Raw genomic sequence first — 100247 nt, 5'->3', positions numbered from 1 at the left:
CACCAGGTGAAAAGAACCCAACCACCGCAACAGCGGCATCACCACATTCACACTGAGTGCGTGTCTGCTCCGCGACACGCCGCCGCGCGGCGGCATTTTGCGCACGTTCGCGTCACGATGACGGTGTGAGCGAAACCGTCGTCGTCCGCGTCAAGCCCGGCAGCCGCAAAGGCCCGCTGGTCGAGGTCGCCGATGACGACGCTCTCACCATCTACGTGCCAGAACGCGCCGTCGACGGCAAGGCCAATGACGCCGTCACCAAATTGCTTGCCCAGCATCTGGGTGTGCCGCGCAGCCGCGTGGAGTTGATCTCCGGAGCGACTGCGCGGCTCAAGCGTTTTCGGGTCAGCTGAGCGCCGGCGAGCGTGCGCAAAACACTACTCAAAGGCGGCGCGGCGGGCAGCAGACACGCACGCTCGCGGTGCAAATGGGCCTGCGTTAGCCCAGGTTGCGGTTCCACTCCAGCCAGCCGATGCCGGTACGCCCGTCGGCGGTGCGAACCTTCGCCCAGGCGCGGGGGAACTGACTGATGCGACCGTCCGCAGCCACCAGCAGTACCGGCGCGTGCCCCTGGATGTCGACAGTCGCCTCGATGTCGCCGGGCTGCAGAGTCAGCGTCGTCGACACCGGCAGATCGTCGGCACCGACCGTGTATTGCGCTGTCACCGACTGCAATTCGACGAGCGGTTCACCGTCGCGCTGCGAATAGCCGATACCGATCGGTGGCATTCCGGAGATCCGGATGTCCACGCCGTGCAGGTGGGTGCCGTCGTCGAGATGGATGGCACTCCACACCCAATTCATCGACCACCAGTCGCGCACACCCCACGAATGATCACGCTGACCCGACACTGCCTTGATGTCGAACGTCTGCTCCCCGATGGTCACCGTGCCCGCGACCGTGCAGGGAATCTCATAGCGCGGCGTGATGCGGTACTGGTACGGAGTTCCGGCTGTGGTCCAGGTCAGGTCCATGGTCACGTCAACCGGCCGACCGGTCTCGCCGCGCAGCAGCGCCGCCGGATCATCGTGAGCCTGCCCGGTACCCGACGCCGTGACTCGGTAGGTCTTGAGCGGTTCGACCGGTTGCAGGCTCAGCTCGACCCCGTCACCCTTGATGAGCTCCGGTTCGGCCGGTACGGCATGAAAGTCGTTGAGCGCCACGGTCGGCATGTCCGGACCGCAGAACAGCACATTGACCCACGCGGTGTCCTGGTTGGGGATCAGGCCCAGTCGGACCCAACCGCCGAAGCCCGCGGCGGGATCGGTGAAGTCGAAGTACCAGCTTTCGTTCCACAGCTCTTCGTCGGTGGGCGGGTGCGGATGGTCGTCCTCGGCGGCGGGCACCAACGGCTCCGGAACCGAGGGCGGCGCAAGGACGTCCAGTGCTCCGGTATCCAGAACATGGCTGCAGTGCCGGTCGAGCATCGTCATGAACATGTGGTCGCCGCGTTCGGTACGTTCCACCAGCATCGAGGAGATGATCGCCATCATCACGCCGAAGAAACTCTGCCGGCGCACGCCGTCGCGCACCTGATCGAGCGTAAGTGCCGAGTCCGAGCCCAGCGCCTGGTGATACGCCGCCAGCAGCTCGTCGTAGTGCGCGCGGCGCTGTTCGACGGGTAGGGCGCAGCCGATGAAATAGGCGACATCGGTGAACGCCGGTCCTTTGGTGACGGTCTGCCAGTCGACCACCGTCAGTGCCCGGTCCGCACCCGCGTCGCCGAACAGCATGTTGTCGAGTCGATAGTCGCCGTGCACCAGACCCTGAGGCCGCTCGGAAGCGCCTTCGTCGGCCAGGTAGGCGTCGAAACTCTCGACGAGTCGTTCGCATACGTGGCGCTGCTCCGGCGTGATCTGCCCCGCGTACCGCTCGACGAAGGCCGCGTACAGACCCGAAATCAGCGCCTGGTTGACCGGTGCCTCACGATTGAGCCATTCAGCCTGGTCCAGGGCCTCGGCGCCGGCCTTCGACCCGTGCACGCGACCGAGCTCGGTGAGCGCCACGGCGGCCTGTTCGGCTGTGGCGCCGCGGATCTCGTCACCCACCACAGCGGGAACCGCATCGCCGAGCAGCAGATCGAAGGCACCGGTCTGGGTGTCGATCGCGGCGTGGTAGCACGGTGCCACGGGCCCGGGCACCAGGGCGGGCGCGATGTCGGTGTAGAACCGCACCTCGCGCTCGTAAAGTCCCAGGGACAGCCCGGTCCGGCGGCTGTTGGGATCGGTGGCGGCCACCTTGAGCACCACCGAGGCGGGCCCGGCGGCGTCGCCGGCGTAGCTCAGCGCGACGCGGTAGCACTCGCTCATCTGGCCGGTGCCGATCCGCTCGAAAGTGAATGCGCTGACTTGGCCGGCACCGAGGGCAGCGGTCAGCCAGTCACAGGTCAGGTCTTCGGGGCGGTCGAGTAGGGCTGTCTGAGTCGGTTGCACACAGGCAACCTAGCAGTGTTCCGGATCACACATGACAGGTGTCAACTAATGGTGTGCCGCCTTGGCATGACCATGGGCACAGGCGTCCGGCGGGGTGGGCGCCACATCCAGGGCCGGGTTGCGGTCGAAGAACCCGAACGGCTTGAGCCAGAACGACACCACGTCCACCGGCATCACCGGCCAGTCCTCCGGACGGGTGATGTGGTGGATGCCGAACACGTACCACAGCACCACGTCGGTGTTGTCGATCGACCGGTCGGCCTTCGTCCACTCACCCAACCCGGTATCGGCCACCGACTGGTTGACGAACTCCCCCGCCGGCCAGCGCTCGTCCGGCTGGTTGGGGGTCACCCACAGCGTGTGGGCGATGACATTGGCGCGCTGAATCACCGGCGAGGCGGGGTCGAACATCGCCGGGATCGCACCGGTGGGAACCAGCTTGTACGACGGATGGGTCCCCAGGCCGTTGACGACGTTGGTATTGACCACCTTCCAGGCCCGCTGGGTGGCAAAGTTGACGTCCTGTCTGCCCTCCTGCTCGGTGCGCAGCGCCTGATTGCGCACCACCAGTGACAGGCCGTACGGATTGTCCGGGCTGATGGGTTCTGCGTACGACTCGGTCATGTAGACCGTGTTGTCGGTGCCGTCGACATCCAGATCCAACCGGGCGATCAGGAAGTGCTGATGGAACGGCGCGTAGGTGCGCTCGTCAACCAGCGTGCCGTTCTTCGGCGTCGGCCCGGCCGAAAACGGTGTGGTGACCATGATCCCGGTGGCGCGGACCTCGCACTCGATGTTGCCGTCCTGGTACAGCCGCCAGTACACCAGATATTCGTAGTTGGCGACGGTGACGTGGAAAGACAGTGTGAGTCTGCGCATCCGACGTACCTCGGCACCCGCGTCGTGGTCGACGTGCTTCCACAGCACGGCGTTGTCTTCCTCGTGGATGCAGATCGCGTTGGTGATGGTGTACGGCTCACCGCTGCTGTTGTGCAGTACCGCGTCCAGATAACGGATCTCACCGAGGCAGTCGCAGCCGAGCTCCAGCGAGGTGGTCATGAATCCCAGACCCCACTCGCCGATGTCGAACGCTGTGCGCCGGTAGTGATCGACCGAGGAATCTCGGTACGGCACCACCATCTCGGCGAACGACATCCGGTGTGCCACCGAACGATCCACGTCGCCGTCGCGGTACCGCACGGTGTGCAGGGTCATGCCCTCACGATGGTTGAACCCGATCCGCAGCGACCAGTTCTGCCACCGCAGCAGGTTGCCGTCCACGGTGAACGAGGGGCCGTCGGGCTGCGTGATGTCGAGCGGCTTGAGCGGGTCCCGGCGCGATGCCGCCCGGATCCGTTCCGGGATGTGTCGCGGCACGTATTCACCCATCACGTCGGGCTTTTCGGCGCTGCCGTCATCTTCGACCCGCAGCACTTCCATGCTGTTGATGTCGATCACGCAATGGAGACCGCTGACCGGGTGCGCGTATGGATTGGCGCCGGCGGCCTGCTTGTACCAGGTGTCCGACCAGCCGATCCGCCGGTCACGATATTCGGGTGGCGCGACGGCGTCGCCGTAGGTCCAGGTGTCCATGAAGACGTTGTCGAGGTCGGTGATGCCGCGTCGGGCCAGGGCGGCGATCACGTCGGGGTGCCGGCGCAGCACCTCGTCGCATTCGACGAACTCGTCGACGGTGAAATTGGCCTGGACACCCGGAACATGGTCGAAGTTCTCGACCCGGTCGTCGGTCAGCGACACGACGCCCTTGTACGTGGCGTTGGCCGTCCGCTCCAGGCAGATCACGGCCGCGCGCCGGGCTGGAGCAGCACCACCACCGTCGAACGCGGCCAATTCGACCTTGGACGGCTCGACGAGTTCCACCGAGGCAACCCGCCAGCCCGCACCCACTCCGCGCTCACGCCGCAATATCGCCGCTACCGCACGAAACTCGTCGGCGGACAGCGGATCCAAGGGGTAATCCACGTCAAATACGCAACCACACCGGAGGATTCCGTGCAGCGAATCGCTCAGAGTGGATCAGACGAACTCAGCGCTCGGCGAGGGTGAACCCTTCCCAGGCCCGGCGTCGCACCGACCGCGGGTCGTATTCGACGCGGGGCCTGCGGTCGAATACGAACACCGCGCGGTCATCGCTGTCATAGGCCGGCCAGCCCGGGCCCGGCTCGCCGGACCGGCTGAACTCGCGCCACCGGCGCTGCACGTCTCGGCTGACCCGCCGGGCCGACGTGCGATCACCCACGGCGGTCAGCAGCGCGCCGTAAGTCGTGTGGTACGTGTCGAAGACGGCCAGCAGTTCCATCGCGTGCGTCGCTCCGAGCCCCGCCCAATGCAGGGTGCGGGGCGCGTAATCGTAGCGGTACACGTAGGTCGGTGCATGCTTGCTGTGCGCCTCGGCGATCTGCCAGGTGGCCGAGGCGAACGCGAAATCACCACCGAGGCGCACACAGGCCGCGCTGCTCGGATAGTCCGGGTAGGCCGCGACGATCCGACGGCGGTCCTCGGGATCGGTACGGGCGAACAACTTTTCGATCATCGGCTCATTGGTCGGCAGCAGCGGGAGGAACCGGGTGAACAGCCGGCCCTCGTCGGCGTTGTTGCCGACGATCAACGGCACCCGGTGGGCACTGCCCTCGGCCATCGCCGTCACCGGATCGACCGGCAGATACTCCGTGCCGAATGTCGGGCCGACCGGAAACGCCCCCGGCATGTCCGTCTGTCCACGCATGATCAGTGATTCCAGCGCCCGGCCCAGGTCCGCGGGCCTGGCGGACATGAGTGCGGCAGCCGCCGATCCCCCATCGGGACTGACCAATTCGGCGAGCTGATCCGCGAGCCGGGCCGCGGCATCCATGGAGCTGACCATCCCGCTGGCCGGGCTCTCCGAGATCACCTGAGCGAACAGTCCTTCGGCCTCCGGCACCGCGAGCAGTGTCGCGACCGCGTGGGCGCCCGCACTCTCACCGAAGATCGTCACGTTGTCGGGGTCTCCGCCGAACACCGCCACGTTGTCGCGGACCCAACGCAGGGCCAGCACCAGATCACGCAGGAACAGGTTGTCCTCGATCGGATGGTCGGGAGTCGCCAGCGACGACAGTTCGACGCAGCCGAGCATCCCCAGCCGGTAGTTGACCGAGACGAACACACAACCGCGGCGAGCGAGCGCAGCACCGTCGTAGACGGGCGTGGCCGAACTGCCCATGATGTAGCCACCGCCGTGCACGAAGAACATCACCGGCAGCGGACCGTCGGAGTTCGGCTTTTCCGGCGCCACCACGTTGAGGGTCAGGCAGTCCTCGCTCATCGGCTGGTGCTTGCCCACACCGACGAGCGTGTACCGGCGTTGCTGGGGCGCGCAGTAACCGAACCCGTGGCAATAGCGCACACCCGGCCATGGCTCGGCAGGCTCGGGTGCCCGCAGGCGCAGCGGCCCGACCGGCGGTTTGGCGTAAGGGATGGAACGCCAACGATGTACGCCGTCACGCGTGAACCCCTCGACGATGCCGGTACTGATCTTTGCCCGGACAGTCCGCTCGTGCATAGACCGACCGTATCGAACAACACCAGTGGGGGCGGACACGCGGTGGGCGTGGCATGCGACCGCTAGCCTTGCGGGTATGCGAATCGCTGTGACTGTTGGGGCTGCTGTGCTTTTGGCGGCGCTCGTGGCGGCCTGCTCACCGGGAGGGGGGCACGAGACGCAGCCGAACTCGCAGCCCCGGATGTCGATGCCGGCCGGCGCCCCGCACACCAAGATCACCACAACCACCACGACCACCACCTCGCCGCTGCCCACCACGGCGCCGGATCCGGGTACCCCGATGAACCGGGTGATCAAGTGGGTCGAGGCGGGCACCCCGGCCGACCCGTCGGGCTTCCATACGGCAACGCGCGAAGGTCAATCCACCAATCTGGGTGACGATGTCGCGTTCGTCGCTCCTTCGGGCAAGGCCCGCTGCGCCACCGACAAGATGGCCGAAGGCCAATTGGCGTGCCTCATCCAGGCCAGCGGCCTCCCCTCGAAGCCGTCGGACGTCGAGGGTCAGTGGATTCCCGGCTGGGTGGATTTCGGCGGGGAGACCGTGGATATCGGCTCGCTGCACGGAGATCCGGGCCGGTTCAACTACGGGGACGGCGCGGAACTGGCCGCGGGCAAGTCACTGGCCTTCGGCGACTACCGGTGCCGCGCCGACGACACCACCCTGGTGTGCGTCAACTACGCGCACCAGTCCGCGGTGCTGCTGAACTCGTCGGGCGTCGAACCGTTGGGCTGTCTCAAGCCGGTCCCACCGCCGGTGGGCGTCGGGCGTCAGCTCAGCTGCCCGCCCGACTAGCGCCAGCCGTCGGCAGCCTTCGCGGCCTGTAGCAACGCGTCACACAACTGTCGCAGCTCGTCGGCTGCGGCACCCTCGTCCACCGCGATCGCGACATCCTCGGCCGCACACCGGACCTGATACACCCGGTCGGACAGCTGGGCGGCCTCGTCCGCGGAGAGCACCACCGAATCCGGGGCCAGCGAGGTGCCTTTCACCATCGCGCGCTGTTCGTAGGCTCGCTGCCGGCAGGATTGCCTGCAATACTGGCGACGCCGGCCCATCTGCGCATCGGCGACCTCACGACCACACCACCGACAGGGTTGCGGACGATTCTTTCGGTGGTGGTGCGCCATGGGTCCCGACTGTAGACTGCCCGACGCCGCGACCCGCGTATCATCGATGGTCGAGTCGGGAACTTCGCAACGCCGTGCTGCGTTGATACATCCGGACAAACGCCGAACAAGGAGTGTTGACGATGGCTGATCGCGTCCTGAGAGGCAGTCGCCTCGGAGCCGTGAGCTACGAGACCGACCGCAACCATGACCTGGCGCCGCGTCAGGTCGCGCGCTACCGCACCGACAACGGTGAGATATTCGACGTCCCGTTCGCCGACGACGCCGAGATTCCCGGCACCTGGCCCTGCAAGAACGGCATGGAGGGCACCCTGATCGACGGCGACGTGCCGGAGCCCAAGAAGGTCAAGCCGCCGCGTACCCACTGGGACATGCTGCTGGAGCGCCGCTCCGTCGAGGAGCTCGAAGAACTGCTCAAGGAGCGCCTCGACCTCATCAAGACCAAGCGTCGCGGTAGCTGAACCCGATAAAAAACCGCGGCCATGCCCTAGTGGGCATGGCCGCGGTTTTTTCGTCGCCGCCTAGCTGCGCACCACGCCCCTGGCGCGGTCCAGGCGCCCGCGGATACCCCACTCCGCGACCTTGAACATCGCCTCGCGGATGTTCGAGCCACTCATCTTGGAGACCCCGAGCTCACGTTCGGTAAACGTGATGGGCACCTCGACCACCTTGAAGCCGTTGTTGATCGCACGCCAGGTCAGGTCGATCTGGAAGCAGTAACCCTTGGAGTCCACCGCGGACAGGTCGATCTTCTCCAGCACCTCCCGCCGGTACGCGCGGTAGCCGGCGGTGATGTCGTGGATACCGACACCCAGCAGCAACCGGGAGTAGGTATTGGCGGTCTTGGACAGCACCAGCCGCCGAACGGGCCAGTTGCGTACCGTGCCGCCGGAGACATAGCGCGAACCGATGGCCAGGTCCGCACCGGCGTCGACCGCGTCCAGCAGCCGGCTCAATTCCTCCGGCGCGTGACTGCCGTCGGCGTCCATCTCGACCAGGACCGAGTACCCGCGGCCCAGCCCCCAGGCAAAGCCGGCCAGATAGGCCGCACCCAGACCCGCTTTGCTGGTCCGGTGCATCACGTGCACACGATCCGGGTCGGCCAAGGCCAATTCATCGGCCAGCTTGCCGGTGCCGTCGGGGCTGCCGTCGTCGACCACCAGGATGTGCACCTCGGGGCTGGCGTGATGAACACGCCCGACGATCAGCGGCAGATTCTCCCGCTCGTTGTAGGTGGGAATGATCACCAGGGTGCGCTGACTCGGGCGTTCACCGTCCCGGCGAGGGCTGGATTCCCCCGGCCGCTTCGCTCCGTCACCAGGGACTGTCATGTGGCTCCTTCATCGTCGCGGGCCTTCGCCGGTGCGACGCCTCATTCTTTGCACGAACCCTCCATTGTGCAGTATTGCGGCGAGCAACGCCCCAAATCCAATCGTGACCAGCGCCACCTGCAAAGCCGGCCCCCACTCGGTGGCGGGTGTCAGCTCGGTTTTCAGCCTGACCTGGCTGTCCAGATAGGCGGGCTGGAAGAACTCGGTGCGAGCCAGCTCACGTCCGTCGGGCGCGATCACCGCGCTGATCCCGGTGGTCCCGGCGACCACGACGTACCGATCGTGCTCGACGGCCCGCAGTTTGCCGAACGCCAGCTGCTGCGCACTCATGCTCTCGTCGAACGTCGCATTGTTGGTGGGCACCGTCAGCACCTGCGCGCCGCTCAGCACCGATTCCCGCGCAGCCCGGTCGAAGATCACCTCCCAGCAGGTGGTCACCCCGATCGGCACTCCCGCCGCATGCACGACGCCGTTGCCCTCACCCGGCACGAAGTAGCCGGCCCGGTCCGCATACGACGACAGGTGCTTGAAGAAGCTGCGCCACGGCAGGTACTCGCCGAACGGCTGCACGATCTTCTTGTCGTGGCGCTCCCCCGGCCCGTGTTCCGGATCCCAGACGATCACGGTATTGGTGGCGACCGGGTTGTCCGCGGCGTACCCATCGGCCTTCGTGACGGTTCCCACGAGGATCGGCGCGCCGATGGCGTCGGCGGCCGCGGTGACCTGCGCCGCGGCGTCTGCGTTGGCCAACGGATCGATGTCGGAGGCGTTCTCGGGCCAGACCACGAACATCGGCTGCGGTGCCCTGCCCGCCCGGACGTCGTCGGCCAGTCGCTGCGTCTCTTTCACGTGGTTGTCGAGCACCGCACGGCGCTGGGCGTTGAACTCCAGTCCGAGCCTGGGCACATTGCCCTGAACGGCGGCCACGGTGACAGTCTGCTCATCGCCTGCGCCGGTCCCGGAATGACGGACCTGCGGCCACAACAGTGCGGTGGACAGCAGCACCACCGTGATACTGAGACCGGGCAACATGACCGCAGGCGCGGGGAACCCCGGCTTGTGCCCGTGACGCCACCACTGCGCGATCTCCAGTGCCAGCAGCGTCGCGCTGAAGCCGACGAGCGCCACCGCGAACGACAGGAGCGGGGCGCCGCCCCAGCGCGCGATGGCGAGCAGTGGTCCGTTGGTCTGGCCGAATCCGACCACGCCCCAGGGAAATCCGCCGAACGGCACAGTCGATTTGAGCCACTCCTGGGTACTCCACAGCGCCGCGAACCACAACGGCCATCCGGGCAATCGCCTGACCACGACCGCCGACAGACCGAAGATCCCGCAGAACACGGCCTCCATGGCGGCCAGTGCCAGCCAGGGCATCGCGCCGACCAGACCGCTGATCCACGGCAGTAGCGGGATGTAGAAGGCCAACCCGAACAGGAATCCGTAGCCGAAGCCGCCGGCGAGGGTAGTGGACCGGAGGGTCAGCACCCAGCCGATCAACGCCAGCCCGACGAAGGCCGCCCACCACCAGCCGGTGGGTGGGTAGCTCAGGCACAACCCGAGTCCGCCGCCCACCGAGGCGCTCAACTGCGCCCACCGCGCCGCGGCGGCGCGGCCGAACCGCGACGCCCGCACGGTCACCACGGACCAGCGATCAGGCGTGCCCGCCGCGGTGAGGCGGTACTCGCGCTCCTCGGGTTCGTCGTCGGGATCGATGTCGGCCACCGGATCGCCGGTGACGTCCTCATCCAGTTCGCCGAAGGACTCGTCGTCGAGTGCGTCGAGTTCAGCGAGTTCGTCTTCCTCGATGGCCGGGATCACGTCGGTGGTCTCGTTGGGCCGCGGGCGGCCCAAGCCATCCGGCCGCGGCGCCCGGGAGCGCTCGGATCGGTCTCGGGGACGCTCACTGCCCATGAATGACGACACCCCGGTGGACGGTCTGACGACAGCGCGGCAGGTCCGCATCGGCGGCCAGCCGCGGCAGTGCGGGTACGCGTGACCGCGGATCTGTGGACCAACGCTGGACGGCGTTGGCCGGCGCGCTGACCTCAAGATCGTCGGCATCCCACACCGCATAACTGGCAGCAGCGCCGGGTGTCAGCGTCCCGGTGACACCATCGCGGACCCCACCGGCCCGCCAGCCCCCACGGGTGGCCGCAGCGAACGCTGCACGAGCCGAAATGGCGCTGCCTGCGCTGCGGTGCGACACCGCCGCACGCACGGTCTGCCAGGGATTCATGCTGGTGACCGGGGTGTCTGAGCCGAACGCAAGGGGCACGCCTTCGGATGCTAACAGCGCAAACGGGTTGAGCCGGTGAACTCGGTCAAGCCCGAGACGCTGGGCGTACATGTCTTCTTCGCCACCCCACAGGGCATCGAAGTTGGGTTGCATGCTGGCCATCACGCCCCAGGCCCCCAACTGGGCGGCCTGCTCGGCGTTGACCATCTCCAGATGCTCCAGACGGTGACCGCAGCGGGCCACGGCCGGGCCGCCCAGCCGCTGCGCCACAGCCTCGAATCCCTCGACGACCGCGGCGACCGCGGCATCGCCGATCACGTGGAACCCAGCCGGGATTCCGGCCTCCGTGCACGCCTGCAGATGTGTGGTGATGGCACTGACGTCGAGATAGGAATTGCCGCAGGTGTGGGGTGCGTCGTGGTACGGCTCGTGCAGCCACGCGGTGCGCGAGCCGAGGGCGCCGTCGACGAACAGGTCCCCGGCCAGGCCCCGCGCGCCGGTCTCGGCAATCAGGTGGCGGGCATGTTCGGCGTCGCGGGCCGGCTCGCCCCAATATCCGACGACCTCTACTCCGTGCTCCAGCGCGCGCAGCTCCTGCCAGTCCACCAGCCCGCCGATCTGCGGGCCCGCGCATTCGTGGACCGCGGCAATCCCCATCCCGGCAGCGTGGTCGAGCGCCGCGAGGCGGGCGTCGTGTCGTTGCTGCGCGGTGAGCTGTTCACGCGCAGCGGCGCGCACCAGGTGATGCGCCTCGGCGCTCAGCGGGCGCTGCGGATCGAACCCGACGGCCTCGGGCAGCGCGGGCGCCAACCGGCGCAGCGCTGTGGTGGCGGCGGCGGAATGCACGTCCACCCGGGCCAGATAGGCGGGCCGGTCGCCCAGCACCGCGTCGAGATCGTCGGTGCTCGGGCCCGTGCGCTCCGGCCAGCCCGACTCGTCCCAACCGTGTCCCCACACCGCCCCCTCGGGATTCCGGCGGGCATAGTCACCGACCAATTGCAGGCACTGTGCCAACGAGGTGGCCCCACGCAAGTCCAGGCCTCGCAGATTCAGCCCGGTGGCGGTCAGGTGGACGTGGCTGTCGACGAACGCCGGGGCGACGAACCCGCCGTCGAGGTCGACGACCTCGGCATCGGGAAACTGTGACCGGCCGACGTCGTCGGTCCCCAGCCACGCCACTACCCCGCCGCGCACGGCGAATGCCGTCGCGTCGGGATAGCTGGGGCTGTGGATACGCCCGTTGATCAGGAGAGTGGTCAAGCTTTTCGGCTGGCGGTCAGGCCTTGGGAGGCAGACGGTACGGATCGACGTCGTTGACGTCGATTACTTCGCCGTCAATGTAGTCGCCCGTGCCCCGTCGAAAACCGGCGGCACCGGTCGCTGCGCCGAAACCAACCGGGGCGGCGACGATGAGCGGCACTCGCCGGGCGACCAGGCCGGTGAGCACCGGCCGTGCGGCTGCCCGCGTGGGGGGCAACAGCAACAGTGCGCCGGCGACCGAGCTGGCCAGTCCGGGAATCACCACCAACACGGTGCCCAGCGCCACCAGCAGGCTGTCGGACACCGCTCCCTGGGGATCGGACAGGCCACCCGAAAGGCCCGCGCGCAACCGGCGGATGTGCCGGTTGAGCTGCGAACCCGCCAACACCAGCCCGATCACGAACGAGGCCAGCAGCAACAGCACGGTGTAGCCGAACCCGATGGTCGCCACCAGGGCGACCATCACGGCAACCTCCAAGAGGAGATAGATCAGAAACAGCCGCTTTGCCATGCCAGGTCAACGATCGGACGGGCGGTTCGGTTCCTGATCGGGTGCCGGTGCGTCGACGGCACGTACCTCGATGGCGCTGTGCACCTTGTCGATGCCGCCGCGCAACAGGGCCCGTGGCACGAAGTACCAGGCGTGGTTCCAGTACCGCTTGACGATCGCGTCGAACACCCGCCGGGTCTCGGACTTCGGCAGGTTACTGGCCACCGCCTCCACCGGATCACCCTTCGGGGCGCCGAGCACACCGCATTTCTGGATCGTGACCCGCGGGGTGTTGTTGATGCGCTTGGTCTTCCACGATCCGTCATCGGTGATGATCAGCAACTTGTCACCGTCCGGGACGCCCCACACCGCGGTCGGCTTGGGCTTGCCTGTCTTGGTGAAGGTGGTCAGCAGCAGGTACTTCTCCCGGTAAACGTCCTCGAAGGTCGGTGCCATGGGACTCAATTCACCGGTTTGAGCAGAAGCGAAACATTGTTCTGCATGCCGCCGCGCAGCTTGGAGAACACGTTGAACGTCTTGCCCAGCAGGCCGTACCGCTTGCCGATCGCGTCGTAGGTGGCGCCGTTGGCCGATTTGGGCAGGATCTCGGCGACGGCCTCGACCGCCTCGCTCTTCGGATTGCCGCGCACGTCACACGCCGCCACGGTGACCCGCGGCGTGTTGCGGATCCGTTTGACCTTCCAGGACGACTCCTGGGTGATCACCACCAGTCCGTCCGGTGACGGCGCGGCCCAGATGGCGGTCGGCTTGGGCCGCCCGTCCTTGGTGAACGTGGTCAGCAGAACGTAGTTGGCCTTGGCGACATCGGCGAAGGTGAGAGCCATGCTGCCCAATCTAAGCCAACAGGTCAGCGGACGTTGATTCTGCGAACAGGGCGCAAATGTGCGAGAACGGTGCGCCCTGGACGCAGAGTCAGCGCGGTCAGCCCTCGAGGTCGCCTTCGGTTTCCAGCAGCACCTGCCGGAGCCCGTCGAGGGTGGCCTGCTCGGGTTGGGCCCACATGCCACGCCCCGCAGCCTCGAGCAGCCGTTCGGCCATGCCGTGCAGCGCCCACGGATTGGATTCGGACATGAACTTGCGGTTCTCGTCGTCGAGTACGTACTCGGCCGAGAGCCGTTCGTACATCCAGTCGGCCATCACATGCGCGGTGGCGTCGTAGCCGAAGAGATAGTCGACCGTGGCCGCCATCTCGAAGGCGCCCTTGTAGCCGTGCCGGCGCATCGCGGTGATCCACCGCGGGTTGACCACCCGGGCCCGGAACACGCGGTTGGTCTCCTCCGACAGCGTCCGGGTGCGGACGGCATCGGGGCGGGTGTTGTCACCGATGTAGGCCGCCGGGGCCTGTCCGGTCAGTGCCCGCACAGTGGCGACCATCCCGCCGTGGTACTGGAAGTAGTCGTCGGAGTCGGCGATGTCGTGTTCGCGGGTGTCGGTGTTCTTGGCCGCCACCGCGATTCGCCGGTAGGCCCGGTTCATGTCATCGGCGGCGGGGGCTCCGTCGAGTCCGCGACCGTAAGCGAATCCGCCCCAGGCGGTGTACACCTCGGCCAGATCGGCGTCGTCGCGCCAGTTGCGGCTGTCGATCAGCTGCAGCAGACCGGCCCCGTAGGTTCCCGACTTGGAGCCGAAAATTCTTGTGGTGGCTCGTCTTTGATCACCGTGTTCGGCCAGGTCGGCCTGCGAGTGGGCGCGCACGTAGTTGTCCTCGGCTGACTCGTCGAGGCCGGCCACCAACGCCACGGCGTCGTCCAGCATGGTGACCACGTGAGGGAAGGCGTCGCGGAAGAAGCCCGAGATCCGCACCGTGACGTCGATGCGCGGCCGGCCGAGTTCTGCCAGGTCGATCGGCTCCAGGTTGACCACGCGGCGGGACGCGTCGTCCCACACCGGCCGCACTCCCAGCAGTGCGAGCACTTCGGCGATGTCGTCGCCGGCGGTGCGCATGGCCGAGGTGCCCCACACCGACAGCCCGACCGATTGCGGCCAGCGACCGTAGTCGGTCCGGTAGCGGTCCAGAAGTGAATCCGCCATCGCCACACCGGTTTCCCACGCCAGCCGCGACGGAACCGCCTTGGGGTCCACCGAGTAGAAGTTGCGCCCCGTGGGCAGCACGTTGACCAGGCCGCGCAACGGCGAGCCGGACGGCCCGGAGGCGATGAAGCCGCCGGCCAGTGCGCGCAGCACCTGGTCGATCTCGCAAGCCGTGCCGGCCAACCGGGGCACCACCTCGGTCGCGGCGAACCGCAGGATGCGGGCCACCTCGGGATTGTCGGTGATGCGGTCCACCGCAGAAGCGTCCCAACCGGATTCCTGCAGTGCGGCCACCAACCCGCGGGCACCGGCCTCGGCGGCGTCGACGGCCGCGCGGTCGTCACTGCCGTCCTCGGTCAGGCCCAGCGCCTGACGCAACCCGGGAACCGTCTGCTCACCGCCGAACAGCTGCCGCGCCCGCAGGATCGCCAACACCAGGTCGAGTTCGCCCTCACCGCTCGGCTTCTGCCCCAGCACGTGCAGGCCGTCGCGGATCTGGACGTCTTTGATCTCGCACAGCCAGCCGTCGACATGCAGCAGCATGTCGTCGAAGACGTCCTCGTCGGGGCGGTCCTCCAAGCCCAGGTCGTGGTCCATCTTGGCGGCGCGCATCAACGTCCAGATCTGCTGGCGGATGGCCGGAAGCTTGCCCGGGTCCAGGGCCGAGACGGTGGAGTGCTCGTCGAGCAGTTGCTCCAATTTGGCGATGTCGCCGTAGGTTTCGGCACGAGCCATCGGCGGGATGAGGTGATCGATCAGGGTGGCGTGCGCCCGGCGCTTGGCCTGGGTGCCCTCCCCTGGATCGTTGACCAGGAACGGGTAGATCAGTGGCAGGTCCCCGAGGGCGGCGTCGGTGCCGCAGGCCGCGCTCATGCCGAGCGTCTTGCCCGGCAGCCATTCCAGGTTGCCGTGCTTGCCCAGGTGCACCACGGCGTCCGCACCGAACGATCCCGGGAACGACTTGTCCAACCAGCGGTAGGCAGCCAGGTAGTGGTGGCTGGGCGGCAGGTCGGGGTCGTGGTAGATGGCCACGGGGTTCTCCCCGAAGCCGCGCGGCGGCTGAACGATCAGCACCACGTTGCCGGCCTGGATGGCCGCGATGACGATCTCTCCGTCAGGATCGCGACTGCGGTCGACGAACAGCTCCCCCGGTGGCGGGCCCCAGTGCTCGACGACGGCATCGGAAAGCTCGGCGGGCAGCGTGGCGAACCAGGCCCGGTAATCCTTGGCCGGGACCCGAATCGGGTTGGCGGCCAGCGCCTCGTCGGTCAACCAGTCCGGGTCCTGACCGCCGCGCTCGATCAGCGAGTGGATCAGGGCATCTCCGTCGCCGGAGTCGACGATGGTGGCGAGGTCGCCGGGTGCGGTGGCCTCACCGATGTCGTAACCCGCATCGCGCATGGTGCGCAGCAGTGCGACCGCGCTGGCCGGGGTATCCAGACCGACGGCATTGCCGATGCGGGCGTGCTTGGTGGGATAGGCCGAAAACATCACCGCCACCCGCTTTTCCGCGGCCGGGATGGCACGCAACCGAGCGTGCCGTACGGCCAGGCCCGCCACCCGCGCGCAGCGCTCGGGATCGGCGACGTAGGAGATCAGCCCCTCGGAGTCGATCTCCTTGAAGGAGAACGGCACCGTGATGATGCGCCCGTCGAACTCGGGAACGGCGACCTGGGTGGCCACGTCCAGCGGCGACATCCCGTCGTCGTTATCCGACCACTGATCCCGTGAACTGGTCAGGCACAGGCCCTGCAGGATCGGAATATCCAGTGCGGCAAGGTGAGCGACGTTCCATGAATCGTCGTTACCCCCGGCACCGACTGTCGCCGGAGTGGCGCCACCGGCAGCGAGCACCGTGGTGACGAGCGCATCGGCGGTGCCGAGCAACTCGAGGAGTTCGGGTTCGGCGGTGCGCAGGGAGGCGCAGAACACCGGCAGTGCCCGGCCGCCGGCCTGCTCGACGGCGTCACACAATGCCTCGACGTAGCCGGTGTTTCCGGCGAGTTGCTGGGCGCGGTAATAGAGGACTGCCACGGTCGGGCCGGCGGCCTCGGTGGCGGCGCGCTCGAGGACGCCCCAACTCGGGGTGCTCGCCGGCGCCGCGAAGCCGAATCCGGTCATCAGCAAGGTGTCGGACAGGAAGGAATGCAGGTTCCCGAGGTTCTCCAGCCCGCCCTGGGCCAGGTAGATGTGGGTTTGCAGAGCCGCACCCTGCGGGGCGGTCGAATGCCCCATCAGCTCGGCGTCGGGCGACTGCTCACCGCTCACCACGATGGTGGGCAGGCCGCTCGACACCACGGTGTCGATGCCGTCCTGCCAGGCCCGGTACCCACCGAGGATCCGGATCACCGCGATGTCGGCGCCCTCCAGGAGCTCCTCGAGCTCACCGGTGACCAGCCGCGACGGATTCGCCCAGCGGTACCGCGCACCGCTGGCGCGGGCAGTGATCAGATCGGTGTCCGAGGTCGACAGCAGCAGGACGGTGGGCGTAGTGGCATCGTTTGCGGCGGTCGCGGCGGCGGCGTCAGAAGGGTGGGACACCCCACATTCGTACCGCACCGGCTACCCGATCGGGGCAGCCGGTGCGGTACGGATCAGCAACGTTCAGGGTTGAGTTTCACCGAACCGGTCGTGCCACGACTGCCGGTACGGCCGGCCCGGCGTCGCAACGAGCACCAGCACGAGCACGGCGAATGCACCGAAGGCGAGCATGGATCACTCCTTTCGTCTGAACCTCTGTCAAGCTGTTCAACTTCCCGGTACCGGTGGTCCCGGAAATTCCTCTAAACGGTACGTCCGGCGGCGCGGAAAATGGCCGATCTGTAAGCGACCGAACAGGTTTCCGCACCTATGACGGATGTCACAACACCGGCCGAAAGTAGGATGGACTGCGAGATGACCAGGACCCGCGACAACGACGCCTGCCCCGGCGCATTGACGGTGCACCAGGCCGCCGACGGCGCCCTGGTGCGGATTCGGCTCCCCGGCGGGATGATCACACCCGCCCAACTGACCGCGCTGGCCGAGGTCGCCGAGCAGTTCGGCTCGCCGGCAATGGAACTCACGTCTCGCGGCAACATCCAGATCCGGGCATTGACCGATACCGACGGCGCTGCCACCGCGCTGGCCGACGCCGGACTGCTGCCGTCGCCGACACACGAACGGGCCCGCAACATCGTCGCCTCGCCCCTGTCCGGCCGTTCGGGCGGCATCATCGACGTCCGCCCGCTGGTTACCGAACTCGACGACGCCATCCAGGCCGACCCGGCTCTGGCCGGACTGCCGGGCAGGTTCTGGTTCAGCCTCGACGACGGCCGCGGCGACGTGTCCGGGATCGACGCCGACACCGGGGTGCACGCACTGGACGACGGCACGTGCGCACTGCTGCTGGCGGGGCGCGACACCGGAGTACGACTCGAAACCGGTGACGCGACGACCACCCTCGTCGAGGTGGCCAGACGGTTCCTCGACATCCGTGGAAAGGCCTGGCGGATAACCGAACTCGACGATCACTCGGCGCTGTTGGACGGTATGACCGTCTCCGCCCCGGCAGGCGCCACCTGGCCGCCGACAGTCCAACCACCCGTCGGATGGATACCGCAGAACGACGGCCGCATCACGCTGGGCGCCGGACTGCCCCTGGGTGTGTTGCAGGCCCGGACCGCCCACTTCCTGTCCGCGATCGAGTCGCCACTGGTGATCACCCCGTGGCGCTCGGTGCTGGTGTGCGACGTCGGCGAAGGTGAAGCCGACATGTCGCTTCGTGTGCTCGCGCCACTGGGACTCGTATTCGACGAGAACTCGTCGTGGCTACGGATCAGCGCCTGCACCGGCAGCCCCGGATGCGCCAAGTCGATCGCAGATGTGCGCGCCGACGCGGCCCAGGCGGTCGACACCCCCACGGAGTCGCACCGGCATTTCGTGGGCTGTGAGCGGGCCTGCGGCAGCCCACCCACCGCCGAGGTCCTGATCGCCACCGAGGACGGATACCGGCTGCGTATCACGCCCCCGTAGGGTATGCGGGTGCTCGACTACATCCGTGACGCCGCCGAGATCTACCGGCAGTCATTCGCGACGATCCGCGACGAGGCGAACCTGTCGCGCTTCCCCGACGATGTGTCACGGGTGGTGGTGCGGCTGATCCACACCTGCGGTCAGGTCGATGTCGCCGACCATGTCTCCTACACCGATGACGTCGTGACCAGGGCGCATGCCGCGCTGGCCGCGGGTGCGCCGGTGCTGTGCGACTCGTCGATGGTCGCAGCGGGCATCACGCGTTCACGGTTGCCCGCCGATAACGAGGTCATCTCACTGGTGGCCGATCCCCGCGCCCCGGAGCTGGCGGCGAAGTTGGGTTTCACCCGGTCGGCGGCCGCCGTCGACCTGTGGGCCGACCGCCTCGGCGGCGCGGTGGTGGCGATCGGCAATGCACCGACTGCCCTGTTCCGGCTGCTGGAACTGCTCGACGAGGGTGCGCCCGTCCCTGCCGCGGTGCTGGGTGGACCCGTCGGCTTCGTCGGGTCGGCGCAGTCCAAACAGGAATTGATCGAGCGCCCGCGTGGCATGTCCTATCTGGTGGTGACCGGCCGGCGCGGTGGCAGCGCCATGGCCGCGGCCGCCGTCAATTCGATTGCGAGTGAGCGCGAGTGAGCACAACGGCGTCAGAACGTGAAACCCGGGGCACCCTGTACGGCGTCGGGCTGGGCCCGGGCGATCCCGAGCTCGTGACGGTCAAGGCAGCCCGCCTGATCGGTGCGGCGGACGTGGTGGCCTACCACAGCGCCAAGCACGGTCACAGCATCGCCAGGGGCATCGCCGAGCCCTACCTGCGCGAAGGTCAGCTCGAAGAACACCTGGTCTACCCCGTCACCACGGAGACCACCGAGCATCCCGGCGGGTACGTCGGCGCGATGGAAGACTTCTATGCCGCCGCGGCCGAGCGCATCGCCGCCCACCTGGAGGCCGGCCGCGACGTGGCACTGCTGGCCGAGGGCGATCCGCTGTTCTACAGCTCCTACATGCACATGCACACCCGGCTGACCGAGCGATTCCACGCCGTCATCGTACCCGGCGTCACCTCGGTGAGCGCGGCCTCGGCCGCCACGGGCACTCCGCTGGTGCAGGGCGACGACGTGTTGACGATCCTGCCCGGCACGCTGCCCACCGCAGAGCTGGAGCGCCGCCTGGCCGACACCGACGCCGCCGTCGTACTCAAGCTGGGCCGGTCTTACACCCGAGTACGGGAAGCCCTGGAGTCGACCGGACGGCTCGACGAGGCGTACTACGTCGAGCGGGCCAGCACCGATCGGCAGCGGGTTTCGCCGGCCGGCGAGGTGGGCGGCGAAGGCGGCACGGACGTCAAGGTGCCGTACTTCTCCCTGGCCATGGTGCCCGGCCGGTCACGTTCCACCACACCTCAGGGCAGTGTCGTGGTCGTCGGCCTCGGACCGGGCGACTCGGACTGGATGACCCCGCAGAGCCGCCGTGAACTGTCCGCCGCCACTGATCTGATCGGCTACGGCCCGTATCTCGATCGTGTCGGCGCCCGCGCCGGGCAGCACCACCACCCCAGCGACAACACCGACGAGCCGGCCCGCGCGCAGCTGGCCTGCAAGCTGGCTCAGGAGGGCCGGACGGTTGCGGTCGTGTCCTCCGGCGATCCGGGCGTGTTCGCCATGGCCACCGCGGTGCTCGAGGAAGCCAAGCAGTGGCCCGGCGTCGAGGTCCGGGTGATCCCCGCGATGACGGCCGCGCAAGCGGTCGCCAGCCGGGTTGGCGCCCCCCTCGGCCACGACTACGCGGTGATCTCCCTGTCCGACCGGCTCAAGCCGTGGGACGTGATCGCCGAGCGTCTCACCGCCGCGGCCAAGGCCGATCTGGCGCTGGCGATCTACAACCCCGCCTCCAAGACGCGGACCTGGCAGGTCGGCGCCATGCGCGAGTTGCTGCTGGAGTACCGCGATCCGAGTACCCCGGTGGTCGTCGCACGGGCCGTCTCCGGCGCCGAGCCGGGCCCGGGCGAACGGGTGTCCGTCGTACGACTCGCCGATCTGGATCCGGCCCAGGTGGACATGCGCACCATGTTGATCATCGGCTCGTCTCAGACGCAGTGGTACACCGGCTCGGCGGCCGGTGACACCACCGAGGACCGGGTGTTCACCCCGCGCCAGTACCCCGGCTGACCTCATCGACTGACGCGCGTCGAGATTCATTGACAGCTGTCAGTAGGACCGATAGTGTCCGGCGTCATACCCGTTCGAAATGGGAGGGCCGGCCACCATGCCGACGGCACCACAGGGCGCACCCGCGCGGTCACCGGTCGACCGTCGGCAACCGCAACGCAGCGATCAGCGCCGCACCGCAATCCTGGAGGCGCTCAACGAGCACCTGCAGAAGACCGGGTTCGACGCGCTGAACATCGCCGAGGTGGCGCGCCAGGCCGGGGTGGGTCGATCAGCGTTCTATTTCTACTTCGAGAACAAGGCAGCCGCCGTCGCCGCCTTGGTCGAGCCCATGTACGACGCGTTGTTCGCCGCCAACAACATCCTGGCCGACGCAACCCGGCCGCCCCGAGACCGTGTCCACGACACCATCGAGGCCGTGCTGCGGACAGCCGAGGATCATCGCTACCTGGTGCAAGCGATGTTGGAGGCGCGGGGGTCCAGCGGGGCGGTTCGCGATCTGTGGGACCAGGCGCGGGAATCCTTCGTCCCGACCGTCTCCACGGTGATCGCCGCCGAGCGCACCGCAGGCCGTGCGCCCGACGGGGCCGATCCGGTGGTACTCGCCAGCCTGCTGATCGAGTTCAACGATCGCCTGGTCGAACGATTCGTCCTGGGTGGACCGCTGTCGCGACAACAACTATCGGAAGGTGCTGAGGCAATGTGGATGGGCTCGATCTACGGGACAATTCGGTGACCGCCGCGGGTTCGATCCCCATGTCCATCCCGGGCAAACCGGCCGAGGTGACCGCCGGATGGTTGTCGAAGGCCCTTGGCGCCGAAGTGGATTCGGTACAGACCGCACCGATCGGCACAGGCCAGACCGGTGCCACCTACCGGGTGTCGGTCACCTACCGCGACGACGACGCCCTTCCGGGTACGTTCGCGGTCAAGCTGCCATCGCAGGACGAGACGGTGCGCGACCGCGTCACCATCGGGTACCGGTCAGAGCACGCGTTCTACACCAATGTCGCCGACCACGTACAGATCCCGGTCCCACATTGCCACCATTGCGAGATCGCCGGAGAGGGAGCCGATTTCGTCCTGCTCCTGGCCGATATGGCGCCGGCCGAGCAGGGTGATCAGATCGCCGGCTGCACACCGGCCGAGGCCACGCTGGCAGTCCTGGCACTGGCCGACCTGCACGGGCCGACGTGGGCCGACCCGCGGTGGGCCAACTTCCCCGGTATCGCCATGCCCAAGCCAGAACCCGACTCCGCCAAGGGATTCGGTGACGTCGCCAAGATGGCCGCCGACATCACGCTGGACAAGATCGGCGCACGCCTGAGCACCGAGGACCAGGACACCATGCGCGCTGCGATGTCGGTCGTCACCCCGTGGCTGTTGGCCGAACCCGACCGGTTCGCGATCCTGCACGGTGACTACCGCCTGGACAACATGCTGTTCGACCCCGACCGGACCCGGATCACCGTGGTGGACTGGCAGACTCTCGGCTCTGGCCTGCCCGCTCGTGACCTGTCGTACTTCACCGCGACCAGCCTGGATCCAACCGTCCGGGCTGCCGCCGAATCCGACCTCGTCACGGCCTACCACGACCGGCTGCTGTCACACGGCGTCACCGAATATGACCGCGAAACCTGTTGGCAGGATTACCGTTTGGGCATGCTGCAGGCGCCGCTGATCACTGTGCTGGGCACCGCTTTCGCCAGCTCCACCGAGCGCGGCGACGACATGATGGTGGTGATGGCACAGCGCGGTTGCCAGGCCATCCGGGAACTCGGCACGCTCGATCTGATCAACGCCTGACCGGCGGTCCCGTGACCCGGGTGCCAGGGGTGACGCGGGCGATCCCCCGCACGATCCGAGGCATCCGCCGTGCCATCACCGCCATGGCCTGGTCCGATCGACGCATCGTGGGCCTCGGACCAGGTGTGGGCACCGAGGATAGCTCCGCTTCGGGCGTTCCGGCCCGCGCACCGTGGCGATCGACCGCGAGGAGCCGCCAGGTGCCCGGCACCCCACGTAGCTCGACGTCGCCGCGGTCCTGGAAGCCGGTTCCCGAGCCCACGACGAGATCGCGGACGGTACTCGACACCAGGATCTCCCCCGCGCCGGCCAACCCGAGGATGCGCGCCGCGATGTGGACGGCGATTCCCCCGATATCGCCGTCCAGCAGCTCGCATTCGCCGGTGTGGATGCCGGCGCGGATCTCGATGCCCATGGTCTCGGTCTGATCGCGCAGCGCCTCGGCGCAGCGGATCGCCTGTGTGGGACCGTCGAATGTGGCGAGGTGTCCGTCACCGGTGCTCTTCACCACGACACCACCGAATCGACCGGTCAGGTCAGTGGTGATCTCCCCCATCCGATGCAGCACCGCCCGCCACCGCTCGTCACCGGTGGCCGCGGCGTGTTGGGTGGAGGCCACCATGTCGGTGAACAGCACCGTGCGCAGCGCCCGGTGGGACTGCGACGGTGCAGCATGGCTGCCGGTGAGGAATCCCTCGATCTCGCTGGTGATCTCGTCGGGGTTGGCAATCCAGGGCGCATGGTCGGTGCCGTCCACCTCCAACAGCCGCGCACCCGGGATGCGGGCGGCGATATACCTCCCGCCCTGGATCGGGACCAGATCGCCGGTGGCGTGGATGACCAGAGTCGGCGCCGTGATCGTCGACAGGACCGACCGCACATCGATCCGGAACAGTGCCCCCAGCGTGGCCCGGGCCATTCCCGGGCTGGCACTCATCCGCTCGACCATCCCGAGCTGACGCACCGAACCGGCGTCCGGGAGCAGCAGTTTGAGGGCCGCACCGGTGCCCCACTGCGAGGTGCTGGCGCGGCCGAACTCCTGAAAGGTGGCCAGCTGCCGGGTCGAGGGCGTGTATTCCTCGCCCATCTCGGTCAAGATCCGGGCGTGCAGCTCGGACGGGTCACCGTCGAAGTCAGCCCACTGGGTGATACCGAAGTACGCGAAGGTGCCCGCGAGGATCAGGGCCTGGGTCCGTTCAGGCCGGGTCGCCGCGAACAGCATCGCCGCGGGTCCGCCCTCGCTCAACCCGAACAGCACGGCACGGCCGAACCCTGCGGCATCCATCACGGCCTCGATCTCGGCCGCCCGTTCGTCGAGCGTGCGTACCTGCGGGACGGGGTCCGACAGCCCGACGCCGGCCTTGTCGTACAGCAGGACGCGGCAGAACGTCGAGATCCGCTCCATGAAGGCCTCGAACTCGGGCATCGTCCAGAACAGCTCCAGATGGCTGACGAACGAACCGGCGTAGACAAGGTCGACGGGCCCGTCTCCGAATACCTGGTAGGCGAGACTCAGACCGCCGCACGATGCATATGACGTCTCCGCCACGTTCGGAGCCTACTGCTGCAGGGCACCTCAGCCTGCGGTTTTGGCCCTAACCCAGCTCGCAGCCTCCTCGACCGTGGCGACCGTCTGCACGCCGGGCGGGAGTGCCGGACGGTCCACCATCACCACCGCCACGCCCGCCGACTCGGCCGCCCGCAGTTTAGGCTCGGTCATCGCGCCGCCACTGTTCTTGGTCACCAACGCATCGACGCGGTGCTCCCGCAGCAGCGCCAGTTCCCCGTCGTAGTCATACGGACCGCGGGACAGCAGCAGTTCATGATCGGCAGGCAGGTTTTCGGAGTCGGGCGGGGTGACGGCGCGGATCAGGAACCAGGCGTCGACGTCCTTGAACGCCCGGGTGCCGGATCTGCCGGTGGTGAGGAAGACCCGTGAATAGCCGTTACCCGTCACGGTTTCGGCGGCTTCGGTGTCCGATCCCACCACGATCGCCGATCCTGGCGCCCAGGCCGGCCGGGCCAGGACCAGATGGGGCACGCCGAGTTCGGCGCACGCCTGTGCCGCATGCGCGGTGATGGTGGCGGCGAAGGGATGGGTGGCATCGACAACCGCCTCGACACCCTCGTCGACCAGCCATCGCCGCATACCCTCCACACCGCCGAACCCGCCGATGCGTACCGGACCGACCGGCAGCGCCGGGTCGGGGACCCGCCCGGCCAGCGAGCTGATCACCGCCACGTCTGGGTGCAGAACGGCGGCCAGGGCCCGCGCCTCGCCGGTGCCACCGAGCAGAAGGACTTTCATCAGTGGGTGGCCCCGCGGCGCCGATCCGACGAGTACAGGTAGCTGTCGGAGAACCCTTCCGCGGCAAGGACATCGCCGACGACGATGACCGCGGTTTTGGTCACCTCGGCGGCGTGCATCTTCTCGGCGATGTCGGCGAGCGTGCCGCGCAGCACGATCTCCTGCGGCCAGCTGGCGAATGCCACCACCGCACAGGGTGTTTCGGGTCGGTATCCGCCGTCGAGGAGCTGCGGGACGATGTTGTCGATCTGGGCGGCGGCCAGGTGCAGCACCAACGTCGCGCCCGGGGCCGACAGCGTGCGCAGGTCCTCACCGTCGGGCATCGCCGTGGACAAGGTGGCCACCCGGGACAAGGTGACGGTCTGGGCCACGCCGGGGACGGTGAGTTCGCGCCCCAGGGCGGCGGCCACCGCGGCGAATGCCGGTACGCCGGGCACGATCTCGTACCCGATGCCCAGTTCGTCGAGCCTGCGGCACTGTTCGGCCAGCGCACTGTAGATCGACGGGTCGCCGGAATGCAGCCGGGCCACGTCGAAACCCGCGTGCTCCGCGGCCACCAACTCGTCGATGATCTGGTCCAGGTTCAGCGGACCGGTGTCGACGACCTTGGCGTCGGGCGGACACAGCGCCAGCAGATCGTCGGGCATGATCGACCCGGCGTACAGACACACCGGACAGCTACCGAGCAGCTTGGCGCCGCGCACGGTGATGAGATCGGCCGCGCCGGGGCCGGCGCCGATGAAGTACACCGTCATCGCTTGACCACCGCCCACTGGGTCACCGGCAGCGCAGGACGCCAGCCGGTGAATCCGCCGATCGCACCGCCCTGGTAGTGCTGATAACGCCGCAACTCGCCGCCTTCCTTCGAATACCATTGCGCGACAACTACCTCAGATTCCAGCGTGACGGCATTGACCACCAGGCGCCCACCTGAGGGCAGCCGGTCGAAGCACGCCTGCAGCAGCCCGGGCTGCGTGACGCCGCCGCCGATGAAGATCACGTCGGGATCGGGCGCACCGTCGAGCGACTCGGGCGCACCACCGCGCACGTCCACCCCGACCCCGAACGCCGTGATGTTGCCCATGATCCGGTCCCGTCGCTGCTCATCCCGCTCGAATGCGATCGCCGCGCATCCCACTGCGCTACGCGACCATTCGATCGCGATACTGCCTGAGCCCGAGCCGACATCCCACAGCAGTTCCCCGGGCCGGGGTCCCAGCGCGGCCAGGGTGACGGCTCGGATGGACTGCTTGGTCAGCTGGCCGTCATGGGCGAACGCCTCGTCCGGCAGCGCCTGAGCCCGGCGCTCGTCGGGAAGATAGGCCACCGCGACGACGTTGAGGTCGTCGATTCCGGCCGGCGGTGTCGTCGCCCAGACCCGGGCGAGGCCGTCGTGGCGGCGCTCTCCCGGCCCGCCCAGTTGCTCAAGCACGGTCAATTCCGAATCCCCCCGGCCGGATTCGCTCAAGAACCGAGCCAGCACGGCGGGAGTCTGCGCGTCGCGCGACAGCACCACCGCCCGGCCACCACGCCGCACCGCGGTGTGCGGTGGGGCGGTGACCAGGCTGATCACCTCGGTGTCGGGCACTGTCCAGCCCAGCCGCGCGCAGGCCAGCGTCACGCTCGACACGTGCGGCAGCACCCGGACCCGCTGCGCACCGAACAACCGGATCAGCGTCGCGCCGATGCCGTGCAGCAGCGGATCCCCGCTCGCCACCACGTGCACATCGGCGTCACCGAAAAGCGTCGGCAGCGCGGGCAGCATCGGCGACGGCCACTCGCGCCGGTCCCGCGTCACGCTGTCGTCGAGCAGCTCCAGTTGCCGTGGTGAGCCGTACACGACGGTGGCGGTCGCCAACTCGTCACGCGAGGTCTGCGACAACCCCGCCATCCCGTCGGCCCCGATGCCGACCACCGTGATCGTCATCGGGGCCTTCTCTCTTCGCGCAAGCGGCTCATCGGGGCAACCTGCGCCAGATCGGCCGCGGCACGAACCGCGTCACGAAGATCATCGGCCGAATCACCCACGGCACCCACACTGCGCGCTTGCCCTTGTGCAGCGCCTTGGCCGCGGCCTCGGCCACCTGAGCAGGGGTGCTGGAGAACGGCGCCGGCTCCATCCCCTCGGTCATCCGGCCGATTACGAACCCGGGTCGCACGATCAACAACTGGACACCGGTCTCGTGCAGGGCATCGGTGAGCCCGGAGGCGAACGCATCCAGTCCGGCCTTGGCCGAACCGTAGACGTAGTTGGCGCGGCGGGCCCGGGCGCCGGCGATCGAGGAGAACACCACCAGCCGACCCCGATCCCTGGCACGCATGCGCTGGGCCAGCACGGTGAGCAGGCCGACCTGGGCCACGTAATCGGTGTGTACGACAGCCACGGCATGGGCCGCGTCGACCTCGGCCCGGTCCTGATCCCCCAGCACCCCGAAGGCCAGCACGGCGGTGCCGATCGGTCCGTGCGCGGCTTCGACCGCGTCGACGACACCGGCGTGACCCGCGACGTCGTCGGCATCGAACTCGGCGGTGTGCACCGCCGCTGCACCGGCCGCCTGCACCGCCGCAACCTGCTCGACGAGCTGATCGGTGCGGCGGGCCGCCAGCACCACGACCGCCCCGGCGGCGAGCCGAACCGCGAGTTCGACACCGATCTCGCTGCGACCCCCGAAAATCACCACGACACGGGGATCCGTGCCGGTAATCCCGGCCGTGTCTGCTGTGTCCTCCATGGCAGCGATTATGTCCTGCGCTAGCGTGGACCCCGATGGCTACATCTCGTGGCAGGGCAACCACCAAGCTCACCAGCGAAGCGTTGGCGTTCCTCACCGAACGTCACCTGGCGATGCTCACCACGCTGCGCTCGGACAACTCCCCGCACGTCGTGGCGGTGGGTTTCACCTTCGACCCGAAGACCCACATCGCGCGGGTCATCACCAACGGTGGTTCGCAGAAGGCGGTGAACGCGCACGAGCGTGGCATCGCAGTCCTCAGCCAGGTCGACGGTGCGCGCTGGCTGTCGCTGGAGGGCAAGTCCACGGTGAGCAGCGAGCCCGACGCGGTCCGCGACGCCGAGCTTCGGTATGCCCAGCGCTACCGCACCCCGCGGGTGAATCCCCGCCGTGTGGTGATCGAGGTACGGATCGAGCGCGTGCTGGGCTCCTCGGAACTGCTGGACCGCAGCGAGGGCTAGTTCCCGGCTAGTTCACCGGCACCACGACGAGGTCGTGCGGTTGGTTGTTGACCGATTCTGCGCCGTCTTCGGTGACCACCACGATGTCCTCGATCCGCGCGCCCCACTGCCCCGGGAAATACACGCCGGGCTCCACGCTGAACGCCATCCCGGCTTCCAGCGGCAGATCATTGCCCTCCACGATGTAGGGCTCTTCGTGCACCGAGAGTCCGATGCCGTGTCCGGTGCGGTGGACGAAAGCCTCGGCCAACCCTTCGGCGGCCAGCACGTCGCGGGCGGCCGCGTCGATCTGTTCGGCGGTCACGCCGGGGCGTACCGCCGCGACGGCCGCCTGCTGGGCGCGCTGCAGCACCGCGTAGCGCCGCGCCACCTCGGGATCCGGTTCGCCGATGCTGTAGGTGCGGGTCGAGTCGGAGTTGTAGCCGGGCTCGTATGGACCGCCGATGTCGACGACGACGACGTCACCGGCGCTCAGCTCGCGTTCCGAGCATTCGTGATGCGGGTCGGCGCCGTTGGGGCCGGAGCCGACGATGATGAACGCCACCTCTGAATGCCCTTCGGCCACAATCGCTTCGGCGATGTCAGCGGCCACGTCAGCCTCGGTGCGGCCGGGCACCAGAAAGTCGGGCACCCGCGCGTGCACGCGGTCGATCGCGGCGCCTGCCTTGCGCAGCGCGTCGATCTCGGCAGGGTCCTTGATCATCCGCAGCCGCCGCAGCACGTCGGTGGCCAGCACCGGGACGACCCCGAGGAGGTCGGCCAGGGGCAGCAGGTGCAGCGCGGGCATCGAGTCGGTGACCGCTGTCTCCACGCCGGTTCCGCCGAGTGCCTCGGCCACCATCTGGTAGGGATTCTGGCCGTCGACCCAATCACGCACCGTCACACCGAGATCGGTGACCGCAGATTCCCGCAACGCGGCCAGCTCGAGGCGCGGTACCACGATGGTCGGATCGCCTGTGGCAGGCAGGACCAGTGCGGTCAGCCGCTCGAAGGTCTGCGCCCGTGAGCCGACCAGGTACCGCAGGTCATATCCCGGTGTGATGACCAGACCGGCCAGGCCGGCATCCGCGGCGGCTGACGCGGCCGCCGAAAGGCGGTGGGCGTAGACATCGGTGCTGAATCGGCTGACGGTCATGGGGTCGAGGCTAATCGCTGCGTCGCCCCGGTGTCCGTCCGAGTGTCCGTCCAGGGCGCCACCTCGCACCGGCTACTGTCGCTGGAATGTTGCGTGATATCCGTGATCTCACCGACGATCCCGAGGCCTACGCTGCCGAGCTGCGCCGGCGCTGGGGCGGCCTGCTGAGTTACCGCTACCTCGGGCGCTCGTACTCTTCGATGGATCTGGGCCCGGTCGACGACACGGTGACGTTGCGCCGCGACATGCGCAACCCAACCGGCGGGGTGCTGCTCGCGGTGCTGGGCATCTCTTCCCCGGACAGTGGCGGCGTGAGCGATCTGGACGCCGTGCCCAATCCGGTCATCCATTCCTGCCAGGTGCTGGACCCGGCGCGCGATGTGACGCGCATCCGGGTGGACACCGAAGTGCTCAAGCAGGGCAGGCAACTGGCCTACAGCCGGTCGATGATCGTCGACGCCGACAATCCGGACCGGGTCATCGCCCTCACCGAGGGCCAGGGCATCTCGATCGGCGTGCCACCGGAGGGCCTCGAGAAGATGCCGGTGGACCCGATCGGCATCGTCGACGGTCCGGATCTGCCGCCGCTGTGGCAGGTGTTCGGCGGGACCAAACGCACCGACGGACACTGGGCGCTGCCGGAACTTGCAGTCGAGGTCGCCTCACCGGACGCCGCGCTGCACATCGGGCCGCAGTTCGTGATCCTGGAGGCGGCCGCGGCCGACGCCGCCGCAGGCGCGGCAAATACCGAGGCACTGCAAGGCCTTTCGTCGCATGTGATGTTCCTGGCTCGCGGCAAGGCCGGCCCGTTCCGGGTCGACACCCAGGTGCTGTCCGGAGCGGATGGCACCATCGCGGTGCGGGCGACCCTGCACGATGAGGGTGCCGACGGCAAAGCCGTCACCGCCGCGTCCTATGTCTTCGGTCGGATGGAGGAAACCCGATGAGCGACCCTGTTCTGCTGCTCGACGGCGCCAGCATGTGGTTCCGGTCGTACTTCGGCGTGCCGTCGTCGATCAAGGCGCCCGATGGCCGGCCGGTGAACGCGGTGCGCGGGTTTTTCGATTCCATTGCCACGCTGGTGACCCGGGAGCGGCCACGCCGGCTGGTGGTGTGCCGCGACGACGACTGGCGGCCGCAGTGGCGCGTGGACCTGGTGCCGTCGTACAAGGCTCATCGGGTCGAAGCGCCCCAGCCCGACGGAATCCCTGACGTCGAAGAGGTCCCCGACGATCTGACCCCGCAGGTCGACATGATCATGAACCTGCTCGACGCGTTCGGCATCGCGACCGCCGGAGCGGCCGGGTACGAGGCTGACGACGTGCTCGGCACGCTGGCCACCCGCGAGCAGCATGATCCCGTGGTGGTGGTCAGCGGCGATCGTGACCTGCTGCAACTCGTGCGCGACGAGCCGGTCCCCGCGGTCCGTGTGCTCTACATCGGCCGCGGTCTGGCCAAGGCGACGAAGTTCGGCCCGATGGAAGTGGCCGAGCAGTACGGGGTTCCGATCGACCGGGCCGGGCCGGCATACGCGGAGCTGGCCCTGCTGCGAGGTGACCCGTCCGACGGTCTTCCCGGGGTTCCCGGGATCGGCGAGAAGACGGCAGCGACGCTACTGGCCCGGCATGGTTCGCTGGTGGGCATCCAGGAAGCCGCTCAAGACCCGAAATCGTCACTGTCCAAAGCACATCGGGCCAAGCTCGTGGCCGCCGCCGACTATATGGCCGCGGCCGAACCGGTGGTGCGGGTGGCCACAGACGCTCCGGTGACGTTGTCCGGCGCGACCGATGAGTTGCCGTTGGCCGCCGGTGACCCGGCGCGGGTCGCCGAACTGGCTGCAGCGTACGGCGTGACCTCGTCGATCAGCCGGTTGCAGGCGGCTCTGGACCGACTGCCCGGCTGATCGCGCGAGGTGGCGGCCACCGATCCGCGCCGTTGGGGGCCTATCTAGCGGAAGGGCCTACTTGGGTCGACCGACCTCGTAGGTGCCCTTGTCGTCCTTGAACGTCACCGTCACCTTGCGCTTGGTGCCGTCGATGGTGACCTCGCAGTCGAAGGTCGAATCCTTCTCGACCGTCGGGTTTTCGCCGTCGTTGCACTTGACGCCGGTGACCTTGGTGGCGCCGTAGCCGTTGGTCTTGTCGGTGAGGATCTGCTCGACGCCGCTCTGGGCTTTGTTGATGTCGAGCTTGGTCGTGACGAAAAAGCCCGGCTTCCAGAAACCGAGGATGCAGACCACCAGCACGATGACGGCGAGAACGCCGCCGACGACGCCACCGATCACTCCGAGGGATGCCTTCGAGCCCTGCTCGGCACCTGGAATGCCGTACTGACCGAACTGGCCGGGCGCACCGTACTGGCCCGGTTGACCGTATTGCCCAGGCTGACCGAACTGACTCGGCTGACCGAACTGGCCTGGCTGACCCGGCTGTCCGGGCTGACCGTACGGGGGTTGCTGTCCATAACCGGGCACCTGGCCGTACTGAGGCTGCTGGCCGGGCTGTGGGTACGCCTGCTGCTGGGCGTACTGCTCAGGCCCGGGGTACTGCGGCTGCTGGGGCTGTTGCGGCTGCGAATAATCCGGCTGCTGCCCACCCTGCTGCTGCGGGTACGACGGATACTGCTGCGGTGTGTACGCCGGGGGCTGCCAGGCCGGAGCGTTGGTCGAGGCGTCCTCGGAGGCGGGAGCCGGCGGCTGCCACGCCTCGGCGCCGGCCGCCTGGTCCGCCCCGGGCTCAGGCTGCTGACCGGACGATGGTTGTCCCTGGTCAGGTCCCTGCGGTCCGCTCATGGTTCTCCTTGATCCTGTTCGGTGTCGCCCCAGACACCCTACCCCGCATCAACAGCAACAACGCCGCGCCGAACATCGTTGACAGCGCGTTTCGCGGTATTGCGCAAGGCGGATTGCGGCGCGGCATTACGGACTTGGTCGAGCAGATCGAGCACCTGGCGGCACCACCGCACGAAATCGCCCGCCGAAAGCGCCGAACCCGACCCGACGTCGGAGGCGGCCAGGGCGGCTGCCAGATCACCGGTGGTGGCCCAGCGGTAGACGGCGGTGACGAATCCTTCGTCGGGTTCCCGGCTCGGGGCCAGCCGGTGGCGCTGCTCGTCGCCCCGCAGGTCCGCCGAGATCCGCCGGGTCTGCGCCAGCGCGCGGCGCAGGCTGGCAGTGGGAATGTCGACACCGAGCACACCGCCCGCAGCGTCTCCCCGCGACTCGAACAGGACGGCCGAGAGCACCGCGGCCAGTTCCGCCGGCTGCAGGCCCTGCCACTGACCGCCGCGCAGGCATTCGGCGACCAGCAGATCGCTCTCGCTGTAGATCCGGGCGAGAAGCCGACCGGCGTCGGTGACCCTGAGATCCGCCTTGAGTTCGCCGCCATTGTCCGCTTCTATGAAGCCGCGTTCGCTGAGCAGCGCCACGATCCGGTCGAAGGTGCGGGCCAGCGAGTTCGTCGCCGCGTTCACCTTCTGCTGAATCTGCGCGTTGTCCCGTTCGATGCGCAGATAGCGTTCGGCGATCCGGGCCTGTGCTTCCCGGCCCGGTTGTTGATGTGCCGGATGATCCCGCAATTCGTCACGCAGGCCGGCGAGCTCGGGATCTACGTCACGTTCGGGAGCAGCGGCGCGCCGGCCCGCACGGACCGAGGGCAACGACAGGTCGGCCGCGGCCGACTGCAATGCCGACGCCAGGTCCCGGCGCACGCGCGGCTGCCGGTGCTCCACCCGCTTGGGTAGCGTCATCGCGCCCAGCGGCGCCGAGGCGCCCGAATAGTCGGCCGACGAAATCCGGCCGGCCCAACGATGTTCGGTCAGCACCAGCGGTCTCGGATCGTCACTGTCGCGTTGGGCCGCCTCCAGCACGACCGCCAGCCCGCCGCGGCGCCCCTGGGTGATGGTGATGATGTCGCCACGGCGCAGCGCGGCCAAGGCGTCAGTGGCCGCCTTGCGTCGCTGCAGGCGTGAAGCCCGCGACTGTGCACGCTCGCGCTCACCGATCTTGGCCCGCAACCGGACGTAGTCGAGGATCGGCGCGTCTTTACCGCCGAGTTCGGCTGCCAGCTCGCCCATCATCCGCTCACCGCGCGCGATCCCGCGCACCAATCCGACCACCGACCGGTCCTCCTGGTACTGGGCGAAGGACCGTTCCAGCAGTTTGTGGGCCTGTTCGGGCCCCATCTGCTGCACCAGATTGATCGTCATGTTGTAGCTCGGGGCGAACGAGCTGCGTAACGGGAAGGTTCGAGTCGACGCCAGGCCGGCGACCTCGGCAGGTTCCGCGTTGCTGTCGTCGGGCCGCCACAACACCACGGCGTGGCCCTCGACGTCGATGCCGCGGCGCCCCGCCCGCCCGGTCAGCTGGGTGTACTCCCCCGGCGTCAACGGGACGTGCTGCTCGCCGTTGAACTTCACCAGCCGCTCGAGCACCACGGTGCGGGCGGGCATGTTGATCCCCAGCGCCAGGGTCTCGGTGGCGAACACCGCCTTGACCAGCCCTGCGGTGAACAGTTCCTCCACCGTGTGCCGGAACACCGGCAGCATGCCGGCGTGATGGGCCGCCAGGCCGCGCAGCAGGCCTTCCCGCCACTGGTGGTAATCGAGCACGATCAGGTCGGATTCGGCCAGGTCGGCGCAGCGTCGGTCGACGATCTCGGAGATCCGGCCGCGTTCCTCGTCCGTGGTCAGCCGCAGTGGGGCACGCAGGCACTGCTGGACGGCCGCGTCGCAGCCGGCCCGCGAGAATACGAAGGTGATGGCGGGAAGCAGTCCCGCGGCGTCCAGGGTGGCGATGACGTCGGGCCGGCTGGGCGGCCGGTACAGCTGGGGACGACCACCGCCCCGACCACGTCCACGGCCCCGTGGTTCCCAGTCCGCCAGTCGGTCGGCCTCACGCCGATGGCTGATGTGGCGCAACAGGTCCGGGTCGACCAACGTTGATGTCGCCGCCGGGGCGGCTCCGCCAGTGCTTCCGGCGCCCTCGAACAGATCGAACAGCCGCCGGCCGACGAGCATGTGCTGCGACAGCGGGACGGGCCGGTGTTCGTCGACGACGACGGTGGTGTCGCCGCGGACGGTCTGGATCCAGCCACCGAACTCCTCGGCATTGCTGACGGTGGCCGACAGGCTGACCAGCAGCACCTCCTCGGGCAGGTGCAGGATCACCTCTTCCCACACCGCCCCGCGCATCCGGTCGGCCAGGAAGTGCACCTCGTCCATCACGACGTAGGAAAGTCCGTGCAGTGCAGGCGAATTCGCATACAGCATGTTGCGAAGCACTTCGGTGGTCATCACGACGATGTCGGCGTCCCCGTTGATGGACTGGTCGCCGGTGAGCAGTCCGATCTTGTCCGCGCCGTAGCGGGTCACCAGGTCGTTGTGTTTCTGGTTGCTGAGCGCCTTGATCGGTGTGGTGTAGAAGCACTTGCCGCCGGCGGCCAGCGCCAGGTGCACGGCGAACTCGCCGACCACGGTCTTGCCCGCCCCGGTGGGCGCGCATACCAGTACGCCGTGGCCGCTTTCCAGGGCGCGGCAGGCGCGGAGCTGGAAATCGTCGAGTGCGAACGGGTATTCGGCGGTGAACTTGGTCAGTTCGCCACCGTTCTGGTCACCCGACTCAGGTGGCATCGTCGTCGATGTCGATCCGCGATGCCCCCGAGTCCGGCGCTGTTACCGGGTCGGGCCTCGGAACGGGCTCCACCGTGGGGATCGGCGCGGCCTCGTCTTCCGGCACCTCCAGAGCCTCGCGCCGGGCCTTGCGTCTGTCGTTGATCCGGGCGACCTGGATGGCGAACTCCAGCAGCAGGCTCAGCGCGCAGGCCAGTGCCAGCATGGTGAACGGGTCCGAGCCGGGGGTGGCGAACGCCGCGAACACGAACAACCCGAAGATCAGTCCGCGACGCCACGACTTGAGCCGCTCGTAGGTGAGCATGCCGACGAGGTTGAGCATGATGATCAGCAACGGGAATTCGAAGCTGATGCCGAACACCAGCAGCAGGTTGATCAGGAATCCGAAGTACTGCTCGCCTGAAAGCGCGGTGACCTGTACGTCACTGCCGACGGTCAGCAGGAAGCCGAGGGCGGTGGCCAGCACCACGTAGGCCAGTACCGCGCCGGTGATGAACAACACCGCGCCGACGCCGACGAACGCCATCGCGAACCGGCGTTCCTTCTTGTACAGGCCGGGGGTGATGAACGCCCACAGCTGGTACAGCCAGACCGGGCAGGCCATCACCAGGCCGGCCGCCAGCGCCACCTTGAGGCGCAGCATGAACTGGTCGAACGGACCGGTCGCCAACAGCCGGCACTCACCGTCGGGGGCGATGGTCGCCCGGGCCGAATCCGGCAGCGAACAGTAAGGACCGCGCAGCCATTCGCCCAGGCTGTGCACGCCGAAGAATCCGTGGGTGTACCACAGGAATCCGAAGATGGTGGTGACCAGCACTGCGGCCACCGCGATCAACAGACGGTTGCGCAGTTCGTGCAGGTGGTCGACCAACGACATCGTGCCGTCGGGGTTGACCCGCGAACGGCGGCGGCGGGGATCGAGCTTCTTGATGAATCCGGAGGTCACGGGCGTGTTCTAAAGGCCTGGTCGTAGACGCGACACGGCATCGCGGGGCGATGACCGCGATCGATTGCCGGACCGGTCAGGCCGTGTGGCGATCCGGGGACTGCTCCGGGGCGGGAGCCTCGACCCGCTCGGATGTGATCGGCTTCGCCGGTTGCGGCGCGTCGGCCGAAGACCCGGAAGAATCCGACTGCATCTCCTTGATCTCCGACTTGAAGATCCGCATCGACTTACCGAGCGACCGGGCCGCATCCGGCAGCTTCTTGGCGCCGAAAAGCAGCACGAACACCGCGATGACAATGATCCAGTGCCAGGGTTGTAGACCACCCAATTTGGTTACCTCCAGACGTCTGTGCTGAGTCTACGCGCGTGTGTCGTCGGCGTCGTCGGCGTGCGGCACCACCGCGTCGTAGACGCGCAGAGCCTCACCGGCAGATTCCTGCACCCGCTGGGCGAGGTCGGGCGGGTCCAACACCCGCACGGCCGAACCGAATCCGAGCAGGAAGCGGGCCATCCACTCAGGCGAGGCGTACGTCATCACTGCCTCACACGCCCCGTCGGGCAATTCATTGACCACCCGCAACGGGTAGTAGTCGAACATCCACGAGGCGGAGCAGTCGATCAGCAGGGTGGCCGACGGCAATGACGGGTCGGCGGTGTCGGGATCGAACAGCGAGGTGTCGGTGCCGGCCTGCACCGCCGGCGACGGTGGCGCCGACGGATCGGCGAGACGCTCGGCCGCGACAATCCGGTCGAACCGGAACATCCGGACTGCCTCGGCGGTCCGACACCACGCCTCCAGATAACTGTTGTCACCGATCAGCACCACGCGGATCGGGTCCACCGTGCGGGTCGTGAGCGAGTCACGCGACGCCGAGTAGTACTCCAGGGTCAGCGCGCGGGCGTCACGCACGGCAGCGCGAACCGCCGCGGCCGCCCCGTTTTCCTGGGGCACGCTCTCCCCGGAACCGGATTCCTCGAGGGCCGCGCGCTGGGTGCCCGCCGCGGATTCGATCTTGGCGATGGCGCTGCGTGCGGCCTCCGGATCCACCATCCCTGGAACGTCGACCAGCGACCGCAACGCCACCAGGATGCCGGTGGCTTCCGTGGATGTCAGGCGCAGCGGGCGGTCGACGCCCGCGCTGAACGTGACTTCGACTGTGTCGCCTTCGAAGTCGAAGTCGATCAGATCGCCGGGACTGTAGCCGGGGAGCCCGCACATCCAGAGCTGCTCGAGATCGGAATCAAGCTGTTTGCGGGTAACCCCCAGTGCGGCCGCTGCTTCGTCACGGGTCACCTTCGGGTTGGCCTGGAAATACGGCACCATGTTGAGCATCCGGACCAGCCGGGTCGAGACCTGGCTCATGCGCGATCCGCCTCCGGCTCCTCGCTGACCCTCATGCGCCGATCCGCCTCCGGCTCCTCGCTGACCCTCATGCGCCGATCCGCCTCCGGCTCCTCGCTGACCCTCATGCGCCGATCCGCCTCCGGCTCCTCGCTGACCCTCATGCCTGCGCCACCTGCGCCCGCAACCTGCTCACCACATCCTCACGCAACGCCAGTGGTTCCAGCGCCACGGCATCGACGCCGTAGCTGGCGATCTCACGGGCCAGCCGGTCCGACATTCCGATGTCGACGGTGATCTCCTCCCCTGCGCGCCCGCCCAGCGTGCGCGGCACGGTCTCGATGGCCTGACGGCGCAGCGCGGTGGCACGTCCGCCGGCGATCCACACCCTGGCCTGCTCCCCCGTCGGCTGTTCGGCGACCGCGCGGGCGACGATGTCGCGCAGGTTCACCCCCACGGGCTTGGCCACTGCCCCGGCCGGCCCCTCGGTGCTCACGTCGGGATCGATGCGGGATAGACGGAAAGTACGGGTGTCGTCGCGGTCCCGGTCATGCCCCACCAGGTACCACCGGCCGCGATGGGTCACGACGCCCCAGGGCTCGACGTTGCGGCTCGTGTGTTCGGCGTTGCGCGAGGCGCGGTGCCGGAACCGCACCGCATGCCCGGAGTCGATCGCCGCCAACAGGATTCGCAATACCTCTTCAGAACCGCGCAGCCCGGGCAGCGTCGCAGTCGACGCAATGGCGACACCGACCCCGTCGGCATCGACGTCCACACCGGCGGCACGCAGCTTCAGCAGCGCCCCCTGCGTCGCGGTGATCAACTCGGGCGACTGCCACAGCTGCGTGGCCACTGCGACCGCCGCCACCTCATCACCTGTCAGTTGGACCGCGGGCAGCGCATACTCGTCGCGGTTGATGCGGTAGCCCTCGGTCGAGTCGAACTTCGAGACGCGCCCCGTCTCCAACGGGATCCCGAGGTCGCGCAGTTCGTTCTTGTCGCGCTCGAACATGCGGGAGAACGCCTCATCGGTGGGACTGTCCTCGTAGCCCTGAACGATGTTGCGGACCTTGTCGGCAGGCAGGAAGCGATCGCTGGACAACAAGGCGATGACAAGATTTATCAACCGCTCGACTTTGGATACCGCCACGGGATGAAAGCTTAAAGCTCACATGCTGGCGATCAGGCGCTTGACCCGCTCATCGACCGATCGGAACGGATCCTTGCACAGCACGGTGCGCTGAGCCTGGTCGTTGAGCTTGAGGTGCACCCAGTCCACGGTGAAGTCCCGTCCGGCTTCCTGTGCCGCACTGATGAACTCGCCACGCAGCTTGGCTCGGGTGGTCTGCGGCGGGGTGTTGACCGCGGCGTCGATCTCCTCGTCGGTGGTGATCCGGGACGCCAGTCCCTTCCGCTGCAACAGGTCGAACACCCCACGACCGCGCTTGATGTCGTGGTAGGCGAGGTCGAGCTGGCTGATCTTGGGGTCGGACAGTTCCATGTTGTAGCGATCCTGGTAGCGCTGGAACAGCTTGCGCTTGATCACCCAGTCGATCTCGGTGTCGACCTTCGCGAAGTCCTGGCTCTCGACCGCGTCGAGTTGGCGGCCCCACAGATCGACCACCTGCTCGATCTGAGTGCTGGGCTCGCGGGTCTGCAGGTACTCCACGGCGCGGCTGTAGTACTCCCGCTGGATGTCCAGGGCGCTGGCTTGCCGCCCGCCGGCCAGCCGCACCGGACGACGACCGGTCAGGTCGTGGCTGACCTCGCGGATGGCCCGGATCGGGTTGTCCAGGGAGAAATCCCGGAACGGGACGCCGGCCTCGATCATCTCCAGCACCAGCGAGGCGGTGCCCACCTTGAGCATGGTGGTGGCCTCGCACATGTTGGAGTCGCCGACGATGACATGCAGCCGGCGGTACTTCTCGGCGTCGGCGTGCGGCTCGTCGCGGGTGTTGATGATCGGCCGGGAGCGCGTCGTCGCGCTGGAGACGCCCTCCCAGATGTGCTCGGCGCGCTGGCTCAGGCAGAAGGTGGCGGCCTTGGGTGTCTGCAACACCTTGCCCGCACCGCAGATGAGCTGGCGGGTGACCAGGAACGGCAGCAGCACGTCGGAGATCCGGGAGAACTCACCGGCCCGCACGATCAGGTAATTCTCGTGGCAGCCGTAGGAGTTGCCCGCCGAGTCGGTGTTGTTCTTGAACAGGTAGATGTCGCCGCCGATGCCCTCGTCGGCCAGGCGCTGCTCGGCGTCGATCAGCAGATCCTCCAGCACACGCTCACCGGCGCGGTCGTGGGTGACCAGCTGCGTCAGGTTGTCACACTCGGCGGTCGCGTACTCGGGGTGGCTACCCACGTCGAGATACAACCGGGCGCCGTTTCGAAGGAAGACGTTGGAACTGCGGCCCCACGACACGACCCGCCGGAACAGATAGCGGGCAACCTCGTCGGGGCTGAGCCGGCGATGGCCATGGAACGTGCAGGTCACACCGAATTCCGTCTCGATGCCCATGATTCGTCGCTGCACGCTAACGAGCTTACGGGGTGGTTCACAGTAACGGTGGGCAAGCACCGTCATTGTGTTCGTGGCGCCACCGATCTGGGACTTTTGGCCCTGGTCACTCCAAGTCACGGGAAGATGGTCGGAAAGGAGTCCGCGCAAAGGAGTGGTGATGACCCGCTACGAACTGCCCGATGTTGCCGACCTGATCCGCCTTGGCGAGCCCCATGAGAACGCCATCACGGTCTATGCGGAAACCGCACCGGGACCGGACGAGCGGGACAAGAGCGTGCTCACGGCGAAGAGCGCGGTGGACCGGGCACTGCGCACCATCCGCGAGTCCGGGGCGCGCCACGCCGTGGAGGAACAGCTGCGATCACGGTGGAACGAGATCGCCGAATCGGAACTGTGGCTGAGCCTGTCCCGTTCGGTGGCCATCTTCATCGCCGACGACTTCCATGAGGTCTACGTCCTGCCCAACGCCCTGGAGAGCCAGCTGCAGGTGGGCAGCTACTTTGACATCGGCCAGCTGGTCCGGGCGGTCACCACACCGCAGGAGGCGTATGCGCTGACGCTGTCCGCGGACGGTTGGAACCTGTGGCAGGCGACCGCCAGCACGCGAGCCGAGGAGTTGGAGCTCACCGGCGAGTACGCGGTCGACGTCGCCGACGCGACCAACCGCGCGACGGTGCGCGACCGGGGGCACGTCCGGCGCCTGGTCGGTGACGAGGGCAAGAAGCTGTTGCTGGAGCAGTACGCCAAGCGGGTCGCCGATGCGGTGGACGACGAACTGGGACAGCTCGATCCGTCGTCGACGCGGCCGCTGTACCTGTTCGCGACCGACCCGCTGCTCGACATGTATCGCGGCCTCGACCACAAACGCCAGATCGTGGCGGTGCCCGGTGCGGCGGACCAGCTGCGGCCCGATCAGATCGACGGCGCCATCCGTGAGTCGCTGCCCGCCCTGAACGCCGAGCAGGCCAGCGCCTGGGTCGACGAGTTGGGCAACGACATCAGCAAGGGACTGGTGGCCACCGATCTAGGCGATATCACCCGGGCCGCGTCGGCCGGGGCGGTGGACACGCTGGTGTACAACTTCACCGTCGATGTGGTGGGCCGGATCGAAGCGGCCACCGGAGCGTTGCACTACGACGATTCCGGCTACGACGTCCTGTCCCGAGTCGCTGTGACGGTACTCGACAACGGCGGCGCGGCCTACGCCGTCCGGCCCGACGAGATCACCGCCGGCATCTGGAACCAGACTGCGGTCGCCAAGCTACGTTTCCCCCTGAGCTGACGACGCCGGCCCGTGCAGTGACCCGGCGGGTGCACCGAGGATGCGTTCGAAAGCCTGCAGGTAGGCACCCACCACCTTTTGCGCATTCGGCCCGCTGATGTCGGAACCCACGGCGCCGTCTGCCGCGATGGCGTCGATGAACGCATCGGCCAGATGGAGCCCCATGCCGGTGATGATGCCTGCGGCCTCGTGCGGGTAGTCCGTGTGGAAGACGCCTTCGTCGCACCCCTGGCGGATGATCGACTCCAACATGGGTGCGGTGGTGTGCATCGAGCCCTGGGTCATCTTCTGCCGCAACAGCGCATTGTTCTCGTCGTGCCACAACCGGATCAGCGTCGCCACCTCTGTGGCACTCTCCGACTTCCAGGCCCGCGACGCATCGAAGTAGGCGTGCATCTTGTCGAGTGCACTGCGGTCCGGGTCCTCGACGATGCCGGCCAACCGGGCGGTGGCGGTCTCGCCCATCTGCTCGATGACCCCCTCGAGCAATGCCCGCTTCGAGCGGAAATAGTGGTACAGCGCGCCTTTCGAGATCTGCAGTTCGGCCAGCAGATCCTCGATGGTCATGGCCTCGTAGCCCTTGTCGTGCATCAGCTGCAGGGCGGCATCGAGGATCTCCCGACGCCGGGCGGCGTATTCGGCGGGGTTCACCTGGCGTGCCACGCATCCTCCATTGACGTTGGGCGCAGTCCGAGCCTAGCCTAAAAATAGACCGCCGGTCGGTTTATCAATCAGGAGCCGCACATGCCGCAATCCACACCGCAGGCCCGGCAGCGCACCCGCGCGTTCGCCCGGGTCCTCGGACCGTTCGTCGCCGTCGCCACCTTGATCATCGCGATCCGGCTGCCCACCCTGCAGGACCTGCTCAGCGACCTGTTCACCAGCGGCACCCTGCCCTGGATCCTGGGCGCCGCCATGTTGTTGATGGGACTGGTCGTCATCGCCTTCCACCAGTACTGGTACAGCGTGACGGCGGTGCTGATCTCCCTGTTCGGCTGGTTCGTCGCACTGCGCGGAGCCGCCATGATGGCCATCCCGTCGGCCATCGAATCCGGCGCCGACGCCACCGTGACCAGCCCCGGGCTACTGATCGCCGCGCGGTGCTTCTTCCTACTACTCACCGCGATGGGGTTGTGGTTCACCTACGTCGGCTGGCGCCCCGAGAGCGCCGACGGCCGGTGAGCCGGCCGGACTCTTCAGTCCGTCCAGCACGAATCCCAGGTGGCGCCGCCATACGGCGTCGTCACCGTTGGCCATCGCGATCACCTTCGACATGGCCCACATCAACGTGGCCAGGTCATCGGCACCGAAGTCGGCGCGCAGCACACCGGCACCCCTGGCCCGGCCCACCACAGCTTCGAGAAGCCCACCGGCGCGGCCACATTCGCCCGCGACGTCGACAGCACCTACCGGATTTCTGGCCACCGCCTCGTTGATGCTGCGGTCGGACGCCTGCATCGTGAACAGTCCGTCGAGGAATACGGCGAATCCCCGCCACGGGTCGGCGTCGTCGAGCGCCTGCCGCGCCAACCGGTCGATGACGGCCAACCGGTCGGACAGCACCACATCCAGGAGTGCCCCGCGATTCGGGAAGTGGTTGTAGAGCGTGCCGATGCTGACGCCGGCCGCACGGGCGATCTCGTCGAGGGGGACGTCGACGCCCCGTTCGGTGAAGAGCTCGGCGGCCGCAGCCACCAAACGGTCCCGATTGCGGATCGCATCTGCGCGCATCGCCGACATGCCGTCAGCATAGCGAAGTTGAGGGGGCACTCAACTTATGCTAATAAGTTGAGTATGACCTCAACTTATACCTCCCCGGTCCTGGCGGTACTCGGCGTCGGACCCGGCCTCGGGTTGTCGATTGCTCAGCGATTCGGTGCCGCCGGACACCGCGTGGCCCTGATCTCGCGGTCCCCCGCGCGCCATCCCGACTACCTGGAAGCCCTGACCGGCAACGGCGTCGAGGCCGCCGCCTACGTGGCCGATGCGAACGATCCGGAACAACTCACGGCGACATTGGGTGCGGTGCGCGAGCGTTTCGGACGCATCGACGTCGGCTACTACGGGCCGGCCGCATTCGAAACGGCACCCACCGAAGACATCGCCGATCTCGATGCCAGCGGCGCCCGGGCGGCGCTGAACAGCGTGGTGCCCGCAGTCGACTTCGCGAGTCAGCTCCTGCCCGAGATGCGTGAACGCGGCAGCGGCGGGTTGTTGTTCGCCGGCGGGCTGAGCAGCGTGGTACCGATGCCCCCACTCGGTGGCCTGGCACTCGCGGCAGCGGCATTACGCAACTATGCGATCACCCTGCACGCCGCCCTCCGCCCCGTCGGCGTCTATGCCGGCACCATCACCATCGGCGGACTCATCGAGCGCGGTGACATTCACCGGGCGATGGCGGGTGACGCCGAGCTGCCGACGATAAATCCCGACGAACTGGCAGAACAGGCGTGGGGTCTTTACCGCGACGGCACCGAGGCCGAAGCGGTGATCAACCTACTTTCCTGACTTCTTCGGCTTCTCCGACGGCTCTTCAGCAGCCGGCTTGTCCGAAACAGCCTCGGGCAGAAGCGCTTCCAGCGCAGCACCGGTGATCCGACGGAAGCACCGACGCGGCCGGGTCGCATCGAGAACGGCCACCTCGAGCGTCGCGGGACCGAGCGTCCGAGGCTCAGAGCCATTGCCACTCGCGCTCAGCGCCTTCACGGCGATCTTGACCGCTGCACCCAGGTCGGCGTTCTCCGCGTACGACTCGTTCAATGCGGTGATGATCGGCTCGGTGGTCCCGCCCATCACCACGAAATGCGGCTCGTCGGCGATCGATCCGTCATACGTGATCCGGTACAGCTCAGGGGCTTTCGTCTCGCCGTAGTGCGCCACCTCGGCCACGCACAGCTCGACCTCGTAGGGCTTGGCCTGCTCGGTGAAGATGGTGCCGAGCGTCTGCGCGTAGACGTTGGCCAGCTGACGGCCGGTGACGTCGCGGCGATCGTAGGCGTACCCCCGGGTGTCGGCGAACTGGATCCCGCCGCGCCGCAGGTTGTCGAACTCGTTGAATCGCCCGACGGCGGCGAAGCCGACCCGGTCATAGAGCTCGCTGACCTTCTGCAGCGACCGCGACGGGTTCTCCGCCACGAACAGCACACCGCTGTCGTACGCCAGCGCGACGACGCTGCGTCCGCGGGCGATGCCCTTGCGCGCCAGTTCGGAGCGCTCACGCATCGCCTGCTCAGGCGAGATGAAGTACGGGAAGCTCATTTACCCCTCACCGCCCGTCCGGGTCCGGCGCGCGATGACCTCGCGGGCCAGCTCGGCGATGCGTTCCTCGGTGATCTCCACGGCACCCTCGGCACCGATGGTCACCGCGGTCGGATAGATCCCGCGCACCAGATCGGGCCCGCCGGTGGCGGAGTCGTCGTCGGCCGCGTCGTACAGCGCCTCGATAGCCACCTGGAGCGCCGAATCCGCATCCACCACACCGGGATAGAGCTTCTTGATCGATGACTTGGCGAAGATGGACCCGGACCCCACGGACTGGTAGCCCTCTTCTTCGATGTTCCAGCCACCTGCGGCGTCGAAGGACACGATCTGGCCGGCGTTCTCGGCGTCGGCCGCGTCGATGTCGTATCCGACCAGCAACGGCAGGGCCACGAAACCCTGCAGTGCCGCACCGAGATTGCCGCGCACCATGATGGCGAGGCGGTTGACCTTGCCGCGGAACGTCAGGGCGACGCCTTCGAGCTTCTCGTAGTGCTCGAGTTCCACCGCATAGAGCCGGGCGAACTCCACGGCGATGGCCGCGGTGCCCGCAATGCCCGTCGCGGTGTAGTCGTCGGTGATGTACACCTTCTGCACGTCACGGCCGGCGATCATGTTGCCCTGGGTCGAGCGGCGGTCACCGGCGATCAGCACCCCTCCGGGGTATTTGATCGCGACGATGGTGGTCCCGTGCGGCACCGCGTTGGTGGGGTTGATGACGCCGTCTGCGACACGGTTGACCGGCAACAGTTCGGGAGCCTGCCGACGCAGCAGTTCAGAGAAAGACGACAGGTCCATGGCTACAGATTGGGTACCGGAGAGAGTGGGTCGGGAAAGAGACAGGTTTTCGTGCCAGGTCACTGGCCGCCCTTTTGGACGTATGCGCGCACGAAGTCTTCTGCGTTCTCTTCCAGCACATCGTCGATCTCGTCGAGCAGATCGTCGGTGTCTTCAGCCAGCTTCTCGCGACGCTCCTGGCCGGCAGCGGATGCACCCGGGAGGTCGTCATCCTCGCCGCCGCCACCGCCACGCTTGGTCTGCTCTTGAGCCATCGCTGCCTCCTGCAATTGTCATCGGCTGGGCTAACCGCCCAACCGGTTCTTCCACAGTACCGGTCGGCACCCCGATTGCCGGGGATAGCTCACCGGTCCAGATGGTCAGTTCGTGAGTTGATCGACGAGTTCGGCCGCGCTGTCCACGGAATCCAGCAGAGCGCCGACATGCGCCTTGCTCCCCCGCAGCGGCTCCAGCGTCGGAATCCGGACGAGCGAATCGCCGCCGAGATCGAAAATCACCGAGTCCCAGCTCGCCGCGGCGATGTCCGCACCGAATCGGCGCAGGCATTCGCCCCGGAAGTAGGCGCGGGTGTCGGTCGGAGGGTTGTCGACGGCATCCAGCACCTGCTGCTCGGTGACCAGGCGTTTCATCGAACCGCGGGCAACCAACCGGTTGTACAGGCCCTTGTCCAGGCGGACATCGGAGTACTGCAGATCGACCAGGTGCAGCCGCGGCGCCGACCAGGCCAGGTTCTCGCGGTTTCGGAAGCCCTCCAGCAACCGCAGCTTGGCCGGCCAGTCCAGGATCTCGGCGCATTCCATCGGGTCGCGCTCGAGCAGGTCCAGCACGTGGGCCCACGTCTCCACGACATGCGCGGCCCGTGGGTCCGGGTCCCGGCTGTCCACCAGCTTGGCCACCCGGTCCAGGTAGACCCGCTGCAGTGCCAATGCGGTCATCTCCCGGCCGTCGGCCAGCGCCACTGTGGCCCGCAGCGACGGGTCACGACTGATCACGTGCACGGCGTGCACCGGACGGGCCAGCGCGAGATCGGACAGGTCGAGCCCGAACTGCGGGCCCTCCTCGATCAGGTCGAGCACCAGGGAGCTGGTGCCGACCTTCAGATAGGTCGACGTCTCGGCCAGGTTGGCGTCACCGATGATGACGTGCAGCCGGCGGTACTTGTCGGCGTCGGCGTGCGGCTCGTCGCGGGTGTTGATAATGCCGCGCTTGAGCGTCGTCTCCAGCCCGACCTCGACCTCGATGTAATCGGCCCGCTGGGACAACTGGAAGCCGGGATCGTCCCCCGAGGGCCCGATACCGACACGGCCCGAGCCGGTCACCACCTGCCGTGACACCAGGAACGGCGTGAACCCCGCGATCACCGCGGAAAACGGGGTCTGGCGGCTCATCAGGTAGTTCTCGTGCGACCCGTACGAGGCGCCCTTGCCGTCCACGTTGTTCTTGTACAGCTGCAGCTTGACCGCGCCGGGCACGCTGGCCACGTGGCGGGCGGCGGCCTCCATCACCCGCTCACCGGCCTTGTCCCAGATCACCGCGTCCATCGGATCGGTGCACTCGGGCGCCGAGTACTCCGGGTGGGCATGGTCCACGTACAGCCGGGCACCGTTGGTGAGGATCATGTTCGCCGCGCCGACCTCGTCGGCGTCGACGATGGGAGCCGGTCCCGAGGCCCGGGACAGGTCGAATCCGCGGGCGTCGCGCAATGGCGATTCGACCTCGTAGTCCCACCGCGTGCGCTTGCCGCGCTGGATCCCGGCGGCCGCCGCGTACGCCAGCACCGCCTGAGTCGAGGTCAGGATCGGATTGGCAGTCGGATCGGACGGCGAGGAGATGCCGTATTCGACCTCTGTTCCGATGATCCGTTGCATGGGGCCAGCCTAGGTGACGGCTTGTGCGCCCCGAGCCGCCAGGTATTCGGGCCGTGGCCGCTTGGCCGCGAACGGGTCGGTCAGCGCGTTGTCCACCGAGTTGAACACCAGGAACACGTTCGAGCGCGGCAGGGGCGTGATGTTGGACCCCGAGCCGTGCAGCAGATTCGCGTCGAACCACAGCGCGGTGCCGGGCGGACCGGTGAACTGGTGGATGTCGTGCTCGTCGACGGCCTTGGTCAGCGTCGTCTGATCTGGCACGCCGATGTTCTGGGCGACCAGCGACGTGTCGTGATTGTCGTCAGGCGTGGCGCCGACGCAGGGATAGAACGTCTGGTGCGATCCGGGGATCACCATCAGCGACCCGTTGTACGGGTAGTTCTCGGTCAGAGCGATCGAGCACGAAACCGCGCGGATCTCCGGCATGCCGTCCTCGGCATGCCAGGTCTCGAAGTCCGAATGCCAGTAGAACCCGGTCCCGGTGAACCCGGGCATGAGGTTGATCCTGGCCTGATGGATGTAGACGTCGCCGCCCAGCAGTTGCTGCGCGACCGGCAACACCGTGTCGAGCCGGACCACCTGGGCGACCAGGTCGCTCAGCAGATGCGGTTCGAAGATCGACCGGATCGTGCCACCCGGCTCCCGGATCACCCGCGGATCATCGGCATCCAGATCCGCTGCGATCCGGTCTAATTCGTGCCGGAGCAGCGGGAGCCAGTCATCCGACACGGTCTCCGGTGCCACCAGGTACCCGTACTCCGAGAAGCCGTCCAGGTGGGGCTGGCTGAGCGGGCCGTCCGCTGCGCCACCCCACACCACAGGCTCGTGCCGCGGTATCGGCTCGATGGCGTGGTCGAGCCGGGTCGGGTAGCGATCCTCGACCGCGACCATGATGTCCTCAGCGTCTGGCTGTGCCGTCATGCGACCGACTGCGGCGCCGGGTATACGCCGTTCTCGTCGTGCACCTCCCGCCCGGTCACCGGCGGGTTGAACACGCACAGCATGCGCAATTGCTCATCGCACGTGACTCGATGGCGGTCATTGTTGTTGAGCAGGTACATGGTTCCGTCGGCGAGCGGGTACTGCTGCCCGGTCTCGAGGTCCGTCAGCGTGCCGGTGCCCTCGATCACCCAGACCGCCTCGACGTGATGCTGATAGTGGAACTCATTGACCGATCCGGCCTCGATGGTGGTCTCGTGGAACGAGAAACCGACACCGTCACCCGCCAGGATGATGCGCTTGGAGCGCCAGGTGCCGTCGGCCACGTCCCGGTCGGTCCCGGTGATCTCAGTGGTGGTGCGAACAATCATGTCTCAAGCCTCCTCAGGCGAGCGCGACGGCGACAGACTCGGCGAGAACGTCGAGCCCCTCGGACAATTCGGTTGCAAGTGCGGTCAACGGCGGCAGCAGTTTGACCACCTCGTCGGACGGGCCACTGGTCTCCATCAGCGCACCGCGGTCGAAGGCGGCCCGGCATACCTGTCCGGCCAGGTGCGCCTCTTCGAACTTGAGGCCCTGGGCCATGCCGCGACCGCGGGCGGTCACTCCGTCGTGGGCCGCGGCGATCTCCTCCAGACGCGACCTGATCAGCTCACCCTTGACGGTCGTATCGGCGCTGAATTGGTCGTCCTGCCAATAGGTCTCGATTGCCGCCGTGGCGGTGATGAAGGCGGGATTGTGGCCACGGAACGTGCCGTTGTGCTCCCCCGGTGTCCACACGTCGAGGTCGCGGCGGAACAGGGTGAGCGCCATCGGCAGGCCGTAACCACTCACCGACTTCGATATCGTGACGATGTCGGGCACGATGCCCGCGGCCTCGAAGCTGAAGAACGGCCCCGTGCGGCCACAGCCCATCTGGACGTCATCGACGATCAACAAGATGTCGCGTTTGCGGCACAGGTCGGACAGCGCACGCAGCCATTCGATCCGCGCGACGTTGAGACCGCCTTCGCCCTGGACGGTTTCGACGATCACCGCGGCGGGCCGGTTGAGCCCGCTGCCTGAATCGTCGAGTACACGCTCGAACCACTGGAAGTCCTCGGTGACCCCGCCGAAGTAGTTGTCGTAGGGCATCGGGGTGGCATGAACCAGCGGAATTCCCGCTCCGGCCCGCTTCATCGAGTTGCCGGTGACCGACAGCGCACCCAGGGTCATACCGTGAAATGCGTTGGTGAAGCTGATAACCGACTCGCGCCCGGTCACCTTCCTGGCCAGCTTGAGCGCCGACTCGACCGAGTTGGCCCCGGTCGGCCCGGGGAACTGCACCTTGTAGTCGAGCCCGCGCGGCCGCAGGATGTGCTGCTCGAAGCTCTCCAGGAATCGCTGCTTGGCCGCGGTCGCGATGTCCAGCGAGTGCACAATGCCATCGGAGGCAAGGTATTCGAGCAGCGGCTGCTTGAGCGCCGGGTTGTTGTGGCCGTAGTTCAACGCCCCCGCACCGGCGAAGAAGTCGATGTAGGTACGCCCCGCGGTGTCGGTCACCCAGGAGCCGACGGCCCGGTCCATCACGGTGGGCCAGCTGCGGCAATAACTGCGCACCTCGGATTCCACCGAGCTGAAGACGTCGGGCAGGTCAGATTCGGTCAGGGGAGCTGTCGTTGCGAGCAGCAAGGAACAATCCTTCCAATTCGGATCAAAATGGTTATCAGATAACTGATTTCAGCGTGAAAGCGGTGTGGTGATCGGCCCCATCCGCAGGATGGGCTCATCCTCGTGCGCTCCGCCGGCGTCGAGCAGGTCGGACCCGAAGTGCGGGTCTTCGACCAGGGGGACGCCATGACGGCGCGCGAAGGCACCAAAGAATGCGCGTGACGCGGTATTGCCGGGGGCGACCGTGGCCTCCACGGTCACCGGACGCCCGTCACGCTGCGACCGCACCCGGTGGACGAGCGCGTCGAGCATGGTGCTGGCCAGCCCCCCGCCCTGCGCCGATGGCGCCACGGCCACCTGCCACACGAACAGGACATCGGGTCGCGGCGGCGGGTGGTAACCCGTGATGAATCCGTGCAGGTCACCGTCGCGTTCGGCCACTATTGACGTGGCAGCAAAATCAGTGGCCAGCAACAGATAGGCGTAGGTGGAATTCAGATCCAGCACCCCGGTAGCTTCCGCGAGGTCACGGATGCCAATCGCATCGGCACCCCGTGGTTGGCGCAGGAATTCTTCCCGGGAATGGCGTCCCGGGACGCTTTCTAAAACGTGCATATCGAGTTAAAAGTCACCACCGAACTTCTCAGCGATCATCGTCAGTTTCATGCCATCGGTGCCCTCGACGTAAGCACACCGCCCTGCCATGATCAAGCGCCGACACTCCTCCGGGCGCGCAGATCCGTCTGCGCAGACAGCTCTTGACCTGCATTAACTTCGACATTCGTCAATCTCAGAAAAGTGTTAGCACCGTTATCCAATCGTTACATTTGGGCGGGGGTACCAGCTCGTCGCCCGCGGCTCTCCCCACCCCGCCGCCCAGTCCGACGGGAACAGGCGAACCGAACGCGTCCGCAACCATTTTCCGACCACATTTCATTGGAAAAATTCCAATCGAAATTTAATAATCGCTGGTGCGGCGCAGGACAATGTCCCAGTCGAATAGTCTCGGGGGCTTTCCCTGCAATCGGCGAATCCGTGTTGGTCGCCATATCGCACTGTGGGCAACACCACGTGATCCGTAGCCCAGCACCACCCGCCCCCAACCGGTGCCGGTCACGACCAATACGGCCCCGGCGATGCCGGCACCGGTGACGGGATCGCCGGCGAGGGCGACACCGAGGATCGCGGCCCACAGCGGCTCGGTACCCACCAGAAGGCTGACCCTGGCCGGACTGGACGTGCTCAGCGCCCACAGTTGAACCAGGAACGCGAACACCGTGCACGCCAACGCCAGGTAGCCGACGAGGGCCCATTCGGCCGGTCCGTAGGCAGCTGTCGTCGCCACAACGGACTGCCCAGACGCCACGCACAGCGCCGAAGCCACCGCAGCAACCGTCACCAGCTGCACCAAAGTGGTTCGTGCTGAATCGATCCCGTGACCGTCAGAGAAGCGTGCCATGACGGTGACGTGGACCACCCGCAACAAAGCGGCCATCACCATCACGATGTCCCCGATGCTCGGGACGGTCAGGCCGCCGGATTGGGTGAGCAACCCGCAACCGATGACCGCCAGCATCGCCGCGAGATAGAAGCGGCGCCCCACCCGCTGGCGCTGCATCGCCGGGGTGGCCACGATGGTGAGCGCCATGATCAGCCCCGCGTTGGAGGCCGAGGTCATTGTCACGCCATATGTTTCGGCGACACAGACGGCAGCCAGCAGACCACCTCCGACCACACCCGAAACCACCTCGGTGCGGGTCAGACCCGGCAACCGCCGGCACAGGACCATGGCCAGAACCGTTGCCGCGACCGCGAACCGCACCAACAGAAGCACGAAAATTGTTTGTGCCGTGGCGATTTCCTTGGTGGCCAGGTAACTCGAACCCCACACCACCGCCACGGCAAGCAAACAGAGGTCGGTGCGACGGGTCATGCGGATCAGCGTGTCGCCTGGCCAATAGTTCAGTCAAGCTAATGTTTCTACTGATTATATGTAGTATTACTTCATGGATGCTGGCCGCCTGCGGATGCTGCGTGAACTCGCCGACCACGGCACCGTTGCCGCGGTGGCCCAGGTGCTCTCCATGACGCCCTCGGCGGTCTCACAGCAACTCAAGATCCTGCAACGCGAGGCCGGTGTACCGCTGATCGAACCCGAAGGCAGACGGGTACGTCTCACCGATGCCGGACAGGTCCTGGTGGGCCACGCCGACGCCGTGTTGGCGGCCCTGGACCGCGCCCGGAACGAGATGGACGCCTACCGCAGCACCCCCCGCGGCACGGTCAGTGTGTCGTTCTTCCCATCCGGTGCGGCAATGCTGTTGGCCCCGTTGGTCATCCGGGCGGCCGAGCGCGGGGTCCAGGTGCTCGGGCGCGACGTCGACGTGCCGGCGTCCCGGGCACCGGCACAACTGGCCGACTTCGATGTCGTTGTGGTCCACCGCGACGAGCGCGACCCCGCCTCCTGGGGCCCGCGCTTCGAAGCCGAAGAACTGTTACGCGAGCCGTTGGACGTCGTCGTGCCGGCCGGGCACTCCCTCGCCGGCAGGGGTCAGGTACGGCTGGCCGATCTGGCCGACGAACGCTGGATCGGGGTCGAGGGTGGTCTGATGGTCGACGACGTCCTCAACTCGATAGCGACCCTGTCCGGCGTCCAGCCACGAATCACGCAGCGGATAAACGACTTCCGCGTGGTCGAGGAGCTGGTACAGGCAGGCACCGGCATCGCCCTGATGCCCCGCTACGTGAGGCTGACCCGCGACCTGGTGCGGCTGACGATCACCGACATCCCGGTGGCCCGCCGGGTGGAGGCGGTCACCCGCGTTGGGGCGAACACCCGGCCCGCGGTGAATGCCGTGCTGGAAGACCTGCGCGCGATCGCGGCGGACATCAGCTCAACGGCCGGCTGACTTGACCGCAGGCGAGCCGGCCCGGGACTGACCCGGGCCGGCTCGGCCTGGCGGACCGCCCTCCCGAGACCTACAGGTACTGGCCCAGGTTCGACTCGGTGTCAATCGCCCGCGACGCACTCGAGCTCTTCCCGGTGACGAGCGTACGGATGTAGACGATCCGCTCGCCCTTCTTGCCCGAGATGCGGGCCCAGTCATCGGGATTGGTCGTGTTGGGCAGGTCCTCGTTCTCGGCGAACTCGTCGACGATCGAATCCAACAGGTGCTGGATGCGCAGACCGGGCTGACCGGTCTCCAGCACGCTCTTGATGGCGTTCTTCTTCGCCCGGTCGACGACGTTCTGGATCATGGCGCCGGAGTTGAAGTCCTTGAAGTACATGACTTCCTTGTCACCGTTGGCGTAGGTGACCTCCAGGAACCGGTTGTCGTCGATCTCGGCGTACATCCGGTCCACGACCTTCTCGATCATGGTCTTGATCGTCAGCGACCGGTCGCCACCGAACTCGGCGAGATCGTCGGCGTGCACCGGCAGCGCCTCGGTCAGGTACTTCGAGAAGATGTCCTGTGCCGACTCGGCATCGGGCCGCTCGATCTTGATCTTGACGTCCAGGCGGCCGGGCCGCAGGATCGCCGGGTCGATCATGTCCTCACGGTTGGAGGCGCCGATGACGATGACGTTCTCCAACCCCTCCACGCCGTCGATCTCCGAAAGCAGCTGCGGCACAACCGTTGTCTCGACATCCGAACTGACGCCGGTGCCGCGGGTACGGAAGATCGAGTCCATCTCGTCGAAGAACACGATCACCGGAGTGCCTTCGGAGGCTTTCTCGCGGGCACGCTGGAAGATCAGCCGGATGTGACGTTCGGTCTCACCGACGAACTTGTTCAGCAGCTCGGGGCCCTTGATGTTGAGGAAGTAGCTCTTCGCCTCGCGGGCGTCGTCGCCACGAACCTCGGCCATCTTCTTGGCCAGCGAGTTCGCCACGGCCTTGGCGATGAGCGTCTTGCCGCACCCGGGCGGACCGTAGAGCAGCACACCCTTCGGCGGCCGCAGCGAGTACTCCCGGTAGAGCTCCTTGTGCAGGAACGGCAGCTCCACGGCATCGCGGATCTGCTCGATCTGCCGGCCCAGACCACCGATGTCGTTGTAGCTGACGTCGGGCACCTCTTCGAGCACCAGGTCCTCGACCTCGGCCTTCGGAATCCGCTCGAAGGCGTATCCGGCCTTGGTGTCGACCAGCAGCGAATCGCCCGGACGCAGTTTGCGGGGCCGGTCGTCGTCCTGCCTGGCGTCGGGAAGGTCGGGCAGGTCCTCGGCCGCGACGAGCGGCTCGGCCAACCAGACAATGCGTTCCTCGTCGGCATGCCCGACCACCAGGGCCCGGTGTCCGTCGGCCAGGATCTCGCGCAACGTGCTGATCTCACCGACGGACTCGAAGTTGCCCGCCTCGACCACGGTGAGCGCCTCGTTGAGCCGTACCGTCTGGCCCTGCTTGAGCGAGGAGGTCTCGATGTTCGGCGAGCAGGTGAGTCGCATCTTGCGGCCGGAGGTGAACACGTCGACGGTGTCGTCGTCGTGGGTGCCGAGCAGCACGCCGTAGCCACTGGGCGGCTGGCCCAGCCGGTCCACCTCCTCGCGGAGGGCGAGCAGCTGCTGCCGGGCTTCCTTGAGGGTGTCCATGAGCTTGGCGTTGCGCGATGCGAGCGAGTCGATCCGGGCTTCAAGCTGGTGGACGTCACGGGCACTTCGCAGCCCACTCTGGGGCCCTACCGCATTCTCCAATTGCTCACGCAGAACCGCAGCCTCACGGCGCAGCGACTCGAGCTCGGCGGCATCATCGCTGGACATGGGTTGCGGGTGGCCCGCCGAGAAACTCTCGGCAGAGCCGTCCGAACGCTCTGACTCACTCATATTGCGCTCCCTCCCGCACCGTAAGTTGGTGCAGTAACAACTTCAACGCTACCGGCGATTCAGCCATTGTGTGCGCTCTAGGAACGAGACACACCAGCACCACTGTTAGCCTCTTAGTTCAGTTGGTCCGATCGAAAGGACAATCGTGGCCTTGAAAACCCTCGTTACCGGCTTCATCACCGCAGCTGCTGCCGCCGCCGTGGTGGGCGGAGCAGCAGCGGGTGTGACTTCTATTGCATCCAGCGGCATGTCGGCCGCCCCGGCGATCCAGCCGGTCGTGTTCGACGCGCCGCTGCCGGCCACTCCGGCACCGGACCTGGCTTCACCGCTGGTGCAGACCTTGCAGGCACTCGCCAGTGGCGGTTCGTTCAGCGGCAAGGCCCCCTACATCCAGGGTGGCATCGGCCGGATCGAGAGCATCGCCGCGGACCGCGCGTACAGCAAGGCCGCCGCTGAAGGAAAGTTCCCGCTGACCTTCAACATCGCCAACATCGATGACCAGGGCGGCGTGGCTTACGCCGACGTCACCGCCACCTCGGCGACGGGCGGCACCGCCACCCAGAACATCCAGTTCGTGGCGGGCCCGAGTCCGACCGGCTGGCAGATCTCCAAGGGGTCGGCCCTGAACCTGCTGTCCTCTGTCGGCTGAGTAGGTAGTTGAACCACAGCCGTATCGCAGTCCTGAGTGCCGCCACGATCGTGGCGGCACTTGGGCTCTGCGGGTGTAGTAGTGACGAGCACCCGGCCAAGAGGTCACACCCGACCACCAGCGCGGTGTCGACGACCATGCCGGCGGCTCCGCCAGCGGCACCGCTGCCTGCCCCCGAGGTACTGACCGGGGTGTTGGACCGGTTGGCCGACGTCAACGTCCCCGGCGCCGACAAGGTGGTCCTGGTGGAACAGGGCACGGCCGACGATGCCGCCGCGCTGGACAAGTTCGGCCGCGCACTGGCCGACAACGGCTTCATGCCGCTGACCTTCGAGGCCACCGACCTGGCCTTCTCGGAGACCGAGCCGAAGAACGTGGTGGCAACCGTCAAGGCCACCGCGGGCGGCGAGCATTCGGACCGCACCTTCAGCTTCCCGATGGAATTCACCCCGCACGGCGACGGCTGGCAATTGACCAGACACACCGCCGACATGTTGCTGGTCATGGGCGCGGGTGCCGAGGCATCCACACCGCCCGCCCCGACGCCGCCCCGCTGAGCCATGTGGATCGGTTGGCTGGAGTTCGACCTGCTGCTGGGTGACGTGCATTCGCTCAAACAGAAACGCTCGGTCATCCGGCCGGTGGTCGCCGAGTTGCACCGCAAGCTCGCGGTGTCGGCGGCCGAAACCGGAACCCAGGATCTGCACCGCCGCGCCGGCATCGGTGTCGCTCTCGTCGCCGCCGACCGTCACCACGTGGTCGACGTGCTCGATGCCGCCGAACGAATGGTGGCCGGCCGCCCCGAACTCGAGCTGCTCTCCACCCGGCGGGGCCTGCACCACAGCGACGACTGAACCGTCAGGCCCGTATCCCGCGGATCGCCCGGCGCGCCATTTTCGACCTGAGGGCGGTGATGGCCGCCGCGAAGCAACCGCTATGCAGAAAGCGACGGCGATCGATACGCCGTCAGGCGCCCGACTCAGACTCGAGGGCGGCGTCGACGGCGGCCTGGACAGCGAGTTGACGCTTCTTGCGCAGCGGGACCGGCGCCACCGCGCCGGGCGCCAATCTGCGCGCACTGACCAGAAACGCGGTGTGGCCGCGCATGTTGTGTTCCGGGCGCACCGCCAGGCCCACCACGTGCCAGCCGCGCTGCATGCTCTCCCAGGCCCGCGGTTCGGTCCAGCACTGCTGCTCGCGCAGCGCCTCCACCACCCGCGACAGCTGGGTGACGGTGGCGACGTAGACCATCAGCACGCCACCGGCGACCAGGGCCTTGGCGACGGCGGGCAGCACCTCCCAGGGCGCCAGCATGTCCAACACCACGCGGTCCATCTCCGGGCCGTCGTAATCGGCGAGGTCGGCGACCACCAGGTCCCAGTTCTCCGGTCGCTCACCGAAAAACGTGATGACATTCTTCTCGGCGGTCGGCGCGTGATCGTCACGGATCTCGTACGACGTCACCCGGCCCTCGGGACCCACCGCCCGCAGCAGCGAGCACGTCAGCGCGCCGGAACCGGCACCGGCCTCCAACACCCGGGCGCCCGGGAAGATATCTCCCTCGTGGACGATCTGCGCGGCATCCTTCGGATAGATCACCTGCGCGCCGCGCGGCATCGACATCACGTAGTCGACCAGCAGCGGCCGCAGCACCAGGAACTGATCGCCGTTGGTCGATTTGATCACGCTGCCTTCCGGCAGCCCGATCACGTTGTCGAAGGCGATGATGCCGCGATGCGTGTGGAACTCACCGCCGGGGTTGAGCACCATCGTGTAGCGCCGGCCCTTGGCGTCGGTGAGTTGTACCCGGTCGCCAACGGCAAATGGTCCGGTCGGTCTCTTCCCTGCCACGGACGTCCAGCCTGCCAGTACACCCGCCGGGACGGTTGCCCGGGGTTGCGCAACTTTGTCGGAGCACCGTCCTAGGCTTACGGATGTGAGTGAAGAACCGGCCCCGACGCCGCGCCGCCCGGCGCTGTCGCCGTCGCGGGCCGGCGATTTCAAGCAGTGCCCGCTGCTCTACCGGTTCCGCGCCATCGATCGGCTCCCCGAGCCCCGGTCCACGGCGCAGTTGCGCGGTTCGCTGGTGCACGCCGCGTTGGAGCAGCTCTACGGGCTGCCCGCGGCCGAGCGGGTGCATGACACCGCGCTGACGCTGGTCGAGCCTGCGTGGGAGCAGGTCGTCGCCGCCGAGCCCGAGCTGGCCGACACCGAGTATCCGGCCACGTTGCTCGCCGAGGCCAGGGCTCTGTTGTCGGGGTACTACCGCCTGGAAGATCCGACCCGGTTCGATCCGCAGTGCTGCGAGCACCGCCTAGAGGTCGAACTGGCCGACGGCACGCTGCTGCGCGGTTTCGTCGACCGGATCGATGTCGCCCCGTCGGGCGAATTGCGCGTCGTCGACTACAAGACCGGCAAGGCCCCACCGGAGGCGCGGGCCCAGGCCGAGTTCAAGGCGATGTTCCAGATGAAGTTCTACGCCGTGGCGTTGCTGCGTTCGCGTGGAGTGATGCCGTCGCGGCTGCGGCTGCTGTATCTGGCCGACGGCCAGGTGCTCGACTACTCCCCCACGCACGACGAGCTGCTGCGGTTCGAGCGCACGTTGATGGCGATCTGGAAGGCAATCCAGGTTGCCGGGGCCACCGGAGACTTCCGGCCCAACCCGTCGCGGTTGTGCTCGTGGTGTGCGCATCAGAGTTTGTGTCCGGCGTTCGGCGGCACCCCGCCGCCGTATCCCGGGTGGCCAGAATCAGGAGCTGCATGATCGGGTGTCACTACCATCGGCTCGGCGTCGATGGTGAGTACCAGTTGTTCGAATCCACCGCCGACACCCGAAGTAACTGGGATCCGGCCATTCAGCACGGCTCCCCGCCGCTGGCGCTGTTGACCAAGGTGATCGAGGAACTGACCGCCGGGTCCGGACTGCGGGTGGGACGGTTGACTCTCGACATCCTCGGCGCCATTCCCGTTGCGCCGGTGCGGGTCCGGGCCTGGGTGGAGCGGCCCGGCTCACGCATCTCGATGGTCGCCTCGGAGATGGAGGCGGCCCGGCCCGACGGCACGTGGCGCGCGGTGGCGCGGGTTACGGCGTGGCTGCTGGCTCCCAGCGACACCAGTGACGTGGCCACCGACCGCTTTGAACCGTTGGTGGAAGGTGAGGCCGCCGACGTCGCACACAACTGGGAAGGCGCACCGGGCTATCTGGAAAGTGTGTCCTGGCGCAGGCAGCGCACCGTCGAGGGCGAGGCCGCCGTGGCCTGGATGAGCCCGTTGACACCGGTGGTCGACGACGAGGAGACGACGGCCCTGCAGCGCCTGGCGCTCGTGGTGGATTCCGCCAACGGTATTGGCGCAGCGTTGGATCCGGAGAAGTTCATCTTCATGAATACCGACACCGCGGTGCATCTCCACCGGCTTCCCGAAGGCTCGGACTTCGCGCTGCGAGCCCGCGGTTCCATCGGACCGGACGGTGTCGGTGCGACGACCGCGGAAATCTTTGACCGCAAAGGGTTTATCGGAACCTCGGCGCAGACACTGCTGGTGATGCGGGCGCCGTGATCACCGAGCTGCGCCGTCAGTTCGACCTGGCCTGGGCGCTGGCCGACCTGCACCTCTCCGCCCTGTCCGACGAGGATCACCTATGGGAGCCCGGTCCCCTGGTGTGGACGGTGCACGAGGATTCCTCGGGTCGGTGGTGGCCGGACTTCGCCGACGTCGAGCCCGACCCGATTCCGGTTCCGACCATCGGCTGGCTCACCTGGCACATGATCTTCTGGTGGTCGACCGCCCTGGACCACGTCGACGGCCGACCCCCAACGCCGCGTGCCGAGATCGACTGGCCCGGCCCTGAGGCCGCCGTGCAGCGGATCCGGGTGCTCAGTGCCCGCTGGAGCGGCCTGCTGGAATCGCTGACCGACACGGATCTTGCTGTCCCAGCGGCATTTCCGTGGGGGCCGGACGCCGGCCGGTCACTCGCCGACATGGCGTTGTGGCTGAACGTCGAGCTGGCGAAGAACGCCGCCGAGATCGGCCAGCTGCGGACGCTGCGCGCCGCGACCCGATCCCGCGGCTGAGCGGGGCCGCTCGACAACCGCGCCGGACGTCGAAAGGCGTCAGCTATTTCGCTGAGCGGAAATACGGTTCGACGGTGCCACTGAGCTTGACGACCATAGGATTTCCGCGACGATCCTTCGCAGTAGGGACTTCAACACGTACCCAACCCTCGGCCACGTCGTATTCGTGAACATTGGTTTTCTCGACGCCGTTGAACCGGATACCCACGTCGCGGAGGAGCACCTCTTCGTTGTAGAAGGCGCTCCGCGGGTCGATGGAGAGGTGATTCGGTGGAACGTCTGCGTTCTGATCCTCGGACATGATGGCCTTCGTTGAATGCTGCGTTAGGTGCTCGGATTGATCCTCAGAGAATCTACGCGACCCTGCAGTACCGGGTTGCGCTCAGGTCGTGGCGGGCCGAACTGGGGCGGACGGCGCTGAGATTTCTTGGTTGTATTCGCTTGTATCTATATAGATGTAATGCAATACTCGATGCATGGACGTGTTCGAGGCAGTCGCCGAACCAAGTCGCCGCGCATTGCTCGACGCCCTCGTCGAGGGTGAGCGCACCGCGGGTGAGCTCGTGGCAACCCTGCCGGAGCTGACTCAACCCACCGTGTCGCGGCATCTGCGGGTGCTGCGCGAGGTCGGTCTGGTCGAGGTACGGCCCGATGCTCAGCGCCGCATCTACGCGCTGCGTCCCGACGGACTGATGCAGATCGACGAGTGGATCGAGCGGTACCGCCGCTACTGGTCCGATCATCTCGATGCCCTGGAGCGTCATCTCAAAGCGACCCACAAGGAGACGAAATGACCAGCCGTGAAGGAAAGCTCACCGTCGACGGCGATCAGGCCGCACTGAGTTTCGAGCGGCGCCTCCCCTATCCCGTCGACGCGGTGTGGGCCGCCATCACCGATCCCGAACAGCGCAATCAATGGATGGGCGAAACGACGATCGACGCCCGTGAAGGCGGCACGATCGAGATGATCCCCCATTCGCCTCCGATCCCGCCGCAGCAAAAGAAGATGACCGGACGGATCCGGGTGTGGGACCCGCCAAGGATTTTCGAGCACGAATGGAGCCAGTCCGTGTTGTCTGCTCCCGAGCCCGGTGTCGTGCGCTACGAACTGACCCCCGACGGCGACGGCACCCTGCTGCGGTTCAGCCACCGCGGCCTGACGGTCTCGGACGGCCAGGGCTTCCACCCGGGCACTCACGCCTATCTGGACCGGCTCGAGGCGCATCTCGGCGGACAGCCATTGCCCGACTGGGCCCGGCGCTATCAGGACGTCGCCAAGAAGCTCGGCACCCAGTGGACCCGATAGAAGGAAACAACATGCCACACAATGGAACTGACATTGCCGCACCCACGATCGCCGTGGTCTACCACTCCGGATTCGGCCACACGTCAACCCTGGCCGATGCTGTCGCGGCGGGCGCTCGTGACGGCGGCGCCGACGTCACCGTCATCCACGTCGAGACCATGTCCGACGAGCATTGGGACCTGCTGGACAACATCGACGCCATGATCTTCGGCTGCCCCACCTACATGGGCAACGTCTCGGCAGGATTTCAGACATTCGCCGAGAAAACCGGCCGGCGGTGCATGGACGGCACCTGGCGCGACAAGGTGGCCGCCGGCTTCACGAACTCCGGAGGCAAGAGCGGCGACAAGCTCAACACACTCAGTTCATTGGTGGTCTTCGCCGCCCAACACCACATGCATTGGGTCAACCTGGGTTTGCGCACCGGCTGGAACCACTCGTTCAGCAGCGAGGACGATCTCAACCGGCTCGGCTTCTTCCTGGGCGCCGGCGCTCAGACCAACGTGGACGCCAACCCCGACCAGGTCCATCCCTCCGATGTGCGCACCTGCCACCACCTCGGGCAGCGGGTCGCGCTGGTGACGCGCCAGCTCAACATCGGCCGCACGTTCAGTCCAGCGGCTTCAGCTCCTGCAGCATCGTAGGAACCAATTCGCTGACGGTGGGATGGATGTGCATGGTCCGCGATATCGCGGTGTAGGGCAGTTTCGCGGTCATGACGTCGAGAATGGAATGCACCACCTCGTCACCGCCGACCCCGAAGATGGCTGCCCCCAGAATCTCTTCGGTGTCGGCATCCACCACCACCTTCATGAAGCCCTGGGTTTCACCCTTCTCCACTGCGCGGCCGACCCGGGTCATCGGGCGCTTGCCCACCAACGCTTTTCGGCCCGATTGCCGCACCTGGTCGACGGTCATGCCGGCCCGGCCCAGCGGTGGATCGATGTAGAGCGCGTAGGTGGTGATGCGATCGCTCACCCGCCGCGGGTCGTCATCGAGCAGATTGGCGGCGACGATCTCGAAGTCGTTGTAGGACGTGTGGGTGAACGCGCCCTTGCCGTTGCAGTCCCCCATTGCCCAGATGTGCCCGGCCGTGGTGCGCAGCTGATCATCGACCACGACGTAGCCGCGACCGTCGAGGTCCACGCCGGCGTGCTCCAACCCGAGGTCGTCGGTGTTGGGTGTGCGCCCCACCGCGAGCAGCAGGTGTGTCCCGACGATCGGGTCGGCGCCGTCGCGCGGGGTCACCGCAAAACCACCGTCCTGCTTGCTGAACCGGATGTCGGTGGCGTTCAATACCACGCCGATGCCCTCGGCCCGCAGGACCTCGGCGATCGTGGCCGACACGTCCTCGTCCTCACGGGAGGTGAGCCGCGGCCCCTTCTCGATCACCGTCACCCGCGCACCGAACCGCCGGTACATCTGCGCGAATTCCAGAGCGATGTAACTGCCGCCCACGATCACGAGGTGCTCGGGCAGAACGTCCAGGTCCAGAATGCCGACATTGGTCAGGTAGTCGATGCCGTCCAAGCCGGGAAAATCCGGGACCACCGCGCGCCCACCGACATTGAGGAAGATCCGCTCGGCCCGCAGCAGTTCACCGTCGACGTCGACGGTGTGCGGGTCCACGAAACGGGCATGTCCGCGGATCAGCTCCGCACCGTCCATGCCCTGCAACCAGTCCTCGACGCCGTGCCGGTCGGACAGCATGATCGCATCCTTGCGGGCCTTGACCTTGCCCATGTCGACGGCGACTTCGCCTGTGCCGATGCCGAAATCAGCTCCGCGACGTGCCAGGTGGGCGGCGTGCGCGCTGGCCACAAGGGTCTTGGTGGGAATGCAGCCGTAGTTGACACACGTACCGCCGACCAGCTTGCGTTCGATCACCGCGACGGTCTGGCCCGCGGCGGTCAGCCGGCCCGCCAGCGGCGGCCCGGCCTGACCCGCGCCGATGACGATCGCGTCGAAACTCCGCGCGGGCGCCACGCGCTAGACGATCGCGGTCAGGGCGGCGATCGCGAAACCGCCGAGCACGGCGACCGCATCCTCGACGAGGGCGACCGGCAGATCATGCCCATCGTTGCGGGCGACCAGGCGGCTGCGTGCCTCGTATCCGCCCAAGGTTCCCAGCACCGCGCCGACGAGACCCGCGCCCAGACCACCGAAGGTGTACCCCCACGCCGTACCGATCACCGCACCGGCGAAGGCGCCGGTGAGCAGGCGAGCGACGAACTGCACGGGCGTCTTACGACTCGGCGTGCGCGGAAGCTGGTCGGTAACCAGCTCCACCACAGCGAGAACGGTCAACACGGTGACTGTGACGGGGTGCGCCAACCATTCGGCCCAGGTGCCGTCGAGGTTGATCCAGCTCAGTGCAGCGGCCCAGGCCACCGCGGCCGGGGCAGTGAACGCTCGCAATCCGGCCACCACGCCGATGAGCAGAGCCAACAACAGAACCAGAAAATGCGTCACGGCAACCTCCGAGGCCTGGATTTGTCACCCGGACGCTAACACGCAAGACGTCGCGGCACGCGCCGATCAGAGACGGCGGTGTGTGCCGATCAGAAGCGGCAGAACCGAATATCCGATGCGAGTATCGCTTTGGCACCGATCGCGGCAATCTCATCCATGATCGCGTTGACGTCGCGGCGAGGCACCAGCGCCCGTACGGCCACCCAGTCCGGATCCGCCAGCGGCGCGATCGTTGGTGACTCCAGGCCCGGCGTCACCGCGGTGGCCTGCTCCAAAACCGCACGCGGGCAGTCGTAATCCAACATCAGGTACTGCTGGCCGAACACCACGCCCTGCACGCGGGCCGTCAGCTGATCGCGCGCCGAAGCATTGTCGTCGCCGTCGGCACCGTCGCGTTCGATCAGGACGGCCTCCGACTCGCACAGCGGCGCACCGAATGCCACCAGATCGTGCAGGCCCAGGGTGCGGCCCGAGCCCACCACGTCGGCGATCACGTCGGCGACCCCGAGCTGGATCGAGATCTCCACGGCACCGTCCAACCGGATGACCGAGGCCTCGATGCCCTGCGCCGCAAGGTCCTTGCGAACCAGATTCGGAAATGAAGTGGCGATCCGCTTGCCCGCCAGGTCCTTCGGGCTCCACTCCCGGCCCGCGGGTCCGGCGTAGCGGAAGGTGGAGTTGCCGAAGCCGAGCGACAGGCGCTCACGCACCGGGGCGTCGGAGTCGGCGGCCAGGTCTCGTCCGGTGATGCCCAGATCGAGCTGACCCGAACCCACGTAGATCGCGATGTCCTTGGGACGCAGAAAGAAGAACTCGACGTTGTTGACCGGGTCGACGACGGTCAGGTCCTTGGGGTCGCGCCGGCGACGGTATCCGGCCTCGGCGAGGATCTCACCGGCTGCCTCGCTGAGCGAGCCCTTGTTGGGCACCGCGACGCGCAACATCTGATCGGCCACGGTTCACAACTTCCGGTAGATGTCGTCGAGGGTCAGGCCCCGGGCGAGCATCAGCACCTGGGTCCAGTACAGCAACTGGCTGACCTCTTCGGCGAGCGACTCGTCGCTCTCGTGCTCGGCGGCCAGCCACACCTCGCCTGCCTCTTCCAGGATCTTCTTGCCGAGCCCATGGATGCCGGCGTCAAGGGCGGCGACCGTGCCGCTACCGGCAGGTCTGGTGCGCGCTTTGTCGCTGAGTTCGGCAAACAGGGCCTCGAAGGTCTTCACAGGCATGAATTGTTTCATGCTCGGAGGGGGTCCATTTGTGGGGTTCCATAGAAGGGTGAGCGAATCTGTCGGCGACCCGCTGCCGACCTACACCGCCCGGGTCTCGGCAATCGGCACGATCCTGGCCAAACACCTGCCGGTCACGGACCTGGTCCAGAACAATCGCCGCGCCAACCCGATCCTGCCGCTCGACTGTCTGTCGGCGTCCTGGGGCCCTGACCCGACCTCGTCCGCAACCCTGGCACTGTCGATTCATCCCGTGCCGGACTTCGCCGCCGAGGTCGAGGAGCTGCGCTACGGCGCCGACCCAGCCCAGGGGGCCTACGAGGCACACCGCGCCGATCCCGGCGAGTTCGCCCTGGTGCAGCCACACTTGTCCAGCGTCTGGGTGGTCGCCGGGCACTGCGAGGTCCATCTGGCCCACCAGGGTTGCTCGCCCGAGAAGCTGGTCGAGGCGGCTGTCGAGATCGCCCGCAGCATCGGTTGGTCGCCGTATACCGACGATTTCGAGCCACCACTGCTGCCGCCGGGCTGGGACCCGCCGGTTGACCGCTAGGCACTCAAGGCATTGGCGCGCATGTCTTCGAGGTTCTTGCCCTTGGTCTCCTCGACCCAGCGCCACACGAACAGGAACGACAGCACCGCGCACAGCGCATAGAAGCCGTACGCCGCGCCCAGGACGTTGCGAAGTTCCGGGAACGACACGGTGATCAGCCAGTTCGCTGCCCACTGCCCGGCTGCGGCCAAGCCGAGCGCGGCCGCCCGGATGCGGTTGGGGAACATCTCGCCGAGCAGCACCCACACCACCGGCCCCCAGGACATGCCGAAGGCCACCACGAACAGGTTGGCCGCGACCAGGGCGATCGGCCCGGTGATGCCGCCGAGGTACGGTTGCAGCTCCATCAGACCGGTCGACTTGTTGAGCACCTCATGTGTCTGGGCAGTCCCGAAGATGACTGCCATCGTGCCCAGTGTCACCGCCATCCCCACCGAACCGATCAACAGCAGCGGCTTACGACCGATCTTGTCGATCAATGCGATCGCGATCAGCGTGGTGACGATGTTGGTCACCGAGGTGATCACCGTGATGATGAACGACGAGCTCTCGTCGAAACCGACGGCCTGCCACAACACATTCGAGTAGTAGAAGATCACGTTGATGCCGACGAACTGCTGAAACACCGACAGCCCGAGGCCCACCCACACGATGCCGTAGACACCGCCTGTCGGCTTTCGCAGATCGCGCCAGGCCGCCGGTTTCTCCTGCTGAAGGGTGTCCTGGATCCGGCCGAGGGTGATCTCCAGGTTCTTCTCCCCCAGCAGCCGCGACAGCACCTTGCGTGCCTCGGGAATCCGGTGTGTGGCAACGAGATACCGCGGTGATTCGGGAATGGTGAAGGTCAGCAGGCCGTACACGACGGCGGGCACCGTCATCAACAGGAACATCCACCGCCAGGCCTCCATGTTGAGCCAGAGTTCCTTGCCGGCTTCCCCCGCGATGTGGGCCAACAGCGCGTCGATACTCAAGGCCAGGAAGATGCCGCAGACGATCGCCAGCTGCTGCAGCGACCCCAACCGGCCGCGAATCCGCGGTGGCGAGGTCTCGGCGATGTAGGCCGGGGCGATCACCGAGGCGATACCGACGCCGATACCGCCGACGACACGGAACAACACCACGACCCACACGCTGGGAGCCAGCCCGGTGCCGATCGCGCTGATGAAGAAGAGCACCGCGGCGATCTTCATCACCGCGATCCGGCCGATCCGGTCGGCTATCCGGCCCGCCGTGAGCGCACCGACGGCCGCACCGAGCAGCGCAGAGGCGACTGCGAATCCCAGGATCTTGTTGTCGATGTCGAAGTGCTTCTGGATGGCGTCCACCGCACCGTTGATGACCGCACTGTCGTAGCCGAACAGCAACCCGCCCAATGCAGCGACCGAGGCGATACGCACAGCGCTGCGTCCGGACGAGTAATAGTCATCGTCGTGGACTGCGGGAGCGCCGCCATCTACCGGGCCGTGTGACATACCGTGTCCCCTCCGCACCATTGCGTGACTGGTCACAATCACCTTGGCACAGCGGACCGGCAGCTAGGGCCATATCCGGCAGCTGGATTCGACGCGGGTCAGGCGCTGCGCACGTCCGTGACCGACGCCAGCTCGGCATGGATCATCCGCAGGTCCGAGACATCGAGGGCACCGAGCGTTTCGGCATGCCTGCGCCGCGCCCCCACGGGAACCTCGACGTCGTTGGGTATCACCAACACCGGGCAACCGGCGGCTTCGGCCGACGCCGTCCCGGTGACCGAATCCTCCACGGCCAGACAGTGCTCCACGGGCACCCCGAGCAGGTGCGCGGCCCGCAGGTAGGGATCCGGCGCCGGCTTGGCCTCGTCCACTTCGTCACCGCAGACGCTCACCGTGAAGTAATGGCTGCCAATGCTTTTCAGGGCCCGCTCGGTGAGCCCGCGGCGGGTGTTGGTCACCAGCGCCATCGGGACCCCGGCGGCGGTCAGACCGTCGAGCATCTCCTTGGCCCCGGGCCGCCATGGCAATCCCTGTTCGAACAGCTCACCGGTGTAGTCATGCAGCCAGTCCGCCGATTCGGCCATGGCGGCAGGATCGGGGTCAAGGCCGAGATCGTCGTAGACGATACGCATGACGGTCTCGGCCGAGCCGCCGACGGTCGATTCCCGGACCTCGGGCGTCAGCACTGCGCCCGACCGCGCATACAGCGCGTGCATGGCGATGTCCCACAGCTTTTCGGAGTCGACGAGCGTGCCGTCCATATCCCAGAGCACCGCACGCATGCCATCCATTCTCGCATTGTCGGACGGTGTCGATAGCGTGGGAGGATGACGATATTGGTGACGGGAGCCACAGGCAACATCGGCAGGCGCGTCGTGGACGAACTAATTCGTTTGGGCGGCAGCGATATCGGGGACATCCGCGCATTGACCGCAAACCCGGCGAAGGCGGCGCTGCCGGAATCTGTGACAACAATCACCGGATACCTGGGAAAGCCAGAGACGCTGCGGGCCGCATTTGAGGGCGTCGAGCGCGTGTATCTGGCGCCATTCCCCGCCACCGTCGGACCCACGCTCGAGATGCTGGTGCAAGCGGGTGTGCAGTACGTGGTGGCGCTGTCCGGCGGTGCACATTGGACGGAGCACGCCGAGGCCATCACCGGCTCAGGGTTGGCACACACCCAGCTGGGGCCCGGCGAGTTCTGCGAGAACTTCGCGATGTGGGCCCCGCAGATCAAGACCGGCACCATCCACGACGTCGCCCCCGATCACGTCGAAGCCCCGGTGTCGATGGACGACATCGCCCGGGTGGCCGCGCACCTGTTGGCCGGCCCGCAGGACGCGCATCTGAGCGCGATGTACGAACTCACCGGCCCCGTCGCGTTGTCACGCGCCGACATTGCCCGCCAGATAGGTGCGGGCATCGGCCTGCCCGTCGACGCGCAGCAGTGCACCCGCGCCGAGGCCGAAGAACTGCTGCGCCCCGTCATGGGCGACGGCGCGCACTGGTATCTCGACCTCTTCGACGGCGATCTGGAGCCCCAGGCCGCCAACGACAACGTCGAGCGGCTGACGGGCACCCCGGCCGAATCGATCGCGCAGTGGGCGGCGCGCAACCGGAGCCTGTTCACCTAGCGGGCGCAAAGGGTTTCGGTCAGTCCTCCGGGTTGTAGGCCAGGTTGGAGCTGAGCCAACGCTCGGCCTCCTGGAGGGTCCAACCTTTGCGCTTCGCGTAGTCCGCGACCTGGTCCTGCGCCATCCGGCCGACCACGAAGTACTGCGACTGCGGGTGTGAGTAGTACCAGCCGCTGACGGCAGCACCGGGCCACATCGCCATCGACTCGGTCAGCTCGATACCGGTCCGTTCCTTGACCTGCATCAACTTCCAGAGCGTGACCTTCTCGGTGTGCTCTGGGCAGGCCGGGTAGCCCGGAGCAGGCCGGATGCCCACGTACTTCTCGCCGATGAGCGCCTCGTTGTCGAGGTGCTCATCGGGCTGGTACCCCCAGAACTCCTCGCGGACCCGTTGGTGCATCCGCTCGGCGAACGCCTCCGCCAACCGGTCGGCCAGCGACTCCAGCAGGATCGCGCTGTAGTCGTCGATGGCAGCCTTGAACTCCATGATCTTTTCCTGGCTGCCCAGGCCCGCGGTGACTGCGAAGGCGCCGACGTAGTCGGCCAGACCCGTGGACTTCGGTGCGATGAAGTCACCCAGCGACCGGTTCGGGATGCCGTCGCGGTGCTCGCCCTGCTGGCGCAGGTTGTGCAACGTGGTCAGCACCTCGGTACGGGTCTCGTCGGTGTAGACCTCGATGTCGTCTCCGACCGCGTTCGCCGGGAAGAACCCGATCACCCCGTTGGCGCGCAGCCACTTCTCCTTGATCAGGGTGTCGAGCATCTCCTGGGCGTCGTCGTACAGCTTGCGGGCAGCCTCGCCCGACGCCGGGTTGTTCAGGATGTCGGGGAAGCGGCCCTTCATCTCCCAGGCGTTGAAGAACGGCTGCCAGTCGATGTACTCACGCAGCTCGGCCAGGTCGTAATCGTGAAAATCCCGGACTCCCACACCCTGAGCCGGCACCGGCGGGGTGTAGCCCTCCCACTCGATCGGCGTCCGGTTCGCGCGGGCCTTCTCCAGCGTCAGCATCGGCCGCTCGTTCTTCTGGGCGTGCCGTTCGCGCAGAGACGCATAGTCGGCCTCGGTGGACTCCAGCAAGGCCGGCCGCTGCTTGTCGTCCAGGAGCGCGGCGGCGACCGGCACCGAGCGGGAAGCGTCCTTGACCCAGACCACCGGACCCTTGCGACGCGGCGATATCTTCACGGCCGTGTGGGCGCGCGAGGTGGTCGCCCCACCGATCAGCAGCGGGATCTCCAACCCCTGGCGTTCCATCTCGACGGCGAAGTTGACCATCTCGTCCAGGGACGGGGTGATCAGGCCGGACAGCCCGATGATGTCGGCGTTGTGTTCGTTCGCCGCGTCCAGGATCTTCTGGGCAGGCACCATCACGCCGAGGTCGATCACCTCGAAGTTGTTGCACTGCAACACGACCCCGACGATGTTCTTGCCGATGTCGTGGACGTCGCCCTTCACGGTCGCCATCACGATCGTGCCGTTGGTGTCCTTCGAATCGGCGGTGCCGTTCTCAGCCTTCTCCGCCTCGATGTACGGCAACAGGTAGGCGACAGCCTTCTTCATCACCCTGGCCGACTTCACCACCTGGGGCAGGAACATCTTGCCCGCGCCGAAGAGGTCGCCGACGACGTTCATGCCGTCCATCAGCGGGCCCTCGATCACCTCGATCGGACGGCCGCCGGCGGCGGCGATCTCGGCACGCAATTCCTCGGTATCGGCGTCGACGTGAGCGTCGATGCCCTTGACGAGGGCGTGGGTGATCCGCTCCCGCACCGGGAGGCCGCGCCACTCGGCCGCGGCCGGATCCTCGGATTTCTCCGACTTGTTGAACCGTTCGGCGATCTCCAGTAGCCGCTCGGCCGCATCCTCGCGACGGTTCAGGACGACGTCCTCGATCCGCTCCCGCAGCTCAGGATCGATCGAGTCGTACGGCACCAGCGCACCGGCGTTGACGATGCCCATGTCCAGGCCTGCCTTGATGGCGTGGAACAGGAACACCGCGTGGATCGCCTCGCGCACGGGGTTGTTGCCCCGGAACGAGAACGACACGTTCGAGATACCGCCGGAGATGTGCACCCCGGGGAGGTTCTCCTTGATCCAGGCGCAGGCCTGGATGAAGTCGATCCCGTAGGTCGCGTGCTCCTCGATACCGGTCGCCAGCGCGAAGCAGTTCGGGTCGAAGATGATGTCCTCTGCCGGGAAGCCGACCTCTTCGGTCAGGATCCGGTAGGCGCGCCCGCAGATCTCTTTGCGGCGCTCCAGGTTGTCGGCCTGCCCCTGCTCGTCGAAGGCCATCACCACGACGGCGGCGCCGTACTTGCGGCACAACCGCGCCTCGCGGACGAACTTCTCCTCGCCCTCCTTCATGGAGATCGAGTTGACGATCGGCTTGCCCTGCACGTTCTTCAGGCCGGTTTCGATGACCTCCCACTTGGAGGAGTCGATCATCACCGGGACGCGGCTGATGTCGGGCTCGGCCGCGATCAGCTTGGTGAACCGGTCCATCGCGGCGACGCCGTCGATCATGCCCTCGTCCATGTTGATGTCGATGACCTGCGCACCGACCTCGACCTGCTGCAGGGCGACCGACAGCGCGGTGTCGTAGTCCTCGGCCTTGATCAGGTTGCGGAACCGGGCCGAGCCGGTGATGTTGGTGCGCTCACCGATGTTGACGAACAGGGAGTCCTCGGTGATGTTGAGCGGCTCCAGGCCCGACAGGCGGGTGGCCACCGGGATCTGCGGCACCTCACGCGGCGCCTTACCCTCGACGACCTTGGCGATCTTCGCGATGTGCGCCGGAGTCGTTCCGCAGCAACCACCGGCCAGGTTGATCAGACCGGCTTCGGCGAACTCGGCGATGTAGGACGCCTGGCTGTCCGGGGATTCGTCGTACTCGGCGAAGGCGTTGGGTAGGCCCGCGTTGGGGTAGCAGGAGACGAAGGTGTCCGCGATCCGCGACATCTCGGCGATGTAGGGCCTCATCTCCGGCGCGCCGAGGGCGCAGTTGAGCCCCACCGCGATCGGGTTGGCGTGCCTGATCGAGTTCCAGAACGCCTCGGTGACCTGGCCGGACAGGGTGCGTCCGGACGCATCGGTGATGGTGCCCGAGATGATCACGGGCCAGCGGCGTCCGCGGTCCTCGAACAGCGTCTCGAGGGCGAACACCGCGGCCTTCGCGTTCAGCGTGTCGAAGATCGTCTCGATGATGATGAGGTCGGCGCCGCCGTCGATCAGCCCGTTGGCGGCCTCGAGGTAGGCGGCAGCCAGCTGGTCGTAGGAGACGTTGCGGGCTCCGGGATCGTTGACGTCCGGCGAGATCGAAGCGGTCCGTGTGGTCGGGCCGAGCGCCCCGGCAACGTAGCGGGGCTTGTCCTCTGTGCTGAACTCGTCGCAGGCCTTCCGGGCAAGAGCAGCGCCGGCGTAGTTCAGCTCATAACTCAGGTCTGCCATGTCGTAGTCGGACAACGAGACCGCGTTCGCGTTGAACGTGTTGGTCTCCAGGATGTCGGCGTCCGCCTCGAGGTATTCGCGGTGGATCGCCTCGATGATGTGCGGCTGCGTGAGGTTGAGCAGGTCGTTGTTGCCCTGGAGATCGCTCGGCCAGTCCTTGAACCGGTCGCCCCGGTAGCCGGCCTCATCCGGCCGGTCGCGCTGGATCGCCGTGCCCATCGCGCCGTCGATCACCATGATCCGCCGGCGCAGGGTGTCCGTCAGTGCCTCGGTGCAGTCGGGGCGGATGTTGGGCTCAAGCTTGTTCGGCTCGGGGGCGTTCACAGTGCACTCCTTCCGTAACGGAAGGCGTCCTTGACTCTGCCGAGCGTGGCGGATATCGAAGGAGACCCAGTCCCCCCAGATAGCCGTTGCAACGCCTCTCGACCAGAAGAGTCTACGTCGTCACCTGATCGACGTCTGGACGCCCAACTCGTCGCTGCGATCGACCTGACCCGCGTGGCGACGCGTGCCTTGACCAGATTGCAGCCGAACGTATTTGGTCTCGACTGCGCCGACACCCACCACCACGAGCTGCGACAAGGTGTCGAGCAGATCAGCGTCGTGGGCAGACTTGTCAGCGGCAGCCACCCAAACAGGATAGTCGGTCTATCGAATACGGCTGTTCGGTGCCGCCGCGACCCGCGCGGACAACGGGCTCATCGGCACCGTCCAAGGCTTAGGCTGAAGGTGTGACACCGTCGTATCCGAACGCCGGCCGGCGTATGAACCTGCCCGAATTGAAGGACGCCACCGTCGTGGCGGCTTTCGAGGGCTGGAATGACGCCGGCGACGCGGCCAGTGACGCGCTGGACCACCTGGATGCGATCTGGGAAGCCCAACCGATCGTCGAGATCGACGATGAGTCGTACTACGACTATCAGGTGAACCGTCCGGTGATCCGCCAGGTCGACGGCGTCACCCGGGAACTGGTGTGGCCGTCGATGCGGATCTCGCACTGCCGTCCGCCCGGCAGCAACCGTGACGTGGTGTTGATGCACGGTGTCGAGCCCAACATGCGCTGGCGCACCTTCTGTGCCGAGTTGCTGGCCATCGCCGACAAACTCAACGTGCAGACCGTGGTGATCCTGGGCGCGCTGCTCGCCGACACCCCGCACACCAGGCCGGTGCCGGTGTCGGGTTCGGCGTATTCGGCCGAGTCGGCGAAATTCTTCGGCCTGGAAGAGACCCGTTACGAAGGCCCGACCGGGATCGCCGGAGTGTTCCAGGACGCCTGCGTGCAGGCCGGAATCCCGGCCGTGACCTTCTGGGCCGCGGTTCCGCACTACGTGTCGCAGCCGCCCAGTCCCAAGGCCACGGTGGCGCTGCTGCGCCGGGTCGAGGACGTGCTGGACGTCGAGGTGCCGTTGGCCGATCTGCCCGCTGCCGCCGAGGAGTGGGAGCAGGCCGTCACCGAGATGACCGCCGAGGACGAGGAGATCGCCGAATATGTCGCCTCCCTGGAGCAGCGCGGCGACGCCGAGGTCGACATGAACGAGGCGCTCGGCAAGATCGACGGCGACGCGCTGGCGGCCGAGTTCGAGCGCTACCTGCGACGCCGGGGGCGCTGACCAGGCAGCGTGTCACAACCGGCCACTGAGCCGTGAGCGTTACTTGTCTTCCAGGGCCTCGATACGGGCGCTGGTCGAGCGGCCGAGTGCGGCGGCCTCGGCGTCGAGTTTCGGCAGCAGCGTCGGGGTGAACTTGCGGATGTCGCGCTCGGCCAGTGGCGTGGTGACGAACGGCCGGATCCACCGGAACGCCCCGACCCATTCCGGGCTGTAGATCCGCTTCTTGCGGCCCTCGATGCCCTTGACGAAGGCGGCGCCGCAGGCGTCGACGGTGGTCGTCCGGTTCAGGGGCGGCGGCAGCTTGGAGAGCATCTCCCGGAAGGCCGACAGGTCCGACTTGGCGTCCTGCACCAGCGGGGTGTCGATCCAGCTCATGTGTGCCGAGCCGACGTCGACGCCGAGGTGGGCCACCTCGAGACGCAACGTGTTGGCGAAGTACTCGGCACCGGCCTTGGAAGCGTGATACGCGGCCAGGCCGGGGGCCGAGGTGAAGGCCGCGAGGGAGGACACCACCAGCACATACCCGCGGCGCTTGACGACCGACGGCAGCGTGGCCCGCACGGTGTTGAACACACCCGTCACGTTGATGTCGATGACCCGTTTGAACGCCTCGGGATCGACCTGCATGACCGAACCGAAGCTGGCGATGCCGGCGTTGGCCATCACGATGTCGATGCCGCCGAACCGCTCGACGGCGGCATCGGCGGCCTTCTGCATGGCGGCCAGGTCACGCACGTCGGCCAACGCGGTCAGCACATGCTCCTCGCCGAGCTCGGCGGCCAGTGCGCTCAACGGCGCCTCATCGAGGTCGGTGAGCACCAACTTGGCGCCCCGGCGCCGCAGCCGGCGGGCCACCTCGGCGCCGATGCCGCGCGCACCGCCGGTGATGAAGACGACTTTCCCGTTCACAGAACCCATTGCCGCAACGTACCCCACCGGGGCGCGCGCGACGAGGCCTAGAGCTCGACGCCCAGCAGCGCATCCACGGTGGCGGCGACCTGTCGTGGCGCAGCGGTGTCATGTCCGCCGTAGGCCAGCGCATCGGTACACCAACCATCCAGTGCGGCAAGCGCTTTCGGGGTGTCCAGATCGTCGGCGAGATACTGGCGCACCCGGGCCACCACGTCGGTGGCATCCGGACCGGCGGGCAGGGCCGTGGCCGTGCGCCACTGCTTCAGTCGGGCGTTGGCCTCGTCGAGCACGGCGTCGCTCCAGAACCGGTCACTGCGGTAATGGCCGGCGAACAGCCCGAGCCGGATCGCCGAAGGGTCCACTCCCTGCGCACGCAGCCGGGACACCAGCACCAGGTTGCCGCGACTCTTGCTCATCTTGTGCCCGTCCCAGCCGATCATGCCGGCGTGCACGTAGTGGCGGGCGAACCTCCGCTCCCCCGTGACGGATTCGGCGTGTGCGGCGGAGAACTCGTGGTGCGGGAAGATCAGGTCGCTGCCGCCACCCTGGATGTCCAGCCCGGAGCCGATGCGGGTGAGCGCGATCGCCGAGCACTCCACGTGCCAGCCCGGCCGGCCCGCCCCGAACGGTGACGGCCAGCTGGGCTCACCGGGCCGTTCGGCACGCCACAGCAGGGCGTCGAGCTCATCGCTCTTGCCCGGGCGGCCGGGATCGCCGCCCCGCTCGCCGAACAGCCGCAACATGGTCTCGCGGTCGTAGCCCGACTCATAGCCGAACTGCGTGGTGGCATCGGCGCGGTAGTACACGTCGGGGTACTGGGCGTCGTCGACGACATAGGCCGCGCCGGAGGCCAGCATCTTCTCCACCAGCTCCACCACCTCGGAGATGGTCTCGGTGGCGGCCACGTAGTCATGCGGGGGCAGCACGCGCAGTGCCGTCATGTCCTCGCGGAAGAGCTGGGTTTCGCGGTCACCGAGGTCACGCCAGTCGATACCGTCGCGATCGGCCCGCTCGAACAGCGGATCGTCCACATCGGTGACGTTCTGCACGTAGTGCACGGTGTGCCCGGCGTCCAGCCACAGCCGGTGCACCAGGTCGAAGGTCAGGTAGGTCGCCGCGTGGCCCAGATGGGTGGCGTCATAGGGGGTGATGCCGCACACGTACATGGTGGCCGTCGGTCCCGGCGTGACGGGCCGTACCTGCCGATCGGCGCTGTCGTACAGCCGCAGTTGCGGACCACGCCCTTCCAGCACCGGAATTGACGGTGCCGACCACGATTGCATGGCTTCGACTCTAAGGTGCTCGCTCAGGACGGCCTCCTACCGGTCGGTCCCGCACAGTTCAGCAAGTCAGACAACGCCGCGGGAAGTTTCATTCCCGCATCTCCCGCATCGTTGTGCGCATTTCTCATCGGGCCATCCCGATCGCTTCCAACAGGATCGGTGCCAGCTCTTTGCGGCACATCACGAAATCCGGCAGGTACGGGTCGGCGCGGTTGTAGCACAGCTCCGAGCCGTCGAGGCGCGAGGCATGCAGGCCCGCGGCCAGCACCACACCCGCAGGCGCGGCCGAATCCCACTCCCACTGCCCGCCGGCGTGGATGTAGGCGTCGACGTCACCACGCACCACCGCCATGGCCTTCGCCCCCGCCGAGCCGATGCGCACCATCCGGAAGTCGAGCTGTTCGCGCATCCGCCACAGCACCGCCGGGGGCCGGTTCGAGCTCGCGGTGATCAACAGCGGACCGTCACGGCGCGGGCGGGGCGGACTGACCGTGTCACTGCGGTACACCTCACCGCGGGCGGGCAGGGCCACCACAGCGTCCGACAGACCTCCGTCGACGCCGACGGAGCGCTGCCACAGGGCGATGTGCACCGCCCAGTCCTCGCGGCCGGGCAGGGAGAACTCATGCGTGCCGTCGACGGGGTCGACGATCCAGACCCGGTCGGCGTCGACGCGGGACAGGTCGTCGACCGCCTCCTCGCTGAGCACGGAATCGCCGGGACGGGCCTGGGCCAGCCGGTCCAGGATCAAGGCGTTGGAGCGCCGGTCCCCCTCGTCACCGAGGTAGTACGGGTCGTAGAAACCGATCTCTTCACGCACGGCCAGCAACAACTCACCGGCCTCCTTGGCCACTGCGGCAGCCAGGTCGGCATCGGTCGAGTGCATCGGACCAGTATCGGTGGCACGCCCGGTTGATGTGCTGGCGGGGCCGGTTGTGCCGTTAAGGTCGGGCGATGACCGAGCAGACCCCCGTCGATAACCTGTCCGACTCGTGGCGTTGGAAGTTCGACTTCTTCCACACCTACGGCCTGCCGAGCTCCAGCCCCGAGGCGAAGGCCGCGTACCGCAACCTCAGCTTCATGGCCAAGCTGCGGCTCACGTCGAACATCCTGGCGTTTCTGTTCGGGCCGATCTACTTCTTCGTCAAAGGCATGTGGCGCAAGGGATTGGCGCTGCTGGCTTTGACCATCGCAGTGGCGGCGGTGCTGATTGTGCTCGACGTCAGCGACTCGATCGGCCGGGCCATCAGCATCGGCGTCGGGGCATTGGCGATGTCCACCGCGAACTACGCCTACTACCTGCACGTCGTGCGCGGCAGTCAGTCCTGGAATCCGTTCGAAGGGTTCGGGCGCGCCCGCTAGCGGCGCGCTAGAACGCCGGCCACGGGATCGGGCGATGCCGATCCGGTGTCGGCATGACCGGATTGCGCAGTAGCCCAACGATTCTGGACCGCAGTGCGGCAGTCTCGGCGTCGGTGATGTGTGCGCACAACTGCGCTGCCAGGTCGCCGAACCCGTCACGCAGCGCGGTGACGTCGGCCAGAATCTCGTCGTCGACGGGCTTGCCGGCCCAGCCCCACAGCACGGTCCGCAGCTTGTCCTCGACGTGCAGGCTCACCCCGTGGTCGACGCCGTAGACCGCGCCGTCGAGACCGGCCAGGATGTGCCCGCCCTTACGGTCGGCGTTGTTGATCAGCACGTCGAACACGGCCATCCGGAACAGTCGCGGATCGTCCGCGTGCACCAGCGTCACCTCGTCGCCGGCGTAGTCGTAGGCCTGCAGGATCGGCAGGAAGCCCGGCGGCAGGTGCCCGGCCGGGAGCAGGTCCACCAGGTCCGGGCCAGAATCCGGCTCGTCCCCCACCTGATCACCTGGCTGGTCCACCCACAGCTGCAGCATGCCCGGACCGGCCGGCCCGTCACGAATAATGGTGCGGGGAACGACATTCCAACCCAATGCGGCCGATACCAGGTAGGCGCCCAGCTCACGGCCGGCCAAGGTGCCATCGGGGAAATCCCAGAGCGGCGCCTCACCCCGGATCGGCTTGTACACGCAGTGCACCTGCCGCGTACCCAGGTTGGCCTCACACAGGAAGGTGGCGTTGCTGGCCGACCGGATGCGGCCGATCACCGTCAACTCACCGTCGGCCAGGACCGCGTCGTCGTCGGGGTCGGGATCGGGGCTAGGAATCTGCGTCATCGTCGGACCCGGCCACCTCACCGCGCCGATAGCCGTTGGTACGCACACAGATGTGGCCGTCGGGATCCAGTGGCTCATCGCACAGCGGGCAGGGCGGGCGTCCGGCCGAGATCACCCGATTGGATCGGGTGGCGAACTCCCGGGCCGACTCCGGGCTGAGGAACACCCGCACCGCGTCGGGACCGTCCTCCGCGTCGTCGAGGACCACCGAGGCATCGAACTCGCCTTCAGAGACCGCCAGCAGCTCGACCACCACGGTCTGTGCTTCCGAATCCCAGCCCAGCCCCATCGTGCCGACCCGGAACTCGGCGTCGACCGGCGTGACCAAGGGCAGCAGATCGCTGACTTCACCGGTGTCGGGCGGGATCGGTGTGCCGAAGCGGCGGTTGATCTCGGTCAACAGGGCGGCGATGCGTTCGGCCAGCACCGCGACCTGCTGCTTCTCCAAGATCACCGAGATCACCCGTTTGTCGTGGACAGCTTGCAGGTAGAAAGTTCGGTTACCGGGTTGGCCGACGGTCCCGGCCACGAAACGGTCGGGAGTGCGGAAAACGTGAATTGCGCGGGCCATGGCACCTTCCAAAATACCGGTATCGGTACCGCGGGTCAGTTGGTGGACCCACCCACCACGGCGTCGGTGGCGGGTTTGGCGGCAAGGCCGGCGCTCAATTGCGTCCCGGTGTGGTTGATGTGCATCACGAATGGGCGCAGTTCGGTGTAGCGGATCACGCTCATCGATGCCGGATCGGCGGTGATGCGCTGGAACCCGTCCAGGTGCACACCCAACGCGTCGGCAAGCACCGCCTTGATCACGTCGCCGTGCGTGCAGGCCAGCCACAGCACGTCGGCACCGTGTTCCTCGGCCAAGGCGCGGTCACGTTCGCGTACCGCGGCGACCGCCCGGGCCTGAACCTGGGCCAGCCCCTCACCCTCGGGGAACACCGCCGCGCTGGGCTGCTGCTGGACCACTGACCACAGGGGTTCCTTCACCAGTTCGCCGATGGCGCGCCCGGTCCAGCTGCCGTAGTCCACCTCGGTCAGCCGTTCGTCGACGACCGGCTCCAGGGACAGCGCCTCAGCCAGCGGCGCAACGGTGCGCACGCAACGCAGCAGCGGAGAGTGCACGATCGCGGTCACCGGCAGCTCCCCGATGCGCGCGACGAGGCCGGCGGCCTGTTCGGTACCGCGCTCGTCGAGGTCGACGCCCTCGCTCCGGCCCGCCAGGGTGTGCGCGGTGTTCGAGGTCGAGCGGCCGTGCCTCAGCAGGATCACGGTCATATCGGCTCCTTGCGCCAGCGCTCGTCGGTCACAGTTCAGCTTGCACGGTCGGGATCACTGCGCTGCGACCACCCCGGTGCCCAGCAGGGCCAGCACCACCACACCCAGCACCACCCGGTAGCCGACGAACCAGTACATGCTGTGCGACACCAGGAATTTCAGGAACCAGGCGATCGCCGCGAAGCCGACGACGAACGCGATCACGGTGGCCACCAGTAGCTGGGCGCCGCTGGCGCTCATTCCGTCTCCGGCCGGGTGGAAGGCATCGGGCAGCGAGAAGATGCCGGAGGCGAACACCGCGGGGATCGCGAGCAGGAAGCCGAACCGGGCAGCCAGCTCGCGCTCCATGCCGAGGAAGAGCCCGGCGCTGATGGTCGCGCCCGAGCGGGAGACCCCCGGCACCAGGGCCAGGCACTGGGCCAGGCCGACAATGATGCTGTCGCGCCAGGTCAGCTGCTCGACGCGGCGAACCTGCCTGCCGTAGTACTCGGCCGCGGCGATCACCGCCGAGAACACGATCAGCGCCGACGCCACCAGCCACAGATTCCGTGCGCCGGTACGGATTTCATCCTTGAACAGCAGGCCGAACACTCCGATCGGAATGCTGCCGATGATCACCCACCAGCCCAGCCAGTAGTCGGAGGACCGGTATGCCGCATCGAGCAGCCCCGCGAACCAGGCCTTGATGATCCGGCCGATATCCCGGGCGAAGTACACCAGCACCGCGAGCTCGGTGCCCAGCTGGGTGACCGCCGTGAACGACGCGCCCGCGTCGTCGTCGAAGAACACCCGCGAGGTGATCGCGAGGTGCCCCGAGGACGAGACCGGCAGAAACTCGGTGAGCCCCTGGACAATCGACAACACAACCACTTGCAGCCAGGACATGGCACCGACGTCAGTCACGCCGACGACCGTACCGTGACGCGGGCAGTGCGATGCGTCAGCGAGTGGCGCGCGAAACCCGTTGCGCGTCGGCTACCGCGTCTCGGACGGTTGCCGAGAGGCTGCGTTCGTCAGACAGGTCGATATCGGTCAGTTTGCGGGTGGCCATGGCCACCACATCGTCCTCGACCGGAACGGGGCCGGACAGCCGCGGACGGTAGACCTCGATCACGAGTTGCTGACGTTCGATGTGGAAAGAAAAACTCCGGCCATCGCCAACTTGGCCAAACCCACTGGCGTGTACACCAGTGGAAATATCCTCCATAGCAAACTCTCGGTTACCCAGTTCCCGGTCTGCGGCGAGGGTCATGATCGAACCATACCTCTACTTATGCCGCGATGGTTGCAGACGCGACCATTTCAGATCCAGCGCCATGCCTAGACTGGATTCCTGCACGTCACCGACCATCCGATTCCGACCGAGAGCCCTCCGTTGCGCCCAATTCTTGCAGGTCAGCCAGTTCGCGCCGGCCTCGTTGCGCTGGCCCTGCTGCTCACCGCGGGCTGCACGTCCAACCCCGCCGACACCCCGCCGCCCACCATCGCGCCCGCTCAGGCTGCGGTTTCGCCTCCTGTCGCCGCCGCGCCGGACGGCCAGATCCGACAATTACGCGGACATGCTGTGAGTGCGGTATTCGACCCAGCAACCGGCACACTGGCCGTTCTGTCCCCCGCCTCCGAAGGTCAGTCGACGCTGAGCCTGCTGGCCACCGGCCGGGCATCGCGCGAGGTGACGCTGATGCCCGCGGCCACCGCGCTCAGCGTCGACGGCAAGGGTGATGTCCTGGCGTCCACCCGTGGCGGATACTTCCGGGTCGACCTGGCCGACGCCAAGGCCAGCAAAATCGACGTGGACGGCGCACAGGGCGTCGACTTCACGGCGATCGCACTGCGCGCCGACGGCAATCCGGTGCTGGGCAGCGCAGACGGAGCGGTCTACACATTGGGCAGCGACCACGCAGTGGCTGCCCAGCTCAAGATCTTCGCACGGGTCGATTCGCTTGTCACACAAGGAAACACCGCGGTGGTTCTGGACCGCGGCCAGACCTCGGTGACGGCCGTCAACCCCAGCGGGACCAAGGCCGCGCAGGCACTGCGGGCCGGCGAAGGCGCCACCACGCTGGCCGCCGACGCGCGCGGGCGGGTCCTCGTCGCCGACACCCGCGGTGACGAGCTACTGGTGTTCGGCGCAGACCCGTTGATCATGCGGCAGCGTTACCCGGTGCCCGCCGCCCCCTACGGCCTGGCCGGATCCGACAAGCTGGCCTGGGTGTCGCAAACCGCGACCAATAACGTGATTGGTTACGATCTCTCCACCGGCATACCGGTGGAAAAGGTGCGTTATCGAACCGTGCAGCAACCGAACTCCCTGGCCTACGACGACAGGACCGACACCCTCTACGTGGTGTCGGGGTCCGGAGCCGGGGTTCAGGTGATCGGTAGCGCGTCGGGTCACCCATGACCACCATCCAGCAGGGTCGCATGCCCCCGGGATGGGACAAGGTCGTCGCCGAGGACCATTCCGAGGAATACGACTGGATTCCGCTGCGGCTACCGCCGGATGTCACGAGGATCAGCGCCTCGATCCGCTTGTCGATCGAGGCTGAGTACCGCGGCTGGGAACTGACCCGGGTGCGGGCCTACACAGATGGGAGCCGACGGGTGCTGTTGCGCCGCAAGAAATCCGCGTCATCCATGCCGGGCACACCCCAGGCGCCTTCGCTGTGATCTACGCGGCCCTGCGGCGGGCGCTGTTCCTGGTGCCGCCGGAACGGATCCACCTGTGGGTGTTCACCCTGCTGCGCACCGTCACCGGTCCCGCCTTCCTGCGTCGGGCGCTGGAGCGACGGTTGGCGCCCACCGATCCCGTACTGGCCAGCACGGTGTTCGGAGTGCGGTTCCCCGGCCCGATGGGGCTGGCCGCCGGGTTCGACAAGGACGGCCGTGGCCTGCAGACGTGGGGCGCGCTGGGCTTCGGGTACGCCGAGGTCGGCACCGTCACGGCGCAACCACAACCGGGCAACCCCGAGCCGCGGCTGTTCCGGCTGCCCGACGACCACGCGCTGCTCAACCGGATGGGCTTCAACAACGAGGGCGCCGGGGCGTTGGCCATCCGACTGGCCCGGCACACCCCCGAGGTGCCGATCGGGGTGAACATCGGCAAGACCAAGGTGACGCCACCCGAGGACGCGGTGGCCGACTACGCCGAGAGCACCCGACTGGTGAGCGCACTGGCCGCCTATGTCGTCGTCAACGTCAGCTCCCCCAACACCCCCGGATTGCGGGATCTGCAGGCGGTGGAATCGCTGCGCCCGATCCTGGCAGCGGTCAAGGCCGAGACGCACAAGCCCGTGTTGGTCAAGATCGCCCCCGACCTCTCCGATGCCGATATCGACGAAATCGCGGATCTGGCAGTCGAATTGGACCTCGCCGGGATTGTCGCCACCAACACCACCATCTCGCGGGACGGGCTGGCCACGCCTGGTGTCGCCGACCTCGGCACCGGCGGAATCTCGGGACGCCCCGTGGCGCACCGATCGCTGCAGGTGCTGCGCCAGTTGTACCGGCGGGTGGGCGACAAGCTCGTGCTGATCAGCGTCGGCGGCATCGAAACCGCCGACGACGCGTGGGAGCGGATCACGTCCGGGGCGACGCTTCTCCAGGGCTACACGGGATTCATCTACGGCGGCGGATTGTGGGCCAAGCAGATCCACGACGGCGTCGCCGAGCGGTTGCACGCCGGTGGGTTCACGTCGCTGAGCGACGCCGTGGGTTCTGCTGCACGCTGAGTCCCGCCGCCCTACTCCAGACCGGCAGTACCGTCAGGCTTGACGGTGACCTTGGCGCCCGCGATGTCCTCACGGATGCTGGCCTCGACCTGGGACAGATCGGAGACAACCGCGAGCGCGCGGCTACCGCTGGGGGTTCGGACGGCGACGAACACCTTCTCGGGCTCGCCGTCCCGGTTGAACGGCGTGGTCCAGGTCTCCACCGTCCCGGTGCCCGACCAGCCGTCCTCGGCCACCACCGTCGGCTCCGCATCGACCTCGGATTGCACATCTTCCCAACGGAATTGTTCTTGGGGAGGTTCGGTGCTGTAGATGCCGAAACTGTGCTTGCTCAGGTAGCCGCCGTTGGCGGTGATCAGGCCCAACTGACCGGGGTCGGCCGTCAGCCGTTCGGCCATCGTGGCGATGGAATGCGACACGTAGTTGTTCCACGGTCCGCCGGCGAAGGTCAGGCCGCCGGTCACCGTCAGCGGACGCTGCGGATCGTCCAGCGGCAGCCCCAGTTCCTTGGCAGCCACCTGGACCGCCGACGGGAAGCACGAGTACACGTCCACCGCCGCCAGATCGTCGACACCCACACCGGCGAGCTCCAATACCCGACGACCGGCGACCCGGATCGCCGGCGACCCGGCGAAACTCGCCCGCTGCCCGATCAGGTCGGTGTCGTGCGCGTCCGTGCCCGCATATGGGAAAACCCAACGCTCCCTGGGGATCTGCAACTCCGTCGCCTTCTCCACCGACGTGAGGATCAGCACGGCACCCTGGTCGACCATGTTGTTGGAGTTCATCAGCTTGGTGTAGGGCCAGCTGATCATCCGGTTCGACGGACCCGGCTGCCAGATCTCGTCGGCCGGGACCGCCTCCCGGCTCCAGGCATGCGGATTGCCCTCGGCGACGTGGCTGAAGCGCGACCACAGCTCACCGATCCGGCGGCGGTGGTCGTCAGGCTGCTCCCCCGCCGCGATCCGCAGGGCCTGCTCGAACATCGGGTAGACGTGCGACGGCGCCACCAGGCCGATCCGGATCTCGGCCGGCCCGGCCATCTCGAACTCCGGATCGCTGGGCGCCATCGGCACCGACTCGTCCTGTTCGGTTCCGGCCAGCCGCTCACCGCGGGACTTCAATCTGCTTCGGGTACGCCAGGTTTCGCCACCGGCGATCAGAACCACATCGTTGCGGCCCTGCTGGATGTCCAGGCAGGCCTGGTTGACCAGTGACTGCGGCACATTGCCGCCGACCGGGGTGTACCGGGTCGCGGCATCGGGTGCGCCGATCCGCTGGGCCAGCAGCAGGCCCGGATCCCGGTAGCGCAACGACAGCAGGTTGACCACCCGTACGGAGTCGACCGCTCCGAGCACCGCGGTATCGGCGGCAGCCCGGGCGGCGGCCTCCATCAGGTCGATCGGCTCGCTGTCGGGGTTCTCGTCGTGCTGGTTGACCTGGCCGTAGCCGACCAATACCGGGGTTCTGGGATCAAGTGCCACTTTCGAATTCCTATTCTGCCGCCGGGCCGACCCGGTAGATCGACTTCAGACTCTGGTACGCGGCCAATCCCTCCGGGCCGAGCTCTCGGCCCAGCCCGCTGGCCTTGACGCCGCCGAACGGTGCGGCGATGTCCAGTTGGTAGTCGTTGATGCCCACGGTGCCGGTATGGATCGCACGGGCGATGTCGGTGGCGCGTTCGGGATCGGCGGACCAGACCGTTCCGCCCAACCCGTACTCGCTGTCGTTGGCCAGTTCGACGGCCTGCTGTTCGGTCTCGTACGGGATGACCGCGAGCACCGGGCCGAAGATCTCCTCCTGGGCGATCCGCGCCGAATTGTCGACGTCGGCGAACACCGTCGGTGACACGAACCAGCCGTCCGGCTGGTCGGCCGGAATCCCACCGCCGGCGACGAGCCTCGCGCCGTCGGCTTTGCCGGCTTCGATGTAACCCAGTACCCGGTCACGCTGACGGGAGCTGACCAGCGGCCCCACCTCGGTCGACTTGTCCAGTGGGTCACCCACTTTCAACCCGGTCGTCAGGGCGGCCAGGGCGTCGACCACCTCGGCGTAGCGCGACCTCGGTGCGAGAATCCGCGAATTCAGGTGGCAGGTCTGTCCGTTGTTGACGAACGACGCGTTCTTCAGACCCTTGATGGTGGCATCCAGGTCGGCGTCCTCGAGGATGACCGCCGCCGACTTCCCGCCCAATTCCAGGGTGACCGGCCGCAGCAGCCGGCCGCACTCCTGCGCGATGAGGCGCCCCACAGCGGTCGACCCGGTGAACGACACCTTGTCGACACCGGGATGCGACACCAGGTGGGCGCCCGCGTCAGGGCCGCCGGCGATGACGTTGAGTACTCCCGCGGGCAGTCCGACGGCCAGCGCGGCCTCGGCGAAAATCAATGCGTCCAAAGCGGTTTCCGGGGAAGCCTTGAGCACAACGGTGCAGCCGGCCGCCAGCGCGGGGGCCAGCTTGAACGCGGCCAGGGCCTGCGGGTAGTTCCACGGCACGATCGCCCCGACCACGCCGACGGGTTCACGGCGCACGATGGTGTGCCCGATCGCGGCGGGCCGAATCTCCTCGGCGGCGGTCTTCTCGATCAACCCGGCGTAATACCGCAGTAGTCCCGCCGGGAACAGGCCGTTGGCGCCACGCGACAAGCGGATCGGCATGCCGTTCTCCCGCGTGCACAGCTGATCCGTCGACGATGCCCGGGCCAGCAATTCATCAGCCAGCCGGCCCATGGCGGCCGCCCGGTCAGCGGGCGACGTCGAAGCCCAGCCTGGCAGCGCGGCCCGCGCTGCTGCGACTGCCGCGTCGACCTCGGCCTCGCCGGCGGCGGCGCCGTCGCCGAGCCGCGCACCGGTGGCGGCTTCCAGCACCGGCGTGGATACCGCGGCGGCCTGGAACCGGCCTCCGATGAAGACCCGCGCACCATCATCGACAACGGTCATGCCGGGCTCCTTCGACGCTCCAGTAAGGCGGCCCATCGCCATGTCATGGCGACGCCGTGATGGGTCCACCTTCGCGCGAGCGGGCCCGCGCTGTAAACGACCAGCAAGGAAACACCGGCGTGAGCGATCGGGACATCTGTTGGTGGGCTCGGTGCGCCGAGCGTGAGCTCCTACCGCTACTTCTGCTCGTAGGTCCCGTGGATGACGGCACGGGCGATCGCCTGACCGAAGAGGTTGAAGCCCAGGTAGGCCGGGGTGGCGCCCTCGGGCAGCTCCAACGATTCCACCGGCAGCGCATGGACCGCGATGTAGTAGCGGTGCGGGCCGTGACCGGCGGGAGGTGCCGCACCGAGGTAGCGCCGCAGGCTCGCGTCATTGGTGAGCGTGACGGCGCCACCGGGCAGGTCGCCGCCGTCACCGGCGCCGGCCGGCAGTTCGGTGACCGTGGCGGGCAGATCGGCCACCGCCCAGTGCCAGAAGCCCGAGGCGGTCGGCGCGTCGGGGTCGTACACCGTGACGGCGAAGCTCTTGGTCTCCGCCGGGAAGCCCGACCAGCTCAGCTGCGGCGACACGTCTGCACCGCCGGCTCCCATGATCCCGCTGACCTGGTCGTTGGCCAGCGGCTGACCGTCGGTGACCGATTCGGAGGTCAGGGTGAACGTCGGCAGCTTCGGCAGGTTGTCGTACGGAGATGCGGTCATGGTTCCCTCTCGTAGTCAGTTCGTGTAGCCAGCTCATGTCGCAGTGCGGTCAGCAGTTCTGCAGGAAGTGTTCCAGAACGCCGGCCCCGAACTGCAGTGCGTCCACGGGTACCCGCTCGTCGACGCCGTGGAACAGCGCAGCGAAGTCCAGCTCGGGCGGCAGGCGCAGCGGCGCGAACCCGAAGCAGCGAATCCCCAACCGCTGGAACGACTTCGCATCGGTTCCGCCCGACAGCATGTAGGGCACGGTGCGCGCTTCGGGGTCCAACGCCAGGATCGCCGCGTTCATCGCGTCGACCAGGTCACCGTCGAACGTGGTCTCGTAAGACGGCAGGTCCCGCTCCCAGCTGCGGGTGACATCGGGCCCGATCAACTCGTCGACCTCGCGCTCGAACGCCTCCTTGCGGCCCGGCAGCACCCGGCAGTCGATCACGGCCTCCGCCGACGCGGGGATGACGTTGGCCTTGTAGCCGGCCTTGAGCATGGTCGGGTTGGCGGTGTCGCGCAGGGTGGCCGAGACGATCCGGGCCACGCCACCGAGTTTGGCGATGGTGCCGTCCAAGTCCGGCGAATTGACGTCGAAGTCGTAGCCGGTCTCCTCGGCGACCGCGGCGAGGAACTGCTCCACGGCCGGATTGAGCACCAGCGGGAACTGGTGTCGGCCCAGCCGGTCCACCGCACCGGCAATGGCAGTGACAGCGTTGTCGTCGTGCACCATCGAGCCGTGCCCGGCTCGCCCCCGCGCCGTCAGCCGCATCCAGGACAGGCCCTTTTCGGCGGTCTCGATCAGGTAGAGCCGACGCTCCCCGCCGTCCTTGCGGGGCACGGTCAAGGAGAAGCCACCCACCTCGCCGATCGCCTCGGTCACGCCGTCGAACAGGTCGGGCCGGTTGTCGACCAGCCAGTTGGCGCCGTAGGTGCCGCCGTGTTCCTCGTCGGAGACGAACGCGAACACCAGGTCGCGGGGCGGGACGATGCCCGATCGCTTGAAGTGCCGGGCCACCGCGATGGCCATCCCGACCATGTCCTTCATGTCGACCGCACCGCGGCCCCAGACATAGCCGTCCTTCACCGCACCCGAGAACGGGTGCACGCTCCAGTCGGCGGGCTCGGCCGGCACGACGTCGAGGTGTCCATGGATCATCAGGGCGCCGCGGGACCGGTCGGCACCGGGCAACCGGGCAAAGACGTTGCCGCGGCCGGGCGCCCCGGCCTCGACGTATTCGGTCGTGTAGCCGACCTCGCGGAGCCGGTCGGCGACCCATTCCGCACAGTCGGCTTCGGGCTTGGTGGTGGCCGGATCACCGGTGTTGGAGGTGTCGAATCGGATGAGCTTGCTGACGAGGTCGACCACCTCGTCTGCGCTGGAGGCGGGGACAGTCACAGTCACATTCGTACCACCGAGACGCCGGTTTGGGTCTAGGGCACTCAATCCGATAACCTTAGGCGCCCGACCCCGAGTGGTCGGTCGAGTCCGAGTGGCGGAATGGCAGACGCGCTAGCTTGAGGTGCTAGTGCCCTATTAACGGGCGTGGGGGTTCAAGTCCCCCCTCGGACACAGTGTGAGGCGAGCGAGACGAACGCTCGCCTCTTTTCATGGCCAATGGAATGCGTTGAGCGGAGCACGACGGCGCAATACAGCTGTCAAACCCTCAACGGCCACACCAGATTCCACCGCCGCTCGCGCCCCGGCCTCAATCACAGATCGGTCCGGCCATCGCGGTGAGCAGTTTCTCTACTGTCATCGAGGCCAGGAAGCGGCCGCTGACAGATCTGACACGCTTCCTCGGCAGGCAGTCCGAACAGTCGTAATACGTCTTCGGTAACCCGATCTGCGGCCGCCGCGTCGTCGCGTTCGGGCTCTAGTTGCAGGAGTTTGCCCAGCCCAAGAAGTGCCCCGGCAGCGACGGCCAGGGCCAATTTGGGATCGTCAACGTCGAATCGGCCGGCGGCGACGCCGGCCGCGATGTCCCGTAATGCGCGTGGGCCCAGACCGCGGTCTGAACCCAAGAGACTGAGGCCGTTGACCAGCAGGATCTGACTCTCCTGCGGGCGGCGCCGAAACAGTCGACCGGTCATCCGAAAGCTGCAGGCAAATTTTTCGGCCGGGTCGTCGATCGACTCGGTGAGTCGATCGAGCAGCGCGCCGTGGTTGTCGAGCACATCGGCCACGGCCGCCTCGAACAGCGCTTCCTTGCTGTCGAAGTGATTGTAGAACGAACCCATTCCGACGTCGGCTGCCTGCGTGATTTCCAGGACCGGAACGTTGAGTCTGCCCTCGGCGATCAGCGCCTGCGCCGCCTGGATCAGGGCCGCACGGGTGCGCTGTTTGCGCCGTTCCAGGCGGTTGACCGGCTCATCCTGCACTGCGCTCACCGGCTCAGAATAGCAGCGTCGATCAGTTTTGAGGATTTCGTCAGAACCTATTGACTGAGCGTCGCGTCGTATGTGACGATTTCGTCAGAATGAAAGGTGTCAGGGATGAACGACCTGGTCGGCGCGCACAACGAGCTCCACAGCGAGCAGGGCGCCAGGAAAGGCGAGCATTGCGGGCGCTCCCGCAACCCCGTGATCAAGGTGGCTGACATCGCCTGGCTGGAATTCGAGAAACCGGACCTTCAGCGGGCCGAGGCGTTCGCGGCCGCATTCGGTTTCGCCACGTCGCTACGAACCGACGAGGAACTGCATCTACGCGGCAGCGATTCGGCCGCGCCGTGCGTGATCGTGCGCCGCGGCACCCGGAGCAGGTTCCTCGGGGTCGCGTTCGCCGCCGCCGACGAAGCGGACCTACTGCGACTGGCCACCGCGACCGGCGCACGAACCAGGTCGCTACCCGCAGCCATCGGCGGCATGGCGGTCGATCTGATCGACCCCAGCGGGGTGCCGGTGCACGTGGTGTCGGGGATGCACTCCCTCGACCCGTTGCCGTCACAGACTCCGCATCGCTACAACATGGGGCACGACATTCACCGCGTCAACGCCACCCAACGCCCGCGTCGGGAGCCGACCACGGTGCAACGGCTCGGTCACCTCGTCATGCAGTCGACGAAATACCTTGAGACGCTGGACTGGTATCTCGACACCCTCGGCATGATCGTCAGCGACTTCCTCTACTTCTCGGGTCAGCGCAGCCGGGGACCGGCCATGAGCTTCATTCGATGCGACAGAGGCGCGACGCCCGCTGATCACCACACGCTGGCGCTGGCCCTCGGACCACAGAACCGCTACGTGCACTCCGCCTATCAGGTATGCGATCTCGATGCGCTGGCCGCCGGCGGCGAATACCTCACGGAGCGTGGATATTTCCGGTCCTGGGGAATCGGGCGACACATCCAGGGCAGTCAGCTCTTCGACTACTGGCGTGATCCTGATGGCTTCATGGTCGAGCACTTCACCGATGGCGACTTGTTCGACTCAACCCTTGAACCGGGTTGGGCCCCGTTCACCGCCTCGGGCCTGGCCCAGTGGGGACCACCGGCGAGCAAGGACTTCCTCGGCACAAATCCGAAATCCCTACCACACGAAGCACAGTCGATCTTCGCAGCCCTGCGAGGCGACAACGAATTCGATATCAACCGCCTCATCGGCCTGCTGAAAGTAGCGAAGTCATGACCATCTCAATCCTGCGCACCGCCGACGCCTGGTGGGTCCAGACCGCCACCGGCGCCGTGCGAATCGACACCTCGGCCACGACCACCGGAGAGCTGCTCGCCGATCGGACCGCCATAGACGCCGCGACGCGTGGCGGGGAGGCGGTGCCTGTCGACAGCCTCGATCTGCTCTCCCCTGTGACCGCTCCCTGCCGGGTGGTTGCCCAGATGACCAACTTCGCCTCGCATGTCAAAGACGCCGGTATGGACCCAAAGACCATCCCGCTCACCTTTTTTCGCAAGACGTCGGGTTCCATCAGTGGCCCGTTCGACGACATCGTCAAGCCGCAGCACGTCAAGTTTCTCGACTACGAGGTGGAGATCGGTCTGGTCATCGGACGCGAGCTGCCCGTCGGCACCGAGGTGACCGAGTCGAACCTCCCCGACCATGTCGCCGGCCTGGTCGTCACCAACGATGTCTCCGCCCGGGATATTCAGCTTCCGCAAACGCAGTTCTATGAAGCCAAGTCGTACCCGACATTCACGCCGGTCGGTCCGGCGCTGGTCTTGTTGACGGCTGACGAGCTCAAGCGGTTCGGCGACCTGCGACTGGAGCTGCGGGTGAGCGGTGAGGTCCGCCAGAACAGGCTGGTCGATGGCGACATGATCTACAAACCCCTACAGGCACTGCAGTCATTGGCCCGGTTCCAACACCTCAGTCCCGGTGACCTCGTCTTGACCGGCACGCCTGCGGGTACGGCCTTGAGCGCGCCGCCCAAGCCTGTCGAGATCATCGGATCGCTGCTGCCTCCGGCCATGAAGTGGAAGGCGTTCTTCTCGCGTCAAGCCGGCAATCCCAAGTATCTGCAGCACGGGGACGTCGTGGAACTGTCGGTGACTACCGACGACGGTGCCATCGACCTCGGCACCCAGCGCACCTCGGTGCGGTACACGTGAACGCGGACCTGTTGTGGCCGCGCCATGCCACACCGGGCGACGTCGGCGCCATCGAGCGCGTCCCACTGGCCGACCGGGGCCTGCCGAACTCGACATATGCGGTGCTGCAGCGGGCAGCCACGTTGTGGCCCGACCGCGCCGCGATCAGCGCCATGCCCGATGCCGATCGATGGCGACAGGCAAGCACGCGGACGTTCAGCGAACTGTTGGCGGACGTGCACCGAGCCGCAAACATGCTGCGTCAGAAGGGCGTTCAGCGGCACACCCCGGTCGCACTGATCAGCCCCAACTGTGATGAGCTGATCACGGCCACGCTGGCCGCGCAGCTGGCGGGCATCGCCGCGCCGGTCAACGGCGCTCTGTCGAGCGACCACATCGCGCATCTGGTCGAACGCTCGGGCGCACGAACGCTGGTGCCCGCCGGTCCCGAACTGGACGAAGCCAGCTGGCGGGCCGCCGAGCATCTGGTGGCTGCAGGGGTGATCGACACCGTTCTCTTGCTGCGCCCCAACGGAGGTCGCGATGCGTCGGCGCCCGTTCCGGCGATCGAAGGCGCAACAGTGCACTACTTCAGCGACTTCCGACCCGGAGATGACGGTTCGACCTTCGACGGTGAAGCCCCGTCGTCCACCGATCTGGCCGCCCTGTTCCACACCGGCGGAACAACCGGCAAGCCGAAACCGGCGGCCCATACCCATGCCAACGAGGTCACCGACGCCTGGATGATCGCCGCCAACACTGTGCTCGACCAGGACTCCACCTTGTTCGCGGGCCTACCGCTGTTCCATGTGAACGCGCTCGTGGTGACATTGCTGGCGCCCATGCTGCGCGGCCAGCACGCGGTGTGGGCCGGCCCGCTCGGATACCGGGACCCGGCTCTGTACCCGAACTTCTGGAAGATCGTGGCGCACCACGGCATCAGCGCCATGAGCGCGGTGCCGACCGTATATGCGGTGCTGTCGAAATGCCCCGTGGACGCCGACATCTCCAGCCTGCGCTACGCGTTGGTGGGTGCCTCAGCGCTGCCGGCAGCGGTTCGCTCCGATTTCGAATCACACACCGGGGTGCCTCTGATCGAAGGCTACGGGCTGACCGAAGGAACGTGTGTCAGCGCGCGCAGTTTCCCCGACCACCCTCGCCCCGGCTCGGTAGGCCAGCGGCTGCCCTACCAGCTCGTCAAAACGGTCAGGATCGATGACGACGGCCAATGGCACGACCTGCCGGCCGGCGAGACGGGAAACCTTGCGATCAGCGGACCCACCGTTTTTCCCGGTTACGTCACCGCCCGCACCAACAACGGCTACGTGCTCGACGGGCTCGGAAAACTGAACGGCGGCTGGCTGGACACCGGCGACCTGGCCTGGGTTGACGGCGACGGGTTTGTCCATCTGACCGGTCGGGCCAAAGACCTCATCATCCGCGGCGGGCACAACATCGACCCGGCGATGATCGAAGATGCGCTCCTGGACCATCCGGACGTCACGGACGCCGCGGCAGTCGGACGTCCCGACGTCCATTCCGGCGAGGTGCCAGTGGCGTATGTGACACTTCGCCCCGACGCTACCGTCACTCCGGAATCGTTGCGGCAGTGGGCCGTCGAGCACGTCAGTGAGAGTGCGGCCGCGCCGAAATCGGTGATCATCATCGATACCATCCCGGTCACCGCCGTCGGCAAGCCCTACAAGCCCCCGCTGCGCGCCGACGCCACTCGCAGCGCAATCCGTGACGCGCTGGTCACTGTGCCCGGCGTCGTCGACGTCGAGGTAGCCGTCGACGACGGAGCCATCGTGGTGACCGTGGTCGTCGACGCCGGCGCCGACACCGAGGCCATTGCCGCGCCCCTGGGTCGCTACGCGCTCGCGTGGGACATCAAGGAACAACCATGACCGATCCCTCCGCGAGCTGTTCAACGAAATCCGTGCCCGTTGTCGTCGTCGGAGCGGGGCCGACCGGCATCACCGCGGCGACGTTGCTCGCGGACTACGGCGTACCCACGCTGGTTCTCGACCGCTGGGAATCGGTCTATCCCCAGCCACGCGCGGTCCACCTCGATGACGAGATTCATCGCATCCTCGCCCGCCTCGGCGTGGCCGAAGAGTTCGCCGCGATATCCCGACCAGCGCTCGGGCTGCGTCTGCTCGACCAGAACCACCACGCGCTGGCACAGTTCGACCGCGACCCGGCCCGCAGCCGGCACGGCTTCCCGCAGGCCAACATGTTCGACCAACCCGAGCTGGAGAAGCTGCTGCGCGCCAACCTGGCCAAGCGTCCAAATGTGAAGCTGCGCGGCAATTCCGAGGTCATCGACGTCACCCAGCACGAATCCGGCCGCGTGCGGGTGACCTACGCCGACCGTGCCACCGGAACGGAGCATGTCGTCGAAGCCGGCTACGTGTTGGGCTGCGACGGGGCCAACAGCATCGTGCGAGCCGCCATCGGTGCGGCCATGGAAGACCTGCGCTTCGAGCAGCGCTGGCTGGTGGCCGATGTGGTCACCGGGGCCGAGCTCGATCAGTGGGATGGTGTGCATCAGGTATGCGATCCCGTTCGGGCTGCGACCTACATGCGGATCGGGCCAGACCGCTACCGCTGGGAATTTCGGCTGCTGTCTTCGGAAACTGCGGCCGACTTCAGCACGATGGCGACCCTGCGGCCCCTGGTCGCCCCATGGGTCGGCGATCTCGTCGACGATGAACTCGAGGTCGTACGCGTAACCGAGTACACCTTTCGCGCACAGATCGCCGACAAATGGCGGGAACAGAACGTGCTCATCCTCGGCGACGCGGCCCACCTCACACCGCCTTTCATCGGGCAAGGTATGGGAGCAGGCCTGCGCGACGCGATGAACGTGGCATGGAAGGTAGCCGGTGTGATCAACGGAGATCTACCCGAGGCCCTGCTGTCGACCTACGAGCAGGAACGGAAACCCCACGCGCGCAGCATGATCGGTCTGGCATTGGCCATGGGGTGGGCAATGACAGCCGGTGGTCATGCGGGAAACATGGTGCGGCGCACCGTCGCACCCCGGCTGCAGTTGATACCCGGCCTCCGCGACAAACTCACCGATGGCACCACCCCCCGCCTGCACGAGTCGGCATTGGTCATCAGAAGCCGCGGCCCCCGCCACCTCGCCGGGACTTTGTGTCCCAACCCGGTTCTGGCCGATGGACAGCGCCTGGACACGCTGCTGGGCAACAGCTTTGCGCTCGTCACCACCACACGCCCGCTCGCGTTCCAATGCACCACACTCGAAGAACACGGCATCGTCGTGCACGTCGCCGAACCCGGGGGCGAGCTGGAACGGTGGCTACGCGACGGGCATGCCACCGCCGCTGTCGTCCGGCCTGACCGCACGGTCATGTGCTCGGGCCGTGCCGTAGGGAAACTGTGTGCGGCCATACCGGGGTTCATGTCGTCCACACCGGAAGCTCGGGAACGCAGCGCCCACCCACCCATCCAGACCAGTTAGGCGATCGCTCATGCCATCCACTCCCCTGGTGGACGTCCACGCGCACTTCCTCACCGACGAATACGTCGCCGCCGCGATCGCTGCAGGCATCGAACATTCTGACGGCATGCCGCAATGGCCCTGCTGGAGCGCAGAACAGCACCTTTCACTGATGCAGGACAACGCAATCCGGCACGCCATCCTGTCGCTCTCCTCTCCCGGCGTGTCGTTTGCCGGTGCGGCCGACGCACCCGCACTGGCGCGGCACGTCAACGACGTCGCAGCCCGCACGGTCGCCGCGCATCCTGAGCGCTTCTCCTTCTTCGCCTCGCTTCCACTCCCCGACGTGGATGCCGCCATCAGCGAAGCCATACGAGCAACGGATATTCATGGGGCGGCGGGTGTCGTGCTTCTGAGCAACAACGGCGGACGCTACCTCGGCGACGAATCGCTGGAACCGTTGTGGGAATGCCTGACAACCGATGCCCAGCTGCAGCGCATGTGGTTGGACACGGCCGGGCATCCACTGCCGACGCAAGCCGGAGTGCTTCGGGACGTAGTCGGGTCCAACCGCATTCTTTACGGCAGCGACTACTGCTGGACGCCGGCGTTTGCCGTAGGCCAGCAGATCGCCGCCCTTGACTCCGACCCCGAAACCGACTGGCGGGCGGTGACATCCGCGAACGCACACGAGTTCCTTCAATGCCGAGCGTGAGCAACAGCGATCCTTCGCCGTCCTACCGGACGCTCCGCGCGTAATCGTCCACCGCCAAAGTCATGAGAGGACCATCAATGCGACGCCCACCTGCCGGCCTCCCCATCTACGAACCCGACATCTACTCTGTCGACGCCATCACCGACCCCTACCCCCACTACCAGCGAATGCGTGACCTCGGTCCGGTGGTGTGGCTGGCGAAGCAACGGGCGTATGCGGTGCCGCGTTATGCCGAGTGCAAATCGGCGCTACGCGACGACAAGACCTTTCTCTCGGGCCACGGTGTGGCACTGAATCCGATCACCAACCGAATGTCGCACGGCACCACGCTCAACAGCGATGGTGTCGAGCATGAACAACGCCGCAAGCGCGTCGCGCACCGCATGCTGCCACGTGCTCTGCGTGCCATCAGCGACACCGTCGATGACACGGCCCGTAGCGTCGTTGAAACTGCGCTCCACAAGCGCGAGATCGACGGTGTCAACGACCTCGCGGCCGCGCTGCCGCTGGCCGTCGTGCCCGACCTCATCGGTTGGCCCCGCGATCAACGCGATCACCTGGTTGCCTGGGCCGGAGCGACGTTCGACGTACTCGGTCCGCTCAACTGGCAGGCGATCAAGGCGGTACCCAAAACTATAAGTATGCTGCGGTTCGCCCGGCGCGTGGTTCGCGAGCGCAACGTCATCGAGGGCAGCATGGCGGATGAGCTGCTTGCCGCCGCGGACGAAGGCAAACTGGCGCACCACGAGTGCCCGCCGTTGCTCGTCGACTACATCGCCCCGTCGATCGATACCACGATGAGCGCTATCGCCAATGCGCTGAATCTTTTCGCCAACCACCCCGACCAGTGGCAACTGCTCAAAGACGAACCCGACCTCTTGCCAAACGCCGTCAATGAAACCATCCGCTACGAGCCACCGCTGCGCGCCTTTGCGCGGAGCACCGCGCAGCCCACTGAAATCGCTGGAGTGCCAATCGCCTGGGGCGCGCGAGTCCTGGTGATCTATGCCTCGGCCAATCGTGACGAACGCGAGTGGGAAAACCCAGCGGACTTCGACATCCGACGTGACGCCGGCCGTCACGTCGGTTTCGGACACGGTGCCCACGCCTGCGCCGGACAGGGCTTGGCGCGCTTGGAAACAACCGCGATGTTGCGGGCGCTGCTCGAGCGTGTGGACCGGATCGAGCTAGCGGGTACGCCCAAATGGGCGGTCAACAACATCATCCGCCGCCACGAGCACTTGCCTCTCAAGCTGATTGCCGCATAGGCGCACGTAACAGAGGGCGAGCTCAAGCCCGAATCAATTTCCCGGCAGTCGCAGCAACCCAACTGAGTTCCTTGTGGAAGATGTCGCTGTGCGCACCCGATGGGCCGTCCTCCTTGGCCACCACGTCCGACGAATCCAGACTCAGGATCTGACCGGGCTGGAACGGGTACGTCGTGCCCTCATCGTCCAGGGGCAGTATGTCGGTCCGAAACGCCCCGAGCGCCCCCATGGCCCGCCAGCGCGCCAAGGGATCCTCGATGCCAGCGGCATCCTCGCCGGCCGTCAGTGACGCCAGCGGGTAGAACGTCCCCAATGCCTTGTCGTGGCTGGAGAAGCAGACGGCCATCGGACCGTCTATCCGGGCCAGCCGCCCGACCAGGGCGCCATCCCCGTCCCGGAACGGCAGCCCCTTGGTGAAGGTGAACCGGGAGAACGCACCCTGAAGCAGAGTCACCGATTTCACCGGTGACGGTGTCCGATCGGCGATCCCGTCGAGCGCGAACGACACCAGCCGGGCACCGAAGCTGTGGCCGACCAGATGAATCCGCAGATTCGGGTGGGCGCCGACCAGGTCATCGATTGCCGGGCCCAGCCCGTCCTTGCCGACGACACCGGCACGGTTCTTCATCTTCCAGTAGCTCAGCTGGCGCAGGACTTCCTTGGCACCGTGCCAGATCTTGCTGCCCAGATCGCCGAGACCGGCCTCACCGCCCCCGCCGTCGCCGAACTGCACGCCGGCGTCGGCCAACCGGTCGGCGAATTTGTTGAAGACGTCGACAGGGGGGCGCTGTTCGTCGAGCATGCCCGGGACCTGCACCGGCTTGTCCTCCTCGCCGTCGTCGAAGCCGGTTTTGGTGGCCGCGTTGAACTTCCGCAACTCCTCGAACATCTTTCCGGCCCGCTCAGCGGTGGGCGGTTGTTCCAACAGGGCAGCGATGGCATCCAGATGTTCGCTGCCGTCGGGGAACATGTCCTTGAGATCCCTCAGCTCGGCGGGATCGATGGTGGCCGGCCCGGCCACCGTCACCGCCCGCTCGTCCAGCGCCGCGGCGCCCCCGCCGTCCGCTGCCGGGCCATCGTCGAAGTCCGGAATCGGTTCGTCGCGCCACAGCTGCGACGGCCAGCGGATACCGACGAACCCGACCTTGCGGTCCGGATCGAGCTGGTCGGCGAGCAGCCCGAACCAGCGGGCATACAACGACTCCGCCGCCGCCTCGTCGTTGTTCCAGCCGTGCGAGAAGAGCACCAGATCGGTGATCCCCTCCGCACCGATACCGTCGCGCAGTTCGGACAGCGTTGCCTCATCGACATCACCGTCGGCGTCGAATACCAACCGCCACAACGGCCTGCCTTTGATGGATTCGGTCATGTCGACTCCTTGAGACTCGTGAATGAACTCGTCAGACGGACTGCAACGCACGCATCAGATCCAGCAGACCGCCGCCCTGGAATGCCGGATCCCGGCCGAGGGAGGTAGCCGATTCGGTGAAGATGCGTTTGATCTCCTCCGGGTTCCCGATGAGCTCGCGCTGGACGGACAGAAACGCCGCAACCGCACCGGATACGTGCGGTGCGGCCATGCTCGTCCCGGTGGCCTCGATGTAGATCGCCGCGCTCTGCGGCGGGGCGTCGGTCTGCCGCAGCACATCGCTGCGGAATTTGCCTGCCGCGACCGACGTGATGCGCTCACCGGGAGCCAACAGATCTGGTTTGCACCGACCATCGCCGGTCGGCCCCTTGGACGAGAAGTAGGAGACTCCGGAAGTGTGCGGCGCGTCGCGGTGCGTCGACCCCACGGTGATCGCCCGCTGGGCGTTGCCGGGGTCGTTGATCGTCATGCCCGCGCTGAATTTCGTGACGTCGGTGGTGAACAGCGGATTGAGCGACACGTATCCGCTGTTGCCTGCCGCGGCGACCACGACCACCCCCGACCGCACGGTCTTGTCGACCTCGATACACAGCGGACTCTGCCCGCACGCGAACCATTCCGCCGCGAACTCGTATCCCAGACTCAGGTTCACACCGTGGATGCGGGGCATCCGCTCGCTCGCCGCATTGACTTCCCGGACATAGGCGAGGGCGCGCATCACCCGGCTCACCCGCGAGGCCTTCTCGCCGGGACCCAACACCTTGAGACTGACCAGCTTGGCGTCCGGAGCCATCCCCGCCAGCCGACTGGGATCGCTGACCACCCGCTTCTGCAGTATGGGTATATCGCCTTCGGGTGCACCGACATTGAAACGCTTCTCGGCCACATACACAGCGTCGGCGGTCTTGCCTACCAGCCCTCCGGCGATGATGCCCGCCACGTGGGATCCGTGCCCGTCGGCATCCTGCAGGGCGGTCGGTGCGAATGCCTTCTCGCCACCGGACACGGTGAAATCCCGGTGCAGGTCGTGCACCGTGGGATCACTCACGGTGGCGTGGTCGGTGAAGTGCGGATGCGTCTCGTCAATTCCGGAATCGACCACCGCCCAGACGATTCCCGACCCATAGCAGGCAAAGGCCCGCTGCGCCGGGACCGCCTTGACGGTGTTGCCGGAGGAATCGATCTGGGGGTGGGCGTCGAAGTCTGGCCAGATCCGGTAGACCGCCCGCTCTGGCCAGCTCTGCGGCACGGAATCCGCCGACACCAGGCCCTCGATCTGCCTGGTCGTCAACTCGCCGACCATGAACTGGTCGGCCACCTCGAGCGGTTCGCCTGGTCCGTCCAACAGTCGCCACAGCTCACGCACGCGGGCGACCGCTGCCGCCACGCCTTCGGCGTAGCGCAGGTTCAGCTCGATCATGATCGGCCACAACGTTTCCCGAGCCTTCTCCGGATCCTCGCCGGGGCCCACCACGAACTTCTCCCGCAGCGGCGGGGTGATCACCCCGGCCACCAACAGGTCGCGGTGCGGCGGCTGCTCGGCCGGGGCCGGTGCCACGGTGCGGGCCCGCTCGGGGGGCGTCATCGCCTGTGAGCACGCCTGCTCGGCGGCGGTCCGACCGGCCGGGGTCAACCGCACGATCGGCTGCGCCGCATCAGCCCCGGCCTTCTTCGCCGGCCTGCGCCGCGTCGCCAGTTTCTGGTGCACCAGTTGATCGACGGCAGCGTCCACACTGCGATGCCACCGGGGCGCCCCGTCTACGCCGAGGCGATCATCGGGGTCGAAACGTGAGGCAAACCGGGCGGCCACCGCCTCAAGCAGCTTTTGCGGACTGGCGTCGATCTCCTTGGCCGCCAGGTCCGACAGGGCGCACTGCACCCGAACGGCCCAGAGTTCACTGTCAGCAGGACTCACCACGACACCTCGGAACTGTGCTCGATCCAGTAGAAGGTATTCAATACAGGATCGGACATTGTGGAGGCGGTCGTGTGCCAAATCGACATGCTGACGATCCTGGCTCGATTCGGGCCACGCGGCACGAGTAGCCGACTACCCGAATCACTCATGGCATCCCCTCGTCGACCGGTCCCCGGAATCGGAGCGCACCCACTGCTTACGCGCGTCGGTTCCGTCGCGGCCGCACATCGGAAAACTCACGTAGTCGATTACTCGGTACCGCGGGTCGGCGGGTTCCTTACCATCGGTTGACACGCCAGTCACTCGGGGCAGTAGGGGAAGTGCCATGAATACGCTTGAGTCGAATTTTCAAGTGGCCCCGAACTTCCTGCTGTACAGGCAGATCTGACCCGGCGAACACATCATGCGACACCACGTCTTCGCCATCGTCGCGGTACGGGCATGGACCGAACTGCTCTCCGAATGGATCCAACGCATCCCAGAATTCGAGATGGTGGGGACCGCGACCGATGCCACAGCCGCACTGGGCGACCTGGCGCGGATCGACCCGCCCGTCGACATCGTGGTGATCGAGGTCAGTACCCGCTTGGCGCTGGAGTCCGCAGCAGCGCTACGCCGCTGCGACCCGCCGCGAAAACTGATCGCGGTCGCACTCGATGACGATCCCGGTCAGGCGATGGCCTGGGCAAGCGCGGGCGCGGCAGGACTGGTCGGACGCAACGCCTCCGTCGACCAGCTGTGTCACGCCCTGGTCAATGTGTCCCGGGGTGCGGCGCACTGCTCCGACGAGATCTCGGGCGCCCTACTTCGCGGCATCGAGGCCAACGGCGGCCGACGCGCGGGCGGGCAGAGCAACTGCCTCACCGAGCGGGAGCAGGAAGTGGCCTGGCTGTTGGCACACGGGCTGACCAACAAGGAGATCGCCGACTACCTGCACATCTCCCCCGGCACGGTGAAAAGCCATGTCCACAACGTGATCTGCAAACTCGGTGTGCGGCGCCGGGCCTACGTGGCCCGCAAGCTCAGCCACGGCGCGGACGCGCCGAGAATCAGGGATTCTGCGCCGGCGCAGGCCGGACATATGGGCGCAACGGAGGGGGGCAGGTATTCCACCGGCGCTGCTCTCGAAGGATGGCCGACTCACCGCCCGAGTTGAGGTCGAGCTCGCGGATCAGCCTGCGATGCTCGGCCCGTAGTCCGTCCTGACGTTCCTTGACCGCGAACAGATCCTGACGCATCTGCTCGATGCTTCTCTTGCTCCGCTTTGATGAGGTGAGCCCGTTGTAGTGGTCCAGTCGTTATGGGACTCTGTTGCCCGAGTGCTCGGGCAGGAAGAA

At 67.1% G+C, this 100247-nt stretch carries 98 protein-coding genes, 1 tRNA gene and 1 pseudogene; 39 read left to right on the top strand and 61 right to left on the bottom strand.

Going from position 1 to position 100247, the window contains the following annotated elements; genetic code table 11:
* Positions 1-125 precede the first annotated feature (125 nt).
* Positions 126-353 carry a DUF167 domain-containing protein gene (locus AC4ELH_RS30515; protein WP_448443034.1) on the top strand — a complete coding sequence of 76 codons (228 nt, stop codon included), beginning with the start codon at positions 126-128 and terminating at the stop codon, positions 351-353.
* 85 nt (positions 354-438) lie between these two features.
* Here the strand turns inward: AC4ELH_RS30515 and AC4ELH_RS30510 are convergent, their stop codons facing one another.
* From AC4ELH_RS30510 to AC4ELH_RS30500, 3 genes are all read right to left on the bottom strand, one after another.
* Entirely contained in the window at positions 439-2433 is a 1995-nt protein-coding gene (locus AC4ELH_RS30510; RefSeq protein WP_498888517.1) for a DUF7064 domain-containing protein, read from the bottom strand.
* 45 nt (positions 2434-2478) lie between these two features.
* Complete coding sequence (locus AC4ELH_RS30505) at positions 2479-4416, bottom strand: primary-amine oxidase (RefSeq protein WP_498888515.1); 1938 nt, start codon at positions 4414-4416, stop codon at positions 2479-2481.
* 64 nt (positions 4417-4480) lie between these two features.
* A complete protein-coding gene (locus AC4ELH_RS30500) occupies positions 4481-5992 on the bottom strand; it encodes a carboxylesterase/lipase family protein (RefSeq protein WP_064880960.1) in 1512 nt (503 codons plus the stop codon).
* Positions 5993-6068: 76 nt separating this feature from the next.
* On the opposite strand from AC4ELH_RS30500, the gene AC4ELH_RS30495 reads away from it, so the two are divergent.
* Entirely contained in the window at positions 6069-6785 is a 717-nt protein-coding gene (locus AC4ELH_RS30495; protein ID WP_064960625.1) for a hypothetical protein, read from the top strand.
* On the opposite strand, the gene AC4ELH_RS30490 is transcribed toward AC4ELH_RS30495, so the two are convergent.
* Positions 6782-7120, bottom strand: a complete 339-nt coding sequence (locus AC4ELH_RS30490; protein ID WP_064880956.1) for a hypothetical protein — start codon at positions 7118-7120, stop codon at positions 6782-6784. The two genes, AC4ELH_RS30495 and AC4ELH_RS30490, sit on opposite strands and share 4 nt — an antisense overlap.
* A 122-nt stretch (positions 7121-7242) precedes the next feature.
* Here AC4ELH_RS30490 and AC4ELH_RS30485 point away from each other — a divergent pair, with 122 nt between their 5' ends.
* Entirely contained in the window at positions 7243-7581 is a 339-nt protein-coding gene (locus AC4ELH_RS30485; RefSeq protein ID WP_064881086.1) for an RNA polymerase-binding protein RbpA, read from the top strand.
* 81 nt (positions 7582-7662) lie between these two features.
* Here AC4ELH_RS30485 and AC4ELH_RS30480 read toward each other — a convergent pair.
* From AC4ELH_RS30480 to cobN, 7 genes and pseudogenes are all read right to left on the bottom strand, one after another.
* A pseudogene (locus AC4ELH_RS30480) lies at positions 7663-8397 on the bottom strand (polyprenol monophosphomannose synthase); the annotation flags it as partial.
* A 63-nt stretch (positions 8398-8460) separates the two neighbouring features.
* Complete coding sequence (gene lnt, locus AC4ELH_RS30475; protein WP_110777041.1) at positions 8461-10362, bottom strand: apolipoprotein N-acyltransferase; 1902 nt, start codon at positions 10360-10362, stop codon at positions 8461-8463.
* Positions 10352-11947, bottom strand: a complete 1596-nt coding sequence (locus AC4ELH_RS30470; protein ID WP_498888512.1) for an amidohydrolase — start codon at positions 11945-11947, stop codon at positions 10352-10354. The genes lnt and AC4ELH_RS30470 overlap by 11 nt, the downstream gene beginning before the upstream one ends.
* A gap of 16 nt (positions 11948-11963) precedes the next feature.
* A complete protein-coding gene (locus AC4ELH_RS30465) occupies positions 11964-12458 on the bottom strand; it encodes an FxsA family protein (protein WP_064880952.1) in 495 nt (164 codons plus the stop codon).
* A gap of 6 nt (positions 12459-12464) precedes the next feature.
* Positions 12465-12893, bottom strand: coding sequence for a PPOX class F420-dependent oxidoreductase (locus AC4ELH_RS30460; RefSeq protein WP_448443046.1), 429 nt, complete (start codon positions 12891-12893; stop codon positions 12465-12467).
* 5 nt (positions 12894-12898) lie between these two features.
* Complete coding sequence (locus AC4ELH_RS30455; RefSeq protein ID WP_064880948.1) at positions 12899-13282, bottom strand: PPOX class F420-dependent oxidoreductase; 384 nt, start codon at positions 13280-13282, stop codon at positions 12899-12901.
* Between the two features lie 97 nt (positions 13283-13379).
* Positions 13380-17030: a cobaltochelatase subunit CobN gene (gene cobN, locus AC4ELH_RS30450; RefSeq protein WP_498888509.1), complete on the bottom strand. Its 3651-nt coding sequence runs from the start codon at positions 17028-17030 to the stop codon at positions 13380-13382.
* A gap of 354 nt (positions 17031-17384) precedes the next feature.
* Here cobN and cobG point away from each other — a divergent pair, with 354 nt between their 5' ends.
* The 5 genes from cobG (at position 17385) to AC4ELH_RS30425 (ending at position 22477) form a co-directional block, all read left to right on the top strand.
* Complete coding sequence (cobG, locus tag AC4ELH_RS30445) at positions 17385-18503, top strand: precorrin-3B synthase (RefSeq protein WP_498888507.1); 1119 nt, start codon at positions 17385-17387, stop codon at positions 18501-18503.
* 9 nt (positions 18504-18512) lie between these two features.
* Positions 18513-19139: a precorrin-8X methylmutase gene (locus tag AC4ELH_RS30440; RefSeq protein WP_498888505.1), complete on the top strand. Its 627-nt coding sequence runs from the start codon at positions 18513-18515 to the stop codon at positions 19137-19139.
* Positions 19136-20671 (top strand): precorrin-2 C(20)-methyltransferase, encoded by a 1536-nt coding sequence (locus tag AC4ELH_RS30435; RefSeq protein WP_064880945.1) that lies wholly within the window; start codon positions 19136-19138, stop codon positions 20669-20671. The genes AC4ELH_RS30440 and AC4ELH_RS30435 overlap by 4 nt, the downstream gene beginning before the upstream one ends.
* Before the next feature lie 79 nt (positions 20672-20750).
* Positions 20751-21407 carry a TetR/AcrR family transcriptional regulator gene (locus AC4ELH_RS30430; protein ID WP_174554314.1) on the top strand — a complete coding sequence of 219 codons (657 nt, stop codon included), beginning with the start codon at positions 20751-20753 and terminating at the stop codon, positions 21405-21407.
* A 20-nt stretch (positions 21408-21427) separates the two neighbouring features.
* Positions 21428-22477 carry a phosphotransferase family protein gene (locus AC4ELH_RS30425; RefSeq protein WP_448443508.1) on the top strand — a complete coding sequence of 350 codons (1050 nt, stop codon included), beginning with the start codon at positions 21428-21430 and terminating at the stop codon, positions 22475-22477.
* Here AC4ELH_RS30425 and AC4ELH_RS30420 read toward each other — a convergent pair.
* Genes AC4ELH_RS30420 through dprE2 form a run of 5 tightly spaced genes read right to left on the bottom strand, consistent with a single transcriptional unit; the run spans position 22467 to position 27517 of the window.
* Positions 22467-24026 carry an adenylate/guanylate cyclase domain-containing protein gene (locus AC4ELH_RS30420; protein ID WP_498888502.1) on the bottom strand — a complete coding sequence of 520 codons (1560 nt, stop codon included), beginning with the start codon at positions 24024-24026 and terminating at the stop codon, positions 22467-22469. The two genes, AC4ELH_RS30425 and AC4ELH_RS30420, sit on opposite strands and share 11 nt — an antisense overlap.
* 27 nt (positions 24027-24053) lie before the next feature.
* On the bottom strand, positions 24054-24785 hold the full coding sequence (locus AC4ELH_RS30415) for a cobalt-precorrin-6A reductase (protein WP_498888500.1): 732 nt from the start codon (positions 24783-24785) through the stop codon (positions 24054-24056).
* The gene (gene cobM / locus AC4ELH_RS30410) at positions 24785-25540 is read right to left on the bottom strand and encodes a precorrin-4 C(11)-methyltransferase (RefSeq protein WP_498888498.1); all 756 of its coding nucleotides are present in this window, start codon (positions 25538-25540) and stop codon (positions 24785-24787) included. Before cobM ends, AC4ELH_RS30415 begins: the two co-directional genes overlap by 1 nt.
* Positions 25537-26712, bottom strand: a complete 1176-nt coding sequence (gene cbiE / locus AC4ELH_RS30405) for a precorrin-6y C5,15-methyltransferase (decarboxylating) subunit CbiE (protein WP_498888496.1) — start codon at positions 26710-26712, stop codon at positions 25537-25539. The genes cobM and cbiE overlap by 4 nt, the downstream gene beginning before the upstream one ends.
* A gap of 28 nt (positions 26713-26740) precedes the next feature.
* A complete protein-coding gene (gene dprE2 / locus AC4ELH_RS30400) occupies positions 26741-27517 on the bottom strand; it encodes a decaprenylphospho-beta-D-erythro-pentofuranosid-2-ulose 2-reductase (RefSeq protein WP_064887192.1) in 777 nt (258 codons plus the stop codon).
* A gap of 35 nt (positions 27518-27552) precedes the next feature.
* Here dprE2 and AC4ELH_RS30395 point away from each other — a divergent pair, with 35 nt between their 5' ends.
* Entirely contained in the window at positions 27553-27978 is a 426-nt protein-coding gene (locus tag AC4ELH_RS30395; protein WP_055114847.1) for a F420-dependent biliverdin reductase, read from the top strand.
* A 7-nt stretch (positions 27979-27985) separates the two neighbouring features.
* On the opposite strand, the gene AC4ELH_RS30390 is transcribed toward AC4ELH_RS30395, so the two are convergent.
* A complete protein-coding gene (locus AC4ELH_RS30390; protein WP_498888493.1) occupies positions 27986-29113 on the bottom strand; it encodes a M24 family metallopeptidase in 1128 nt (375 codons plus the stop codon).
* A gap of 86 nt (positions 29114-29199) precedes the next feature.
* Here AC4ELH_RS30390 and AC4ELH_RS30385 point away from each other — a divergent pair, with 86 nt between their 5' ends.
* Entirely contained in the window at positions 29200-30060 is an 861-nt protein-coding gene (locus AC4ELH_RS30385; protein ID WP_498888491.1) for a hypothetical protein, read from the top strand.
* Positions 30057-31016, top strand: a complete 960-nt coding sequence (locus tag AC4ELH_RS30380; RefSeq protein WP_064960615.1) for a 5'-3' exonuclease — start codon at positions 30057-30059, stop codon at positions 31014-31016. The genes AC4ELH_RS30385 and AC4ELH_RS30380 overlap by 4 nt, the downstream gene beginning before the upstream one ends.
* Positions 31017-31073: 57 nt before the next feature.
* Here AC4ELH_RS30380 and AC4ELH_RS30375 read toward each other — a convergent pair whose 3' ends face one another.
* The 7 genes from AC4ELH_RS30375 to pafA all read right to left on the bottom strand — a co-directional run bounded on the left by AC4ELH_RS30375 (position 31074) and on the right by pafA (position 39556).
* Positions 31074-31904 carry a DUF4333 domain-containing protein gene (locus tag AC4ELH_RS30375; RefSeq protein WP_498888488.1) on the bottom strand — a complete coding sequence of 277 codons (831 nt, stop codon included), beginning with the start codon at positions 31902-31904 and terminating at the stop codon, positions 31074-31076.
* Between the two features lie 38 nt (positions 31905-31942).
* Positions 31943-34741 carry a DEAD/DEAH box helicase gene (locus tag AC4ELH_RS30370; protein ID WP_498888486.1) on the bottom strand — a complete coding sequence of 933 codons (2799 nt, stop codon included), beginning with the start codon at positions 34739-34741 and terminating at the stop codon, positions 31943-31945.
* Positions 34731-35687, bottom strand: a complete 957-nt coding sequence (tatC, locus tag AC4ELH_RS30365; RefSeq protein ID WP_064887186.1) for a twin-arginine translocase subunit TatC — start codon at positions 35685-35687, stop codon at positions 34731-34733. Before tatC ends, AC4ELH_RS30370 begins: the two co-directional genes overlap by 11 nt.
* Positions 35688-35763: 76 nt before the next feature.
* Entirely contained in the window at positions 35764-36015 is a 252-nt protein-coding gene (gene tatA, locus AC4ELH_RS30360; protein WP_055114862.1) for a Sec-independent protein translocase subunit TatA, read from the bottom strand.
* Between the two features lie 30 nt (positions 36016-36045).
* A complete protein-coding gene (locus tag AC4ELH_RS30355; RefSeq protein WP_064887185.1) occupies positions 36046-37050 on the bottom strand; it encodes a helix-turn-helix transcriptional regulator in 1005 nt (334 codons plus the stop codon).
* 139 nt (positions 37051-37189) lie between these two features.
* The gene (locus AC4ELH_RS30350) at positions 37190-38179 is read right to left on the bottom strand and encodes a helix-turn-helix transcriptional regulator (RefSeq protein WP_498888483.1); all 990 of its coding nucleotides are present in this window, start codon (positions 38177-38179) and stop codon (positions 37190-37192) included.
* 18 nt (positions 38180-38197) lie between these two features.
* Positions 38198-39556, bottom strand: coding sequence for a Pup--protein ligase (pafA, locus tag AC4ELH_RS30345; RefSeq protein ID WP_088304178.1), 1359 nt, complete (start codon positions 39554-39556; stop codon positions 38198-38200).
* A 145-nt stretch (positions 39557-39701) separates the two neighbouring features.
* Between pafA and AC4ELH_RS30340 the strand changes: the two genes are divergently transcribed.
* On the top strand, positions 39702-40826 hold the full coding sequence (locus tag AC4ELH_RS30340) for a baeRF11 domain-containing protein (protein WP_498888481.1): 1125 nt from the start codon (positions 39702-39704) through the stop codon (positions 40824-40826).
* Here AC4ELH_RS30340 and AC4ELH_RS30335 read toward each other — a convergent pair.
* Positions 40806-41489 (bottom strand): TetR/AcrR family transcriptional regulator, encoded by a 684-nt coding sequence (locus AC4ELH_RS30335; RefSeq protein ID WP_064887183.1) that lies wholly within the window; start codon positions 41487-41489, stop codon positions 40806-40808. The two genes, AC4ELH_RS30340 and AC4ELH_RS30335, sit on opposite strands and share 21 nt — an antisense overlap.
* A gap of 81 nt (positions 41490-41570) precedes the next feature.
* On the opposite strand from AC4ELH_RS30335, the gene AC4ELH_RS30330 reads away from it, so the two are divergent.
* Entirely contained in the window at positions 41571-42008 is a 438-nt protein-coding gene (locus AC4ELH_RS30330) for a hypothetical protein (RefSeq protein ID WP_448443069.1), read from the top strand.
* Here AC4ELH_RS30330 and AC4ELH_RS30325 read toward each other — a convergent pair.
* Entirely contained in the window at positions 41940-42566 is a 627-nt protein-coding gene (locus tag AC4ELH_RS30325) for a TetR/AcrR family transcriptional regulator (RefSeq protein ID WP_498888478.1), read from the bottom strand. The genes AC4ELH_RS30330 and AC4ELH_RS30325 overlap by 69 nt on opposite strands.
* A gap of 54 nt (positions 42567-42620) precedes the next feature.
* On the opposite strand from AC4ELH_RS30325, the gene AC4ELH_RS30320 reads away from it, so the two are divergent.
* The gene (locus AC4ELH_RS30320) at positions 42621-43334 is read left to right on the top strand and encodes an SDR family NAD(P)-dependent oxidoreductase (protein ID WP_448443073.1); all 714 of its coding nucleotides are present in this window, start codon (positions 42621-42623) and stop codon (positions 43332-43334) included.
* Here AC4ELH_RS30320 and prcA read toward each other — a convergent pair.
* From prcA to AC4ELH_RS30275, 9 genes are all read right to left on the bottom strand, one after another.
* A complete protein-coding gene (gene prcA / locus AC4ELH_RS30315) occupies positions 43323-44084 on the bottom strand; it encodes a proteasome subunit alpha (protein ID WP_064887179.1) in 762 nt (253 codons plus the stop codon). The two genes, AC4ELH_RS30320 and prcA, sit on opposite strands and share 12 nt — an antisense overlap.
* Positions 44085-44882 carry a proteasome subunit beta gene (gene prcB / locus AC4ELH_RS30310; RefSeq protein WP_064887178.1) on the bottom strand — a complete coding sequence of 266 codons (798 nt, stop codon included), beginning with the start codon at positions 44880-44882 and terminating at the stop codon, positions 44085-44087.
* Between the two features lie 59 nt (positions 44883-44941).
* The gene (locus AC4ELH_RS30305) at positions 44942-45136 is read right to left on the bottom strand and encodes a ubiquitin-like protein Pup (protein ID WP_055114885.1); all 195 of its coding nucleotides are present in this window, start codon (positions 45134-45136) and stop codon (positions 44942-44944) included.
* A 105-nt stretch (positions 45137-45241) separates the two neighbouring features.
* A complete protein-coding gene (gene dop, locus AC4ELH_RS30300; protein WP_064887177.1) occupies positions 45242-46750 on the bottom strand; it encodes a depupylase/deamidase Dop in 1509 nt (502 codons plus the stop codon).
* 9 nt (positions 46751-46759) lie between these two features.
* Positions 46760-47671 (bottom strand): ectoine hydroxylase, encoded by a 912-nt coding sequence (thpD, locus tag AC4ELH_RS30295; protein WP_064887176.1) that lies wholly within the window; start codon positions 47669-47671, stop codon positions 46760-46762.
* Positions 47668-48060: an ectoine synthase gene (locus tag AC4ELH_RS30290; RefSeq protein WP_064887175.1), complete on the bottom strand. Its 393-nt coding sequence runs from the start codon at positions 48058-48060 to the stop codon at positions 47668-47670. Before AC4ELH_RS30290 ends, thpD begins: the two co-directional genes overlap by 4 nt.
* Before the next feature lie 13 nt (positions 48061-48073).
* Positions 48074-49360 carry a diaminobutyrate--2-oxoglutarate transaminase gene (gene ectB, locus AC4ELH_RS30285; protein WP_498888473.1) on the bottom strand — a complete coding sequence of 429 codons (1287 nt, stop codon included), beginning with the start codon at positions 49358-49360 and terminating at the stop codon, positions 48074-48076.
* 48 nt (positions 49361-49408) lie between these two features.
* Positions 49409-49954, bottom strand: a complete 546-nt coding sequence (ectA, locus tag AC4ELH_RS30280; protein ID WP_064887173.1) for a diaminobutyrate acetyltransferase — start codon at positions 49952-49954, stop codon at positions 49409-49411.
* A gap of 343 nt (positions 49955-50297) precedes the next feature.
* Complete coding sequence (locus AC4ELH_RS30275; RefSeq protein ID WP_498888470.1) at positions 50298-51272, bottom strand: DMT family transporter; 975 nt, start codon at positions 51270-51272, stop codon at positions 50298-50300.
* Between the two features lie 73 nt (positions 51273-51345).
* On the opposite strand from AC4ELH_RS30275, the gene AC4ELH_RS30270 reads away from it, so the two are divergent.
* Entirely contained in the window at positions 51346-52248 is a 903-nt protein-coding gene (locus AC4ELH_RS30270; RefSeq protein WP_448443083.1) for a LysR family transcriptional regulator, read from the top strand.
* Between the two features lie 70 nt (positions 52249-52318).
* On the opposite strand, the gene arc is transcribed toward AC4ELH_RS30270, so the two are convergent.
* Positions 52319-54160 (bottom strand): proteasome ATPase, encoded by a 1842-nt coding sequence (gene arc, locus AC4ELH_RS30265; RefSeq protein ID WP_064887171.1) that lies wholly within the window; start codon positions 54158-54160, stop codon positions 52319-52321.
* A gap of 145 nt (positions 54161-54305) precedes the next feature.
* Here arc and AC4ELH_RS30260 point away from each other — a divergent pair, with 145 nt between their 5' ends.
* The 3 genes from AC4ELH_RS30260 to AC4ELH_RS30250 are packed head-to-tail and all read left to right on the top strand — an operon-like array spanning position 54306 to position 55663.
* A complete protein-coding gene (locus AC4ELH_RS30260; RefSeq protein WP_082940169.1) occupies positions 54306-54809 on the top strand; it encodes an MTB12 family secreted protein in 504 nt (167 codons plus the stop codon).
* Positions 54810-54817: 8 nt separating this feature from the next.
* Positions 54818-55366, top strand: coding sequence for a lipoprotein LppK (gene lppK / locus AC4ELH_RS30255; protein WP_498888467.1), 549 nt, complete (start codon positions 54818-54820; stop codon positions 55364-55366).
* Positions 55367-55369: 3 nt separating this feature from the next.
* The gene (locus tag AC4ELH_RS30250) at positions 55370-55663 is read left to right on the top strand and encodes a DUF503 domain-containing protein (RefSeq protein ID WP_448443088.1); all 294 of its coding nucleotides are present in this window, start codon (positions 55370-55372) and stop codon (positions 55661-55663) included.
* A gap of 112 nt (positions 55664-55775) precedes the next feature.
* Here the strand turns inward: AC4ELH_RS30250 and AC4ELH_RS30245 are convergent, their stop codons facing one another.
* Positions 55776-56660 (bottom strand): tRNA (adenine-N1)-methyltransferase, encoded by an 885-nt coding sequence (locus AC4ELH_RS30245; RefSeq protein ID WP_498888465.1) that lies wholly within the window; start codon positions 56658-56660, stop codon positions 55776-55778.
* Positions 56661-56745: 85 nt separating this feature from the next.
* Between AC4ELH_RS30245 and AC4ELH_RS30240 the strand changes: the two genes are divergently transcribed.
* From AC4ELH_RS30240 to AC4ELH_RS30230, 3 genes are read left to right on the top strand one after another with little or no spacing between them, the layout of a single operon-like run.
* Positions 56746-57573 carry a RecB family exonuclease gene (locus AC4ELH_RS30240; RefSeq protein ID WP_064887167.1) on the top strand — a complete coding sequence of 276 codons (828 nt, stop codon included), beginning with the start codon at positions 56746-56748 and terminating at the stop codon, positions 57571-57573.
* A complete protein-coding gene (locus AC4ELH_RS30235) occupies positions 57570-58367 on the top strand; it encodes a thioesterase family protein (protein ID WP_498888462.1) in 798 nt (265 codons plus the stop codon). The genes AC4ELH_RS30240 and AC4ELH_RS30235 overlap by 4 nt, the downstream gene beginning before the upstream one ends.
* The gene (locus AC4ELH_RS30230) at positions 58364-58882 is read left to right on the top strand and encodes a DinB family protein (RefSeq protein ID WP_448443092.1); all 519 of its coding nucleotides are present in this window, start codon (positions 58364-58366) and stop codon (positions 58880-58882) included. The genes AC4ELH_RS30235 and AC4ELH_RS30230 overlap by 4 nt, the downstream gene beginning before the upstream one ends.
* Positions 58883-58925: 43 nt before the next feature.
* Here AC4ELH_RS30230 and AC4ELH_RS30225 read toward each other — a convergent pair whose 3' ends face one another.
* Complete coding sequence (locus AC4ELH_RS30225; protein ID WP_064887164.1) at positions 58926-59183, bottom strand: DUF3297 family protein; 258 nt, start codon at positions 59181-59183, stop codon at positions 58926-58928.
* A gap of 175 nt (positions 59184-59358) precedes the next feature.
* On the opposite strand from AC4ELH_RS30225, the gene AC4ELH_RS30220 reads away from it, so the two are divergent.
* From AC4ELH_RS30220 to AC4ELH_RS30210, 3 genes are read left to right on the top strand one after another with little or no spacing between them, the layout of a single operon-like run.
* Entirely contained in the window at positions 59359-59676 is a 318-nt protein-coding gene (locus tag AC4ELH_RS30220) for an ArsR/SmtB family transcription factor (RefSeq protein ID WP_064887160.1), read from the top strand.
* Positions 59673-60188 carry an SRPBCC family protein gene (locus tag AC4ELH_RS30215; protein WP_064887159.1) on the top strand — a complete coding sequence of 172 codons (516 nt, stop codon included), beginning with the start codon at positions 59673-59675 and terminating at the stop codon, positions 60186-60188. The genes AC4ELH_RS30220 and AC4ELH_RS30215 overlap by 4 nt, the downstream gene beginning before the upstream one ends.
* Positions 60189-60199: 11 nt before the next feature.
* The gene (locus AC4ELH_RS30210) at positions 60200-60832 is read left to right on the top strand and encodes a flavodoxin family protein (RefSeq protein WP_448443095.1); all 633 of its coding nucleotides are present in this window, start codon (positions 60200-60202) and stop codon (positions 60830-60832) included.
* On the opposite strand, the gene AC4ELH_RS30205 is transcribed toward AC4ELH_RS30210, so the two are convergent.
* The 4 genes from AC4ELH_RS30205 to AC4ELH_RS30190 all read right to left on the bottom strand — a co-directional run bounded on the left by AC4ELH_RS30205 (position 60798) and on the right by AC4ELH_RS30190 (position 63901).
* Positions 60798-62174, bottom strand: coding sequence for an FAD-containing oxidoreductase (locus AC4ELH_RS30205; protein ID WP_448443097.1), 1377 nt, complete (start codon positions 62172-62174; stop codon positions 60798-60800). The two genes, AC4ELH_RS30210 and AC4ELH_RS30205, sit on opposite strands and share 35 nt — an antisense overlap.
* A gap of 3 nt (positions 62175-62177) precedes the next feature.
* Positions 62178-62660: a DUF4126 family protein gene (locus tag AC4ELH_RS30200; protein ID WP_064887157.1), complete on the bottom strand. Its 483-nt coding sequence runs from the start codon at positions 62658-62660 to the stop codon at positions 62178-62180.
* An 89-nt stretch (positions 62661-62749) separates the two neighbouring features.
* Entirely contained in the window at positions 62750-63604 is an 855-nt protein-coding gene (gene hisG / locus AC4ELH_RS30195; protein ID WP_055120319.1) for an ATP phosphoribosyltransferase, read from the bottom strand.
* Positions 63605-63619: 15 nt separating this feature from the next.
* The gene (locus AC4ELH_RS30190) at positions 63620-63901 is read right to left on the bottom strand and encodes a phosphoribosyl-ATP diphosphatase (protein WP_064960596.1); all 282 of its coding nucleotides are present in this window, start codon (positions 63899-63901) and stop codon (positions 63620-63622) included.
* A gap of 37 nt (positions 63902-63938) precedes the next feature.
* On the opposite strand from AC4ELH_RS30190, the gene AC4ELH_RS30185 reads away from it, so the two are divergent.
* A complete protein-coding gene (locus AC4ELH_RS30185; protein WP_448443100.1) occupies positions 63939-64439 on the top strand; it encodes a DUF7956 family protein in 501 nt (166 codons plus the stop codon).
* Here AC4ELH_RS30185 and AC4ELH_RS30180 read toward each other — a convergent pair.
* Complete coding sequence (locus tag AC4ELH_RS30180; RefSeq protein WP_498888457.1) at positions 64436-65911, bottom strand: sugar porter family MFS transporter; 1476 nt, start codon at positions 65909-65911, stop codon at positions 64436-64438. The two genes, AC4ELH_RS30185 and AC4ELH_RS30180, sit on opposite strands and share 4 nt — an antisense overlap.
* A 98-nt stretch (positions 65912-66009) precedes the next feature.
* A complete protein-coding gene (locus AC4ELH_RS30175) occupies positions 66010-66693 on the bottom strand; it encodes an HAD family hydrolase (protein ID WP_448443512.1) in 684 nt (227 codons plus the stop codon).
* Between the two features lie 45 nt (positions 66694-66738).
* Here AC4ELH_RS30175 and AC4ELH_RS30170 point away from each other — a divergent pair, with 45 nt between their 5' ends.
* On the top strand, positions 66739-67545 hold the full coding sequence (locus AC4ELH_RS30170) for an NAD(P)H-binding protein (RefSeq protein WP_448443104.1): 807 nt from the start codon (positions 66739-66741) through the stop codon (positions 67543-67545).
* A 19-nt stretch (positions 67546-67564) separates the two neighbouring features.
* On the opposite strand, the gene metH is transcribed toward AC4ELH_RS30170, so the two are convergent.
* Both metH and AC4ELH_RS30160 read right to left on the bottom strand, forming a co-directional pair.
* Positions 67565-71314 (bottom strand): methionine synthase, encoded by a 3750-nt coding sequence (metH, locus tag AC4ELH_RS30165; RefSeq protein ID WP_448443106.1) that lies wholly within the window; start codon positions 71312-71314, stop codon positions 67565-67567.
* A gap of 120 nt (positions 71315-71434) precedes the next feature.
* Entirely contained in the window at positions 71435-71620 is a 186-nt protein-coding gene (locus AC4ELH_RS30160) for a hypothetical protein (RefSeq protein WP_064960593.1), read from the bottom strand.
* Between the two features lie 101 nt (positions 71621-71721).
* On the opposite strand from AC4ELH_RS30160, the gene AC4ELH_RS30155 reads away from it, so the two are divergent.
* Positions 71722-72600 carry a PAC2 family protein gene (locus AC4ELH_RS30155; protein ID WP_055114934.1) on the top strand — a complete coding sequence of 293 codons (879 nt, stop codon included), beginning with the start codon at positions 71722-71724 and terminating at the stop codon, positions 72598-72600.
* 39 nt (positions 72601-72639) lie between these two features.
* Here the strand turns inward: AC4ELH_RS30155 and AC4ELH_RS30150 are convergent, their stop codons facing one another.
* The 3 genes from AC4ELH_RS30150 to AC4ELH_RS30140 form a co-directional block, all read right to left on the bottom strand.
* A complete protein-coding gene (locus tag AC4ELH_RS30150; protein ID WP_135360695.1) occupies positions 72640-73518 on the bottom strand; it encodes an SDR family oxidoreductase in 879 nt (292 codons plus the stop codon).
* A 38-nt stretch (positions 73519-73556) separates the two neighbouring features.
* Positions 73557-74795: a cysteine--1-D-myo-inosityl 2-amino-2-deoxy-alpha-D-glucopyranoside ligase gene (mshC, locus tag AC4ELH_RS30145; protein WP_448443108.1), complete on the bottom strand. Its 1239-nt coding sequence runs from the start codon at positions 74793-74795 to the stop codon at positions 73557-73559.
* Between the two features lie 124 nt (positions 74796-74919).
* Positions 74920-75681: a 3'(2'),5'-bisphosphate nucleotidase CysQ gene (locus AC4ELH_RS30140; RefSeq protein WP_448443110.1), complete on the bottom strand. Its 762-nt coding sequence runs from the start codon at positions 75679-75681 to the stop codon at positions 74920-74922.
* Positions 75682-75749: 68 nt separating this feature from the next.
* Here AC4ELH_RS30140 and AC4ELH_RS30135 point away from each other — a divergent pair, with 68 nt between their 5' ends.
* The gene (locus AC4ELH_RS30135) at positions 75750-76157 is read left to right on the top strand and encodes a DUF2628 domain-containing protein (RefSeq protein ID WP_064960590.1); all 408 of its coding nucleotides are present in this window, start codon (positions 75750-75752) and stop codon (positions 76155-76157) included.
* Between the two features lie 7 nt (positions 76158-76164).
* On the opposite strand, the gene AC4ELH_RS30130 is transcribed toward AC4ELH_RS30135, so the two are convergent.
* The 5 genes from AC4ELH_RS30130 to AC4ELH_RS30110 are packed head-to-tail and all read right to left on the bottom strand — an operon-like array spanning position 76165 to position 79525.
* Positions 76165-76995 (bottom strand): SCO1664 family protein, encoded by an 831-nt coding sequence (locus tag AC4ELH_RS30130; RefSeq protein WP_448443112.1) that lies wholly within the window; start codon positions 76993-76995, stop codon positions 76165-76167.
* Positions 76979-77566, bottom strand: coding sequence for a DUF3090 domain-containing protein (locus tag AC4ELH_RS30125; RefSeq protein ID WP_448443114.1), 588 nt, complete (start codon positions 77564-77566; stop codon positions 76979-76981). The genes AC4ELH_RS30130 and AC4ELH_RS30125 overlap by 17 nt, the downstream gene beginning before the upstream one ends.
* A gap of 35 nt (positions 77567-77601) precedes the next feature.
* A complete protein-coding gene (locus tag AC4ELH_RS30120) occupies positions 77602-78273 on the bottom strand; it encodes a histidine phosphatase family protein (RefSeq protein WP_064887145.1) in 672 nt (223 codons plus the stop codon).
* A gap of 54 nt (positions 78274-78327) precedes the next feature.
* A complete protein-coding gene (locus tag AC4ELH_RS30115) occupies positions 78328-79158 on the bottom strand; it encodes an undecaprenyl-diphosphate phosphatase (RefSeq protein ID WP_448443514.1) in 831 nt (276 codons plus the stop codon).
* 55 nt (positions 79159-79213) lie between these two features.
* Positions 79214-79525, bottom strand: coding sequence for a hypothetical protein (locus AC4ELH_RS30110; RefSeq protein ID WP_055114951.1), 312 nt, complete (start codon positions 79523-79525; stop codon positions 79214-79216).
* Positions 79526-79648: 123 nt separating this feature from the next.
* Between AC4ELH_RS30110 and AC4ELH_RS30105 the strand changes: the two genes are divergently transcribed.
* From AC4ELH_RS30105 to AC4ELH_RS30095, 3 genes are read left to right on the top strand one after another with little or no spacing between them, the layout of a single operon-like run.
* Positions 79649-80677, top strand: a complete 1029-nt coding sequence (locus AC4ELH_RS30105) for a YncE family protein (RefSeq protein ID WP_448443117.1) — start codon at positions 79649-79651, stop codon at positions 80675-80677.
* Positions 80674-80943, top strand: coding sequence for a DUF5703 family protein (locus AC4ELH_RS30100; RefSeq protein ID WP_055114955.1), 270 nt, complete (start codon positions 80674-80676; stop codon positions 80941-80943). The genes AC4ELH_RS30105 and AC4ELH_RS30100 overlap by 4 nt, the downstream gene beginning before the upstream one ends.
* Positions 80943-82004, top strand: coding sequence for a quinone-dependent dihydroorotate dehydrogenase (locus tag AC4ELH_RS30095; RefSeq protein WP_174554315.1), 1062 nt, complete (start codon positions 80943-80945; stop codon positions 82002-82004). The genes AC4ELH_RS30100 and AC4ELH_RS30095 overlap by 1 nt, the downstream gene beginning before the upstream one ends.
* 11 nt (positions 82005-82015) lie before the next feature.
* Here AC4ELH_RS30095 and AC4ELH_RS30090 read toward each other — a convergent pair whose 3' ends face one another.
* The 4 genes from AC4ELH_RS30090 to AC4ELH_RS30075 all read right to left on the bottom strand — a co-directional run bounded on the left by AC4ELH_RS30090 (position 82016) and on the right by AC4ELH_RS30075 (position 87029).
* Positions 82016-83488, bottom strand: coding sequence for an acetyl-CoA acetyltransferase (locus tag AC4ELH_RS30090; RefSeq protein WP_448443119.1), 1473 nt, complete (start codon positions 83486-83488; stop codon positions 82016-82018).
* Positions 83489-83498: 10 nt separating this feature from the next.
* Positions 83499-84944, bottom strand: coding sequence for an aldehyde dehydrogenase (locus tag AC4ELH_RS30085; protein ID WP_448443121.1), 1446 nt, complete (start codon positions 84942-84944; stop codon positions 83499-83501).
* A 176-nt stretch (positions 84945-85120) separates the two neighbouring features.
* Positions 85121-85645, bottom strand: coding sequence for a YbhB/YbcL family Raf kinase inhibitor-like protein (locus tag AC4ELH_RS30080; RefSeq protein ID WP_064887140.1), 525 nt, complete (start codon positions 85643-85645; stop codon positions 85121-85123).
* A gap of 49 nt (positions 85646-85694) precedes the next feature.
* Positions 85695-87029 (bottom strand): M20/M25/M40 family metallo-hydrolase, encoded by a 1335-nt coding sequence (locus AC4ELH_RS30075; protein ID WP_064960585.1) that lies wholly within the window; start codon positions 87027-87029, stop codon positions 85695-85697.
* Between the two features lie 88 nt (positions 87030-87117).
* Here AC4ELH_RS30075 and AC4ELH_RS30070 point away from each other — a divergent pair.
* Positions 87118-87203: transfer RNA gene (locus tag AC4ELH_RS30070), tRNA-Leu, on the top strand.
* Positions 87204-87343: 140 nt separating this feature from the next.
* On the opposite strand, the gene AC4ELH_RS30065 is transcribed toward AC4ELH_RS30070, so the two are convergent.
* Entirely contained in the window at positions 87344-88021 is a 678-nt protein-coding gene (locus tag AC4ELH_RS30065) for a TetR/AcrR family transcriptional regulator (protein ID WP_448443123.1), read from the bottom strand.
* 105 nt (positions 88022-88126) lie between these two features.
* Between AC4ELH_RS30065 and AC4ELH_RS30060 the strand changes: the two genes are divergently transcribed.
* From AC4ELH_RS30060 to AC4ELH_RS30035, 6 genes are all read left to right on the top strand, one after another.
* Complete coding sequence (locus tag AC4ELH_RS30060) at positions 88127-89257, top strand: VOC family protein (RefSeq protein ID WP_448443125.1); 1131 nt, start codon at positions 88127-88129, stop codon at positions 89255-89257.
* Positions 89254-90192 (top strand): fumarylacetoacetate hydrolase family protein, encoded by a 939-nt coding sequence (locus AC4ELH_RS30055; RefSeq protein WP_448443127.1) that lies wholly within the window; start codon positions 89254-89256, stop codon positions 90190-90192. Before AC4ELH_RS30060 ends, AC4ELH_RS30055 begins: the two co-directional genes overlap by 4 nt.
* Positions 90189-92078, top strand: a complete 1890-nt coding sequence (locus AC4ELH_RS30050) for an acyl-CoA synthetase (RefSeq protein WP_498888449.1) — start codon at positions 90189-90191, stop codon at positions 92076-92078. Before AC4ELH_RS30055 ends, AC4ELH_RS30050 begins: the two co-directional genes overlap by 4 nt.
* Positions 92075-93661: a bifunctional 3-(3-hydroxy-phenyl)propionate/3-hydroxycinnamic acid hydroxylase MhpA gene (gene mhpA / locus AC4ELH_RS30045; RefSeq protein WP_448443131.1), complete on the top strand. Its 1587-nt coding sequence runs from the start codon at positions 92075-92077 to the stop codon at positions 93659-93661. Before AC4ELH_RS30050 ends, mhpA begins: the two co-directional genes overlap by 4 nt.
* A 10-nt stretch (positions 93662-93671) precedes the next feature.
* A complete protein-coding gene (locus AC4ELH_RS30040) occupies positions 93672-94355 on the top strand; it encodes an amidohydrolase family protein (protein ID WP_448443133.1) in 684 nt (227 codons plus the stop codon).
* 77 nt (positions 94356-94432) lie between these two features.
* Complete coding sequence (locus tag AC4ELH_RS30035) at positions 94433-95623, top strand: cytochrome P450 (protein ID WP_448443135.1); 1191 nt, start codon at positions 94433-94435, stop codon at positions 95621-95623.
* 22 nt (positions 95624-95645) lie between these two features.
* On the opposite strand, the gene AC4ELH_RS30030 is transcribed toward AC4ELH_RS30035, so the two are convergent.
* Together AC4ELH_RS30030 and AC4ELH_RS30025 are read right to left on the bottom strand one after the other, a co-directional pair.
* A complete protein-coding gene (locus AC4ELH_RS30030; protein ID WP_448443137.1) occupies positions 95646-96992 on the bottom strand; it encodes an alpha/beta fold hydrolase in 1347 nt (448 codons plus the stop codon).
* Positions 96993-97023: 31 nt separating this feature from the next.
* Positions 97024-98907, bottom strand: a complete 1884-nt coding sequence (locus AC4ELH_RS30025) for a S8 family peptidase (protein ID WP_448443139.1) — start codon at positions 98905-98907, stop codon at positions 97024-97026.
* A 406-nt stretch (positions 98908-99313) separates the two neighbouring features.
* Here AC4ELH_RS30025 and AC4ELH_RS30020 point away from each other — a divergent pair, with 406 nt between their 5' ends.
* Complete coding sequence (locus AC4ELH_RS30020) at positions 99314-100066, top strand: response regulator transcription factor (RefSeq protein ID WP_498888445.1); 753 nt, start codon at positions 99314-99316, stop codon at positions 100064-100066.
* Positions 100067-100247 lie beyond the last annotated feature (181 nt).

This window comes from Mycobacterium shunyiense (assembly GCF_058270075.1).
The sequence above is the reverse complement of the archived record's forward strand: the minus strand, read 5'-3'. Positions and strand labels throughout refer to the sequence as shown.

Excerpts from the sequence above, each read along its gene's own strand:
- AC4ELH_RS30270 (WP_448443083.1), top strand. The coding sequence starts at position 51,346 with ATGGATGCTGGCCGCCTGCGGATGCTGCGTGAACTCGCCGACCACGGC.
- AC4ELH_RS30215 (WP_064887159.1), top strand. The coding sequence starts at position 59,673 with ATGACCAGCCGTGAAGGAAAGCTCACCGTCGACGGCGATCAGGCCGCA.
- AC4ELH_RS30250 (WP_448443088.1), top strand. The coding sequence starts at position 55,370 with ATGTGGATCGGTTGGCTGGAGTTCGACCTGCTGCTGGGTGACGTGCAT.
- mhpA (WP_448443131.1), top strand. The coding sequence starts at position 92,075 with ATGACCGATCCCTCCGCGAGCTGTTCAACGAAATCCGTGCCCGTTGTC.
- AC4ELH_RS30275 (WP_498888470.1), bottom strand. The coding sequence starts at position 51,272 with ATGACCCGTCGCACCGACCTCTGTTTGCTTGCCGTGGCGGTGGTGTGG.
- AC4ELH_RS30190 (WP_064960596.1), bottom strand. The coding sequence starts at position 63,901 with ATGAAACAATTCATGCCTGTGAAGACCTTCGAGGCCCTGTTTGCCGAA.
- AC4ELH_RS30290 (WP_064887175.1), bottom strand. The coding sequence starts at position 48,060 with ATGATTGTTCGCACCACCACTGAGATCACCGGGACCGACCGGGACGTG.
- AC4ELH_RS30340 (WP_498888481.1), top strand. The coding sequence starts at position 39,702 with ATGACCCGCTACGAACTGCCCGATGTTGCCGACCTGATCCGCCTTGGC.
- AC4ELH_RS30415 (WP_498888500.1), bottom strand. The coding sequence starts at position 24,785 with ATGAAAGTCCTTCTGCTCGGTGGCACCGGCGAGGCGCGGGCCCTGGCC.
- prcB (WP_064887178.1), bottom strand. The coding sequence starts at position 44,882 with ATGGACCTGTCGTCTTTCTCTGAACTGCTGCGTCGGCAGGCTCCCGAA.
- AC4ELH_RS30135 (WP_064960590.1), top strand. The coding sequence starts at position 75,750 with ATGACCGAGCAGACCCCCGTCGATAACCTGTCCGACTCGTGGCGTTGG.
- AC4ELH_RS30110 (WP_055114951.1), bottom strand. The coding sequence starts at position 79,525 with ATGACCCTCGCCGCAGACCGGGAACTGGGTAACCGAGAGTTTGCTATG.
- AC4ELH_RS30220 (WP_064887160.1), top strand. The coding sequence starts at position 59,359 with ATGGACGTGTTCGAGGCAGTCGCCGAACCAAGTCGCCGCGCATTGCTC.
- AC4ELH_RS30355 (WP_064887185.1), bottom strand. The coding sequence starts at position 37,050 with ATGAGCCAGGTCTCGACCCGGCTGGTCCGGATGCTCAACATGGTGCCG.
- AC4ELH_RS30140 (WP_448443110.1), bottom strand. The coding sequence starts at position 75,681 with ATGCACTCGACCGATGCCGACCTGGCTGCCGCAGTGGCCAAGGAGGCC.
- hisG (WP_055120319.1), bottom strand. The coding sequence starts at position 63,604 with ATGTTGCGCGTCGCGGTGCCCAACAAGGGCTCGCTCAGCGAGGCAGCC.
- thpD (WP_064887176.1), bottom strand. The coding sequence starts at position 47,671 with ATGACGGCACAGCCAGACGCTGAGGACATCATGGTCGCGGTCGAGGAT.
- AC4ELH_RS30035 (WP_448443135.1), top strand. The coding sequence starts at position 94,433 with ATGCGACGCCCACCTGCCGGCCTCCCCATCTACGAACCCGACATCTAC.
- AC4ELH_RS30500 (WP_064880960.1), bottom strand. The coding sequence starts at position 5,992 with ATGCACGAGCGGACTGTCCGGGCAAAGATCAGTACCGGCATCGTCGAG.
- AC4ELH_RS30175 (WP_448443512.1), bottom strand. The coding sequence starts at position 66,693 with ATGCGTGCGGTGCTCTGGGATATGGACGGCACGCTCGTCGACTCCGAA.
- dprE2 (WP_064887192.1), bottom strand. The coding sequence starts at position 27,517 with ATGGAGGACACAGCAGACACGGCCGGGATTACCGGCACGGATCCCCGT.
- AC4ELH_RS30460 (WP_448443046.1), bottom strand. The coding sequence starts at position 12,893 with ATGGCACCGACCTTCGAGGACGTTTACCGGGAGAAGTACCTGCTGCTG.
- AC4ELH_RS30495 (WP_064960625.1), top strand. The coding sequence starts at position 6,069 with ATGCGAATCGCTGTGACTGTTGGGGCTGCTGTGCTTTTGGCGGCGCTC.
- AC4ELH_RS30030 (WP_448443137.1), bottom strand. The coding sequence starts at position 96,992 with ATGACCGAATCCATCAAAGGCAGGCCGTTGTGGCGGTTGGTATTCGAC.
- AC4ELH_RS30020 (WP_498888445.1), top strand. The coding sequence starts at position 99,314 with ATGCGACACCACGTCTTCGCCATCGTCGCGGTACGGGCATGGACCGAA.
- cbiE (WP_498888496.1), bottom strand. The coding sequence starts at position 26,712 with ATGACGATCACGGTGGTCGGCATCGGGGCCGACGGGATGGCGGGGTTG.
- AC4ELH_RS30040 (WP_448443133.1), top strand. The coding sequence starts at position 93,672 with ATGCCATCCACTCCCCTGGTGGACGTCCACGCGCACTTCCTCACCGAC.
- AC4ELH_RS30465 (WP_064880952.1), bottom strand. The coding sequence starts at position 12,458 with ATGGCAAAGCGGCTGTTTCTGATCTATCTCCTCTTGGAGGTTGCCGTG.
- AC4ELH_RS30150 (WP_135360695.1), bottom strand. The coding sequence starts at position 73,518 with ATGGGTTCTGTGAACGGGAAAGTCGTCTTCATCACCGGCGGTGCGCGC.
- AC4ELH_RS30210 (WP_448443095.1), top strand. The coding sequence starts at position 60,200 with ATGCCACACAATGGAACTGACATTGCCGCACCCACGATCGCCGTGGTC.
- AC4ELH_RS30330 (WP_448443069.1), top strand. The coding sequence starts at position 41,571 with ATGCCGCAATCCACACCGCAGGCCCGGCAGCGCACCCGCGCGTTCGCC.
- AC4ELH_RS30080 (WP_064887140.1), bottom strand. The coding sequence starts at position 85,645 with ATGACCGCATCTCCGTACGACAACCTGCCGAAGCTGCCGACGTTCACC.
- AC4ELH_RS30170 (WP_448443104.1), top strand. The coding sequence starts at position 66,739 with ATGACGATATTGGTGACGGGAGCCACAGGCAACATCGGCAGGCGCGTC.
- AC4ELH_RS30235 (WP_498888462.1), top strand. The coding sequence starts at position 57,570 with ATGATCGGGTGTCACTACCATCGGCTCGGCGTCGATGGTGAGTACCAG.
- AC4ELH_RS30225 (WP_064887164.1), bottom strand. The coding sequence starts at position 59,183 with ATGTCCGAGGATCAGAACGCAGACGTTCCACCGAATCACCTCTCCATC.
- AC4ELH_RS30130 (WP_448443112.1), bottom strand. The coding sequence starts at position 76,995 with ATGACGCAGATTCCTAGCCCCGATCCCGACCCCGACGACGACGCGGTC.
- AC4ELH_RS30380 (WP_064960615.1), top strand. The coding sequence starts at position 30,057 with ATGAGCGACCCTGTTCTGCTGCTCGACGGCGCCAGCATGTGGTTCCGG.
- AC4ELH_RS30425 (WP_448443508.1), top strand. The coding sequence starts at position 21,428 with ATGTCCATCCCGGGCAAACCGGCCGAGGTGACCGCCGGATGGTTGTCG.
- AC4ELH_RS30490 (WP_064880956.1), bottom strand. The coding sequence starts at position 7,120 with ATGGCGCACCACCACCGAAAGAATCGTCCGCAACCCTGTCGGTGGTGT.
- cobG (WP_498888507.1), top strand. The coding sequence starts at position 17,385 with ATGACCAGGACCCGCGACAACGACGCCTGCCCCGGCGCATTGACGGTG.
- AC4ELH_RS30100 (WP_055114955.1), top strand. The coding sequence starts at position 80,674 with ATGACCACCATCCAGCAGGGTCGCATGCCCCCGGGATGGGACAAGGTC.
- AC4ELH_RS30395 (WP_055114847.1), top strand. The coding sequence starts at position 27,553 with ATGGCTACATCTCGTGGCAGGGCAACCACCAAGCTCACCAGCGAAGCG.
- AC4ELH_RS30430 (WP_174554314.1), top strand. The coding sequence starts at position 20,751 with ATGGGAGGGCCGGCCACCATGCCGACGGCACCACAGGGCGCACCCGCG.
- cobM (WP_498888498.1), bottom strand. The coding sequence starts at position 25,540 with ATGACGGTGTACTTCATCGGCGCCGGCCCCGGCGCGGCCGATCTCATC.
- arc (WP_064887171.1), bottom strand. The coding sequence starts at position 54,160 with ATGAGTGAGTCAGAGCGTTCGGACGGCTCTGCCGAGAGTTTCTCGGCG.
- ectA (WP_064887173.1), bottom strand. The coding sequence starts at position 49,954 with ATGCACGTTTTAGAAAGCGTCCCGGGACGCCATTCCCGGGAAGAATTC.
- AC4ELH_RS30120 (WP_064887145.1), bottom strand. The coding sequence starts at position 78,273 with ATGACCGTGATCCTGCTGAGGCACGGCCGCTCGACCTCGAACACCGCG.
- AC4ELH_RS30325 (WP_498888478.1), bottom strand. The coding sequence starts at position 42,566 with ATGTCGGCGATGCGCGCAGATGCGATCCGCAATCGGGACCGTTTGGTG.
- AC4ELH_RS30125 (WP_448443114.1), bottom strand. The coding sequence starts at position 77,566 with ATGGCCCGCGCAATTCACGTTTTCCGCACTCCCGACCGTTTCGTGGCC.
- prcA (WP_064887179.1), bottom strand. The coding sequence starts at position 44,084 with ATGAGCTTCCCGTACTTCATCTCGCCTGAGCAGGCGATGCGTGAGCGC.
- AC4ELH_RS30305 (WP_055114885.1), bottom strand. The coding sequence starts at position 45,136 with ATGGCTCAAGAGCAGACCAAGCGTGGCGGTGGCGGCGGCGAGGATGAC.
- mshC (WP_448443108.1), bottom strand. The coding sequence starts at position 74,795 with ATGCAATCGTGGTCGGCACCGTCAATTCCGGTGCTGGAAGGGCGTGGT.
- lnt (WP_110777041.1), bottom strand. The coding sequence starts at position 10,362 with ATGGGCAGTGAGCGTCCCCGAGACCGATCCGAGCGCTCCCGGGCGCCG.
- AC4ELH_RS30180 (WP_498888457.1), bottom strand. The coding sequence starts at position 65,911 with ATGTCACACGGCCCGGTAGATGGCGGCGCTCCCGCAGTCCACGACGAT.
- AC4ELH_RS30115 (WP_448443514.1), bottom strand. The coding sequence starts at position 79,158 with ATGTCCTGGCTGCAAGTGGTTGTGTTGTCGATTGTCCAGGGGCTCACC.
- AC4ELH_RS30375 (WP_498888488.1), bottom strand. The coding sequence starts at position 31,904 with ATGAGCGGACCGCAGGGACCTGACCAGGGACAACCATCGTCCGGTCAG.
- AC4ELH_RS30370 (WP_498888486.1), bottom strand. The coding sequence starts at position 34,741 with ATGCCACCTGAGTCGGGTGACCAGAACGGTGGCGAACTGACCAAGTTC.
- AC4ELH_RS30320 (WP_448443073.1), top strand. The coding sequence starts at position 42,621 with ATGACCTCAACTTATACCTCCCCGGTCCTGGCGGTACTCGGCGTCGGA.
- AC4ELH_RS30085 (WP_448443121.1), bottom strand. The coding sequence starts at position 84,944 with ATGACCGTTGTCGATGATGGTGCGCGGGTCTTCATCGGAGGCCGGTTC.
- AC4ELH_RS30485 (WP_064881086.1), top strand. The coding sequence starts at position 7,243 with ATGGCTGATCGCGTCCTGAGAGGCAGTCGCCTCGGAGCCGTGAGCTAC.
- AC4ELH_RS30060 (WP_448443125.1), top strand. The coding sequence starts at position 88,127 with ATGAACGACCTGGTCGGCGCGCACAACGAGCTCCACAGCGAGCAGGGC.
- dop (WP_064887177.1), bottom strand. The coding sequence starts at position 46,750 with ATGCAACGGATCATCGGAACAGAGGTCGAATACGGCATCTCCTCGCCG.
- AC4ELH_RS30385 (WP_498888491.1), top strand. The coding sequence starts at position 29,200 with ATGTTGCGTGATATCCGTGATCTCACCGACGATCCCGAGGCCTACGCT.
- AC4ELH_RS30055 (WP_448443127.1), top strand. The coding sequence starts at position 89,254 with ATGACCATCTCAATCCTGCGCACCGCCGACGCCTGGTGGGTCCAGACC.
- AC4ELH_RS30390 (WP_498888493.1), bottom strand. The coding sequence starts at position 29,113 with ATGACCGTCAGCCGATTCAGCACCGATGTCTACGCCCACCGCCTTTCG.
- AC4ELH_RS30455 (WP_064880948.1), bottom strand. The coding sequence starts at position 13,282 with ATGGCTCTCACCTTCGCCGATGTCGCCAAGGCCAACTACGTTCTGCTG.